We start from the raw sequence: 112646 nt of genomic DNA on the forward strand, positions 1-112646 counted from the left end.
GTGAGCGTCTTCGGGCCCGACGGGGGCGGCGGCACCGACCCGCAGCCGACGATCCCGGCCGCCCCGGCCGGCCTCGCCGCGGGCACGCCCACCTCCACGTCCGTCCCGCTGAGCTGGGGCGCGGTCTCCAACGCGACCGGCTACAAGGTCTACAAGGACGGCGCGCTCGCGACCACGGTCAACAGCTCCTCGGCCACCGTCACCGGCCTGACCGCCAACACGACGTACCAGTTCCAGGTCTCCGCGACCAACGCCGCCGGCGAGTCCCCCAAGTCGGCCGCCGTCTCCGTGAAGACCGCCCAGGTCACCGACCCCGGCCCCGGCCCGGCCGTGCCCAAGCACGCGCTGACCGGCTACTGGCAGAACTTCGACAACGGCGCCGCCAAGCAGAAGCTGCGGGACGTCCAGGCGCAGTACGACATCATCGCCGTCTCCTTCGCGGACGCCACCACCACCGCCGGCCAGCTCACCTTCAACCTCGACCCGGCGGTCGGCTACACCTCCACCGCCGACTTCAAGGCCGACGTCGCCGCGAAGAAGGCGGCCGGCAAGTCCGTCATCCTCTCGGTCGGCGGCGAGAAGGGGAACGTCACCATCAACAGTGACGCCTCCGCGACCGCCTTCGCCGACAGCGCGTACGCCCTGATGCAGGAGTACGGCTTCAACGGCGTCGACATCGACCTGGAGCACGGCATCAACGCGACGTACCTGACCAAGGCGCTGCGCCAGCTCTCCGCCAAGGCCGGTTCGTCGCTCGTGCTCACGATGGCCCCGCAGACCATCGACATGCAGTCGACCGGGACCGAGTACTTCAAGACCGCGCTCGCCGTGAAGGACATCCTCACGGTGGTCAACATGCAGTACTACAACAGCGGTTCGATGCTCGGCTGCGACGGCAAGGTCTACAGCCAGGGCTCGGTGGACTTCCTCACCGCGCTCGCCTGCATCCAGCTCCAGGGCGGCCTCGACGCCTCCCAGATCGGCTTCGGCGTCCCCGCGTCGACCCGGGGCGCGGGCAGCGGCTACGTCGACCCGCAGATCGTGAAGAACGCGCTGGACTGCCTCGCCAAGGGCACCGGCTGCGGCAGCTTCAAGCCGTCGCAGACCTACCCGAACATCCGCGGCGCGATGACCTGGTCCACCAACTGGGACGCGACGGCGGGCAACGCCTGGTCGAACGCGGTCGGCCCGCACGTCCACGGCCTCCCGTAACCACCCCGTATCCCCTGTCCCCACCCTCCCCCCTTCGGGGGAATCCCCCGCAGCGCCGCCGCTCCCCCGGCGGCGCTGCGCCGTTTCCCGGGTCCGGGGCCGGAAGAATGTGGCCGAACCCCACTCCTTGACCGGTCCATGTCACAGCCGCACGATGTCAGCACCGCACGTCCGTCTGTCGCACACCCCCACACTCCCCACCCAGGAGACAGCATGCGACTTCGTATCCGCGGAAGAAGGTCCGCCGCACTCGCGGGCCTCCTGGCGCTCGCCCTCGCGGCGCCGATCTCCGCCCTCGCGACACCTGCCGGGGCCGACCCGGCACCGACCGCCGCCACCCGCGACGGGGACGAGGTGATCCGGCAGTACGAGATCGCCGGACCCGCCACCCCCGCCGAACGCACCGCCCTCGCCGCCACCGGCGTCTCCATCGACGAGGTCGACGCCCGCTCGGTCGTCGTCAGCGCCAACGCCCAGCAGGTGGCCCACCTCAAGAGCCTCGGCTACCGCGCCGTCGCCCTGCCCGCCCCGCCCGACCGGAGCGGGGGCCAGAGCCCGAGCCAGGGCCTCGGCCCGCTCGACTTCCCCTCCGCCGACGCGAAGTACCACAACTACGCGGAGATGAACGCCGAGATCGACCAGCGCCTCGCCGCCTACCCGGGCATCATGAACAAGCGCGTGATCGGCAAGACGTACCAGGGCCGCGACATCATCGCCATCAAGGTCAGCGACAACGTCGGCACCGACGAGGCCGAGCCCGAGGTCCTCTTCACCCACCACCAGCACGCCCGCGAGCACCTCACCGTCGAGATGGCGCTCTACCTGCTGCGCGAACTGGGCGCCGGCTACGGCACCGACTCCCGGATCACCGACATGGTGAACAACCGCGAGATCTGGATCGTGCCCGACCTCAACCCGGACGGCGGCGAGTACGACATCGCCAGCGGCTCCTACCGCAGCTGGCGCAAGAACCGGCAGCCCAACTCCGGTTCCTCGTACGTCGGTACGGACCTCAACCGCAACTGGGACTACAAGTGGGGCTGCTGCGGCGGCTCCTCCGGCTCCAAGAGCTCCGAGACCTACCGCGGCACGGCGGCCGAGTCCGCGCCCGAGGTGAAGGTCGTCGCCGACTTCGTCCGCTCCCGGATCGTCGGCGGCAAGCAGCAGATCAAGACCGGCATCGACTTCCACACCTACAGCGAACTGGTCCTGTGGCCCTTCGGCTGGACCAACGCGGACACCGCCACGGGCATGACCCAGGACGACCGCGACGCCTTCGCCACGGTCGGCCAGAAGATGGCGACGAGCAACGGCTACACCCCCGAGCAGTCGAGCGACCTGTACATCACGGACGGGTCGATCGACGACTACCTCTGGGGCGCGCACAAGATCTTCAGCTACACCTTCGAGATGTACCCGACCGACTCCTGGAGCGGCGGCTTCTACCCGCCCGACGAGGTGATCGAGCGGGAGACCAGCCGCAACCGGGACGCCGTACTGCAACTCCTGGAGAACAGCGACTGCATGTACCGCTCGATCGGCAAGGCGGCGCAGTACTGCTAGGCGCGCACGCCCGGCGTTCTCGCTAGGCGTTCTCGTTCTCGTCGAAGTAGGCGTCCAGCACGGCGTCGAGCTGTGACTCCCACTCCGTGATGCGCCCCCTGGCCGGTGCCTCGATCTCGATCGGGTACCAGCGCCGGTCAGGGGTGTGCACGGTGACGGTGAACCGCTTGCCGAAGCGCCCCGACGCGGTCTCGACCGCGCCGATCTCGTCCCAGCGGAAGTCGCAGCTCTCCTCGTCGAGGCTCAGCCGCACGCCCTCGCCGTCGGCGACGATCCGGGCCCGCCGGTCGGCGGCCTCGAAGACGGGCCCGTCGGGAGCCGCGCCGGGAGCCGCGCCGGCGTCAGCCTCCGCATCGGCCTCCACGTCGGCGCCGCTCTCGGGCACCGCGTCCTCGACGACGGCCTCGTCACTCACGGCCGTTCCCGCCGTTCCTGCCGACGGCTCGGGCCGTGGCCCCGTGATCCCGGGGACGAACGCCGGATCGGCCGCGGCGCCTTGGAGGGGCGGAATGCTGCTGGGTCCTGTGCTCTTCTCCACGCGGGAAGTATGGACGACTTTGCTGTGAGCGGCGCGGGCGCCCCCGGCTACACGGCCAGACTGAGCGCCGCGGCCACCGCGAAACCGGCCAGGGACAGCACCGATTCCAGCACCGTCCAGGACTTCAGGGTGTCCCGTTCCGAGATGCCGAAGTACTTGGAGACGATCCAGAAGCCCCCGTCGTTGACGTGCGAGGCGAAGATCGAGCCGGCCGAGATCGCCATGATGACCAGGGCGAGGAAGGCCTGGGAGTGCCCGCCGCCCTCGACCAGCGGGAGCACGATGCCGGCCGTGGTGACGATGGCGACGGTGGCCGAGCCCTGGGCGACACGCAGCACCAGGGAGATCAGGTAGGCCAGGACGATCACGGGCAGGCCGACGTCGTGGAAGGTGTCGGAGAGGGCCTGCGCGACCCCGCTGGCCTTGAGGACGGCGCCGAAGACGCCGCCCGCGCCGACCACGAGCAGGATGTTGCCGACCGGCTTGAGGGAGGACGTGGACACCTGCTCCAGGGACTTACGGCTCCAGCCGCGCCGGATGCCGAGCAGGTAGTACGCGAGGAGCAGCGCGATCGTCAGGGCGACGAACGGGTTGCCGAAGAACTCGATCACCGACCGCGGGGTGGAGGGTTCGAGCGCGATGGAGGAGAAGGTCGCGGCGAGGATGAGGACCAGCGGCGTACCGATGATGAACAGGACGGTGCCCAGCGGTACGGGTGCCTCGGAGCCGTCCGCGCGTTCGGCGTCCACCTGTCGCCTGGCCTCCTCTGCGGCGTCGAGCAGGTCCTGCGGGACCTCGACGAAGATGCGCCGGCCGATCCAGGCGGCGTACGCCCAGGCGGCGAGGACGGCGGGGACGCCGACGACGACGCCCATGAGGATGACCCAGCCGAGCGAGACGTGCAGGAGGCCCGCGGCGGCGACCGGGCCGGGGTGCGGCGGGAGGAAGGCGTGGGTCATCGAGAGGCCGGCCAGCAGCGGCATGCAGTACAGCAGAATCGATTTTCCGGACCGTTTGGCGGCGGCGTAGACGATCGGGGCGAGGACGAAGATGCCGACGTCGAAGAAGACGGGGATGCCGAAGATGAGGCCGGTGAGGCCCATCGCGAGCGGGGCGCGCCTCTCGCCGAAGAGACCGAGCAGGCGCCCGCTCAACACCTCGGCGCCGCCGGACACTTCGAGGATCGCGCCGAGCATGGTGCCGAGGCCGATGATGATGGCGACATGGCCGAGGATGCCGCCCATGCCGTTCTCGACGACGGAGGTGGCGGCGGACTTCTGGACGGTGCCGAAGAGTTCGGTGACCGACAGGCCGGCCGCGAGGCCGACGGCGAGGGAGACGGCGAGCAGCGCGACGAAGGGCTGGAGCCGCACCTTGATGATGAGGACGAGCAGCAGGGCGATGCCGAGCGCGGCGACGGTGAGCAGTCCCGCCGTGCCGGGTATCAGGAGCAGCAGGCCGCCGGTGTGGGGAGGGGCGGGCGGTGCGTCGGCGGCGAGGAGGGTGAGGCGCATGCGGGGGACCTCGGTTCTCGGTTCCGTGTCTCGATTCCGGGCAGGGTGGAGCGCGGCACGGCGTTCCGGTGGTGAACGCCGTGCCGTGGAGCGGCCGGTGGTGCGGCGGGATCAGCTGAGGACCGCCAGGGCGTCGATCTCGATGAGCAGGCCCTTGGGCAGGCCGACGTAGACCGTGGTGCGGGCCGAGGCGGGGGCCTTGAGGCCCTGCTCCTCGAAGTAGGCGTTGTAGATCTCGTTCATCTCGGCGAAGTGGTCGACGTCCGTGAGGTAGACGCGCATCATCATCACGTCGTCCCAGGTGGCGCCGCCCTCCTCCAGGATCGCCTTGACGTTGGCGAAGGTCTGGAGGGTCTGCTCGCGCAGGGTCGGGCCGGCGGGCGTCGGGGGCTGCCCCGCGACGGCGGGCAGGAAGCCGACCTGGCCGGCGACCTGGAGGATGTTGCCCTTCTTCACGCCGTGGGAGAACTTGGCGGGCGGGGTGGTGTGGGTGGCGGGGACGAGGGCGGTCTTCTCGGTCATGCGGTCCTGTTCCTAACTGTCTTTCCTGGGGGCGGTGCCGGAGTAGTCGCGGCTGATGTCGTCGGCGGTGCGGCGCACCAGCGGGAGGAGGGTGAGGAGTTCCTCGGCGGTGACCACCACGTTCGGCGCGGAGACCGACATGGCGGCGACGACCCGTCCGTCGGCGCCGCGGATGGGCGCGCCGACGCAGTTGATCGACTCCTCGTGGCCACCGAGGTCGGTGGCCCAGCCCTGTTCGCGTACGGTCGCCAGCTCCTTCAGGAAGGCGGCGGCGTTCGGCGTCGAACGGGGCGTGTACAGGGGGTAGTCCAGCTTGGCGGCGAGGACGCGCCGCTCGGGCTCGGGCAGGTCGGCGAGGAGCAGCTTGGCGACGGCGGCGACGGTGATGGCGACCGGCTTGCCGATCCGCGAGTACATGCGGACCGGGTAGCGGCTCTCGACCTTGTCGATGTAGAGCACCTCGCCCTCCTCGCGGACGGCGAGGTGGACGGTGTGCCCGATCTGCTCGTTGAGGGCGGCGAGGTGGGGGTGGGCGATCTCGCGGATGTCGAGGTTCTCGACGGCCTCCTGCGCGAGGGCGAAGAGCCGGGCGCCGAGTCGGTAGCGCTGGTCCTGCTGCCGGTGGACCAGGCCGTGCTCGTGGAGGGTGCGCAGCAGACGCAGCGCGGTGGACTTGTGCACGCCGAGCCGCTCGGCGACCTGCCCGAGGTCGGCGGGCCCCTGCGCGAGCAACGGCAGGATGCTGAGCGCGCGGTCGACGGTCTGGCTCATGACGTACGTACCTCCTGGTCGTCCCCCGTCCACCCGGGGCCGAGGTGCAGTCTCCCCCAGGCCGCGTCGTCGAGTCCGACGAGCAGGTCGGCACGGGCGCGCCGGGGCGGCACGGCGAGATCACCGGGCACGGTCAACGCGGCGGCGGCCATCACATGCCCGTGCCGCAACCGCCCGACCGCCCCGAGCCCACGCAAGGTCCCGGAGAGAAACCCGGCGGCGAAGGCGTCCCCGGCACCGACGGGGGCGACGACGTCGACGCGGGGGGCGGGGACGGCGGTGACGACGTCGGTTCCGGCCGCACCGGCGCCTGACGCACGGGGGCCGGCGTTCGAGACGCGGGGGCCGATCCCAGCCCCGCCGGCGTTCGAGACGCGGGGGCCAAATCCAGCCCCGCCGGCGTTCGAGGCGCGGGGGGCCGGGGGCGGAGCCCCCGGTTCGGGAAGGGGCGGGGTGGGGAAGGGGCCCGCGCAGCGCTCGAAGACGACCGCCCCCTCCCCGCCCCGCTTCACGACGAGCACCGCGGGCTCGGGCAGCAGCCCGCGAATCCCCTCGGGCTCACCCACCCCCCACGCCGCCTCCGCCTCGTCCGCCCCCACGAACACGAGATCCGCCCCCCGCGCCAGCTCCAGCAGCACCCGCCCGCCCTCCGCCACGTCGTCCCCCCACAGCCCCGGCCGGAAGTTGACGTCGAAGGAGACGAGCGGCCGCCCGGCCCGCGGCGCGGTCAGCTCGCGCACGAGCGCCAGGCACGGCGCGGACAGCGCGGCGGTGATGCCGGAGAGGTGGAGGATCCGCCCGTCCGCGACGTCGCCGTACGGGACGGTCTCGGGTGACATCACGGACGCGGCGGACCCGGCCCGGTAGTAGACGACCTCGTGCGCGTCGCTCGCCCGGTCGGTGGCGGTGCGGAAGTAGGCGCCGGTGGGGCGCCGGGGGTCGCGCCGGACGGCGGAGACGTCGACCCCGTACGCGCCGATCGCTTCGACGAGGTGGTCGCCGAAGCCGTCCCGCCCGACCCGCCCGACCCATTTCGCGCGGTGTCCGGCGGCGGCGAGGGCGCAGGCGACGTTGGATTCGGCGCCGCCGACGGCGCGGGTGAAGGAGGGGACGTCGGCGAGGCGTCCGGCCCGGGCGGGGAGGAAGGTGACCATGGACTCGCCGAGGCAGACGACGTCCGGCGCGTCGTCCGCGGGGGGCGGGGTTCCGGTCACCTTCGGGCTCCTTCAGGCTGGTGCGGCGGGGGCGGGTGGGCGACGGGTCCATTGACCCGGTGTTGGCCCGGATGTTAGACAGCCATAAGCGATACACGCAACGGGCGTTGCACATACTGCAACGCGTCAAGGAGGAGGACCCATGCCGGACCTGGCGAACGAGGTCGTCGACCACCGCTTCAAGGCCCTGCCGCCGGACGCCGAGGGCCTGACCGTCCGGGAGCTGGCCGCCGAGCGCCGCAACCTCTTCACCGGCGGCTTCACCACTCCCGTCCTCGCCCTCTCCGCCGAGTCCGTCGCGCACAACCTGCGCCTCCTGGAGGAGTACGCGGAGCGCCACGGCCTCGCCTTCGCGCCGCACGGCAAGACCTCCATGGCCCCGCAGCTCTTCGACCGCCAGCTCGCGCACGGCGCCTGGGGCATCACCGCCGCCGTCCCCCACCAGGCCCGCGTCTACCGCGCCCACGGCGTGTCCACGATCTTCCTCGCCAACGAACTCGTCGACGCCGTCGCCCTGCGCTGGCTGGCCGCCGAACTCGACGCCGACCCGGAGTTCCGCTTCGTCTGCTACGTCGACTCCGTCCGCGGCGTCGAGCTGATGGACGAGGCCCTGCGCGCGGCGGGCGCCCGCCGCGCCGTGGACGTCGTGGTCGAGCTGGGCGCGGCCGAGGCGGGGCGCACGGGCGTACGGACGGAGGCCGAGTGCGAGGCCGTCGCCGACGCGGTCGCCGCCGCGGACCACCTGCGCCTCGTGGGCGTGGCGGGGTACGAGGCCACGATGCCGCAGGCCGACGCCGACCTGGTCCGCGCGTGGCTGAACCGGCTCGTGGGGCTCGCGGCCGCCTTCGACAAGGCGGGCAGGTTCGCGCCCGATCTCGCGGAGATCGTCGTCAGCGCGGGCGGCAGCGAGTGGTTCGACACGGTCGCCGACGTCTTCGCCGGCGTCCCGGACCTCTCCCGCCCCGTCCTGAAGCTGCTGCGCTCCGGCGCGTACGTCTCCCACGACGACGGCCAGTACCGCGAGCGGACCCCCTTCAACCGGGTCCCCGAGGAGGGCGCGCTCCAGCCCGCGTTCCGGCTCTGGTCCCAGGTCGTCTCCCGCCCCACCCCCACGCAGGCCTTCACCAACGCGGGCAAGCGCGACGCCGCGTACGACCTGCACCTGCCCGAGGCGCAGACCGTGCGCGACGGGCGCACCGGCGAGATCCGTCCGGCCGACGGCATCACCGTCACCGCCCTGTCCGACCAGCACGCCTGGCTGGACACCGCGCCGGGGGCGGACGTGGAGGTCGGCGACTGGGTCGGGATGGGCCTGTCCCACCCGTGCACCGTCTTCGACAAGTGGCAGCTGATCCCGCTCGTCGAGGCGGACGGGACGGTCGTCGACTACATCCGCACCTTCTTCTAGCCCAGGGGAGCCCGCCATGGATCTCGTCCTCCGTGACGCCGAGGTCGTCGACGGCAGCGGCGCGCCCTCCTACCGCGCCGACGTCGCCCTCGCCGACGGCCGGATCGCCGCGATCGTCAAGGAGGGCGCGGCGGCCGGCTGCCAGCGCCCCACCGCCCGGCGCGTCATGGACGTGGAGGGCCTCGTCCTGTCGCCCGGTTTCATCGACATGCACGCCCACAGCGACCTGGCCCTGCTGCGGGACCCGGACCACAGCGCGAAGGCCGCGCAGGGCGTGACCCTCGAAGTCCTGGGCCAGGACGGCCTGTCGTACGCCCCGGTCGACGACCGGACCCTCGCCGAGGTACGCCGGGCCATCACCGGCTGGAACGGCGACGGCTCGGACATCGACTTCGACTGGCGCACGGTGGGCGAGTACCTGGACCGCCTCGACCGGGGCATCGCCGTCAACGCGGCCTACCTGATCCCGCAGGGCACCGTCCGGATGTACGCCGTCGGCTGGGACGACCGCCCCGCCACGGAGGCCGAGCTGAACCGCATGCGGCAGCTCGTCGCCGAGGGCATGGAGCAGGGCGCCGTCGGCATGTCCTCCGGCCTCACGTACACGCCGGGCATGTACGCGCCCGACGCCGAGCTGACGGAACTCTGCCGGGTCGTCGCCGCCTACGACGGCTACTACTGCCCCCACCACCGCTCCTACGGGGCCGGCGCCCTGGAGGCGTACGAGGAGATGGTGCGGCTCACCCGGGACGCGGGCTGCGCCCTCCACCTGGCCCACGCCACGATGAACTTCGGCGTCAACGAGGGGCGGGCCCCGGAACTCCTCGCCCTCCTCGACGAGGCGCTGGCCGCCGGCTCGGACATCTCCCTCGACACCTACCCGTACACGCCCGGCTGCACCACCCTCGCCGCCGTGCTCCCCAGCTGGGCCCACGAGGGCGGCCCCGAGGCCCTCCTCGCCCGGCTGCGCGACGACGCGACCGCCGAACGCATCCGGCACCACCTGGAGGAGACCGGCTCGGACGGCTGCCACGGGGTGCCGGTGGACTGGCCCACGATCGAGATCTCGGGCGTCACCGACCCGTCCCTCTCCCCCTTCATCGGCCGCCACCTGGACTCCTGGCCCACAGCCCGCCGCCTCCTCCTCGACGACCGGCTGGGCACGACGATCCTCCAGCACGTGGGGCACGAGGAGAACGTCCGCGCGATCATGCGCCACCGCGTCCACACCGGCGGCTCCGACGGCATCCTCCAGGGCTCCAAGCCGCACCCGCGCGCGTACGGCACCTTCCCCGAGTACCTGGGCCGCTACGTCCGCGAGGAGTCGGTCCTCACCCTGGAGGAGTGCGTCGCCCACCTCACGTCCCGCCCCGCCGCCCGCCTCCGCCTCCCCGACCGCGGCCTGATCCGCGAGGGCTACCGAGCGGACCTCACCCTCTTCGACCCCACCACGATCGCCGCGGGCGCCACCTACGCAGCCCCCCGGACCCTCCCGACGGGCATCCCCCACGTCCTGATCGACGGCCACTTCGTCATGGAAGACGGCAAACGAACCACCGCCCTACCAGGCCGCGCGATCCGCCGAACCTGACCCACCCCGACCGGCACCACCACCCCGCCCCGGGCCGCACGGCCCGGTGCCCACCCCGTTGTGGGCATTCGTTCCGCTGGGCTGGGGGTCCCCCCGGACGGAGTCCGGGGGGACCCCCAGGACGGAGTCCGGGGGAGGGTGGGCACAACGGACGGCGCCCCTTGCCGGGCCTAGGCTCCCCTGCCTGTACGTCGCGCCCCACTGCGGCTCCGTCGTGGTGCGGGAACGGGGGGCGCAGGCGCGCGCAAGGGCGCCGTCCCGTGTGCCCACCCTCCCCCAGACTCCGTCCGGGGGGACCCCCAACGCCCTGCGGGACGATTGCCCACACGGAGGAGCGCGGCGCCCACGACCAGCGCCACCCCCATCAGCGCAAACCCATACCCCGGCGTATGCCCCGACGGCGCCGTCTCGTAGGCGAGCGCCCCGCACAGCACCGCAAGCCACCGCCCCAGCACCCCCGCACCCCCCGCCGCAACCCCACAAACCCCCCACAGCAAGTACCACGGCTGCACCATCGGTGACAGTGCCACCAGTGCCACCAGGGACATCCCCAGCCCCACCGTCGGATCGACCCGCCCGGTCCACGCGCGCCACCCCAGCACCCCGATGCCCCCCACGGCCACGGCCAGCCCCACCTGCTGGACGAGCGCCTTCACCGGCTCCGGGTCGTCGGCGACGAGGAGGCCGAGGCCCAGGCCGAGGTCGCTGGTGACGGAGAGCGCCGTGTGGATGGTGGCGGCCACGCTCTGGGTGCGGAGCCAGCCGAAGCCCGTGCCGGCGGCCAGGGTCGCGAGCGCCGCGACCCCCGCGGCGACGACCCCGGGCAGCAGCCCCTTCAGGGCGCCCCGTACACCCCCGCCGATCTGCCGCGCGACGATGATCCCGACGAAGAGCAGCGCCACCGCCGCCGGCGACTTGACCATGACCGCGAGGCCGACGAGCACGGTGCCGGTCACCCACCGTCCGCGCACGGCGAGCAGCAGGCCGCCGAGCATGAGGCCGATCATGAGCCCGTCGTTGTGGATGCCGCCGACGACGTGGATGAGGAGCAGTGGGTTGAGCGCGGCGAGCCAGAGCGCCGAGGGGCGCGCGTCGGAGAGGCCGCGGACGGCCCAGAAGATCAGGGCGAGCGCGCCGACGGCGATGAGCCGCATGCCGAGGACGGCGGGTACGACGGCCCCGCCGGTGAGTTTCACGACCGCTTGGGCGAGGACGAGGAAGACGGGTCCGTAGGGGGCGGGGGTGTCGGTCCAGTGCCCGCCGACGCTGGCGGCGGCGTCCCAGCCGAGTTCGCCGGGGGCGAGGACGGAGGGCCCGGCCCCGTACACGTCGTGTCCTTCGAGGACCATCGCGCCCTGGGCGATGTAGCTGTACACGTCGGCGCTGTAGAGCGGCGGCGCGAGCAGCAGCGGCGCCGCCCACCAGCAGAGGGTGCGGCCGACGCGTTCGGGGGCGCCGGCCCGCAGCAGCCGCCCGTACTGCCACCAGGCCGCGATGAGCAGGGTGAGGCCGAGGTACGCGAGGATCGCGCCGGCCGTGGTGAGCGCGGAGCCGCGTGGTTCCCACAGGCCCCAGCCGCCGCGTACCGGCAGGGTGCCGGCCGCCCATCCGCCGACGGTGACGGCGAGCGATCCGGCCGCGCCGAGCCACCGGCATCCGGCGGTGCTGAGAACCCACATGACGGACCAACCTATCCTGCGGGCCCGTCCGCCCTACCGCTGCTTCTTCTTGATCCCGGGCGCGGAGCCCGACTTTCCGGGCTGCTCCCCGACGGGAGTGGCGGTTGTCACGGGGGGTGCGGGCCGGCCGGTGCCGGCGGGCCGCGCGCTCACGGACGCCGAGGCCGACGCGGAAGCGGAAGCCGACGCGGAAGCCGAAGCCGACGCGGACGCGGGCCCCGCGTCCGTACGGGAGGGGGTCGCCCCGCTCTCCCCCTCATCCGGGCCTCCCGGGTCCGGCTGGATCAGCGCCGGCATGCCGGCCCGTCCCCCGCCCCCGGCCGGGGAGCCGTCGTCGGGCCCCGGCCCGGAGCCGCCGGCCAGGGCGGCCGCGAGTGCGCCGAGGGCGACGAGGGCGCCGCCCCCGGCCATCAGGAGCGGGCGGGGCCCGCGGCGGGTGGAGGCGTGTCGGCGGCGTCTCGGGCCGTCGTCGGCCCCCGTGTCGTACTGGCTCACGAACCGGGATTGTAGGGAGCACGTCACCACGGAAGCGACGTGGGTCACAGCGGGCCCAAGTCACCCGAACGCGCGCCCGCCCCGTCGCCCGAACGCCCGACGTGGCACAGAACACGGAGCGCGCCGACCGGCCCCGCCGTAAGCTCTCGTCATGCAGGTGATCCAGTCCACGAAGCTGTCCAACGTCTGTTACGAGATCCGGGGCCCGGTTCTCGAAGAGGCGATGCGGCTGGAGGCTGCGGGTCACCGCATCCTCAAGCTCAACACCGGCAACCCGGCCGCCTTCGGCTTCGAGTGCCCGCCGGCCATCCTCGAGGACGTGCTGCGCAACCTCGCCGACGCCCACGGCTACGGCGACGCGAAGGGCCTGCTGTCCGCCCGCCGCGCGGTGATGAGCCACTACGAGACCAAGGGCATCCCGCTCTCCGTCGAGGACATCTACCTCGGCAACGGCGTCTCCGAGCTGATCCAGATGTCGATGCAGGCGCTGCTCGACGACGGCGACGAGGTCCTCGTGCCGGCGCCGGACTATCCACTGTGGACGGCCTCGGTCTCCCTCGCGGGCGGTACGGCCGTGCACTACCGCTGCGACGAGCAGGCGGACTGGATGCCGGACCTGGCCGACATCGAGCGCAAGATCACCGACCGCACCAAGGCGATCGTGATCATCAACCCGAACAACCCGACGGGTGCCGTCTACGACGACGAGATGCTCCGCTCGCTGACGGAGATCGCCCGCCGCCACAACCTCGTGGTCTGCTCCGACGAGATCTACGACAAGATCCTCTACGACGGCGCCACGCACACCCCGACCGCCGCGATCGCCCCCGACCTGCTGGTCCTCACCTTCAACGGGATGAGCAAGAACTACCGGGTCGCGGGCTTCCGCTCCGGCTGGCTGGCGGTCTGCGGCCCGAAGGCGCACGCCACCTCGTACATCGAGGGCCTGACGATCCTCGCCAACATGCGCCTGTGCGCCAACATGCCGGCCCAGCACGCGGTGGCCGCCGCGCTCCAGGGGCGCCAGTCGATCGAGGACCTGGTGCTGCCGGGCGGGCGGCTGCTCGAACAGCGGGACACGGCGTACGAGCTGCTGACGCAGATCCCGGGCGTGACGTGTGTGAAGCCGAAGGGCGCGCTGTACCTGTTCCCGCGCCTCGACCCGAACGTCTACAAGATCAAGGACGACCGGCAGATGGTCCTGGACCTGCTGCGGGCCGAGAAGATCATGGTCGTGCACGGGACGGGCTTCAACTGGCACGAGCCGGACCACTTCCGGATCGTCACCCTGCCCACCGCCGCGGACCTGGCGGACGCGGTGACCCGGATCGGCACCTTCCTGGACGGCTACAGCCAGCACTAGCGCCGCCCTGTCCGGATCGACGCGCCACGGCACCTCAATCCGGACACCACTCAACTTTAGATTGAATCTAAGCTAGGATGCCTCCAGAGCAACCAGGAGGCCGTCCCATGTACGAACCGATCCGCACCAAGTCGGTCCACCGGATGGCCGACGACGACCGGAACGCGTACCCGCACCGCTCCCGCGAGGAAGAGCTGGACATCCAGCTCGCCGGACACCTCGCCGCCCTGCTCGCCGTCACCGACGAGCTCGGCGACGGCAAGGCCGGCGAGCTGATCGCCCGGCAGGTCGCCCGCCTCCGCGGCGCGCCCCCCGCGCGCCACGCGGGCCTCAGCGGCTCCCCCGCCGAGGCACTGCACCGCAGGGCGCACGCCCTCGCGGGCCGCGCCCTGGTCGTCGCCGCCTCCCGTGCCGACACGTCCGCCGCGATCCTCGCCGCCGAGCGCATGGACGCGCACACCGCGGCGCTCGCCGGGGAATCCCTGGTCGGCACCCCCTGACGGCCCCGGTCCGCGCGGCCACGACACCGCGCGGACCGGGCGCCACCCAACCCGGACGTCACCCGTCCGGTTCCCTACCGGGATCGCGGCTTCACCCCCCGTACACCGGACTCCCCCTGGAATGTGGGTTTCCGCGAGCACGCTGCCCGCGTGAGACGCATTCTGGGAATCGTCCTCGCCGTCCTGCTCCTGGGCGGCGTGGCCGTGGTCCTCGTGACCAACGGCGACCAGGACGACAAGGGCACGGCAACGAAGACCGTGCGAGGAGTGATCGGGTCGGAGAAGGCGGAGTTCTTCGCCGACCCCGAGGTCGTGAAGGCCCTTGCCGCCAAGGGCCTCACCGTGCGGACGGAGACCTCCGGGTCCTGGGACATGGAGCAACTGCCCCTCAAGGGCTATGACTTCGCGTTCCCGTCCGCCAAGGCGCCCGCCGACGAGATCAAGGCCAGGACGAAGGCGACCGGCACCCCGCTGCGCCCCTTCTACTCGCCGCTGGTCGTCGTCGCGCACGGCGCCGCCGCCAAGGTGCTCGCCGGCAACGGGCTCGCCACGCTCGCCCCCGGCGGCCACACCGGCACCCTGCGCATGGAGCCCTACCTCGCCGCCGCCCGCGCCGACCGGACGTGGCAGCAGCTGAAGGGCTCCGCCGGGCACGCCGAACTGAGCGGCACCCTGTTCGTCACCTCCACCGACCCGCTGTCCTCCAACTCCGGCGCGCTGTACCTGGCCGCCGCGAGCTATGTCGCCGACGGCGGCCGGGTCGCCGGGGACAAGGCCGCCGTGGACCGCACCGCCCCGCTGCTGCGCAAGCTGATCCAGGTGCAGGGCGCCCAGCAGTCGAGCTCCGACGCGCCCTTCCGGGACTTCGTCAGCGGCGTCGGCAACCCGCTGGTCCTCGTCTACGAGTCCCAGGTCGCCGCCCAGCTGATCGCCCAGCCGCCCGCCGGCTGGGCCTCCGACCTCGTCGTCCTGTACCCGGACACCACCGTCAGCAGCGACCACACGCTCGTCCCGCTCACCGACTCCGGCCGGACCCTCGGCGAACTCCTCTCCACCGACCCGGAGCTGCGCGGGCTGGCGGTCCGCCACGGCTTCCGCCCGCAGGGCGCCCCGGCTGAGTTCACCGCCGCCACCGCCGGCCTCACCGGCTACCTCGACCAGAAGCTCACCGGGGTCCGCCAGGCGCCCGTGCCCACCTCCGAGGTGCTGCACCGGATGGCGCTGCGGGCCCGCGACCAGGGGGACCCCGCATGACCACACCCACGAGCCCGGACAGCCCGCTCGTCCTCACCCCGCCCGAGCCGGTGCCGCCGGTCCGCGCCGAGCAGGCGAAGACGCTCGTCCCGGTCGACGACGCGGTCCGCACCGAGATGGCCCGGCGCGCCGACGAGTACGTCGGCTCGCTCGCCGGACTCGACGCCCGCTCCCCGGAGTTCACCGGCCGGATCGGCGAGATCACCGCGCTCGGCGGCGGCGAACTGCGCACCGCCGCCCAGCAGTCCAACCGGATGCTGGACCGCACCGTCCGCTCGCTCGGCACCACCGGCGGCGACCCCCAGGCCCGGGTCGGCGACTCGCTCGTCGCGCTGCGCCGCACCGTCGAGGACCTGGACCCGCGCGACACCCCCGCCAAGGGCGTCCGGGGCCTGCTGTCCAAGCTGCCCGGCGGCAACAAGGTGCGCGACCACATCGCGAAGTACGCCTCCTCCAAGGCCACCCTCGACCGGATCCTGGAGGCCCTGCACGGCGGCCAGGACGAGCTGCGCCGCGACAACGCGGCCCTGCAGACCGAGCGGGCCCGGCTGTGGGAGACCATGGGCCGCCTCCAGGAGTACGCGGTGCTCACCGAGGCCCTGGACGCGGCCGTCGAGGAGCGGGCCGCGCTGACCACCGACCCCGCGCAGGCGGACGCCCTCCGCGCCGACGTGCTCTTCCCGGTCCGGCAGAAGCACCAGGACCTGCTGACCCAGCTCGCCGTCTGCGCCCAGGGCTACCTCGCGATGGACATGGTGCGCCGCAACAACGAGGAGCTGATCAAGGGCGTGGAGCGGGCGTCGACGACGACCGTCCTCGCGCTGCGGGTCGCGGTGATGCTGGCCTCCGCGCTGGAGAACCAGAAGAAGGTCACCGAGCAGGTGACCGCGCTGCGCGGCACGACCGAGAGCATCATCCAGGGCAACGCGGCCGCCCTCGCCGGCCAGTCCGGCGACATCCAGCGGCTGGCCGCGGAGCCCGCGGTCGGCCTGGACACCGTGCGCACCGCCTTCCAGCAGATCTACACGACGCTCGACGCGATCGACACGTACAAGGTCCGCGCGACCGAGTCGATGGCGCAGACCGTCGACGCGCTCACCGCCGAACTGCGCACGGCGAGCGCCCACTTGGAGCGCACCCGCGCCTCCGACGGCGGCACCGGCATCCTCGGAGGGGGCCGCGGATGAGAACCGCCCGCACCACCGCGCCGAACGCCGCCCGCACCACCCTGCGCGCCACCGTCGCCGCCCTCACCCTCGCCCTCGCCCTCCTCGCCACCGGCTGCGGCGTCCCCGACACCCCCGACGGCCCGGACGGCCCCGACGGGGACAAGCAGGCGTACCGCGCCGGCACCCTGCGGGTGCTCGCCTCCTCCGAACTCGCCGACATGGCACCCGTACTGGACGAGGTCCGCAAGGCGACCGGCGTCACCGTGCGCCCGACGTACGCCGGGACCCTCGACGCCGTCGAGCGGATCGCGTCCGGCACGGCCGACAAGGAGTTCGACGCGGTCTGGCTGTCGTCCAACGACTACCTGCGGCTGCGCCCCGACACCGCCCGGCGGATCACCGGCGAGACCCCGGTCATGACCTCCCCGGTCGCGCTCGGCGTACGGCCCGGCGTCGTCGCCCGGCTCGGCTGGGACCCGAAGAAGGTCACCTGGGCGCAGATCCACCGGGCCGTCGCCGAGAAGAAGCTCAGCTACGGCATGACGGACCCGCTGCGCTCCAACTCCGGCTTCTCCGCGCTGGTCTCGGTGGCCTCCGGCCTGTCCGGCGCGCAGTCCGCGCTCACCGACCGGGACGTGAAGGCCGCCACCCCGAAGCTGAAGGAGTTCTTCGCCGGGCAGAAGCTGACCTCCGGCTCCTCCGGCTGGCTCGCCACCGCCTACGCCCGCCGCGACGACGTCGACGCGCTGGTCAACTACGAGTCGGTGCTGCTTTCGATGCCCGGCGACCTCACCGTGATCCGCCCCGCCGACGGGGTGGTCACCGCGGACTATCCGCTGACCTCGCTGACCGCCGCCCGCCCGGAGGCCAAGGACGCGGCCCGCCGGCTCGCCGCACAGCTGCGCACCCCGGCCGTCCAGCGCCTGATCACCGAGCGGACCCTGCGCCGCCCGGTCGTCCCCGGGGTGGCCCCGGCGCCCCGGCTCGCGACCGACCCGCGCCGCGAACTGCCCTTCCCCGGCAGCCGTTCCGTCGCCGACGGGCTGCTCGACGCGTACGACAACACGCTGCGCCGCCCCTCCCGCACGGTCTACGTCCTGGACACCTCCGGCTCGATGGAGGGCGAGCGGCTCGACCGGCTGAAGTCGGCGCTCGCGGAGCTGACCGGCGACTTCCGGGACCGCGAGGAGGTCACGCTGATGCCGTTCGGGTCGTCGGTGAAGCGCTCCGAGGTCACCACCCGCACGGTCGACCCGGCCGCCCCGAAGGGCGCGCTCGACGCGATCCGCGCCGACGCGGGCCGCCTGTCGGCCTCCGGCGGCACGGCGATCTACTCCAGCCTGAAGGAGGCGTACGGGCAGCTCGGCGCCGACGCCTCGGACGGCGCGTTCACCTCGATCGTGCTGATGACGGACGGCGAGAACACCGACGGCGACCCGGCCGGGGCCTTCGACAGCTTCTACGCGGACACGCTCACCCCCGCCCAGAAGCGCACCCCGGTCTTCCCGATCCTCTTCGGCGACTCCGACCGGTCCGCGCTCGACCACATCGCCGGGCTCACCGGCGGCCGGCTCTTCGACGCGACCCACGGCTCGCTCGACGGAGCCTTCGAGGAGATCCGTGGCTATCAGTGACCTGCTGCGGTACGCCGAGTCCCGCAAGAACCTCACCGGCTGCGTGTGCGGCCTGGCCGGCGTGGGCGTCACCCTGACCGGCGCGGCCGGCTCGCTGTGGCCGCTGGTCGTCGCGGGCCTGTACGGTGCGGGCGCCCTGATCGCCCCGCCGGAACGCCCGGAGGCCCCCGCCTTCCCGGACCCGGCCGAGCAGCTGGACGCGCTGCGGGTGGACCTGGCGACGCTGCGGGAGTACCTGGCCGAGGTGGAGCTCCCGCCGGCCGCGCACGGGCGCCTGACCGAGCTGGACACCCTGCTCGGCGCCCTGCTCGAACCGGGCTGGGTGAGCGACCCCGAGCATGTGCGGGTGCTGGGCCGGGCGGTGCGCCAGGACGTGCCGGAGGCCGTCGACGCGTTCGTACGGAGCCGGTGGTGGACCCGGGCGGTGCCGGGCAAGGAGCCGCCGGAGCGGCACCTGGAGCGCCAGTTGGCGGCGCTGCACACCGAGGCGGAGGCGATCGCCGGCGCCCTGCACGAGGCGGAGGCCCGGCGCCAGGAGACCCACACCCGCTATCTGGAGGACCGGGGCCGGTAGCCGCCGCCCCGGCCGCGGACGTGCGCCGGCCCCCGTAGCCGTGAGGGGGCTCCGGGGGCCGGTTGCGTCGTGGTGGGCCGTCGTGACCCCACTGGTCAGGGCGGAATGTCGGGGCAACCCACCACGAGTCTCGGGTGTACCGCTACGGGATCAGCCCAGGCGCTCGACGAGCGCGCGGTACTCGTCCCACAGCTCCTTCGGGGTGTGGTCCCCGAAGGTCTCCAGGTGCGCGGGGACCAGGGCGGCCTCCTCGCGCCAGACGTCCTTGTCGACGGTGAGCAGGAAGTCCAGGTCGGCCTCGGGCAGTTCCAGACCGTCGGTGTCCAGGGACTCCCGGGTCGGCAGGACGCCGATCGGGGTCTCGACGCCCTCGGCCTTGCCCTCCAGGCGCTCGACGATCCACTTCAGGACGCGGCTGTTCTCGCCGAAGCCGGGCCACACGAACTTGCCCGCGTCGTTCTTGCGGAACCAGTTCACGTAGTAGATCTTCGGCAGCTTGGCCTGGTCCTTGTCGGCACCGACCTTGACCCAGTGCGCCATGTAGTCGCCCATGTTGTAGCCGCAGAACGGCAGCATGGCGAAGGGGTCGCGGCGCAGCTCGCCGACCTTGCCCTCGGCGGCGGCGGTCTTCTCGGAGGCGACGTTGGCGCCGAGGAAGACGCCGTGCTGCCAGGAGAAGGCCTCGGTGACCAGCGGGACGGCGGTGGCGCGGCGGCCGCCGAAGAGGATGGCCGAGATCGGCACGCCCTTCGGGTCCTCCCACTCCGGCGCGATGATCGGGCACTGCCCGGCCGGGACGGTGAAGCGGGCGTTCGGATGGGCGGCCGGGGTCTCGGACTCCGGCGTCCAGTCGTTGCCCTTCCAGTCGGTCAGGTGGGCGGGCGCCTCTTCGGTCATGCCCTCCCACCAGACGTCGCCGTCGTCGGTGAGCGCGACGTTGGTGAAGACGGAGTTGCCCCACATCGTCTTCATGGCGTTGGCGTTGGTGTGCTCGCCGGTGCCGGGCGCGACGCCGAAGAAGCCGGCCTCGGGGTTGATCGCGTAGAGGCGGCCGTCCTCGCCGAAGCGCATCCAGGCGATGTCGTCGCCGATGGTCTCGACGGTCCAGCCGGAGATCGTGGGCTCCAGCATGGCGAGGTTGGTCTTGCCGCAGGCCGACGGGAAGGCGGCGGCGACGTACTTCGCCTCACCCTGCGGGGGCGTGAGCTTGAGGATGAGCATGTGCTCGGCGAGCCAGCCCTCGTCCCGCGCCATGACGGAGGCGATGCGCAGCGCGTAGCACTTCTTGCCGAGCAGGGCGTTGCCGCCGTAGCCCGAGCCGAAGGACCAGATCTCGCGGGTCTCGGGGAAGTGCGAGATGTACTTGGTGGAGTTGCACGGCCACGGAACGTCGGCCTCGCCCTCGGCGAGCGGCGCGCCGAGGGTGTGGACGGCCTTCACGAAGAAGCCGTCGGTGCCGAGCTCGTCGAGGACGGCCTGTCCCATGCGGGTCATCGTGCGCATGGAGACCGCGACGTACGCGGAGTCGGTGATCTCGACGCCGATGGCGGAGAGCGGGGAGCCGACGGGGCCCATGCAGAACGGGACGACGTACATCGTCCGGCCCTTCATCGAGCCGCGGAAGATGCCCTTCTCACCGGCGAAGATGTCCTTCATCTCGGCCGGGGCCTTCCAGTGGTTGGTCGGGCCCGCGTCCTCCTCCTTCTCGGAGCAGATGAAGGTCCGGTCCTCGACGCGCGCGACGTCGGTCGGGTCGGAGGCCGCGTAGTACGAGTTCGGGCGCTTGACCGGGTCCAGCTTCTTGAAGGTCCCCTTGGAGACGAGCTCCTCGCACAGGCGCTCGTACTCGGCCTCGGATCCGTCGCACCAGACGATGCGATCGGGCTGAGTGATCTCAGCGATCTCGTTGACCCACGAGATCAGTTCCTTGTGCTGGGTGGGGACGGTGGAGGGAGCCGCGTTGTCGCGCGCCACGATTGCTCCTTGTTGAGGGGTTTTTAAGATGTATGCCCCTTGGGGGCTGCGACCCGGATGCGTCGTAGGCGCTCATCCGGTGCCGACCGCACTCATTTGATCATCCGATGCTACCGCCCATATGTCCAGAGGGCCTCACACGTGAGCATCGCCACTCGTTCGCCGGTCCGCACATCCGGCACCTACGGGGCCGTAGGTAGCATTCGGTGCCATGACTGCAGCCACGCCGGACCTCACGTCCACGGAGCAGCGCCCGGCGCTGCCGCTCCCGCTCAAGCCGCGACTCAGGGGCTGGCTGCACGCCGGGATGTTCCCCGCGGTGATCGTCGCGGGCCTGGTCCTGGTCGCCCTCTCGGACTCGCCGAGGGCCCGGGTCGCCTGCGGGATCTACGTCCTCACCGCCTGCCTGCTCTTCGGCGTCAGCGCCCTGTACCACCGGGGCAACTGGGGCCCGCGCGGCGAGGCGGTGCTGCGGCGCCTCGACCACGCCAACATCTTCCTCATCATCGCGGGCACCTACACCCCGCTGACCCTGCTGCTCCTGCCGGACTCCACCGGCCGCCCGCTCATGTGGGCGGTCTGGGCGGCGGCCGCCGCCGGCATCGCCTTCCGGGTCTTCTGGGTCGGCGCCCCTCGCTGGCTGTACACGCCCTGCTACATCGCGATGGGCTGGGCCGCCGTCTTCTTCCTGCCCGACTTCATGCGCACCGGCGGCATCGCCGTCCTCGTCCTGGTGATCGTCGGCGGCCTGCTCTACAGCGCGGGCGGAGTCATCTACGGCATCAAGCGCCCCAACCCCTCACCCCGCTGGTTCGGCTTCCACGAGGTGTTCCACTCGCTCACCCTCGCCGCGTTCATCGTCCACTACGTGGGCATCTCGCTCGTCGCGTACCAGCACGCCTGAGCCGCCTGACCAGGCACAATGACGGCCATGCCCGTCACCCCCGACCGCCCTGGCCTGCGCGAGCGCAAGAAGCTCAGGACCCGCGCCGCGATCCGCCGCGCCACCTTCCGGCTCGTCACCGAGCAGGGGTACGAGGCCACCACCATCGAGCAGATCGCGGCGGCGGCCGAGGTCTCCCCCTCGACCGTCGTGCGCTACTTCCCGGTGAAGGAGGACATCCTCCTCACCGAGACGCAGGACACGCTCCTCGAAGCCCGGCTCCTCGCCCGCCCGCCCGGCGAGGAACCGCTGGATTCGCTGCGGGCCGTCGTCGTCGACGCCGTCACCGCCGCCCTCACCCACGAACCGGCCGAGACACGGCTGCGCGCCCGCCTCATGACGGAGATCCCCGCCCTCCGTGCCCGGCTCACCGAGACCACCGCCGAGAGCGCCCGCCGGCTCTCCCGGGCCGTCGCCGAACGCACCGGCCGCGACCCCGACGACCTGGAGGTACGGGTCTTCACCGCGGCCGTCCTCGGCGCCCTGCGCGAGGCCACCCTGCACTGGGCCGAACACGGCCAGGGCGACGACCTGGTCACGCTCCTCGACCGGACCGTCGACCTCCTCAAGGCCGGTCTCACCCTCCGCCCGCCCGGCCCAGCGCGCCCCTGAGCACCACGCCCGACGCCGGGTTCTCCGCACAGCCCCACACCCCGTGCGGGCAGTAGTCGGTGAAGGTCTGGTACACCGGCCGCCGCCGCGCGAACCAGTCGAGCATCCCCCGCACGTACGCCGGGTTGTCCCCGTTGCGGAACAGACCCCATTCCGGGAACGAGACCGGCTTGCCGTGCGCCGCCGCGAACCGCGCGTGGTGCGCGAGCCCGTACTCCTCGGTGACCTGCTCCTCGAAGGAGAGCCCGGCCGGCTGGTCATACGCGTCCATGCCGAGGATGTCGACGAAGGCGTCCCCCGGGTAGCAGCGCGGCCAGGCGATGGCGTCGAGCCCCCGGCTCGGCGTGAAGTCGAAGCGGAACCGCTGACCCGGCACCTCCCGCAGCACCCCCACCACCCGCCGCCAGTACGCCTTCCACGCCTCTGGATCGGGCCCGCAGCGATGGCTGTACGTGGTCCCGTTCATCTCCCAGCCCAGCACCAGCACCGCGTCCCCGAGCCGGTACCGCACCAGCCGCTCCCCCAGCGTCCTGAAGTGCCCGTCGTACGCCCCGGCCGCCCCGCGCCGCAGCCCCTCCCGCACCTGTCCGTCGTCGAGGCCCGCCTCGCTGCGGTCGAGGAGCGGCACGTTCAGCACGAACAGACGCCCCGGCCGCTCCTCCTTCCAGTGCGCCCACGGCTCGAACAGCGCCGGATGCCCCTCGATGTTGGACCAGCGGTCGCCCGGCAGATAGGTGTGCCCGACGCCCAGCGGCTCCCCGCCGAGCCACCGCTCCACCCCGGCGATCCGCCGCACCCCGGCCTCGTCGGAGCCGGTGAAGAACCCGGACGGCACCCCGGGCAGCGGCCGCGGCGGCTCGGACGGCGCCGCCCGCTCCCCGGCCGGCCGGTCACCCGGCGCGAGCAGCGCGTACGGCACCAGGAACACGAACGCGGCCGCGAGCAGCAGCGTCAGCGCCACTCGCGGCCAGGAGGAGGGAGGACGCACGTCAGCTGGTCCAGAACTCCCACCAGCGGGTCAGGATCAACATCCCGATGATCCCGATGTGCAGCACCGGCGGCGCGAAGGCGAACTCCCCGAGGAAGCCCTTCACGGCGGCCGGCGCGGGCAGCGTCCCGTTCCGCACGTTGAGCGCGGTGACGTACCAGAACATGGTGATCGTGGCGCACCAGGCCAGACAGCACCACAGACAGAGCGAGTTGATCTCGTAGAGCGACTGGTACATCAGCCAGGCGCAGAAGCCGACCCCGAACAGCATCCCCGCGTTGAGCGCGAGCCAGAACCAGCCCCGGTAACGGGCGCCGGCCAGGATCCCGGCGCCCACGGCGACGACCACGGCGTACGTGGCGAGCCCCAGCATCGGGTTCGGGAACCCGAACACCGCGGCCTGCTCGCTCTTCATGATGTTGCCGCACGAGACGACCGGGTTGAGGCTGCACCCCGGCTGGAAGCCCGGGTCCTCCAGGAGCTTGAACTTGTCGATCGTGATGACCCAGCCGGCCAGCACGCCCGCCGCGCCCGTCACCATGAGCATCCAGGCGAAGGCCCGGCTCGCGCCGTACCCCGCTCCGCCGGTCCGCTCGTCCTCCTGCTGCCGCTGCCCCGGTACCGCGCCCCGTACGTTCACCGTCGCCATGACGCCGCCCCCTCGCCGCTCAGCCCTGGATCCGGCTCACCGGCACCGCGATGTGGCCCGTGTTCCGCACGACCTCGTCGGCGGAGACGAACGCCCTGAGACCCGCCTCGTCCACCGGCGCGCCCGGCTCCGCGTCCGTCCACGGCACGACCGGCACCTTCACGATGACGTGGCCGGTCTCGTACGCCGCCGCCTGCCAGTCCGCCGACACCGGGCACTGCGCGTTCATGAACGGCAGGGTGAGCACGGCCCGCTCCGCCTCGACGAGCAGATGCGCCCCGATCCCCCGCTCCTGGCCGGCGTCGACGACGATGTCGCCGATCGGCACGCCCATGCCCTCCAGCGTCGCCCGCAGCTCCGCCTCGCCGGCCTCCCGGCCGTGCAGGCCGTCACCGAGCGAATAGACCATCAGGAAAGGGGTGGCGGGCATGTCGTCGGTGGGCCCGAGGGTCCACGAGATGACGGTGAGCGTGCCCATCGTATGGGCGCTGTGCTCCGTCGGCAGGACGTTGGAAGTGGTCATGGATCCGGATGCTAGGGGACGAACACCCGCCACCCTCCGCCGAATTCACTCATTCGGCCGACATTCCCTCCGCTGGCATTTCCGGCGCAACGAACCGCGGTTTACATCGTTGTGCCCAGAGGGCATCAGCCGACCTCAGGAGATCGCTCATGATCGTCCCGCGCCGCACCGCTCTGCGGTCCCTCTTCGCGCTGGCCGTCACCGCTTTCACGGGCGGCGCGCTGGCCCGGATCGGCACGCCGGGTGAGAACCGGCCCCCCGGTCCCGGCCCGCTCGCCGCGGGCCCCGGCCCCGACCCGGCCGTCACGGCCGGTGTCGCCTTCGACGAGATGTACGCCGGGCGGCGCATCCAGGGCTACCCGGGGCCGGGCGGCGAGCCGCTGGCCCTCGTCGACGGCCGGCCGCTCCATCTGATGCGCTGCGCCGACGGCGGTTTCGTCACCCCGATCGACCACTACGAGTCCTGCCCGACGCCGCTGGCGGCCGTCCGCGCGGCCGTGGACGAGCTGGGCTCCGCCCCGCTCTCCCGCCTCGCCGCCGCCCACGGCGCCCATCCGGAAGGGAGCCCGCGTGGCGTACACGCGTAAGAACCAGCGCGATCTGACGAGCGCCGAGCGGAAGCGGTTCGTCTCCGCCGTCCTCGAACTCAAGCGGACCGGGACGTACGACGACTTCGTCCGCACCCACATCGACCACTACGTCGCCGACGGCGAGGGCAAGCGGCGCGAGGCGCACATGTGCCCCAGCTTCCTGCCCTGGCACCGCAAGTTCCTGCTGGAGTTCGAGCGGGCGCTGCGCCGGATCGACCCGGCGGTGACCGTGCCGTACTGGGACTGGACGCGCGACGCCACCCCGGCCGCCTCCCTGTGGAGCGACGACTTCATGGGCGGCAACGGGCGCCGGGGCGACTTCCAGGTGATGACCGGCCCCTTCGCGTACGCGGGCGGCCGCTGGACGGTCAAGCAGAACATGACCGAGGGCAACTTCCTCACCCGTGACTTCGGGCGCCCGCGCGACCCGATCACGCTGCCGACGGCCGCGCAGGTCGAGGAGGTCATGGGCGAGCGGGCGTACGACGTGGCGCCGTGGAACTCGACCAGCGCGTCCGGCTTCCGCAACCGGATGGAGGGCTGGTCCGGCGGCCAGGGCAACGAGCGCTTCCGGGCGCACAACCGGGTGCACCGCTGGGTGGGCGGGATGATGCTGGGCGGCGCCTCGGTCAACGACCCGGTGTTCTGGCTGCACCACGCCTTCGTCGACCTGCTCTGGTCGCGCTGGCAGCAGCGCAATCCGGGGGCGGGCTATCTGCCGAAGGACCCGCCGCCGCTGGGCGATCCGCAGTACCGGCGGGTCGCGTCGCTGAACGAGCGGCTCGGCCCGTGGAACGTGACCCCGGCGGAGCTGCTCGACCACAGCGGCATCTACCGCTACGCATGACAGCGTCCCCCCGGCCCGTCGGGCCGGGGGGACGCTGTCGGGGCCGGGATTCAGCCGCCGTAGCCGCCGTCGCTCTGGTGGCCGTCGACGTTCGCGCACTGGTTGCCGAAGGTCGGGTTCAGCAGGCCGATGACGCTGACGCTGTTGCCGCAGAGGTTGATCGGCACGTGGACCGGGACCTGCACGACGTTGCCGGAGGCGACGCCGGGGGAGTGAGCGGCGACGGCCTCGGCGCCGGAGTCGGCGACGGCCATGCCGGCTCCGCTGAGGGCAACGGCACCCGTGCCGGCGAGGACAGCGGCAGCCTTCGCGATGCGAGACATCAAGAACTCCTTGAACGTGGAATGCGACCGCGAGAATCACGGTCACGCGTTTCTTCAACGCCGAAATGGCGTGCGGGTCACGGCCATTGCGCCGAATGGAAACCAAATCGGAAGAGATGGCCCGCGGATCACCCGTTCGCCCGCCGTCGGATACGGCGGAGCGGACCGGGATCCGCGGGCCGCGGCCATGCGACAAGCCTTCACCTGCAACGAGCGGAGATCCCTCGGGTGGCGGGAAGAATCGTGTCTTCACCCGCCGGATCAAAGGTCGTACAAATGAACGCCGTCCGGCCGGCTACGGCGCCAGGCCCAGCTGCGGGTCCAGCGCGCCGTTCAGCGCGGGGGTGAGGACGCCCACCTCGGGCGCGGTGAGCCCCGGGAGCAGCCCGCCGGCCTGCGGGGTGCGGACCGCGTTGCCCACGGTGGCACCGGGGGTGGCGGCCTTCATCTCGGCGCGGGGGCTGGTGAGCTCGGCGGTGCCCGGCTCGCTGCCCCTGAGGACCTCGGGCAACGGGGCGGCGACGTCGGTCCTCGACAGGGTGCTGTCGAGCGGGATACGGGGCAGGGTGAGGTCCGGCAGGCTGCCGACGCCCTGGTGGAAGCCGGTGGGCGCACCCGGCACCGGCGTGGGGACGCCGGTCTCGAGGGTGGGGGCGTCCATCGGGATCACCGGCTCGAGGCCCTGGAGCGGGACCACCACGGGGGCGTCGGCGACGGCGGGGGTCGCCAGGGCCGCGGACGCGAGAGCGGTGGCCAGGAGACCCAGGCCGGCGTGAGATCGCAGATTCATGTCCTGCAAACGAGTCCCGGGCACGGAACGTGACGCGATTCCCCTGAGTGCAGCAACGCCGCGGGTCCTCACCGGTGAGCGGTGAGGACCCGGGTTGACGTGACGTCAGTACGGCGTGCCCATCGACCGGTTCAGTGGCGGCCGCGGACCAGCCGGCCGCCGCGCAGGTACATCACGCTGCCGCCGACGAGGAGGGCGGCGCTGATCGCGGCGGCGCCCAGGAGGGCGGCGGAGTCGCTGCCGGTGTCGGGGAGGTGCGGGGGCTCGCTGGGGTGACCGGGCGGAGGACCACAGTCAGGCCCCTCCTCACCGTACTCGCAGCCGGGTCCGCCGGGGTGGGTGGGCGGCTGAGTGGTGGGACCACAGTCAGGCCCCTCCTCACCGTACTCGCAGCCGGGTCCGCCGGGGTGGGTGGGCGGCTGCGTGGTGGGACCGCAGTCGGGACCCTCCTCACCGTACTCACAGCCGGGTCCGCCGGGGTGGGTGGGCGGCTGAGTGGTGGGGGGATGCGTGGTGGGCGGCTGCGTCGTGGGCGGGTGCGTGGTCGGCGGCTGCGTCGTCGGAGGGTGGGTCGTGGGCGGCTGCGTGGTCGGCGGGTGCGTCGTCGGGGGCTGCGTGGTCGGCGGGTGCGTCGTGGGGCCGCAGTCCGGCCCCTCCTCGCCGTACTCGCAGCCGGGTTCGCCCGGGTGGGTGGGCGGCTGAGTGGTGTGCGGGGGTGTGGTCCCACCACCGGGCGGCGTCGTGTGGCCGCCCGGCGGGGTGGGGTGGTCACCGGGCGGGTGCCCCTCCTCCCCGTAGCCGCCGGGCTCGTCGTCCCCGTGGCCGCCGGGGTCGTCGGCGGCGGAGTGGACCGCCTTGGCGCACATGTCGCTGACGGCGGCGCCCATGGCCCCGAGGTGCGCGTGGTCGCCGCAGACGTCGGCCGCGGCGGGCATCCGGCCGTGGTTCCCCGTGCCGGGTCCGGGCGCGTCCCCCGCGGCGATGGCAGCGTTCGCCGCGAGGGCGAAGCCGCCGGTGAGCGAGAGCATGCCGGTCGCCGCCGCCATGGTGAGCATTTTCCTGGTGATGATGGGTCGCATACCGCTCTTCCTCTGGGAAAGGGAGAGACCGGCGAGGATCCCCCCTCGCTCCGACCGGCCCGCGTTCCCCGCCGTCCGTCTGCGCGGGGATGGCGAGAGCGTATGGAGCGAGCGCCGCGCATGATCGACCCCACGCGACACATGATCCGAAAATCATTCAATCGGACCCAAAGGGAGGGCAGACGAAAGCCCTGGCGGGGAAGGTCCGCCAGGGCCCGCTACAGCAGGGTGGTGTGACTGCGCGTCAGTCCGTCAGCCGCCGAGCGGGAGGCCGCCGAGCAGACCGGTCGCACCCTTGCCCGCCTGGTTCAGCTGACCCGCGGCCTCGGTCACCTTCTGGACGGGCGAGCCGTCCGTGGTGCTGCTGAGCGCTTCCGACTTCAGGCCGGAGCTGGTCAGCGATCCGAGGCCACCGTCCAGGCTGGAGGGCACCATCGACTCCGCGGCCATCGCGGGCGCGGCGACACCCAGGGCCATCACAGAACCGGCGATGACCGCGGCAACCTTGGTGGGCTTCATGAATGAGGATCCTTCCTTCTGGCGTACACGTGTCGGCGCAAGCAACTCACTTGCCGCACAGGCTTCTTGAATGATCCCCGTGCGTCGTTCTGCCTTCTGTAACGAGACGCACGCTCCCCGGAAACTCCGGGGGGAGGGATTTCTCGACGCTGCACCCGAATGATTCGGGCCGGTGTTATCGGCCGATGGAATGACGTACGAGCGGCCGCACCCGCCCGGGAGGACCGGGCGGCCGGGCGGCGCGACCGCAGGAGACGCACACGCGTTCCCTTTCCTCGCGGGTCGGCCGACCCCGCCCTCACCGTGCCTGCGGGTATAGCCGTCCGCGACCGGAGAACTACTGAGCGCCACGTCTCCGTTCGAGTGAATCCCGTTCCCGACCTGTCCCCCTCAGGGGCGTACGCCGTTGCACCGGACGGCGCACAGGGGTGCGTCCAAACGAGTCACCACCCAGTCAGCAGACGGCGAAAGGCCGGCGCGCCACCCCTGGCGGGGGCGGCGCGCCGGCCTCGGAAGGACCACGATCCGGCGTGCGAGATCAGGCGTTGACGCAGGTGTTGCCGAAGGTCGGGTTCAGCAGGCCGATCACGTTGACGGTGTTGCCGCAGACGTTGACCGGGACGTGGACCGGGACCTGGACGACGTTGCCGGACAGCACACCCGGGGAGCCCACGGCCGCGGCCTCGGCACCGGCGTCGGCAGCGGCGACACCGGCCGTGCCGGCGACGGCGGCGGCGGCACCGAGGGACAGGACGACGGCCTTCGCGATACGGGACATGAAGAGGATCTCCTCGATCGATGGGAAGCGACGGGAACTACTGCGACTGCGAGGTCGGCGCGGACGGTTCAGCCCGGCTCCTTCAACAACGCCCAGGCAATTCATCGGTTGCTCTCCCGAACGGGTGACGTTCAACCGATCTTTGGGCCATAGGAGGGTCATTCGAGTGACCGGACCTGAAAAGGGGCAACACGCCCAACGAGGAACCGGCCGTAAGGGTACGGAAGTTAGCGTTTGTGAGCATCTAATGCTTACTATCGCCCGCCGTGGGGGTTATAACGTTCCCGAACGTTGCTTCCGGTCCCGTCACGCGTTCTTGCATTTTGCGCGGACGACACCTTCCTCTCTCCCGGTCTACACGGGTCTTCCCTTCCTTCTCTCATCAAAGCGGAGAACCTGTATGCGGAATTCAGCGGTTCATGCCGTACGCCGGAGCCTGCTCTGCGCCGTGTCGTGCGCGGCTTTCTCCGCCGCGCTCCCGGCCGCGTCCGCCGTCGCGCCGCCGGCGGCGGAAGCCACCCGGCTCGCCTTCGCCCCGCGGTACCAGGCCGTCCAGCACGGCGGCATCGTCCGGGCCGCCAACGCCTCGGCCAAGGGCAGGCTGGGCACCGAGCGGGCCAACGACGGCGCCACGATCGGGTACGTGGACGTCGACGACGACGCCAACACCTACAACTCCAGCCGCGCCGAGCTGCGCGTCCCCGAGGGGGCCCGGGTCAGCTGGGCCCGCCTGTACTGGGGCGGCAACCTGCGCGTCGGCGAGCAGAAACCGCCCAAGGACAACCGCCGGGTGCTGATCGCCGAGCCCGGCGGCCGGTACAAGGCGCTGCTCGCCGACACCACCACCGGTCACCGCACCGGCGACGGCGCCGACGCCTTCCAGGCCTCCGCCGACGTCACCGAGCTGGTCCGCTCGTCCCGTCCGGGGCTGTGGACCGTCGCCCAGGTCAACGTGGCGATGGGCCGTTCGGCCGTCGGTGGATGGGGTGGCTGGACGCTGGTCGCCGCGTACGAGAAGGCCGCCGAGCCGTTGCGCCGACTGGCGGTATGGGACGGCTTCGAAACGCTCGGCCCGAAGAACCGCGAGCTGGGAATCCCGCTCGCGCTCGGCAAGGACCGCATTCCCCAGGGGGCGGGCGGGCTGCTCGGGCTGGTCGCCTATGACGGCGACCGCGGGACTTCCGGGGATTACCTCGCGGTGGAATCCGAACGGTCCAAGGCCGTCACGCGGAGCGTGCTCTCCGATTCCGCGAATTCCGCGGACGACGTGATGAACTCCAGCATCACGGAATCGGGGAAGAGTCGGATGAAACGACTGCCCGCTCATCAGAACACCCTGGGGTACGACTCCGACGTCTTCGATCTGCGGGGGGCGCTGCGCCATGGGGCCGATCGTTTCCACATCCGCGTCGGCACCAGGACGGACACCGTCTGGCTCGGCGCGCTCTTCCTCCAGGCGGACGTCCGGCGGGCCGACGCCCGGCGCTGACGTGCTGCACGCGGTCCAGCCGGGTGACGGCGGCGTCGCCCGGGTCGTCACCGACCTGGTCCGCGCGCAGCTGGCGGACGGGCTGCGGGTCGCCGTGGCCTGCCCGCCCGACACCGATCTCGCCGCTGCCGTACGGGCCGAGGGCGCCGACACGTACGCGTGGCGGGCGGGCCGGGACCCCGGCCCCGGGACCGTACGGGAGACCCGGCAGCTCGGCCGGATCGTCCGTGCCGTGCGCCCCGCGCTCGTCCACGCGCACAGCGCCAAGGCCGGCCTGTGCGCGCGACTCGCCCTGCGTGGACGGGTTCCGACGGTGTATCAGCCGCACGCCTGGTCCTTCGAGGCGGTCGAGGGGACGACCGCGACGCTCGCCCGGCGCTGGGAGCGCTGGGCCGCCCGCTGGACGGCCCGGATCGTCTGCGTCAGCGAGGCCGAGCGGCGCACCGGCGAGGCGGCCGGGGTGCGGGGGCCCTGGTCGGTGATCCACAACGGGGTGGACGCGGGGCGCTTCGCGCCCGGCGACGAGGAGCCCGCCGACGGCGACGCGGCCGGGCCGCTCGTCGTGTGCGTGGGCCGGCTCTGCCGGCAGAAGGGCCAGGACGTGCTGCTCGCCGCCTGGCCCGAGGTGCTCGCCGCCGCGCCGGACGCCCGGCTCGTCCTGGTCGGCGAAGGACCCGACGGGGAACGGCTGCGGGCCGCCGCCGGGCCCTCGGTGCGCTTCACCGGCGCCGTGACCGACACCGCGCCCTGGTACCGGGCCGCCGACCTCGTCGTGCTGCCCTCCCGCTGGGAGGGCATGGCGCTCGCGCCGCTGGAGGCGATGGCGAGCGGACGCCCGGTCGTGGTCGGCGACGTGGACGGCGCGCGCGAGAGCCTGCCGCCCGGACATGAGGAGCTGTGCCTGGTCCCGCCCGGGGACCCGGCCGCCCTCGCCGCCGCGCTCGGCCGCCTGCTGGGCGAGCCCGGGCTGCGGCGCTCACTGGGCCAGGAGGCCCGCGAGCACGTACTCAGCAGTTTCGATGTGCGGCGCACCGGCGCGGCCGTCGCGGAGCTCTACCGCGAACTGGCCGGAGTGCGGTGCACGCAGCACAGAGAGCCGATTGCGCAGTGACTACCGAAAGCACCAGCGTCCCTTCCACGCCGGGCCCGTGGCCCTCGGCGGGTCCCTTCGCGGGACTCGCCTCCCTGGCGCCGCCGCGCAGCGGCTCCGACCGGCTCGCGCTGCCGCCGCGGCGCCCGGTCCGGGTCCGGTCGCTCACCGTGCCGCTGCTGGCTGCCGACACCGGCGCCGTCCTGCTCGCGGTCTGCGTGCTGTCCGCGGCGCACCGGCGCTGGGAGCTGTCGCTGCTGGTCGCCGGCCTCGTCGTGCTGCTCGACGGCCGGGCCGGTCTGTACCGGCCGGGCGCCGTGCTCGCCGGGGCCCTGGACGAGCTGCCCGCGCTGGCCTCCCGCGCCGGGGTCGCCTGGTGCGTGACGGCCGCCGCGGTCGCCGCGTACGCCCCCGGGCTCGCGATCGGCCCGCTGCGGCTGTGCGGCGCGTACGGGACGCACCTCGTGGCGGTGGTCTCGGTGCGCGGTCTCGTGCACGCGCGGCGCCGGCGGACGGCCCGGGCGCATCCGCGGTCGGCGCTCGTGGTCGGGTCGCCGGGCGCGGCGCGCCGGTTCGCCTCGGCGCTCGGGCAGCACCCCGAGTACGGCATCCGGCCGGTGGGTCTGGTCGCCGGGCGGGCGGACGGCGAGCGGGGGCTCCCGGTGCTCACCTCGACCGAGGAGATCCACCGGGCGGTCATCCAGAACACCGTCCGCGACGCCGTCTTCCTCACCGAGGACGACGGGCTCGTGACGCTCTTCCAGCACTACGGCTGCACCACCTGGCGGGTCGGCGGCGAACCGCGGCAGGGGGCGATGGGCGACCACCTGTGGGGGTACGGCAGCCACCGTCTGGTGCCGATCTCCGAGCGGCGCGGGCTGACCGCCAAGCGGGCCCTGGACGTGGCGCTCGCCGCCCCGGCGCTCGCGGTCGCGCTGCCGGTGCTGCTGGTGTGCGCGCTCGCGGTGCGGCTCGCGGACGGACCCGGGGTGCTGTTCCGGCAGGAGCGGGTGGGCCAGAACGGGCGCCTGTTCACGCTGCTCAAGTTCCGTACGCTGCGCCCGTCGGACGAGACGGAGTCGGCGACCCGGTGGAGCGTCGCCGACGACCACCGGATGAGCGCCGCCGGGCACTTCCTGCGCAAGACCTCGCTGGACGAGCTGCCGCAGCTGTGGAACGTGCTGCGCGGCGACATGAGCCTGGTCGGGCCGCGGCCCGAACGGCCGTACTTCGTGGCCCAGTTCAGCCGGGTCCACGCGGGCTACGCGGCCCGGCACCGGATGCCGGTGGGGCTCACCGGCCTCGCCCAGGTGCACGGACTGCGCGGCGACACCTCGATCGAGGACCGCTGCCGCTTCGACAACCACTACATCGACCACTGGTCGCTCTGGCAGGACGTGTGCATCCTGCTGCGCACGGCGGCCGGGCTCGTGCGACCGACGGGGAGCTGACGATGGCGACGGCCGTTTCGCTGCCGGGGACCGGACGGGTCTCCCCCGCCGGCTCCGGGGTTCGGGAAGGGGTGCGCAGGGCCGGGACGCTGTCCCCGGTGCTCGCCGTGATCGCCCTGCTGCTGGTGCCGGGCGGCGGGGGCGGCGCGCAGGGCGGGACGGGCGGAACGGGCACGGTCGCCGACGCGGCGTCGGGGCTCCTCGTCCTCATCTGCCTGGTGCGGGTGGTGCGTTCCGGGGCCCGGCCGCTGAGCCGGGCGGCGGCCGTCGTCCTCGGGCTGCCCGTGCTCGGCATCTGCCTGGCCGCGATCACCTCCAACGACCCGGGCGCCAGCCTGCCGGGCGTCGCCCGCTACCTGCAGATCTTCGTGCTCGTCCCGGCGGCCGTGCTCCTGATGATCCGTGACCGCCGGGACTTCGCCGTGGTGGCGTGGGCGCTGGTCGGCCTGGGACTGCTCCAGGGCGGGGTGGGGGTCGTGCAGTTCCTGACCGGCACCGGCGCCTCGTACCAGGGCGAGGACATCCGCGCGGTCGGCACCTTCGGGGCGACCGACGTGATGGGCATGGCGACGGTCGTCGCGTACGCGCTGGTCATCGCGACCGGCCTCGCGCTGGGCGGCCCGGCCGGCCGGGCCCGTACGGCGGCGCTGGTCTGCGCCGGACTGCTCTTCCTGCCGCTCGTCCTCTCCTTCAGCCGGGGCGCGTGGATCGCGACCGTGCTGACCTGCGCGCTGCAACTGGTCCTGTCGGGGCTGCGGCGGGCCGGGCGGGTCGCGCTCGCGGCGGGCGCGCTGGGTGTCGTCCTGGTGGGCGGGCTCGGCATCGGCTCGGAGATGGTGAAGGAGCGGGTCACCAGCATCAGCCAGGTCGCGGCGGCGCCCGACCAGTCGGTGACCGACCGGTACACCCTGTGGGCGGCGGCGGGCCGGATGTGGCGCAGCGAGCCGCTGACCGGCGTGGGCCTGAAGGGCTTCCCCGCCTACCGCGACTCGAACGCCTCGCTCGCGCTCTCCTCCGGCAGCGACACGGCCGGCGCGGGCGCCGTCTTCCAGCGGCAGCCGCTGCTGTCCCCGCACAACATGTACCTGCTGGTCCTGAGCGAGCAGGGCCTGATCGGTCTGCTGGCCCTCGCGGGCAGCTGGGCGGCCCTCCTGGTCGCGGCCCTGCGGCGGCGCCGGCTGGGCGCGGACTGCGCGCTGGTCGCGGTCGGCGTGCTGTCCTGGCAGCTCATCGACTTCTTCTACGCGGACATCGGCGGCCCCTCCACGGTCCTGATGTCGGTCGTCCTCGGCCTGGCCGCGTGGTGGTCGCTGGCGGAGGTGCGCCGTGCGTGACCCGTGGTCCGACCCCCCGGACCCGACGGACACCGCCCCGGTCCCGCCCGCCCCCCTCACCGGCGCGCGGGACCCCGGCACGCCCACGGGCGGCGCCGCGACGGCCGGGCCCACGGGGGGTCGGGCCGCGACCGGACCCGCGGACCCCTGGACGGCCGGCCCGGCGGGCGACGCGCTGTGCGAGCTGCCCCCGGGCGGTGTGACCGGACCCGCGGGGGGTCCGGTCACACCGGCCGGCGGGACGGCCGGATACGCGGCCGGCCCGGCGGCGCCCGGCGGATTCGGCGGCGACCCCGCGGCCGGTCCCGTGGCGCCCGCCGGCTCCGGTGCGGGGTTCACGGACAGTCCGACACTGGCGCTCGGTGGCCTCGGTGGACTCGCCGGTCTCGGCGGCCTCGGGGGATTCGGCGGACTCGCCGGTCTCGGCGGCGGCCTCCCCGGAGCTCCGACCACGCACGATGGCTCCGGCGGCGCCGGTGGCGGGCTCTCGGACCCCTGGGCGGCCGGTGGTTCGGCCGAGGACACGCTGGACCTGCTCTGCGGGCTGCCGCAGGACGGTCCCGCCGGGGCCGAGGCGCGGCGGCGCGCGGGCGTGGCGCGCGGGCACGGGGCGCGGGCCCTGGCCGGGACTCCGGTGGCGCGGGCCGCCACGGTGGCCGGGCGGGCGGGCCGTGCGGGCGGGCCCGCGCACCGGGCGCCGTCCGGTGCGCGGGGCGGGCGCAGGCCCGGTACGGCTCCGGTGCCGGAGCACGACGGGCGGACCGCGCTCCTGGGCGGCCGGCCGCTGGCCGGCGGCGCCCGGCCCCTCGCACCCGCCGCCCGGCCGGTCCCGTCGGCGGACGGCGAGCGGGGCTGGACGCCCCGGGCGGCGCCCGCCGCCCGCCCGGCGACGGGCACCGCCCGCCACGCGCGCCGCAGGACCGCGACGCCCTCGGCTCCTTCCTCCCCTTCCTCGTCCTCTGGCCGTTTCCTGTTCCGGGCCGCCGTCGTGACGGCGGCGCTCACGGCCGTCGGGGCGGTGCTCGGGCTCGTACGGGACCAGATCCTGGCGCGGTACTTCGGGGCGGGAGCCGAGACCGACGCGTTCCTCGTGGCGTGGACGGTGCCGGAGTTCGCGTCGACGCTGCTCATCGAGGACGCGATGGCGCTGATCCTGGTGCCCGCGTTCTCGCATGCCCTGGCCCGCCGCTCGGGCTCCCTGTTCGGGGACCCGGTGCGGGCCCTCGTACGGGCCACGCTGCCCCGGCTCGTCCTCGCCGTCGCGGCCGTGTCCGCGCTGCTCGTCGTGACCGCCCCGCTGCTGGTGTCCGCGCTGGCGCCGGGGCTGCCGGACCCGCGGCTCGCCGTCGACTGCACCCGGCTGACGGCGACCTGCGTGCTGTCGTTCGCGCTCGCCGGGTACTGCTCGGCCGCCCTGCGCGCGCACGACTCGTTCCTGCCGCCGGCCGCGATCTACGTCGCGTACAACATCGGCATCATCGGCACGATCCTGGTCCTGCGCGAGCCGTTCGGCGTACGGGCCGCCGCCGCGGGGGTGGCCGTCGGCGGCGTTCTGATGGTGCTGGTGCAGGCGCCTTCGCTGGTGCGGGAGCTGCGCACCCGGCCGGTGCCGAAGGAGGAGCCGGTGCCGGTGCCGGCCGGCGACGGGCGGCTGCTCGTGCTCGGGATGATCGCGCCGGTCATCCTCTTCGCGCTCACCCGCCAGTCGCAGATCCTCATCGAGCGGTTCCTCGCCTCGCCGCTCCCGGCCGGGTCCATCTCGCATCTGAACTACGCGCAGAAGGTCGCGCAGATGCCGATGATCCTCTCCCTGATGCTGTGCACGGTCAGCTTCCCCGTCGTCGCCCGCGCCCTCGCGGCCGGTGAGGCGGAGGCGGCCCGCCGCCGGGTCGAGCGGGATCTGCTGCTGGCCGCGGTCGTCGTCCTGATCGGCGCGTCGACGGTCATCGCCGCCGCGCCGCAGATCGTCCAGCTCCTCTTCCAGCGCGGCGCGTTCGACGCCTCCGACACCTCGGCGACGGCCACCGTCATGCGGGTGTACGCGCTCGGCCTGCTCGGCCAGACCATGGTCGGCGCCCTGGTCCGCTGCTACTTCTCCGCCGCCCGCCCGCTCTGGTACCCGGCCGCCGCCATGGCCACCGGGCTCGCCGTGACCGGGCTCGCCGGAACGGCCGGCGCCCATCTGTGGGGCGCCGCCGGCATCGCCGGCGCCAACGCGCTCGGCATCACCGTGACCGCCGTGATGCTGCTGCTCGGCGCGCACCGCCAGTCCGTGCCGATCGACGTGCGCCACCTCGGCGAGGGCCTGCTGCGGCTCACCACCGCGGGCGCCTGGGCCACCGGCGCCGGCTGGCTGTGCTCCGTCGCGATCGGCCCGCCCGTGCTCGCCGTCACCGTCGCCGCGCTCGTGGTCGTCGGCGTGTTCGTGCTGTTCATCGGGTGCGCCGCCAAGGCGCCCGAGATTCCGCCCCTCCCCCGATCCGCCTGCCGAAGGACCCCCCATGCCCGCCGCCGTGCTGCGTCGAATGCTGCCGATGCCACCCCTGTGGGTGGCGATGTACCACTCGATCGCGGACAGCCCCGATGATCCGTACCGGCTGACCGTCTCGCCCGTGCGTTTCGCCCGGCAGCTGCGCTGGCTGGGCGAGCGGGGGCTGCGCGGGGTGTCCGTACGGGAGCTGCTGGCGGCGGCGGCCGAGGGCCGGGCCCGCGGGCTCGTCGGGCTGACCTTCGACGACGGCTACGCCGACTTCGTCGAATCGGCGGTGCCGCTGCTGCGCCGGCACGGCTTCACCGCGACCGTGTACGTGCTGCCGGGCCGCCTCGGCGGCGACAACGCGTGGGACCGGCTGGGCCCGCGCAGGCCGCTGCTCGACGAGGACGGCATCCGGCGGGCGGCCGCCGCCGGCATGGAGATCGGCTCGCACGGGCTGCGCCACGTCGACCTGGTGGAACTGGCGGACGGCGACGGCGAGGCCCTCGTCGCCGAGACCCGGCACAGCCGGGAGCTCATCGAGGACATCACCGGCGACCCGGTGGACGGCTTCTGCTACCCGTACGGGAAGGTCGACGCCCGGGTCGTGCGCGCCGTCCGCAAGGCCGGCTACCGCCACGCCTGCGCGATCGACCCCGGCCCGCTGAGCGGCGCGTTCGCCCTGCCGCGGGTGCACGTCGGCGAGGCCGACACCGCCTGGCGGCTGACCGCCAAGCGGGTCCTGCACCCGCTGCGCCGCCGCCGGCCCGCCGATGTGACCCCCGCGCGGCGCGGGCCGGCCAGGGCCGTCCTGTCGTGAGCGCGGAGCCTCGCGGCGACCTCAAGGTGCTGCATGTGATCACCGGGCTCGGCATCGGCGGCGCCGAACAGCAGCTGCGGCTGCTGCTGCGCCACCTGCCGGTGCGGGGGCGGGTGGTGACGCTGACCAACCCGGGAGCGGTCGCCGAGGGCATCGAGGCCGACGGCACGCCGGTCACCCACCTCGGCATGACCGGCAACCGGGACCTGGGCGCGCTGCCCCGGCTGACCCGGCTGATCCGGCAGGGCGGTTACGACCTCGTCCACACCCATCTGTACCGGGCCTGCGTGTACGGCCGGGCCGCCGCCCGGCTCGCCGGGGTCCGCTCCGTCATCGCGACCGAGCACTCCCTGGGCGAGGCCCAGATCGAGGGGCGCCCGCTGTCGGCCGGGACGCGGGCGCTGTACCTGGCGTCCGAGCGGCTCGGCACCTCCACGGTCGCCGTCTCGCCGAGCGTCGCCCACCGCCTGGCCCGGTGGGGCGTGGCCCCGTCCCGTATCCGGGTGGTGCCCAACGGCATCGAGACCGGCCGCTTCGCCCACGACCCGCGGGCGCGGGCCATGACGAGGGCGGCGCTCGGCCTGCCGGCCGACGCGTTCGTGGTGGGCGGGGTGGGGAGGCTGGCGCCCGGGAAGCGCTTCGACCGGCTGGTGCGGGCGGTGGCCTCGGTGCCGGAGGCGCGGCTGCTGCTCGTCGGCGAGGGCGAGCGGCGGGCGGAGCTGCTGCGGGTGGCCCGGGAGTGCGGGGCCGCCGACCGGGTGCTGCTCGCGGGGGCGTTCGCGGACCCGCCGGCCGGTCCGGCGGGCGGGCGGCCCGATCTGCCGTCGCTGCTCGCCGCGATGGACGTCTTCGTGTCGACCTCCCCCGACGAGACCTTCGGGCTCGCGGTCGTCGAGGCGCTGGCGGCGGGGCTGCCCGTGCGGTACGTGGCCTGTCCCGCGATCGACGACCTGCCGCCGGGCGCGGCGCCCGGCGCCCGTCGGATCGGCGAGTCCGTGCCCGAGCTGATCGCCGCCCTGCGCGAACTGCGGGCCGCCCCGCCCGGGCGGCTGCCGCAGCCGGAGGCCGCCCGCCACTACGACATCACGCACAGCGCCCGGCAGTTGCTGTCCCTCTACGACCAGGCCGTCCGCGGCACCCCTCTTCCCGTGAAGTGAGAGCTGAGCACCATGACCACGACCCCGCCACGTTCCTCCCTCCTCACCCCCGCCCGCTGGATGGTGCTGCCCGCCGCCGCGCTCGCCGGCGCGGTCCTCGGCGGCGGCTACGGCGCGCTGAAGGCCCCGCAGTACGCGGCGACCAGCTATGTCATCGTCGTCCCGTCGGAGAAGTCCGACCCGGCCTCGGCGCTCGGCTTCGCCCAGGCGTACGGGCGGGTCGCCACCGACATCGCGGTGACCGGCGACGCCCAGGTGTGGGCGGGCGTCTCCGCGGACACGCTGCGTTCCAGCGTGCAGGCGGCGACCTCGCCGGACGCGCCGATGATCTCGATCACGGCCCGCTCGGCGAAGCCCGCGCAGGCCATGTCGATGGCCGACGGGGTGGCCCGCGCGCTGGTCCTCGACAGCTCGCACGTCGCCTCCAACACCGGCGTGAAGGTCGTCCAGTTCTCCCGGGCGACGAAGCCGGTCACGCCGGTGTCCCCGTCGGCACCGCTGTCGGCGCTGGTCGGCGCCTGTGCGGGCGGGCTGCTCGGCGGCCTGGTCCTGCTGGTCCGGCCGAAGCGGGCCGCGCGGACCGAGGCCCGCCACTCGCGGCAGGGCGCCGCCGTACCGGGCCCGGCCATGGCGACCCAGCCGGAACCGGAGGCGGTGTGAGCGGCAGATCGCTTCACGCCGAGATCTGCCGGGACGGCGCGGAGTTCGGCCGGCTCGGCCCCGAGTGGGCGGCGCTGTACGCCCGGTGCGCGACGGCGACACCGTTCCAGTCGCACGCCTGGCTGCACTCCTGGTGGCTGTCGTACGGCCGGCCGGGCGCCCTGCGGGTGGTCCTGGTCCGGCGGACGGACGGCACGCTGGTCGCGGCGGCGCCGCTGATGCGGGCCGCGGGGCCGCTGCCGGTCCTCACCCAGCTCGGCGGCACGATCACCGACTTCACCGACGTCCTCCTCGACGACGGCTGCCCGGACGCGGTGCCCGCGCTCGCCGAGGCGCTGGCGGGCGCGGCGCGCGGCGCGCTGGTCGACCTGCGCGAGGTACGGCCCGGGGCGGCGGCCGAGCGGGTCTTCGACGCGTGGCACGGCCCGCGGCGACGGCTCGCGGACTCCCTCTGCCTGGAACTGCCCGCCGTACCGATGGAGGCCCTGCTCGAACGCATCCCGTCGGGCAAGGCCCAGCGGGTACGGGCGAAGCTACGCAAGTTGGACGCGCTCGGCATCGACGAGCACATCGTGCCCGCGCCCGAGGTCCCGGCCGCCCTGGGCCGGCTGCTGAAGCTGCATCAACTCCAGTGGCAGGGCCGGGGCGTGACCGCCGAGCACACCAGCGAGCGGTTCGCCCAGCACCTGGCGCGGGCCGTGCGGCCGATGGTCGAGTGCGGCGACGCGATGGTCACCGAGTTCCGGCTCGCCGGAGACGTGGTGGCGGCCGACCTCACCCTCATGTCACGGCGGCTCGCGGGCGGATACCTGTACGGCGCCGACCCCGCGCTGCGCGCCCGTAAGGTGGACGTGGCGACGATGCTGCTGCGGCACGGGGCCCGCGAGACCAGCGCGAGCGGCCGGGCGACGCTGAGCATGTTGCGCGGCACCGAACCGTACAAACACCACTGGCGCCCCGAGACCGTACCCAACCAGCGTCTCCTGCTGGGCGTCCGGAGCTCGGCCCCGCTGCTGTGGCTGCGCGCGGGCGCGGCGGCGGGGCGGCGCTGGGCGGCCCGGCAGGCGCGGGAGCGGGAGTGGCTGGGGCGCGCGCTGGGCCGGCTGCCCGGCCGGACGCCGAACGGCGGCGGAGGATGACCTCCTCCACCGCCGCGCGCTCCCCTCACCGCCCGGTCAGAAGGGCCAGACCCCCTTCAGGGCGCCCTTCCAGCCGACCCCGAGGCCGTTCGTCCAGCTGGTCGAGTCCTTCACGGAGTCCTTTACGGAGTCCTTCACCGTGTCCTTCCAGGAGTCCTTCCAGGAGTCCTTGGGGACGCAGACCGGCCCGCCGATCCAGCTCTCGACCCATGAACCGAGGTTCACGGTCCAGCAGTTGGGCTTGGGCTCAGGCTTGGGTTCCGGCTTGGGCTCGGGCTTCGGCTCGGGCTTCGGCTCCGGGTTCGGGTTCGTCGGATCCGGCTTCGGCTCGGGCTTGGGCTCAGGCTTCGGCTCGGGCGTCGGCACGGGGATCGTCGGATCCGGCTTGGGCTCCGGCTTCGGCTCGGGCTTCGGCACGGGGATCGTCGGATCCGGCTTGGGCTCGGGCTTCGGCACAGGGATCGTCGGATCCGGCTTCGGCTCCGGCTTGGGCTCGGGCTTCGGCTCGGGCTTCGGCACAGGGATCGTCGGATCCGGCTTGGGCTCCGGCTTCGGCACAGGGATCGTCGGATCCGTGGGCTCCACCGGGTCCGTCGGGTCCGTCGGCTCCGTCGGCTCCGTCGGCTCCGTCGGCTCGGTCGGGTCCGTCGGGTCCGTCGGGTCGACCGGGTCCGTGGGATGCGTCGGCTCGATTCCGTACAGCATCTGACGGAACACCCGCGACGCCATCGGATTGTCGTCGCACTGCCAGACGCCGTGCGGGCAGTAATCGGTGATCGTGTGATACAGCGGCTTGTGCCGGCTCATCCATTCGAGCATGCGCCGCATGTATTCGGGGTTGTCTCCGTTCCGGAACAGGCCCCATTCCGGATAGGAGATCTGCTTTCCGTGCTCGGCCGCGAAATCGACCTGCGCCTGGAGCCCGTAGGGCTCGCTCACGTGCTGGTCGAAACTCGAACCGGGCGGCTGGTCGTACGAGTCCATGCCGATGACGTCGACCGTGTCGTCACCGGGGTAGCACTCCGTCCACGGAATCGCGTCCTTGCCCCGGCTCGGGTTGAAGTCGAAGCGGAAGGTCTGTCCGGGCACGGTGCGCATCGCGGCGACGATGCGGTTCCAGTACTTCTTCCAGGAGGTCGGGTCCGGCGCGCACCGGCTGGTGTACGTCGTGCCGTTCATCTCCCAGCCGAGGACGACGACGGTGTCCGGGGCCCCCAGGTCGACCAGGCGTTCGGCCAGCTTGCGGAAGTGGTGGTCGTAGTAGCCGGCGGCACCCAACTGCAGTTGGCGGCGGACCTCGTAGTCGGAGACGCCGGCCTCGTTGCGCTCCAGCATCGGCACGTTCAGGACGAACAGGCGGTCGGTGCGCTGGTTGCGCCAGTCCGCCCAGGCGTCGAGGAAGCCGGGCGGGCCCTCGATGTTCGACCAGACGTCGCCGGGCAGGTAGGTGTGGCCGACCCGGAGCTCGTGGCCGCCGAGCCACCGCTCCAGCTGGGCGATCCGGGCCACCCCGAGCGGGCCGGATTCCAGGAAGGCCCCCATCGCCCCGGACAGAGTCGGTTGGGGGTCCCGGGTCGTTACGGATTCGGCGGCGCGAGCCGGAGACGACAGCACGACAGATCCTGATGCGAGGAGACCGGCGGTGAACACCCCCAGCCATGCTCTCGAAGTCCGCCGCTTTCGGTCTGCCATGGCAGCTCCTTCTTCTTCACCCGCGCCACTTGACGATCCGTCAATCTGATACTCCGAAAGTATTCCTAATGAGCCGACCGAGAACTCGGCTTGGATCTGATCAATAGTCCATTAGAGGATTCTTCATCCCCCAGTTGGGGCATTCGAGACTAAGGACATGCCGTGCCGAGTTTTGACAGCCGCGTCCCCGCGGTCCTTGTGCGGCTCGACCCGAACCCCTTTCATCACGGCACGCTCGGCGCCGCGCGGTCTCTCGGACGGGCGGGCATCCCGGTCCACGCGGTGGTCGAGTCGCTCTCCAGTCCGGTCGTCCGCTCCCGCTATCTCCACGGCGCCCACGCCCGCCCCGCCGAGCCGTCCCCGGCCGAGCTCACCCGGCTGCTGCTGCGCGTCGCGGACCGGCTGCCCGGCTCCTCGGCGCGTCCCGCGGTCCTGGTGCCCCTCGACGACATCACCGCCCTGTCCCTCGCCGAGTGCCGCCCCGAGCTCGCCGAGCGCTACCTGCTGCCCGACCAGTCCCCGGAGCAGCTCGCCAGGGTCGCCGACAAGGCCCAGCTCGCCGAGACCTGCCGGACCCTGTCGCTCCCCCACCCCCGTACCGAACTGCCCGCCAGCGCCGAGGAGGCCGCCGCCATGGCCTGGTCGCTGGGGCTGCCGGTGATCGCCAAGTGGAGCCGCCCCTGGCTGCTGCCGCCCGGCGGCGGGCTGCGCAGCACGTCGATCGTCGGCTCGCTGACCGAGGTCCGTGCGCTGTACGCGCGCACTCCGCTGGCCGGCAGCCGGCTGCTGCTCCAGGAGCTGCTGCCGCCCGGCCGGGACCTCGACTGGTTCTTCCACGGGTACGTGGACTCCCGCGGCGGCTGCTCGACCGGGGCCACCGGCCGCAAGGAGCGCTCCTGGCCCGACGGCGCCGGGCTCACCGCCGTGGGCCGCTGGAGCGCGAACCCGGCCGTCGACACGATGGCCCGCGAGCTGCTCGCCGCGCTCGGCTACCGAGGCGTGTGCGACCTGGACTTCCGGCTCGACCGGGCGACCGGCGCCTACCACCTGCTGGACTTCAACCCGCGGCCCGGCGCCCAGTTCCGGCTCTTCGCCGACCGGGACGGGCTCGACGTGGTCCGCGCGCTGCACCTCGACCTCACCGGCCGTACGGTCCCGGCGCACGCCCCCGCGTACGGGCGCCGTTTCGTCGTGGAGAACTACGCGGCCCTGTCCTGCCTGGCCTCGCCGCGCCGCCGGTACGCCGCGGAGCCCGGCTCCGCGCGGCCGTTCGGCGAGCGGTTCGAGGCGGCCTGGTTCGCCGCCGACGACCTCGCCCCGGCCTTCGCGATGGTGCGCGCCTGGTGCGCCCACGCCCTGCGCAAGGGCCTCCTGACGCTCCGTCGGGCACTGCGGGGCGGGCACCCCCAGCGGCCGGCCGACGTGACGGCGCCACCGTCGGCCCGCAGCCGCTCCGGCCAGATGACCAAGCGCTGATCTCCGGGCCGCACCGGACCGGACCGCACCGCACCGCTCCGGACCGACCGACCGGCCGCGACCCACCCGGCCCCTTGCCCCCCTTGCCCCCCCCTTGCCCCCCTTGCCTCCCTTGCCCCCTCCGGCACACCCGACACACCCCCGGCGTCCTCACGACCGGAACGACGAAGGCGGAACACACGATGTACGACCTGGTGATTGTGGGCGCGGGACCCTACGGTCTCTCCGTGGCCGCCCACGCGGCGGCGCACGGGCTGAAGCTGCGCGTCTTCGGCCGCCCCATGGAGTCCTGGCACGCCATGCCCTCCGCGATGTTCCTCAAGTCCGAGCCGTGGGCCTCCCACCTCTCCGACCCGCGGGGCTCGTACGGGCTCGACGCCTACGCGGCCACCCAGGGCATCCGCGCCGAGCACGGGGTGCCGCTGCCCGTCGGGTTCTTCGCCGCGTACGGCGACTGGTTCGCCCGGCAGGCGGTGCCCGCGCTCGACGAGCGCCTGATCTCCCGTGTCGCGCCCGGCTCCGGCGGCGAGGGCTTCGAGGTGACGGCGGAGGACGGCGAGACCTTCCGCGCCCGTACGGTCGTGCTCGCCGTCGGCGTGCTCCCCTTCATGGAGGTCCCGGGTCCGCTGCGGGGACTGCCCCGCCGGTACGTCACCCACTCCAGCCACCACGGCGAGCTGGACGGCTTCGCGGGCCGGGACGTCACGGTGATCGGGGCCGGGCAGGCCGCCCTGGAGACCGCCGCGATCCTCACCGAGCAGGGCGCCGCCGTGCGGATCCTGGCCCGCTCGGACCGGCTGAAGTGGAACACGCTGCCGCCGGCGCTCGACCGCGGCACCTGGCAGTCACTGCGCGCCCCGCACACGGGGCTCGGCTGCGGCTGGCACAACCGGCTGTACGCGGACACCCCCGGGATCTTCCGGCGGCTGCCCGCCGCCACCCGCGAGCGGATCTTCGACTCGGCGCTCGGCCCGGCCGGTGCCTGGTGGCTGCGGGAGCGGTTCGGCGCGGTCGGGGACGTACGGCTGGGGCAGCGGGTCACGGCGGCGGCGGTGACCGGTGACGAGCGGCTGCGGCTCGACGTGGCGGGGCGGGGCGGGGCGTCCGTGGTGGAGACGGACCATGTGATCGCGGCGACCGGGTTCGTGCCCAGCCTGGACCGGGCGGAGGTGCTCGCTCCCGGGCTGCGGGCCGGGCTGCGCCGGGTCGGGCCCGGTGGGGCGCCCGAGGTGGGGGCGCTGTTCGAGTCGTCCTGGCCGGGCCTCTTCCTCGCCGGACTGCTCACGGCACCCTCGTACGGTCCGTCGATGCGGTTCGTGTTCGGCGCGGGCTACACGGCCGGCCGGCTCGTGAAGGGGGTGCGGCAGCGGCTGCGGGCCGGCGGGGGCCGGGTGGGCCGGCCGCGTTCGGGCACGGAGGCGGTGGCCGCCGCCCGCTGACATGACGGAGGCCGGCCCCGGGGGTGGTGGACACTCCCCGGGGCCGGCCCGTGGCCGTGACGCTGACGTCAGGCGTTGATGCAGGTGTTGAACGCGGCCGGGTTCAGGATGCCGATGATGTTCACGCTGTTGCCGCAGACGTTGATCGGGATGTGGATCGGGGCCTGGACCACGTTGCCCGAGAGGACGCCCGGCGAGCCGATGGCGACGCCCTCGGCTTCGGCGTCGGCCATCGCGGGGGTGGCGGCACCCAGGGCCATGAGCAGACCGGCGACGACGGCGGCAGCCTTCTTACAGTTCATTTCGTCTGGATCCTTTCCTACGGCGAAGACACTTCTCCGCTGCACACTCCCCAACGAACCTGCCACGAAAAGGAAACCGGCTTATCGTGGGACTTCCGTCATTCACTCATTCGCTTCCCCCGAATGCGCCGCATCGGCGCTCAACGGGGCCAGATCGGCGTGCGGATGAGCCGTTCCCATTCCCGGTCCGGCACTCCCGGCACTGCCCGTCCGGCCTGCATCCACTGCCTGGCCAGCGAGGAGTAGAGCGGGAAGGGCTCCCGGGCGGCCGGCGGCGGGTCGGCCACATATCGGCTCTTCGGAATGAAGGCCATCCGCTCCCATTTCCCGGGTTCGGGCGTCATATTCGCTCCTTCCGGTGTGGTCCCGGCATCATGACACAGCCCCCGCAGGAGAGTGATTCGCCCTCCCCATGTCGCGTCGCGTACCTGTGTGCGAATGCGTCCGATTTAACGTTTCGCCATGAAATTCCCCCGCCCAGGACGCCTCCTGTTCCTGTCCACGGCTCTGGTCGCGCTCGGTTCCGGCTCACTCGCGCTGGCACCCTCCGACCTGCCGTCGCCCAAGGGAGGCCTCAACATCCTCGTCGTCGGGATCGACTCGCGTGCGCGCGTCACCCCCGACGAGCGGATCAAGTACCACATCGGCAACCACGACTGCCGGTGCACCGACGTGATGATGCTCGTCCACGTCTCCGCGAAGAACGACCGGGTCAGCGTGGTGAGCCTGCCGCGCGACTCGCTCACCGAGTTCCCCGAGCACCGCGACCGGGAGACCGGCGAGATGCACCCGCCGCACCAGGCGAAGCTCAACAGCGCCTGGAGGGAGGGCGGGCCGTCCTTCGCCATCGAGATGGTCGAGGCCATGACCAAGACCCCGGTACACCGCTACCTGGAGATCGACTTCCGCCGGTTCATGGACTCGGTGAACGTCATCGAGGGCGTGCCGATCTGCACCAAGAAGCTCCTCAAGGACCCGGCCACCGGGATCGTCCTCAAACCGGGCACCCGCAAGGTCCACGGCGGTGAGGCCCTCCAGTACGTCCGCTCGCGCAAGGCCGACGGCCAGGCGGACTTCGGACGGATCAAGAAGCAGCACAAGTTCGTGGTCAACACGCTGCGGGAGGTCCGCGCGCACCTGTACCGGGACCCGGACTGGATGCGCTGGTTCGCCGAGACCCTGCGCGGCAGGGCGGCGGCGGAACGGGCGATCAGCGCGCCCGAGCTGCTGGCGCTGGCCGGCCGGCTGCGGAACGTCACGCCGGAGCGGACGGAGTTCGCCACCGTGCCCATCAAGAAGATCAACCCGCTCATCCCGGATGTCGGCGCGACGATCTCGTGGGACGTGCCGTACGCCGACGACATCTTCGCGAAGCTGCGCGCCGACAAGCCGCTGCCGAAGCCCCGGCCCGGCCCGCAGAGCGAGACCCCGCTGGGCGAGTACAAGCCCTCAGGGGGCAAGTCCCTGCTCTGCGACTGACCGCCCGACCCGCTGGGCGGCGACGCTCAGCGGGTCAGCGCGCGGGCCAGCTCGGCCGGGTCCGTCGTCGGCGCCTCGCAGGCGAAGTGCCGGCAGACGTACGCGGCGGCGCCCCCGGACACCAGCGGACGGCCCTTCAGCAGCGGGAACTCCGTGCTGTCGGGCGGCCCGAAGGCGAGGACCGCGCCGGGGGTGGTGGCGTCGAGGGCGGTCCGGCACAGGGCGCGGAAGGCGTCGTCGTCGCGGGTGCCGACCACGGCGATCTCGCGCGGCCCGTCGAGCAGGGCCTCGGCGACGGCCAGGCCCCAGCCGATGAAGCGGGGCGCGCGCGGCCCGAGCGCCTTGACCACGCCGAGGGCTCCCTCGGCGGCGGCCCGGTGGGGCTCGGAGCCGGTGTGCGCCGCGTACGAGAGGAGCGCTCCGGCGGCGGCGGACCAGCCGGACGGGGTCGCGTTGTCGGTGGGGTCCTGGGGGCGCCGGATCAGCGGCTCGGCGTCGTGCGCCGTGTCGTACAGCGCGCCGCCCTCGGCGGTGAACTGGTCGAGGACGATGTCCAGCAGGAAGCCGGCGAACTCCAGCCAGACGCCCTCGCCGGTGACGGAGGCGAGCGCGAGGAAGCCCTCGGCGACGTCGGCGTAGTCCTCCAGGACCCCGGCGTTGGCCCCCGCGTGCCCGTCCTTGGAGGTACGGGTCAGGCGGGCGGCGGCGTCGAGGTGGAGGCGGACCAGCAGGTCGGCGGCCTCGGTGGCCCGCTCGACCAGGTCGGGGCGGTCGAGCAGGGCGCCGGTCTCGGCGAGGGCGGCGATGGCGAGGCCGTTCCAGGCGGCGACGATCTTGTCGTCGCGGCCGGGGCGGGCCCGCTCGTCGCGGGCGGCGAGCAGCCGCTCCCGGATCGAGGCGATCCTCTCCCCGTCGGCGACCCCGGCGTCCTGCGGGAGCTGGAGGACGGAGGAGCCGTGCTCGAAGGTGCCCTCCTCGGTGACGCCGTAGTACCGGACGGCGTACGCGGCGTCGTCCTCGCCGAGGGCGGCGGCGAGCTGCGCCGGGGTCCAGGCGTAGTAGGCGCCCTCGACGTGCCGGCCGGTGCCGTCGTCCGAGTCGGCGTCGAGCGCGGAGGCGAAACCGCCCTCGGGGGTGCGCAGTTCGCGGACCATGAAGTCGGCGGTCTCCAGGGCGACCCGGCGCGCGAGCTCGCTGCCGGTGGCCCGCCACAGGTGGGCGTACACGCGGCAGAGCAGCGCGTTGTCGTACAGCATCTTCTCGAAGTGCGGCACGACCCAGTCCCGGTCGACGGCGTACCGGGCGAAGCCGCCGCCGAGCTGGTCGTAGATCCCGCCGCGGGCCATCGCCTCGCAGGTGTCGACGGCCATCTGGAGGGCGCCCTCGGCCCCCGTACGGGCGTGGTGGCGCAGCAGGAACTCCAGCACCATCGACGGCGGGAACTTGGGCGCGCCGCCGAAGCCGCCGGACTTCGCGTCGTAGTCGCGGGTGAGGCCGAGCAGGGCCTGGGCGAGCTCGGGCTCGCCGGGGACGCCGTCGCCGCCGTGGGCGAGGGAGCGGCCCGCGAGGTCCTTCACGATCCGGGCGGCGACCTCGGCGACCTCGCCGCGGCGGTCGGTCCAGGCCTGCGCGACACCGTCGAGGACCTCGGGGAAGGACGGCATGCCGTGCCGGGGCTCGGGCGGGAAGTAGGTGCCGAAGTAGAAGGGCTCGGCGTCGGGGGTGAGGAAGACCGTCATCGGCCAGCCGCCCTGCCCGGTGGCCGCCTGGACGGCCTCCATGTAGACGGCGTCGACGTCGGGCCGCTCCTCACGGTCCACCTTCACGGCGACGAACCGCTCGTTGACCAGCGCGGCCGTCTCCACGTCCTCGAAGGACTCGTGGGCCATCACATGGCACCAGTGGCAGGAGCTGTAGCCGACGCTGAGCAGCACCGGGACGTCGCGGCGCCGGGCCTCCTCGAAGGCCTCCGCCGACCAGGGCCACCAGTCGACGGGGTTGTCGGCGTGCTGGAGGAGGTAGGGGGAGGTCTCATGGGCCAGTCTGTTCGGCATGTCCCCATCCTTGCGCATCGGGGGCCCATCCGAAGGAGGCCGTCCGCGCGCCGCGAGTGGGCGGAACGCGAACGGGGCACCGATACGGAAAAGCGGCCCCGTTCCTCGCAGGTCGAATGCGAGGAACGGGGCCGCTTCACACGGGAGGCAGGCGTCAGCCGCCGACGTTCCCGTTCTGGGAGAGGACCTCGCCCAGGATGTGCGACAGAGCGTCGTCGCCCTTCTGCTGCACGGAGTTCTGGGTGCAGGTCTGGTTCGCGATCGGGTTGCCCAGGACGTCCTGGACCGCGATCGGAACACCGATGAGGGCGCCGATCGGAACCTGCGCCTCGACCTTCTGCACGTCGAAGCAGTGCAGGACGCCGCCGTTGATGAGGCCGAAGTTCGGGCTCATGTAACCACCGGTGGAGTTGCTGCCGATGGACTGCTTCGACTGGTTGCCGATGATGTTGGCGCTGCCGCCGTCGTTGCCGGCAGCCATGGCCGTCGACGCACCCATGCCCACGACGGAGGCGGCAACCGCAGCGGTGGCAAGAACCTTCTTGATCACGAGATCTTCCTTCTTGAGCTCGATGGCCCGGAACTGCTCCGTTGACCGAAGCGACCTGATCAACTGCACCGGGTGGGATTGGTTCCGGGGCGTCACCCGGACGCGCTATTCAGCACATGAACGCCATCGGACGGGAGGTCGACGGGCAGCCGTTCGGATGATCCGCGCTCGGCGCCGATTCCCTTGCCGTCACTGGGCTTTCGCACCGCTCCCTCGCATCGGCGGGCGTCCCGCAGGACACTGTTGCTCGGACTGTTCGGGCCGGATGCTTCCGGCGGGCGGAGGGGGACGCGGATGCGGGACAGCCACCGGAGCGAGGCCGAGCGGGTGTGGGAACGGGCCGTGGCGGAGGAGGTGCGGCGTTCCGCGGGCCGTGTCGACCAGGACGCGCTGCTCGCCCGAGGCCGGGCCGCCCTGGACACGATGGCGGCGTCGGCGGCGGAGGAGTACGCGGAGTACCTGCGGGCCCTGGAGGAAGGGGAGGGCGGTCCGGCGGCCTCCTCCCCCGCCGGGCTGGGAACGCCCGCGCTGGTGACGGCCGTCGCGGCGGCCGCCGCGGTCGGCGGCGACCTGGCGCTCGGCACCGCCGCGGGCACCGCGTTCGGCGCGGGCGCCGTGGTGGCGGTGGCGGGAGCGGCGGCGACGGCCCTGAAGGCGGGCGCCGGACGCCGGGCGGCGGCGCACCGCAGGGCCGGGGACCTGGGCCGGCCGGGCGGGGTGGAGCAGCTGCGGCTGCGGTGGCTGACGGCCTTGGAGGTACGGGGCGTACGGCCCTTCCTGGAGCAGCAGCGGGTGCTCCTCGGCACCGCCGGGCAGCCGCCGCAGAAGGTGGTCGAGCGGCTGCGGGGCGCGGACCGCAGTGCGGCTGCCCGGCGGCGTACCGTCCTGGAGCAGTCCTTCGGCCATCTGCCGGAGCCGGCGGGGCCGTTCGCGGGGCGGCGGGCCGAGCTGGCGGAGATCACCCGGTGGGTGCAGGCGGGGCGGGCGTCGACGGCGACCCGGCCGACGGTGGTGATGCTGCACGGGGCGCCCGGCTCGGGCCGTACGACGCTGGCGGTGCGGGCGGCGCACGCGCTGCGGGACCAGTTCCGCGGGGCGTGCGTGGTGGACCTGCGGGGCGGCGCGACGCGCGGGGAGAAGCCGCTCGCCACCCGGGAGGCGCTGCTGCACCTGCTGAACCGGCTGGGCGCGCCGCGCGAGCAGCTGCTGTTCCGGGAGCGGGCGTCGGCGGAGCAGCAGGTGCGGCGGCTCGCGGAGCTGTACCACCAGCATCTGACGGGGCTTGCGGTGACGGTGGTCCTGGACGACGCGGTCGACGCGGCGCAGGTGCGGACGCTGCTGCCGGAGCGTTCCGACAGCCTGGTGCTGGTGACCTGCCGTACCCCGCTGGACCTCGGCGCCGACGTGCCGGCCACGGTGCACGCGCTGCCGGTGACGGCGCTGGACGAGGCGGGCGCGGAGGAGCTGCTGGGCGCGGCGGAGGGCGCCGGGGAGCCGTACGACGCGGAGGGCCTCGCGCGGGCGCGGGAGCTGTGCGGCGGGCTGCCGCTGGCGCTGCGGGCGGCGGGGGCGCTGCTCGACGGGCGGGCCCCGGACACGGTCGTCGAGCTGCTCGGCGCGGCCGGCGCGGACGCCGGTCCGGTGGAGCGGGCGCTGGCCGCCGGGTACGCGGCGGGCCTCGACGAGGACGGGCGGCGGCTGCTGCGCCGGCTGCCGCTGGCGGGGCGGGCCTCGCTGGGGGCGGCGGCCGCGGGGGCGCTGCTGGGCGCTCCGGGCGCGGAAGGGGCGCGGCTGCTGCGGGAGCTCGCCGCGGCGGGGCTGCTCGACCATGTGCGCGGGGAGCGGTACCGGCTGCACGACGCGGTGCGCGGGTTCGCGGCGGCGCGGCTGGTCGAGGAGGAGGACCAGGCGGAGATCGCGGCCGCGCAGGAACGCCTGATCCGCAACTACGCGGAGCTGGCGGACGCGGTGATCCGCATGGTCGACGGGAAGATGTCGACCCGCGCCGACCGCTTCGGCGGGCACGGCTTCGGTTCGCTGGACGCGGCGCTGCGCTGGCTCGACGAGGAGTCCAGCTTCATCACGGCGACGCTGCGGCACGCGGAGGGCGTGGACCAGCAGACGGTGCTCGACCTGCTCGGCGCGCTGTGCGACTACTGCCTGCTGCGCGGCGACCTGTACCGGCTGGGCGAGATCAACGAGCTGACGGACGCGGTCGGGCAGGGCCTGCTGTCCCGCTCCGTCCAGTGGCGGACCGGCATCGCGGCCCGGCAGCTGGGCGAGCTGGACAAGGCCCGCACGACCCTCACCTCGGTCGTCTCCCTCTATCAGGAGGCCCACCAGGACGCCGGGGCGGCACTCGCCCTGTGCTCGCTCGGCATCACCCTCCACCACCAGGGCAACCTGTCGGAGGCGGCGGCGCGCCTGCGTGAGGCGCTGGCCCTCCAGGAACCGGAGTCGCTGGCCGCGGACCGGGGCTGGACCCTGCACGCCCTGGCGGCGGTGGAACGGGACCGCGCCCACCTGGCGGAGGCCCTGACGCTGCTCGACCGGGCGCTGGTCCTGCACCGCGAGAACGAGTCGCTGCACGGCGAGGCCTGGGCGCACTTCCAGCGGGGCCAGGTGTTCCTGCGGACGGGCGAGGCGGCGCGGGCCGAGGACGAGCTGCGGCTGGCGCTCGACCGGTACGGGCGCACCCACGACGGGCGCGGCCAGGCGTGGGCGCTGACCCAGCTGGCCCGGGCCCGGCTGGTCGACGGGGACGTGGCGCCCGCGGTCGACGGGCTGCGGCAGGCGCTGTCCCGGCACCGGGAGCAGGAGGACGCGCGCGGCGAGGCGTGGACCCTCTACTACCTGGGGCACGCCCTGGAGGAGCGGGGCGACCGGGACCAGGCGGTACGGGAGCTGGAGCGGGCGCGGACGATGTTCTCGCGGATGCGGGACGTGTACGGCCTGGCGTGCGCCCGGCACCACTCGGGCCGGGTCACCCGCGACCAGCGGGCCGCCCAGACCGGCAACCTCCGCAACTCCGGCTTCGCCCGCCAGCTCCTGATGGACGCCCGCGCGGACTTCCACCGCATCGGCGTCGCGCACGGCGAGGCGTGGACCTGTCTGGAGCTGGCGATCGTGGACGCCGGCAACAACCGCACGGCCCAGGCCCTGGACCTGTGTGAGGAGGCCGCCCGGCTCTTCGCCACGTACGGCGACCACCGGGGCACCGACTGGGCCCGCTTCCTGCGCTGCACGCTCCTCCCCGACCCCGACCGGGCCCGCGAGGAACTCACCGCCCTCACCGCCACCCGCCACCCGGCCCGCGACCCCCGCCTGGACGACTGCGCCGAGGCGTACGCCCTGGTCCTGAAGCGCGGCACCCCGCGCGAGACGGGCTGGCAGGCCTGGGAGCTGGGCATGGTGCCGGGGCGGCAGGCGCGGGAGGTGATGGGGGTGACGGTGGAGGCGAGCCCGGCTTGATCCGAAAGACAGGCCCTCGCCTGCCTGCGGCTATGGCTCCCCACCTGACATTGCGGACACGCCCTGGTCCCGGGCAGCACCCGTACGGGCCCCGGCATGCCGGGGCCCGTACGGGTGGGTGGGGTTACTTGTCCGCCGGGCCCGTGGGCGGGGCGGCGGGGCCCGCGGTGGCCGGGTCGGGGGTCTCGATGAAGTCGATCTTGTGCATGTGGCGGTTCATCGACTTCATCAGGCCCCAGACGGCCAGCGCCAGCACGGCGAAGACGACGAACCCGAGGACGCCGGGGGTCACCTTGTTCTTGTCCAGTTCTTCGGCGGCGAAGGGGACAAGCTGGGTCATTGCCAGGTGTGCGCTCATGCTAGGCATTCTCGCGGATGCCCGCGAAGAGATCTTGCTCGGGGATGGAGGTGGCGACGAGGGACTTGCTGAGCTCGTACTCCTCGGTCGGCCAGACCTCCTTCTGGATGTCCATCGGGACCCGGAACCAGCCGCCGTCGGGGTCGATCTGGGTGCGGTGGGCGATGAGCGCCTTGTCGCGGATCTCGAAGAATTCCGCGCAGGGGACGTGGGTGGTGAGGTTGCGCGGCTTGCCGCCGAACTCGTCCCAGCGCTTGAGCCAGTCCCCGTACGGCGACTCCAGGCCGCGCGCCAGGAGGGCGTTGTGCAGGGCCTCGGTGCGCGGGCGGTTGAAGCCCTGGTTGTAGTAGAGCTTCTGCGGCTGGAAGGCCGCGCCGAACTCCGCCTCGGGGTACTTCTCGGTGTCGGCCGCGCCGTCGAAGGCCACCATCGTGATCTTGTGGGTCATGATGTGGTCGGGGTGCGGGTAGCCGCCGTTCTCGTCGTAGGTCGTGATGACCTGCGGACGGAAGGTGCGGATCCGGCGGACCAGCTCGCCGGCGGCCTGGTCCACGTCCGCGAGGGCGAAGCAGCCCTCCGGCAGCGGCGGCAGCGGGTCGCCCTCGGGCAGGCCCGAGTCGACGAAGCCCAGCCAGTCCTGGCCGACGCCGAGGATCTCGCGGGCCTCGTCCATCTCCTTGCGGCGGACCTCGTGGATGTTGGCCTCGATATAGGGGTCGCCCTGGAGCTTGGGGTTCAGGATCGAGCCACGCTCGCCGCCCGTGCAGGTCACCACGAGGACCTCCACCCCCTCGGACACATACTTGGCCATCGTCGCCGCGCCCTTGCTCGACTCATCGTCGGGGTGGGCGTGAACGGCCATCAGTCGCAGCTGCTCAGTCAAGACTCGATCCTCAGTGATTCGTCGCCTAGGGAGGTCTCTATAGTGACGGAATCGGGGGAGGGAAAATTCCGGGCCCCCGGCCGGGGGTTCGAACGGCGAAGGGAACGATCATGAGCGCGGTGCGAGAGCAGCTCCCCGAGGGGCGCTACGGCCGCTCCGCGGACGAGCGCGCCGACCGGAAGCTCAAGATCGTCGGCGCCGTGCTCGGCACCCTGTTCCTGGCCATGATCGGCTGGTTCGGCTGGCACTACGTCGGCGGCACGAAGATCAGCGCCGAGATGATCAAGTTCGACGTGGTGAGCGACACCGAGGTCCAGGTCCACCTGGAGATCCGCAAGGACGCCGACGCCACGGGCGTCTGCACGCTGCGCTCCCGCTCCGAGGACGGCGCCGAGGTCGGCCGCAAGGACGTCCCCGTCGACGAGACCGGCGGCCGCGTCGACAAGGTCTACTCGATCCGTACGACCGCGAAGGCGACCAACGCCGAGCTGCTGGGGTGTACGGCGCGGTAGCGGTGGGTAGGGAGCCCGGGACGAGTTCCGGCGGGTCACCACGGTGACCTGGGGTGACGCCATCTTGATGGTTTATGTCCTCCCGCTTTTCGCCACTCATTGTTAGGCTCGTGGTTTCGCCCACCCGGGAAGGCGCATCCTTTCCGTGTAGGGCGATGCTTTGTATTCCCAGTACCTACGAGGAGCACCCGTGACCCAGACCAGCGAGAACGTCACCTGGCTCACCCAGGAGGCGTACAACAAGCTCAAGGACGAGCTTGAGTACCTGTCTGGTCCCGCGCGTACCGAGATCGCCGCCAAGATCGCCGCGGCGCGCGAGGAGGGCGACCTCCGCGAGAACGGCGGGTACCACGCGGCCAAGGAGGAGCAGGGCAAGCAGGAGCTCCGGGTCCGCCAGCTCACGCAGCTCCTCCAGAACGCCAAGGTCGGCGAGGCCCCGGCGGACGACGGCGTCGTCGAGCCGGGCATGGTCGTGACGATCGCCTTCGACGGCGACGAGGACGACACGATGACCTTCCTGCTCGCCTCCCGCGAGTACGCGAGCGACGACATCGAGACGTACTCGCCGCAGTCCCCGCTGGGCGTCGGCGTCAACGGCAAGAAGGCCGGCGACGACGCCGAGTACGAGCTGCCGAACGGCAAGATGGCCATGGTGAAGATCCTCAGCGCCAAGCCGTACAGCGGCTGAGCCGCCTCCTGAGCGAGAGAAGGGCCGGTCCCCGGAGAAGGGGCCGGCCCTTCGTCATGCTCATGCAATGATCGTCGGCATCGGGCCTACTCAAGGGGGATGCGGCAGGTGCTGGGAGCATTGCGCGAGGGCGCGCCACGGCGGATCGGACCGTACGAGGTGCTGGCCCGGCTCGGCGCCGGCGGCATGGGCGAGGTCTTCCTGGCGCGGCTCGACACCTCCGGCGAGTTCTTCGCCGTCAAGACGGTACGGCGCGACTTCGCGGGCGACCCCGCCTTCCGCGACCGCTTCCGCCGCGAGATCCGGGTCGCCTCGCTCGTCCGCAGCGCGCACGCCGCCGCGCCCGTCGGCGGGGACGCCGACGCCGAGGTGCCCTGGCTGGCCACCGCGTACGTCGCGGGCCCCAGCCTCTCCCAGGCGGTACGCCGCTCAGGACCGCTGCCGGTCCCGGCCGTCCGGGCACTCGGCGCGCGCCTCGCCCGGGCCCTCGCCGACCTGCACGCGGGCGGGGTGCTGCACCGCGACCTCAAGCCGGGCAACGTCATGCTCGCCGTCGACGGCCCGCGCCTGATCGACTTCGGCATCGCCCGCGCGGACGGCGCCACCACCATGACCGCGACCGGCCTCATGGTCGGCACGCCCGCCTTCATGTCGCCCGAGCACGTCGCCGGCGCGCGGAAGGTGACCGGCGCCTCGGACGTCTTCTGCCTCGGTTCGCTGCTCTGTTACGCGGCGACCGGCGAGGACCCCTTCGGCGACGGGCCCGTCGCGGCCGTCCTCTACCGCGTCTCGCAGGCCGAGGCCGACCTGGAGCGGCTGCCCGAGGAGCTGCGGGAGGTCGTCACCGCCTGCCTGTCGGCGGACCCGGCGGACCGGCCCACGCCGGAGGCCCTCGTCGCGCTCCTCGGCGGCGAGCGGCAGGCGCCGCCGTGGCCGGTGCCCGTCCGCGAGCACATCGGCGAGTACGGCACGGAGCTCGCCCAGCTCGTCGCCGCGGGCGGCCCGCTCCTGGAGGTCCCGGCGACGGCCCCCGTCGTCACCTCGGGGCCGCCCGGACTCCACTTCGCCCCCACCGTCGCACCCACCGGCCCGACCACCGCCCCGGCGCCCCCGAAGCGGCGCCGGCGCGCGCTGATCGCGGCCGTGGTGGCCCTCGCCGTCCTGGGCGGCGGGCTCGGCGCGTACGCCCTGTGGCCGGAGAAGAAGCCCGCGCGGCCGGTCACGGCCGGCCCGAAGGCGCCCGCCTCCGGGCCCCGTGTCCCCGGGGTCGACGACCAGGGTCTGGTGGACGCCTCCGGGGTCGTCCCGCAGAACGCCGCCCAGCGGCCGGCCGGGTGGAAGCCGTGGCGGGCGAAGCTGACGGCGCCGGCGTTCGGCTGCTCGGGGAACGAGCGGGTGCTGGTGTGCCGGACGACGGAAGGGCACTTCGAGGCGCTGGACCCGGCGGACGGGAGGAAGCTGTGGGAGGCGGTACCGACCGACAAGGACACCTTGGAGCGGAGCTTCGTGGGACCCACGGGCGGCATCTTCGTCGCCCACGAAGCGGCCCGGCCCGTCGTCCATGACGGGTTCGTCGTGCTGGCGTCCGGCGATCAGGTACAGGTCCGGGACGCGCGCACTGGCACGGTGAAGTGGGAGAAGGCCGCCTGGGCGACGCAGGGCGAGGGCAGCCGCCCGATCGTCGCCGACGGCATGCTCTTCGTCGCCGCGCCGACCGAGGAGGACCAGACGAACAACATCGAGCACGTCAGTCTGTTCGCCTACGCGCTCGCCGACGGCCGCAGGATGTGGACCAAGACGCTCACCAACGCCGACCTCGCCCGCTCCGAGTACCGGGACTTCGAGCCCCTCGCCTACGCCAAGGGCCTCGTGTACGCGCTCAGCGACGGCGGGATCATCGCGTACGACGCGAAGACCGGTGCGGTGCGCGGGCAGGTCGACGGCGACGCACGCACCTGTGAGGAGATCAAGGTGTTCGGCGCGTACGCCTACTGCGCCGACGTCTCCCACAGCGCCGGTACCCCCCTCCACGCCCACCTGCTCGACTCCGCCACGCTCGCCTCCCTGAAGACGCTCCCCGCGTCGTTCACGGACCAGCGGCCCGTGATCGTGACCGAGCGGACGGCGGTCGGACTCGACGGCGAGAAGGGCGGGTTGCGGATCTTCGACCCGCGCGACGGCAAGGAGCTGGCCACGTACGCGGCGAAGGCCGCGCCCGCCGGGCTCTCCCAGGCCTGGTCGGCGCCGCTGCTCGCGGGCGACCAGGTCGTGTACGCCGACTACTCCACGCTGTACACCGTGCGGCTCGGCAAGGACGGCAAGCCCACCGGACTGAAGGTCACGCCGGTGGCGGCGGCGCCGGGTGCGCGGGCCGACAAGGGCTCGTCCGACCCCTCGAACGGCATCTCCTACGACGAGATCCTCCGGGCGCCCGATGTACTGCCCGTGGGCGGCATCGCCTACCTCGTGTACGACGAGGGCGTCGTCACCTCCCTCGAACTCCCCCGCTGAGACCCACCGGAAAGGCGCGTTCCCGTGCTGGAAGCACTCCCCGCCGGGCCCCCGCGGCTCATCGGCCCCTACCGCCTGCTCGCCCGGCTCGGCGCGGGCGGCATGGGCGAGGTCCATCTGGCCTGCCGGGCGGACGAGCCGACGGCCGATCCGTACCGGATGGTCGCCGTGAAGACGGTCCGGGAGGACCTGGAGGTCGACGGGGACTTCCGGACCCGGTTCCGGCGCGAGATCACGGCGGCGCGGGCGGTGGACAGCCCGTACGCGGCACGGCTCGTCGACGCGGACGCCGACGCGCCGGCGCCGTGGCTGGCGACCGAGTACGTGCCGGGCCCCTCGCTCGCGGAGGCGGTCGTACGGTCCGGGGCGCTGCCCGTGGCGGCGGTGCGGGCGCTCGGGGCCACGCTGGCGCGGGCGTTGGACGCGGTGCACGGCGCGAAGGTGCTGCACCGGGACCTGAAGCCGGCGAACGTGCTGCTCGGCGCGGCCGGGCCGAAGCTGATCGACTTCGGCATCGCGCAGGCCTTCGAGGCGACCGCGCTGACCTCGACCGGTCTGGTGGTCGGCTCGCCCGGCTTCATGTCGCCGGAGCATCTGACCGGCAGCCGGGCGGTGGTGCCCGCGTCGGACGTGTTCTGCCTGGGCGCGGTGCTCGCGTTCGCGGCGAGCGGGCGGGGGCCCTTCCACGACGACGAGATGGCGGCGGTGATCTACCGCATCAGCCGGGCCGACGCAGAACTGGCCTCCGTCCCGGCGGAGTTGCGGCCCGTCGTGGAGCGGTGCCTGCGGCTCGATCCGGCGGAGCGCCCGTCGGCCGCCGAGCTGGTGGGGCTGCTGGGCGGCGCGGAGGTGCCGGAGGCGTTCCCGTGGCCGGGCGGGGTGCTGGCGCTGCTCGCCGAGTACGGGGAGGCCGCGCGGCGAGCCGGGGAGGAGGCCGCGTCGGGCGCGGGCGTGGCGGACCTGCCGACGCTCGGGCCGGTCGTGCCGTACTCCCCCACGGCGGTGGGGTACCGGCCGGTGGAACCGGCCGTGGCCGCGCCGTCGCGACGGCCCTGGGGGCGGATCGCGGCGGCCGTGGTGGCGGTGGCCGTGGTGGCCGGAGCGGGGGTCTTCCTCCTCAACCGGGGTGGTGAGAACGGCGGTTCGGTCGGCCAGGGGCCTTCCGGGAGCACCTCGCCGTCGGCGGGCACGTCCGGTCCGCCCGCCCCGCGCACGCTGAGCCAGGTCGTCCTGCCGTACGGCGGCGAGGGCCACGGCGGCGACTACGGGACGGTCGGCACCCAGCGGTCCTCGCGCCCCGCGGGCTGGTCCCCGTGGACGCGGCGGCTCGGCGGGGAGGTGGGGGCCTGCGCGCTCTCCCCCGAGGTGCTGGTCTGTTCGGGTCCGGGCGGCGCGGTGTCGGCGCTCTCCGCCGCCGACGGCACGGTGCTGTGGTCGAAGCCGGGGCGGGGTGCGGCGCCGCGCACGGCCCCGCAGTACCCGGCGGTCGTCGGCGATCTGGTGGCCGTCACCGGCGGCGACGGGGTCACCGCGTACGGCCTGAAGGACGGCGCCGAGCGCTGGAAGCGCGGGCTGCCGGACGGCGGCTGGGCGGTGAAGGGCACCGACCTGCACGGCGGGGTGCTCTACACCTCGTACATCGGGACGGCCGACGAGAGCTCGGGCCTCGTCACGGCGGTGAAGCCGGGCAGCGACGGCGGCCAGGAGCTGTGGCAGCGGCGGCTCGACGTGCTGCCGGAGTCCCCCGTCGCGTCGGGCGGTGCGGTCTTCGTGCCCGGCAACGGCCGGGTGCTCGCGCTGGACGCCCGCGACGGCAAGGAGACGGCGCGCGGCTCGGACGCGTACGGCTGCTACGCCGTCACCGTCCATGCCGACAGCGTGCTGTGCGAGGGCTCAGGCGACGGTGTGACCGTGCTCGACGCGGGGACGCTGCGGCGGGTGCGCACGATCGGCGAGGGGGTGCGGCCGGCCCAGGCGACGGCGGTCAGCGCGGAGGGGGTCGTGGCGCTGAACGACGGCACCTCCCTCCACGCCTACGACCTGAAGACGGGTGCCGAGCACTGGCAGGAGAGCGTGCGCGGCGAGCAGGTGTTCTTCGCGGGCGACCGGCTCCTCGCCGTCACCGGCACCCACGTCTCCTCGCTGCCCGCGGAGAAGACGCCCCCGGCGTCCGACGTCAGGAGCGCCGCCTACGTCGAGCCGAAGGCGACGGGCCCGGCCGACTCCGGCTCGGCGAGCGTCCTGGCCGCCGGAGGGGCGGTCTTCGTCGCCCTCTCCGACGGCCTGGTGGCCTCCGGTTACGCCCCCTGATCCGGCCCGCCCGGGTCACTGCTCGGGCTCACGCCGTCGCCGACCGGTACTTCCGCACCGACAGCGTCCGGAAGATGACGACGATGAGGATCGAGTAGATCAGCGACGCCCACACCGGGTTCTCCATGGGCCACGCGTCGGACGGGGAGAGGCCGGGATCGCCGAACAGCTTGCGGCAGGCCTGCACGGTGGCGCTGAACGGGTTCCACTCCGCGACGGGTTGGAGCCAGCCGGGCAGCTTGCTGGTGTCGACGAACGCGTTGGAGATGAAGGTCACCGGGAAGAGCCAGATCAGTCCGCCGGACGTCGCCGCCTCCGGGGTGCGTACGGACAGGCCGATCAGGGCCCCGATCCAGGTGAAGGCGTAGCCGAGGAGGAGCAGCAGACCGAAACCGGCCATGACCTTCAGGAAGTTGGTCGGTGCCGCGTACCCGGGACGCCAGCCGATGATCAGGGCGACGATCGCGAGGACGAGCAGGGTCAGCGCGGTCTGCACCAGGTCGGCGAGGGTGCGGCCGGTGAGCACCGCGCCCCGGGCCATGGGCAGGGAGCGGAAGCGGTCGATGAGCCCCTTGTGCATGTCGTCGGCGATGCCCGCGCCCGCGCCGGCCGTGGCGAAGGTGACCGTCTGGGCGAAGATGCCCGCCATCAGGAAGTTCTTGTAGACGTTCGGGTCGGTGGTGCTGCCGATCTGCATGGAGCCGCCGAAGACGTACGTGAAGAGGATCACGAACATCACGGGCTGGATCAGACCGAAGATGATCATCTCGGGGATGCGCATCATCCGGATCAGATTGCGCTTGGTGACGACCAGCGAGTCGTGGATCGACTGGGTGACGCCGCCGCGCGGCTTGGCCGGGGCCGAGATCTCGGTCAGGGTGGTCACTTGGCCGCCTCCGTCACCTTGTCGCGGTCATCGCGGTCGTCCCGGCCGTCCCCGCCGTCGCGACCGCCCCGCGTGCTCCTGCCGCCCCCGCCCGGGCCGCCGTTCGCGCCGTTCTCGCCGTTCGCCCCGTTCTCGTCTTCGGCCCGCTCGGCCGTGTGGCCGGTGAGGGAGAGGAAGACGTCGTCGAGGGTGGGGCGGCGCAGGCCGATGTCGTCGATCTCGACGCCGACCGCGTCCAGGTCGCGGATGACCTCGGCGAGCAGCTTGGCGCCGCCGGCGACCGGGACGGTCAGCTTGCGGGTGTGCTCCTCCACGGATATCTCGCCGTGGCCGACGCCGGCCAGGCCGTAGCGCGCGAGGACCTCGCGGGCCGGCGGGATCATCTCGCGCGCGTGGACGACGACTTCGACGCGTTCGCCGCCGGTCTGGGCCTTGAGCTGGTCGGAGGTGCCGCGGGCGATGACCTTGCCGTGGTCGATGACGCAGATGTCGTGCGCCAGGTGGTCGGCCTCCTCCAGGTACTGCGTGGTGAGGAGGAGGGTCGTGCCGCCGGCGACGAGTTCCTGGATGACCTCCCACAGGGCCTGCCGGTTGCGCGGGTCGAGGCCGGTGGTGGGCTCGTCCATGAACATGACGGGCGGGGAGACGACCAGCGCGGCGGCCAGGTCGAGGCGCCTGCGCATGCCGCCGGAGTAGGTCTTGGCCGTGCGGTCGGCGGCGTCGGCGAGGTGGAAGCGCTCCAGGAGCTCGCCGGCCCGGGCCTTGGCGGCCTTGCCGCTCAACTGGTAGAGCCGGCCGACCATCTGGAGGTTCTCCCGGCCCGTCAGATACTCGTCGACGGCGGCGAACTGGCCGGAGAGGCCGATGTTGCGCCGGACCTCGTTCGGGTGCTTGAGCACGTCGATCCCGGCGACGAAGGCCTTGCCGCTGTCGGGCTGGAGGAGCGTGGTGAGCACGCGCACGGCGGTGGTCTTCCCCGCGCCGTTCGGTCCGAGGAGGCCGAGGACGGTGCCCTCGGGCACGTCCAGGTCCACCCCGTCGAGAGCTCGTACGTCGCCGAAGGTCTTCACCAGACCTTCGGCGTGGATCGCGCCTGGCATGTGGGTTCTCCCAGCGAGTTGGGCGGGATTCGGTTGTCGGTCATGGCCGGATTCGAGCGCTTCCGTCCAAGTCTAGGGACGCCGGACGGGCAGCGCCCAGCGAATATGTGACCCGGACCACACACTAACGCGATACATCGCGATACACAACCTCTGTGGACACGCTGCCCGATCAGTCGCCCGGTTCTGCCCGCCCGCACCTCGAAACGGCGGTCCCCCGCCGGGTACTCAGGAAGTCCACGCCGACGCCGAAGAGGAAGGGGGCCCCGTGCGGACCCCGAACGACGACAGGGCGGGTGGCGCCCGCCGGCCGGACCGGACGGAGGCCGGCGGGACGCACACCGGCAGGACCGTGCGGGCGCCGGAGACCTCGACTCCCGCACTGCCCGGGCTGCTCGGCACGGCGGGCAACGCGGCCGTCGTGCAGTTGCTCCGCCAGGCCGGCCACCCCTGGGCCCAGGAGCAGCACCAGCACGGCAGCGGCTGCGGACACCAGCAGCCCACGGTGCAGCGGTCCGCCGTGCACGAGGTGCTCCGCGCGCCGGGGCGCCCGCTGGACGAGGCCACCCGGACCGACATGGAAGCCCGGCTCGGCGCGGACTTCTCCGACGTACGGCTCCACACCGACTCCGCCGCCAAGGCCTCCGCCGCCGAGGTCGGCGCCCGCGCCTACACCTCCGGCAACCACGTCGTCATCGGCGACGGCGGCACCGACCGGCACACCCTCGCCCACGAACTCACCCACGTCATCCAGCAGCGCCAGGGCCCGGTGGCCGGCACCGACAACGGGGCGGGCCTGAAGGTCTCCGACCCCTCCGACCGCTTCGAGCGGGAAGCCGAGGCCAACGCGCGCCAGGCCCTCGGCCGCCCGGCCCCCGCCCCGGGCGCCTCCCCGGAGGCCGTGGCGCCGGCCCAGCCCACCGGCACGACGGTCGGCGTCCAGCGCGCCATCGGCCTGGAGATCGAGACGGACCGGCCCGTGTCCCGGGCGGACGGCAGCAACGTCAAGGGGTACAACGCCCAGGGCGAGGAGGTGGACATGTCGGGGCCCATCCTCGTCACGCACAGCAGCGGCGTGAAGATGGTGGGCGACAAGCGGAACGTCAGAGGCGGGGGCCAGTACACGAACGCGGAATTCGTCACCCCGCCGATGAACGTCCTTCCTGGAGAGACCCGGCACGGCGACTCCGGCGCGATGTTCGACACCCTCAAGGACATGCACCGCAGGCTCTACCTCCCCGAGGCCGGCTCGACGAACGAGGAGAAGACCCTCACGAACCTCTACTCCGGCCCGGAGTTCACGCACGACGAGACCGGACTGCTCGGAAACACGCTCCGGGCGGCTCCCGAACGCGTGCACAACGAGACGCGGGGCCGTCCGGGCTACGGGGACGGACTGTTCGCCCATCAGACCGTGGGCGTTCCCCTGCACGGCATGGCCGGCTTCTTCCACCACATGCTGACCGAGCCGGAACCGGGCAACCCGGGCGGCACGAAGACCCGGATCTCGGACAACTCGAAGGCGGCGGTACACCTTTCCAAAAGCCTCGACTTCGGCCGACGGGTGGCCGACCTCTTCCTCGATGGCGGGGGCGGGGACGGCATGGATGTGGACGGGGCCGTCCGGCCGACGACGGCCGCCGAGCAACTACGGGGCTTCGCCGCCCTCTTCTACACCCAGCTGGCCGCCGTCGGCGACCTGGCCGAACAGGAGCGCGCCGATCAGAGGCTGACGCTGGGCAAGAACAAGACCGCGGTCCTCTCCCGGGTCAACCTCAAGACCGTCGGCGGGTTCCTGCCGGAGCCGGCCAGGGCGTTCCTGGACACGAACTACGAAGGCGTCATGGGCGTCTTCGGGGAGTGCTACGGGGTCCCCCTCGCCGAGTGGGGCACGGGAGCGGTGGCCGAGAAGGGACGCAAGTACGCCGAGACCTCCCTGCGCAAGCGCGTCGCCACCGCCCGCCAGGTCCACCAGACCGACGCGTTCGGTGCCATGACCGTGCTGAACGACCGGAAGGCGAGGGAAGAGACGGTGGATGGCATCCCCATCGTCCCCCTGGAACTGCGGAGGTTCGGGCGCCAGAAGGTCAGCTTCGACGAGCTGCAGCACGACGCCGATCTCCTCAAGGACTGGTCCACGGAGGCGCTCCGCGGCGCACAGCAGGCCACGGACCACGCCGGACCGCTGCCCGACATCTCGGCCCCGGCGCCCGTCGCACCGCCCGTCGAGGCGGCACCCGTCGACTACGGCAGGCGGATAGCCGACGCGTGCCAAGCCGGCCGTACGGCCCTCCGGCGGATGAACGAGAGCGGCCGCTCGACCCCGTATCCGGCCGGAGGAAGCAGGGCAAAGGTACCCGGCGCCCTGAACGGCGTCTTCCTGGAGTTGGAGAGGATCCAGGGCGCCACGGCGAACGCGGAGCTCCTCGAGCGCGCGCAGGCACTGAGCGCCGCGGCGACGGCCATCGCCGGAGGCGAGACGCGGAGCGTCGGACCGCTCCTGGACGCTCTCGCCACCACCGTGACCGGCCTCGGGAACGAAGCCGCCGCGAACAGGATCCGCACCTTCCGCCGCATGGTGTAACGACGGCCCCGGGGGTGCCCCCGCACCCCCGGGCCCCGTCTCACCCCAGCACCGTGTACCCCGCCTCCCGCAGCGCCGCCTCCACCTCCGCGCAGTGCTCCGGCCCCTTCGTCTCCAGGTGCAGTTCGACCTCGACCTCCGTGAGCCCCAGGCGCGGATCGGTCCGCACATGGCCGACGTCCAGGACGTTGGCGTCCACCACCGTCAGCACCGCGAGCAGCGTCGCGAGCGCCCCCGGCCGGTCGGTCACCTTCACCCGCAGGCTCAGATAGCGCCCGCCGGCCGCCATGCCGTGCCGCAGCACCCGCTGCATCAGGAGCGGGTCCACGTTCCCGCCGGACAGCACCGCCACCACCGGCCCCCGCCCGAACGCGCGCGGATCGGACAGCAGCGCCGCCACCGGACTCGCGCCGGCCGGCTCCACGACCAGCTTCGCCCGCTCCAGGCAGAGCAGCAGCGCCGAGGCGAGCTCGTCCTCCGAGACGGTCCGGACCTCGTCCACGTACTCCTTGACGATCTCGAACGGCACGTCGCCGGGGCGCCCCACCCGGATCCCGTCCGCTATCGTCACCGGCGACTCGACCGCCACCGGGTGCCCCGCCGCCAGCGAGGGCGGATAGGCCGCCGCCCCCTCCGCCTGCACGCCGATGACCCGCACGTCGGGCCGCAGCGACTTCACCGCGAGGCCGATCCCCGCCACCAGGCCGCCGCCGCCGACGCCCACGAGGATCGTCCGGACCTCGGGGCACTGCTCCAGGATCTCCAGGCCGACGGTGCCCTGGCCGGCGATGATGTCGAGGTGGTCGAAGGGGTGGATGAAGACCGCGCCGGTCTCCCGCGCGTACTCCTCGGCCGCCGCCAGCGTCTCGTCCACGACGTGCCCGTGCAGCCGCACGTCCGCCCCGTACTCGCGGGTCGCCGCCACCTTCGGCAGCGGGGCGCCGACCGGCATGAAGACCGTCGCGTGCACCCCGAGCAGCGAGGAGGCCAGCGCCACGCCCTGCGCGTGGTTGCCCGCCGAGGCGGCCACCACCCCCGCCGCCCGCTGCTCCGGCCGCAGCCCCGCGATCCGCACGTACGCGCCGCGCAGCTTGAACGAGCCGGTCCGCTGGAGGTTCTCGCACTTCAGGTGCACCGGTGCGCCGACCAGTGCGGACAGGTGCCGGCTGCCCTCCAGCGCGGTCATCCGGGCCACCCCGGCGAGCATCTTCTGCGCGCCGCGCACGTCGTCGAGGATCAGGCGTGGAAAGGGGTCTGGCGTACGGAAGGTCATGACATCAAGTCTCGCAGTTCAGCCGGTCCGTGGCCGCCCGGAGAACACGTGTCCCGCCCGGCCGGGAGCCCGTTCGCATCCGGATCGCGCAGCGCCGGTACGGACCCCGGCAGGTCCGCGTACTCTGTCCCCCACCAACCGACCACCGCACGAGAGAGCCCCCACAGCCATGCCCACATCTCAGGACATGACGACTGAGCTTGACCCCGGTCTCCTCGACGCCCTCCAGCACCAGGTGGCCGTCTTCGCGCGGCGGGCCGAACAGACCCGGCTCGGCGGTACCGGGCAGCTCCGCAACTCCATGGACCGCGCCGCGTACCTGCTGCTCAACCGGCTCGACCAGGAGGGGCCCATGGGCGTGAAGGCGCTCGCCGCCGGCATGGGCATCGACTCCTCCACGGTCACCCGCCAGGTCGCCCCGCTCGTCGACACCGGCCTGGTCAAGCGCACCTCCCACCCCGAGGACGGGCGCGCCGTCGTCCTCCAGCTCTCCCCGCGCGGGCAGGCCCGCCTGGAGGAGGTCCGGGGCTCCCGCCGGCAGCTGATGGCCGAGGTCACCGACGGGTGGACGCCCGACGAGCGGGAGTCCTTCTGCACCCTGCTCACCCGCTTCAACTCGGCGCTCTCCGCACGCCAGTCGGGCCTTCCGGTCGTCCAGGAGGCCGCCGCCCCTGCGGAGTCCGCACCGGAGTCTTGACCCCGGGCGCGCGCTGCCCTCATATGAGGAGGTGCGCGAGCGGAGATCCGGCCACCACGGCCACGACGGCCCCAGCGGCGAAAACGCCTACCGCACCCGGGAGTTCGACGCGTTCGTCGCCGGGGCGGCGGGCCGGCTGCTGCACACCGCGACCCTGCTCACCACCGAACCCGCACACCGCAACCCGCGCGCCCAGGCCCTGCTGACCGCCGCCCTCGCCCACACCTACGCCCAGTGGGACCGGCTGCGCGGCGAGGACCCGTACGACGTCACCCGCGCCGATCTCGCCCTGCGCTTCGCCCGCACCGCCTGGCGGCACCACCGCGGCCTGGGCGGGGTGCTCTCCGCGCTCACCCCGCAGGAACGCCTGATCGTCGTGCTCCGGCTGTACGAGGGAGTGGCCGAGGAGCAGACCGCGGCCCTGCTCGGACTGCCCGAGGAGCGGGTACGGGCCGTCTGCGCCCGCTCCGTGACGGCCCTGCGGGCGGCCTCGTGAACCGGCACGAGCACAAGGAGGACGAGGTCCGCCGCATGCTGGAGACCTCGCACCCGCACGTACCGGGCGACCTCGCCGCCCGGGCCACGGCCCGCGGCGTACGGCTGCTGCACCGGGGCCGCGCGATGCGGCGGCTCTGGTGGACGCTGCTCGCCCTGGCCGCCTGCGCCTTCGTCGTCTGGGCCTCGGTGGTCCGCCCCTGGGAGGTCCCGCCGGCCGGGACGACCCCGCCGCTCGAAGGCTGGTGACGGGGGCGGGGCCGTAGGCGCAAGGGCCGTACGAGCAGGGGCCGTACGCGAAAGGGCCGGGCCCGTGAGGGACCCGGCCCCGCTTCCGTAAGGACGGACGGACCGACGGTGGCGACGTACCGACTAGCCCAGCGCCTCGCGCAGGTCGGCCAGCAGGTCGTCGACGTTCTCGATGCCGACGGAGAGGCGGATCAGGTCCGCCGGGACCTCCAGGGCCGAGCCCGCGACGCTCGCGTGGGTCATCCGGCCCGGGTGCTCGATCAGCGACTCGACGCCACCGAGGGACTCGCCCAGGGTGAACAGCTTGGCGCGGTTGCAGACCTCGACCGCCGCCTCCTCGCCGCCCTCGACGCGGAAGGAGATCATGCCGCCGAAGGAACGCATCTGCTTCGCCGCGATCTCGTGGCCCGGGTGCTCCGGCAGGCCCGGGTAGAGGACCTGGGTGACCTTCGGGTGCTGGGTCAGCATCTCGACGACCTTCGCGGCGTTCTCGCTGTGCCGGTCCATGCGGACGGCGAGCGTCTTGATGCCGCGCAGCACGATCCACGAGTCGAACGGGCCGGCCACCGCGCCCATCGCGTTCTGGTGGTACGCCAGCTCCTCGCCGAGCTCCTCGTCTGCCGTCACCAGGGCGCCGCCGACGACGTCGGAGTGACCGCCCATGTACTTGGTGAGCGAGTGCACGACGACGTCCGCGCCGAGCGCCAGCGGCTGCTGGAGGTACGGCGAGGCGAAGGTGTTGTCGACGACCAGCTTCACGCCGGCCTGGCGGGCCACGCCCGCGACGGCCTCGATGTCGGTGATGCCGAGCAGCGGGTTCGAGGGGGTCTCGACCCAGATCAGCTTCGTACGCTCGTTGATCGCGGCGCGCACCGACTCGACGTCGGAGGTGTTCGCGACGGAGAAGTCCACGCCCCAGCGCTGGACGACCTTCGCGAAGAGGCGGAAGGTGCCGCCGTACGCGTCGTTGGGGATGACCACGTGGTCGCCCGGCACGAGGAGGGTGCGCAGCAGGCAGTCCTCGGCGGCGAGCCCGGAGGCGAAGGCGAGGCCGCGCCGGCCGCCCTCCAGCGCCGCCAGGTTCTCCTCCAGGGCGGTACGGGTCGGGTTGGCGCTGCGGCTGTACTCGTAGCCGCCGCGGAGCCCGCCCACACCGTCCTGCTTGTAGGTGGACACCTGGTAGATGGGCGGGACGACCGCGCCGGTCAGCGGGTCGGCGGTGTTGCCCGCGTGGATGGCGCGGGTCTCGAAGCTCTGGTGAGAGTGCTGGTCGCTCATGATTCAGGAGCGTAGTACCGAGCAGCCCCCGCCGCCGCCGTATGTCTCACCGGGTGTCCTGGACAATGGACACATGGAGATTCTGTGGTTCCTGATCGCGCTCGGGCTGCTCTTCGGAGTCCTGGGCCCCTATGTGCTGCGCCGGCGCGGCGGCGGCATCCGGCAGGTGGCGCCCGGCGCCCCCGACGCGGCGGACCCGGAGGCGTACGGCTTCCTCCGGCAGGAACAGCAGGACGTACGGCTGCCCGGAGCCGACCGTGACCTCCTCGACGTGCTCGACGTCGTACAGGCGACGCAGGACTGGCGGGCCGCCTCGCAGCTCCTGAAGGGCACCGCGAAGGAGGGCGAGACGCGCTGGCAGCGGGTGCAGGCCTTCGCGGGCGCCGCCTCCCTCGAACTGGCCGAACGGCCCGGTGTCGGCGGGGCGTGGCTGCGGTCCTGGCGGGCCGAGTCGCCCAAGGACCCCGGCTGCGCGCAGGTGTACGCGGAGTTCCTGGTGCAGCAGGCGTGGCGCTCCTCGGCGGCCGGCACCGACGACTTCCGGATCATCCTGGAGGAGGCGCGCGCCGCGTGCGGCCAGGCGGCGCTGCTCGCGCCGGGCGACCCCGTGCCGTACATCTCCGAGCTGGCCGTCGCGCGGGGTCTCGGCGACAGTCACGAGCAGTTCGACCAGGTGTGGGCGAAGGTCATCGACCGGGCGCCGCAGCACATGGGGGCGCATCTGGCGGCGCTGCACTACTGGTGCGAGAAGTGGCACGGCTCGCGCGAGGAGGCGGACCACTTCGCGACCACGGCGGCGGCCCGCGCCCCGCACGGTTCGCTGCTGGCCGCGCTGCCGCTGTTCGCCGTCTTCGAGCACCAGCCGGACCTGGTGATCGTGCAGGACTACTACCGCACGGCCGTCGTGTCCAAGGCGATGGAGGGCGCCCTGTACGCGGTGCACTCGGCCCGCCCCGACGACCCGATGCTGGCACACGTACGCCATCTGCTCGTGCACTTCCTGGTGCGCGCGGAGCGCTGGGAGGAGGCGATGCGCCTGCTGGTCCGCGTGGACGGCTACGTGGGCGCGCTGCCGTGGACGCTGAGCGGCGACCCGGCCCTGGAGTACACGGTGTACCGGAACCTGGCGGTGGCCGGCTACGAGGCGAACGGCGGCAGCCCGGCGACGCTGGCGCACTAGCGGGGGCGTGGGCGGGGCGGTCCGGCGGGCGGCCTAGCGGGCGCGTGGGCGGGGCGGTCCGGCGGGTGCACCGGCCGACGCATGAGCGGCCGTGCTTCCGGGGCCTCCGGCGGCCGCGCTTCCGTGGGCTCCTGTCGGCCGCGCTTCCGGGCCCCCCGTCGGGAATCCGCCGGGGCCCCCCGGCGTTGTGCTCAGAGCCCCCGTCGAGGAGAGATGCCGCATGTTCCTGTCCCGCACCCCCGTCCTCCCCACCGCCGACCAGGCCCTGCGCGGCCGCCCGGAGCCCGAGTTCGCGGTCCCGGAGCGCCACACCGTCCTCGGCACCCCGCTCCTCGGCCCCTACCCGGAGGGCCTGGAGGTCGCGGACTTCGGCCTGGGCTGCTTCTGGGGGGCCGAGCGCAAGTTCTGGCAGACCGAGGGCGTCTGGACGACCCTCGTCGGCTACCAGGGCGGTCCGACGCCGAACCCGGTGTACGAGGAGGTCTGCTCGGGCCTCACCGGCCACACCGAGGTCGTCCGGGTGGTCTTCGACTCGTCGAAGGTCACGTACGAGCAGCTCCTGAAGCTGTTCTGGGAGTCGCACAACCCGACCCAGGGCTTCCGCCAGGGCAACGACGTCGGCACCCAGTACCGCTCGGCCGTCTACACCCACTCCGCCGAGCAGGCCGCGACGGCCGAGGCGTCCCGCGAGGCCTACCAGAAGGTCCTGACCGGCTCCGGCTACGACACGATCACCACGGAACTCCTCCCGGCCGAGGGCCGCCCGTTCTACCCGGCCGAGGGCTACCACCAGCAGTACCTGGACAAGAACCCGGCCGGATACTGCGGGATCGGCGGCACGGGAGTGTCGTGCCCGATCGGGGTGGCCAAGGCGGAGTAGGTCCGCCGAAGGTCCAGTGGGGGACAAGGGCCGGGGCGGGCGCCCCGGCCCTTGTCCGTGAGCGGAACGCCCGGCGTTCAGGCCTCGGTCAGTGAGTGGTCTCGCCAGCGGCCGCTGCGCTCGCCGCGACGGGGTCCTGGACGACCTCCAGGATGACCTGGGAGTCGAAGGTGAAGCGCACAGCGAACAGCCGGCTCTTGTCCGGGGCCCAGGCGAGCGACTGGGGCACCACCTCGGGGTAGCCCCCGTTGCCCAGGTCGATGATCCTGGCCGGAGCGGTCTCGCCCGGCCGGTACACCCACACGTCCTCGTCCTCTCCGAGCTCGATGCCCACGGCGACGGTCCCGTCAGGGGCGACGGCCACGTTGTTGGGGAGCAGGCCGCTGTCGTACTGCCCGATCTGGGTGAGGTCGGAGAGCCGGAACTGCTGGTGGTAATCGGGCTGCGTGGCGGCGGTGATGACCTTCTGGCCGTCCGGGGTGACGGCCATGTCCTTCACCATTCCGCCCGGGGTCTCGTTGTGCGCGATCACCTGCGCGTGCCCCGAGCCGACCTCGTAGACCCTCAGCTCGGCGGGCGAGACCGCGGTCTCGCCGGCCACGAGCCGGTCGCTCTCGGCCGAGGCGGCCCTGAGCAGCGGCTGCCCGTACCAGGTGCCCTGGGGTACGTCGCCCAGGTCAACCACCGGCTCCGGCGCCCCGATGTCGATCGAGCCGATGGCTCCCTCGCCGGTGTCGCCGTGGGAGAACCACAGCTTGCCTCCGGCGACGGCCAGGTTCTGCGGCCCGTAGGGGTCCCCGATCGCGAACCGGCGGGTCTCGCTCAGGGTGGTGGTGTCGACGGCCGCGATGGCGTCCACCTCGGGCAGTGCGACGTAGAGCGTCTTCTCGTCCCCCGAGAGGGCCAAGCCCCAGGCGCCGTCGAGGTGCTCGATGGTCTTGACGAGCCTGCCGTCGAAATCGCTGACGACGACGGCGTCGTTGCCCGGCGCGCTGGAATACACCTGGTGGTGGGTGCCGTCGGCGATCGTCTGCCGGTGCGACGACACGGGCAGGACATGGGTGCTGTTCGCCGCCTGTGCGGTGCCCGGGCCGCTCATGACGACGGACAGCGACGCCGCGATCGCGACGACCGCCGGTCCTCCCGCCAGTCTCCTCATGCTCACGTGCGCTCGTTCCCCTCCCTCGAACCGCCGCGCCGTGCGACGGCACAGCGCGGAGCCTATGCCGAGCTGCCGAAACTCGGCCACGCAGTTTGCGGGCCATGTCCGGGGCGGCACCTCAGGCCTGGTCGGCGCCCGCTCGCAGCAGCGCCGCCGTGTCGGCCGTCGCGTAGCCCTCGGGCACGCCGTCGATCAGCAGCACGTCGCCGGTCATGTGCCGGGCGCGCAGCGGGATCAGGGCCTGGTAGGCCGCGGAGTCGTACCAGCCGCGGGCGTCCTCGTACGTCGGGAAGGCGATGATCACGAGGGCGCCGGGCCACGTGCCCTCGCGGACCTCGCGCGCGCGGTCGCCGTGGACGAGGAAGTGCCCGCCGAAGGGGTCCAGGGTGTCCTGGATGCGCTCCATGTAGACGAGGACCTCCTCGTCGAGGCGGGGCTTCGGGTGCAGGTTTCCGATGGCGTACGCGGTCATGGGGACAGCGTGCCGGGGCAGGCCGTCCGGGGTCGATTACCCCGGACGTCATGCCCCGGCCCGTGCGGTCCGGCTCAGATCGTCGACGCGTCGATCACGAAGCGGTAGCGCACGTCGGAGGCGATGACTCGCTCGTACGCCTCGTTGATCCGGTCGGCGGGGATCACCTCGATCTCCGAGCCCAGGCCGTGCGCGGCGCAGAAGTCGAGCATCTCCTGGGTCTCGGCTATGCCGCCGATCATCGAGCCGGCCAGCGTCTTGCGGCCGCCGATGAGGGAGAACAGGCTGACCTTGACCGGCTCCTCGGGGGCGCCGACGTTGACCAGGGCGCCGTCGGTCTTGACGAGGCGCAGGTAGGCGTCGAAGTTCAGCGGCGCGGAGACCGTGGAGATGACCAGGTCGAAGGTGCCGGCCAGCTTGTCGAAGGTCTCCGGGTCGCTGGTGGCGTAGAAGTGGTCGGCGCCCAGCTCGCGCCCGTCCTCCTGCTTCTTCAGGGACTGGCTGAGCACGGTCACCTCGGCGCCGAGCGCGTGGGCGATCTTGACGCCCATGTGGCCGAGACCGCCGAGGCCGACGATGGCGACCTTCTTGCCGGGGCCGGCCTGCCAGTGGGCGAGCGGCGAGTAGAGGGTGATGCCGGCGCACAGCAGCGGGGCGGCGACGTCGAGGGAGATGCCCTCGGGGATGCGCAGGGTGTAGTTCTCGTCGACGACGATGTGGCTGGAGTAGCCGCCGTAGGTGGGCTCGCCGTTCGTGTCGAGGGCGTTGTACGTGCCGGTGCCGCCGGTCACGCAGTACTGCTCCAGGCCGCGCTCGCAGTACTCGCAGGTCCGGCAGGAGTCGACGAAGCAGCCGACGCCGACGCGGTCGCCGACCTGGTGCTTGGTGACGCCGGGGCCGACCTCGGTGACGATTCCGGCGATCTCGTGGCCCGGCACCATCGGGAAGATGCCCTCGCCCCAGCCGTTGCGGGCCTGGTGGATGTCGGAGTGGCAGATACCGGCGTACTTGATCTCGATGAGGACGTCGTGCTCGCCGACGGCCCGGCGCGGCACGGTGGTGCGCTCCAGCGGGGCGTTGGCGGCGGGCGCTGCGTAAGCGGAAACGTTCGTGGTCATGGCGGCAAGCCTGCCGGAGTCCGGCGGCCGCGCCCAGACCACTGTTCTGCCTACGTCCCGCGTGCCTACCACTGGCAGGGTCAGGCACACCGGCGCTTCTCCCGGCCCGAGCGGGAATACTGGGGACGTATGGACCTCAGTTCCGAACTCAGCGAATTCCTCCGCTCCCGCCGGGCCCGGCTGAAGCCGCAGGACGTGGGGCTGCCCGAGTTCGGGCGGCACCGGCGGGTGCCGGGGCTGCGGCGGGAGGAGCTGGCGCAGCTGGCCGGGGTGTCGGTGGCGTACTACACCCGCCTTGAGCAGGGCAACGGCCGCAACGTGTCCATGGAGGTGCTCGACTCGATCGCGCGGGCCCTGCGGCTCAGCGACACCGAGCGGGCGCATCTGACGCATCTGGCGAAGCCGACGGTGAAGAAGCGGCAGAAGGCCGCCCGCCCGCAGAAGGTCCGGCCGGGTCTGACGCAGCTCCTCGACTCGATGGACACCGTCCCGGCCTTCGTCCTGGGGCGGCGGGGCGACATCCTGGCCTGGAACCGGATGGCGCGGGCCCTGATGGGCGACTTCGCCGCCTGGGAGCCGCGCGAGCGGAACATGGCCCGGCTGGTCTTCCTCGACCCGAACGCGCGCGATCTGTACGTCGACTGGGAGTGCAAGGCCGTCGAGGTGGTGAGCGTGCTCCGGCTGTACGCGGGGCTGCACCCGGACGACCAGGAACTGCTCGCGCTGGTCGGCGAACTGTCGGTCAGGAGCGAGGAGTTCCGCTCGCTGTGGGCGGCGCACACGGTGACCGACAAGGGCCACGGGACGAAGCGGGTGCGGCATCCGCTGGTCGGCGAGATGACCCTGTCGTACGAGTCGCTGAAGGTCCCGGGCGACGACCCGGACCTGATGCTCGTGACGTACCACGCGGAGCCGGGGACGCCGTCGGCGGACGCGCTGCGGCTGCTGGCGCAGTGGGGCGTGGACGAGCACACCGACGTACGGACGTAGCGGCCCGACGTACGGACGTAGCCCACCGGCTTACGGAAGCAGCGCCCCCGCCCTACGCCGAAGCGGCCCCCTCGGAGACGAGGGGGCCGCTTCGGCGTATGCGTGTGTACGGGTCAGACGGCGGAGCCGGCCTTCCACGCCGACCAGCTCATGTTCCAGCCGTTGAGGCCGTTGTCGGGAGCGATCGTCTTGTCCTTGGAGTTCTTGACGATGACGACGTCGCCGACGATCGACCTGTCGTAGAACCAGGCGGCCTGCTGGTTGGGGTCGCCGGCGCCCTTGGTGTCGGCGAGGCCCACGCAGCCGTGGCTGGTGTTCACGGAGCCGAAGATCGAGCGGGAGCCCCAGTAGTTGCCGTGGATGAAGGTGCCCGACGTGGACAGGCGCATGGCGTGCGGCACGTCCTTGATGTCGTACTCACCCTTGCCGTCGGAGTCGGTGAAGCCGACGGTGGCGCCGTTCATCCGGGTCTCCTTGAACTTCTCGGAGATCACCATCTCACCGTTGTAGGTGGTGTTCTCCGGGGAGCCGGCGGAGATCGGGATCGTCTTGATCGTCTGGCCGTCCTGCTTGACGGTCATCGTCTTGGTGGCCACGTCGACCGTGGAGACCTGGTTGCGCCCGATCTTGAACGTGACCGTCTTCTGCTGGACACCGAAGACGCCGTCCGCGCCCTCGACACCGTCGAGGTTCAGCTTCATGGTGACGGTGGAGTTCTCGGTCCAGTACTTCTCGGGGCGGAAGTCGAGCCGCTGCGAGTTGAACCAGTGGCCGACGACCTCCTGGCCGCTGCTGGAGGTGACGCTGATGCCACCCTGGACGGCCTTCTTGTCGGTGATCCCCTTGTTGAAGTTGATCGAGACCGGCATGCCGACGCCGACGACGGAGCCGTCCTCCGGCGTGAAGTTGCCGATGAAGCTGTTGGCCTGCGAGACCGTGGTGAACGAGGAGTTCTCGTGGGCTTCAAGGCCGGCGGTGTCCTGGGCGGTCGCCGCGATCTTGTAGACGGTGGCACGCTTGAGCGCCCCGGTCGGCTTCCAGCTGAGGCCGTCGGCGGATATCTGGCCCTCGACCTTGGCGCCCTCGGCGGACGTCATGCTGACGTCGGTCAGCTTGCCGTCGGCGACGGTGACCTTGGCGTCGTTGTTGATCGACGCGTTCTGGGCGCCGTTCTTCGGCGAGATGGTGATCTGCGCCTTGGAGGTCTTCTGCGCGGCTGCCTCGTCGACCTGGGCCTGCGCGTTCTGTGAGGCGTCGGCGGCACTGCCGCCCTTGTCGCCGTCGTTGCACGCCGTGAGCACCAGCACGCCGCCGAGCACCGCGGCCGCGGCCACCAGGCTCTTACGGCGCTTGCCGTCCGTCATCACACGCTTCTCCATCGTCGCCGATTCCCTGACTTCCTACTGAAACACCCCTGCGGGCCCCTCCGGTTCCACACCGGAGGATGTGTGGGGAACGCCACTGCCCGACCCGGCACCGCCCGCCCCTGTCCGACACGCGTCGGCGGGGCCGTCCGGTTCCCGGACGCGTACCCGTTACCCGTACTCGTACTCGATGCGCGTACTCGTACGCGTATCGATACGGCACAGGGCCCCGGGACGCCGCCGTCCCGAGGCCCTGTGGTGCGCGGGGTGCGCGGGTTCAGCGGCGGTCGTCCTCGTCGGCGGGGCCGTCGTCGCCTTCGGCGTCCTCCAGCTCCCCATCTTCCTCGTCGAGGTCCCACTCCATGGCATCGGGGTCGTATTCGATCTCCTCGCTGCTCCAGGAGGCCTGGACCAGCTCGACGCCGGGGACGGTGCCGAGCAGGTCGAGGGGCTCGACGAGGTAGGCGAGGGCCTCGGCGCTGTCCTCCGCGACGGCGGCGCGGGCGTGCGTCCGTTCCTCCTCGGGCAGGAACGCGTCGGCGTCGATCCGGCCGACGGCGGCCTCGGCGAGCGCGGCGGGTGCGTCGATCTCCAGGACCAGGTCGACCCGAAGGCGTACAAAGCGTGATGTCTCGGAAGTGCTCATGGCCGGAGCGTAGAGCGCCGGGAGCCCTCGGCTTTCCCGCGACCCGGTGTGTTCATTAGCATCGGCCCACCTGCCAATTCGCGGTTTCCGCAAGGGGGATCACCACACCGTGTCCGTCGCCCGACGCCCGCTGCTCACCGCCACCGCCGCGGGGACACTTCTCTGCGCCCTGTGGTTCGTCCCGTCGGCGAACGCCACGGACGAGCAGCTTCCGGGGAGCCTCGCGCGCTCCTCCGTCTCCGACGTCTCCGACGGCTTCGAAGGCTTCGAGGGCTTCGACGGCACTGGCGGGGACGGGGAGCCGAGACTCGCGGAGACCGGCGGCTTCGACACCACGCCGTACCTCCTCGGCGGGACGGCCTTCCTGGGCGTCGGGGCGGGCTTCGTGACCTTGGCGATGCGCCGGGGCGGCCGGGCGTCCTGACGGCCCCGCGTACGCACGGAAGGGCCGCCCCGGAGACCGGGGCGGCCCTTCTGCTTGCCGCGTGCTCCTTACTGGAGCGGGCCGGTGACGGGCTCGACGGCGGCGACGAGGGCGCCGGCCCGTACGAAGGCGTCGGCGGCGGCCAGGTCGGGGGCGAGGAAGCGGTCCGGGCCGGGACCGGCGACACCGGCGGCGCGGAGCGCCTCGATGGCGGCGACGGAGGCGGGGGCCGGGGTCAGGCCGTGGCGGAGCTCGATGCCGCGGGTGGCGGCGTACATCTCGACGGCGATGATCCGGTTGAGGTTGTCGATCGCGGTGCGCAGCTTGCGGGCGGCGGACCAGCCCATGGAGACGTGGTCCTCCTGCATGGCCGAGGACGGGATGGAGTCGGCGGAGGCCGGGACGGCGAGCCGCTTCATCTCGCTGACCAGGGCGGCCTGCGTGTACTGGGCGATCATCAGGCCGGAGTCGACGCCGGCGTCGTCGGCGAGGAAGGCCGGCAGGCCGTGCGAGCGGTTCTTGTCGAGGAGCCGGTCGGTGCGGCGCTCGGCGATGGAGCCGAGGTCGGCGGCGGCGATCGCGAGGAAGTCGAGGACGTACGCGACGGGGGCGCCGTGGAAGTTGCCGTTGGAGCGGACCTCGCCGTTGCCCAGGACGACCGGGTTGTCGACGGCGGCGGCCAGCTCGCGCTCGGCGACGAGACGGGCGTGCGCCATGGTGTCGCGGCCGGCGCCGGCGACCTGCGGGGCGCAGCGCACCGAGTAGGCGTCCTGGACGCGGGGGGCCTCGCCGCTCTGGAAGTGGCCGGTGAGCTCGGAGCCCTGGAGCACGGCGAGCATGTTGGCGGCGGAGGCGGCCTGGCCCGGGTGCGGGCGGATGGCGTGGAGCTCGGGCTCCAGCACCTTCTCGGTGCCGAGGAGGGCCTCCAGGGAGAGGGCCGCGGTGATGTCGGCCGACTTGTAGAGGGTGTCGAGGTCGGCGAGGGCCATGATCAGCATGCCGAGCATGCCGTCGGTGCCGTTGAGGAGGGCGAGGCCCTCCTTCTCCTTGAGCTCGACGGGCGCGATGCCGGCGGCGGCGAGCAGCTCGCCGGCGGGCTTGACCTCGCCGTCGGGGCCTTCGGCGTCGCCCTCGCCCATGAGCGCGAGCGCGCAGTGCGAGAGCGGCGCGAGGTCGCCGGAGCAGCCGAGGGAGCCGTACTCGTGCACGACGGGGGTGATGCCCGCGTTGAGCACGTCGGCCATGGTCTGCGCGACCTCGGGGCGGACACCGGTGTGGCCGGAGGCGACGGTCTTCAGCCGCAGGAACATCAGCGCGCGCACGACCTCGCGCTCGACCCGCGGCCCCATGCCGGCGGCGTGCGAGCGCACGATGTTGCGCTGCAGCTGGGCCCGCAGCTCGTGCCCGATGTGCCGGGTGGCGAGGGCGCCGAACCCGGTGGAGACGCCGTAGACCGGCTCGGGCTTCGCGGCGAGCGCGTCCACGGTGGCCCGCGCGGCGGCGAGCGCCTGGACGGCCTCGGATGACAGCTCGACGCGCGCGCCGTGGCGGGCGACGTCGATGACGTCCTGCGGGGTGGTGCCGGACGTCCCAAGGACGACAGTCTGCATATCCATATTCAGCACCCTACGGACTGAAGAGCGACCTGTCACTAGGGGAAGGGTCACCGGCTCTGGGGCCACGAGACCCTTACGCATATGACGATCGCCCGCAGAAGCTCCGGCGGCGTTCCCGCTGGACTTCCAGTCTGCCGCGCGGGGGCGGCGGGGGCTCGGGGGGGCAGCGCCATAGAGAAGGGCGCCGAACATCGATCCGGACTCGGCCAAGGCCGGCCGTCACGTGAAGGAGCCGACAGAGCCGGCGTACCGCATCAGGCAGTACGTCGCCTTGCCGAGCAGCCGCAGCGTCGTCGCAGGATCGCCGCCCTGATCACGTAGCAGTGCGCGGGCGTGCTGGGCCGTCTGCTCGGCGATGAATCGGGCCCGGGGGTCCGCGAGTGTGCTCGCGTACACCTCGGCCGGGGTGACGAGCCGTTCGAGGTGCGAGCGAGATGAGCACCCGTCAGGAGCCGGACGCGCTTCCCGACCGCTTACCCGGGGAGCCGCTTCCCCGCTGCGACGGCGTTCCTAGGCTGATGACCCTGTACGCGAAGGCATTCCCCGGTTCCGACGGTTCGAAGGCCGTGCCCTGGCACCAGATGGCCGCCAAAGCGGCGGATCACTCATGCTGGTCCGGTCCGGTGACCGCGAGGGCGGAGTGGCCTACGCGCAGGCCGCCCTGGCCGCGCTTCCGTCAGAAAAGCACAGCCTCACGCTGCGCATGCTCACGGAAGAGATCAAGAAGCCCTGAGGTTCTGGCATATTCACTCAGAGCGCCCGAGCGGCGACACTCCGTGCGTTACTGTTGTCATAAATCGGCCCCCGTGACGGTTGCACCCGTCGACGAGGGCCTAGACCACTAGTGGATTGCGACCTCCACCGTGATGTACCGGAACTTTATCGCGCCCTCGCGCGGCTTCACCCAGTTCTCGCACGAGCTCATCCGCCATCCGCGGCTCAGCTCCGATGCCGTACGGCTGCTGACCTGGCAGCTCTCGCTGCCCGAGGGTGCGCGTGAGTCGTTGTCCCGGAGTGCCGAACGTGCCCGGATCGGGGCATGCGCGTTCACGCGGGCGAAGCGGCAGTTGAAGGAGGAGGGGTTCATCCACGAGCGGCGGGTGCAGGGGGCCGGCGGGCGGTGGGTGACGCAACAGCTCGTTTCCAACGTGCCGTTGAGTGAGGGGCAGGCCGCCAAGCTGCTGGGAAAATCGGCGGCGTCCGTGCAGGTGGCGCCGAGTCCTCGGATTCCGGCGGTCGGTGCTCCGGGCGCCCGGGCCGCCGACGGTCATCCAGGAAAAGACCACGGGGAGAACACCTCCAACCGTCCGCCCGCCTCGGAGGCGGCGACGACCCCTGCGCCGGATGTGCCCGAAGAGGCGCGTGCACTCGTCGGGGTGCTGCCGCTGCTCTCCCCCGCCCTGCGGCACATCCCGCCGGGCATGCGGGAGGAGTTGGTGCGGCTCGCCGCCGGATGGCTGGACGCCGGGCACACGTCCGCCGCCGTCCACGAGCACATCCTGCGCGGCCTGCCCGCCGCCGGAACCCCCGTACAGCGGCCCGGCGGCCTCGTCCGCTACCTGCTGCGCGAGGTGCCGCCCGTACCGGAGTCCAGGCCGCCGGTACGGTCCCGGCTGACCGGGACGCGGGAGTGCGAGGGCGACCATGTGCAGGCGACGCTCTTCCGGCCCGTCGGGGACGAGACCTTGTGCTGGAGCTGCCGGGCGGACGGCGTGCACCTGTAGGGGCGTCACCCGGTGGGCACTCCCTCCAGGTTGCGGGTCATGCGCTCCAGGACGTCCACGGCGATGCGGTACTCCGCCGGGGAGATGCCGGTCGCGGCGCGGGCGAGGGCGCGGTCGGTGCGGTTCAGCCAGTAGCCGAGGGGCTTCACGCGCGCACCTCCGTGGCCAGCAGCGCGCTCCACTCCTGCGTCGCCGCCCACTCCGCGAACGTGTGCCAGCCGACCTCCGGATACGCGCGGCGCAGCGCGGCGACGTCCACGGCGAGGCCGTGGGTCGTGAAGTACGCGAACATCGCGGCCAGGTCGGTGGAGTGGCCGCGCACCACGTCCAGCGGCACCTCGTGGTGGGCGATCGGGCGGCCGGTGGCGGCGGCGAGGGCGTGGGCGATCTCGGCGGGGGTGAGCTCGTCGGAGGCGATGTCGACGCGGCGGCCGACGAACTCCTCGCGGCGCTGGAGGACCAGCGCCGCGAAGGCGCCGATGTCGGCGGCGGGGATGAGGGTGAGCGGCAGCCCGGACGGCATGGGCCAGCCGAAGGTGTCGTCGCGCAGGCCCTCCAGGGTCCAGCCGCCCGCGTAGTTGTCCATGAAGGCGGCCGGGGCGATCACCGTCCAGGGGACGCCCGAGGCCTGGAGGTACCGCTCGATCGCGTGCTTGCTGTCGTAGTGCGGGACGCCGGTGGCGCGGTCGGCGTGCGCGGCGGAGGTCAGGACCAGGTGGCCGACCCCGGCGGTCGCGGCGGCGTCGACGAGCGTCTTGCCCTGGCGTATCTCGGTCGCGGTGCCGGTGCCGAACGGGGTGGTGACCGCGAAGAGCGCGTCCGCCCCGGCGAGGGCCGCGTCGAGCGAGGCGGGATCGTCGAAGTCGGCGCGGCGGAGTTCGGCGCCCAGGGCGCGCAGGGCCTCGGCGGCGGGCGAGGCGGGGTCGCGGGTGAGGGCGCGGACATGGTGGCCGGCGGCGAGCAGGGCGCGGGCGGTGGCGCCGCCCTGGGCGCCGGTGGCGCCGGTGACGGCGACGGTCAGGGGGGTGGCGGGGGGCATCGGATCTCCATTCACTGCGTGACGCAATCTTTGTGATGCGCAGACACTAACCCAGTCACCTGCGTCACGCAGATGTTTGTCGGGGGATCGTGCCGCCGCGTAGCCTTCACGGCTCATTCATTGCAACACAGAAGGGAATGATGTTGCATTGAATCCATTCCAGTTGCAACGATTCCTTGGCTCTGAGCTGCGGAGATATAGATTCTGCGCAACGAATACGTTGCCAGATCAGAGAACGCAACGTAGCTTTTCCATCGTCAGAAACACAGACGAACGCAGGAGCCCACGATGCAGAAGTTCGACACCACCGCCCCCATCACCGCCGTCCTCGACATCCCCGCCGGCCGCGTCCGGGTCATCGCCGCCGACCGGACCGACACCACCGTCGAGGTCCTGCCCGCCCAGGCCGCGAACGGCCGGGACGTCAAGGCGGCCGAGCGGATCACCGTCGCGTACGGCGACGGGGTCCTGCGGATCGAGGCCGCGCCCGCGCCGCACCGGGTCCTCGGTAGCTCGGGTGCCGTCGAGGTGACCGTCCAGCTGCCGGCCGGCTCCCACCTCCGGGCGACGGCGGCGAGCGCCGAACTCCGGGGCGTCGGGCGGCTGGGCGACGTCTCCTTCGAGGCCGCCGAGGGCCTGGTCACGCTGGACGAGACCGCGAGCGCCCGGCTCGCCCTCCAGTCCGGCGAGGTCTTCGTCGGCCGGCTGGGCGGCTCCGCCGAGATCACCACCCAGAAGGGCGACATCACGGTCGCCGAGGCCGTGCGCGGCACGGTCGAACTGCGCACCGAGGCCGGGGAGATCACGGTCGGCGCCGCCCCCGGGGTCTCCGCCTCCCTGGACGCCGGCACCCGTTACGGCCGGGTCCACAACACGCTGCGGAACGCCTCGGGTTCCGCCGCCCGCCTGAACATCCAGGCGACCACCGCGTACGGCGACATCACCGCACGCAGCATCTGACCGCACGCCCCCCCACTCTCCAGCGAACAGACCCAAGGAGCCGCCATGAAAAGCACCACCGCCACCACCACCGTCGCCGCTCCCTGGACCGGTCTCGTCCCGATCGAGGACACCGCCCTCGCCGTCACCGACACCGGCGGCACCGGCCGCCCCGTCGTCTACCTCAACGGCTGCTACGCCGACCAGAAGCACTGGCGCCGCGTCATCGCCGAACTCGGCGACGGATACCGGCACATCACCTTCGACGAGCGCGCCCGCGGCGCGTCCCGGCAGGCCGCCGACTACTCCTTCGAAGCCACCCTCCGCGACCTCGACGCGGTCCTCACCGCCCGGGGTGTGGAGCGCCCGATCCTCGTCGGCTGGTCGTACGGCGCCCTCATCGCCCTCAACTGGGCCGCGAGGAACCCCGACCGCGCCCACGCGGCCGTGGCGGTCGACGGCGCCCTCCCGCACGAGTGGCTGAACGACGCCCACCGCGAGCAGATCCGCACCCTCTTCCGCCGCCTCAGCCCCCTCTTCCCCGTCGCCCGCCGCCTGGGCATGGCCGCCCGTATGAGCGGCGCCCAGCACGCCGAGATCAACATCGAGGCCAACGAACTCTGCGCACCCGCCCGCCTCGACCCGGTCTTCGACGCGCTGACCGTGCCCGTCCGGTACGTCCTCGCCACCGGCGGCAACCTCGGCGGCGAGGCGAAGCTCATGGAGCGGATCCGCGCCAACCTCGGCCCCGTCCTCGCGCGGAAGCCGAACATCCGGGTCAGCGCCAAGGTGCCCAGCAACCACTCGAAGATCCTGCGCAAGGACTTCCGCGCCGTCGCCGCCGCGGTCCGCGAGATCGCCGCCCCGACCCACCCGGCGGCCTGACCGTGGCCCGCCCCGCCCCCGCCGCGAGCGGCCGCGCCTACACCGGCGGCGCGTCCCGGAAGCGGCGGCGGTCGCGCGCCCCGGGGGGCGCGTCGGCGAGGCGGATGACGGTGCCGTCGCGGCCCGCCACCACGGGCTTCACCGAGCGGGCGGCCTTCGCCTGGTACTGCGCCGCGTCGGCGAGGCGGAAGAGCCGGCGGGCCGACTTCAGGGGGCCGATCGGGTCGCCGGTCGACGCGACCCCGCAGGCGACGCCCTCGCCCAGCTCCAGCTCGGCGGCGCGCACGCACAGCTCCTCGGCGACGCCCACGACCTCGTCGGCGCTGGGGCCGACCGACACCAGACAGAACTCGTCGCCGCCCAGCCGCGCGGCGAGCGCCCCCGACAGCCTCGCCCCGCACCGTGACAGTACGGAGCCGAATCGTTCCAGCAGGCGGTCGCCGACCGCGTGACCGTGCGTGTCGTTGACTCGTTTCAGACCATTGAGGTCGCAGACCACCAGGCTCACCACCGAGCCGTCGTCCCGGTAGCGCTCGATCGCCTCGTCGAGGCGGGTGTCCACCGCCCGCCGGTTGGCGAGCCCCGTCAGCGGGTCCGTGAACGCCAGCTTCCGGACCTCCTCCAGGCGCTCCGCCTGCGCGATCCCCGCCGCGACCACCGCCGCCAGCACCGTCGCGAAGTCCGCGTCGTCCCGGTCGAAGCGGACCTCCCCGGCCCGGCGCGCCACGTACAGCTCGCCCCAGGCCCGCCCGTGCAGCACGATCGGCGCGACGACGCAGCAGCCGCGCCCGCGCCGCCGCAGCCCGGCGACCCGGCCGGTCGGCACCCGGTCGTCGGCGGTCTCCACCCAGGCGTCGGGCTCCCCGCCGCCCGCCCACTGCTCGTGCAGGAACTCGGTGATCTCCGGGAACTCGTGCACGGGATACGTCTCCGAGTCCGGGAACTCCTCCTCCCCGAAGGCCCGCTCCCCGGCGTTCACCAGGACTTTCAGCCGCCCGTGGTCCCGCTCCCAGACCGAGAGCGCGGCGAAGCTGCCGCCGAGGGCCTCACAGGCGCCCAGCGCCGCAGCCCGCCAGAACTCCCGCGGAGTGTGCGCCGCCGCCATCGCCTGAGCCAACGCCACCACGGCCCGCAACCGCACGTCCTCACCCATTCCTCCAGCTTAGGGAGGAATGATCCGTTTTCCCTTTCGAGACGTCACGGAAAGTTACATATGGTGATAATTAGGACGATTTCGGGACGAGAAGGATACAGAGTCGGCTCCTTCGCTACTCCCCCGGCCAGTTCGGCTTCCGCTTCTCGTTGAAGGCCGCCACGCCCTCCGCCCGGTCGCCCGAGAAGGCCACCGAGCGCCAGGCCGCGTCCTCGACCTCAAGGCCCGCCCGCAGGTCCAGGCCCTGGCCGAGCCGCATGGCCTTCTTGGCGGCGCGCAGGCCGACCGGCGAGTTGGCCGCGATCCGGCCCGCGAGCTCCAGGGCCGCCGTCCGGGCGTCCTCCTCCAGGAGGTCCACCAGGCCCAGCTCGCGCGCCTCGGCGGCCTCGACCCGGCGGGCCGTGAAGACCAGCTCGGCAGCGCGGGCCGCACCCACCCGGCGCGGCAGCAGCTGCGTACCGCCGCCGCCGGGGATGACGCCCACGGAGACCTCGGGCAGTCCGACCACGGCGGTCGCGTCCGCGACGATCACGTCGCAGGCGAGCGCCAGCTCGAAGCCGCCGCCGAGGGCGAAGCCGTGCACGGCGGCGACGGTCGGCATGGGCAGCTCCAGGACGCCGGTGTAGGCGGCGCGGGCGGTGGGCCGCTGCCGGACCAGCTCGGCGTCGCTGAAGGAGTTGCGCTCCTTGAGGTCGGCGCCGACGCAGAAGGCCCGGTCGTTGGAGGAGGTCAGCACGGTGACCCGTACCGACGGATCGGCGGCGAGCGCGTCGCAGGCGGCGCCGAGGGAACGGGCCATCTCGGAGGAGACCGCGTTCATCGCCTTGGGCCGGTCGAGGACCAGCTCGGCGACGTATCCCTCCTTGCGGACCGCGACGAACTCACCAAAACGCTGCTCCGACATCCCGCACACCCTCCCGGTTAACGACTGTTCACCGGGATCCTAGGTCGGGCGGCGCCCCAGCAGCCAGGGCTCCACGACGCCGAGTCCACGGACCGGGCGCTGCCACATCGGCTGGAGCGCGAAGCGGTACGTGGGGGCGCGCTCGCCCTCCTTCTCCGCGCGGGCGGCCTCCTCCGCCGCCCCCGTCTCGGAGACGGGCGCCTCTCCGGTCCTGGTCAGCTCCTCGGCGAGGGCGCTGTCGACCAGGACGGCGTCCTTGGGAGCTATCGACGTGAGCCGGCTGGCCAGGTTGACCGTGGTGCCGAAGACGTCGCCCATCCGGGTCGTGACGGTGCCGAAGGCGATGCCGACGCGCAGCGCGGGCATGGTCTCGTCGTGGCTGAGCGTCTCGATGAGGCGCAGCGCGATCTCGGCGGCCGTGCCGGCGTCGTCGGCGGCGTAGAGGACCTCGTCGCCGAGGGTCTTGATGAGCCGGCCGCCGTGCGCGGCGACCAGGTCGGCGCAGGTGGTCTCGAAGGCCTCGACGAGCTCGCCGAGCTCCTCCTCCTCCAGGCGGCGGGTGAGCCGGGTGAAGCCGACGAGGTCCGCGAAGCCGACCGCGAGCCGCCGGTCGACCATCTCCTCGTCGTCGGCGGCCTGCACGACCCGGCCGGTGGCGGCGGCGAGCTGGCGGCGCCACACGTAGATCAGGAACTCCTCCAGTTCGGGCAGGAGCAGTTCGACGAGGGGGTACGTGACCTCGGTGCGGGTCATGCCGGGCTCGGGCGGCTCGGTCAGGCCCTCCAGGAAGGAGTCGATCTGCCATTCGGCCAGCCGGGCGGTGGTCTGCCCGGTGGACCGGGCGACCTGGACGGCCATCGGCTCGCTGAGCAGCCCGGCCTCGACGAGGCCGGCGAGGCGGCGCAGCGCGAGGACGTCGGCCTCGGTGAGCGCCTTGGCCTGGCCGATGTCGGCGAAGCCCATGGCGCGCCAGAAGCGGGAGGCGAGCTCCATGGAGACGCCGGCGGTGCGGGCTGCCTGGAAGGGGGTGTAGCGGCGGTCGGCGCCCAGGATGAGCTGTTCCAGGCGGATCGCGAGGGGGTCGTCGGTCGGTTCGACCGTGTGGTCGACGACGTGGTGGGGGGTGGGGTACGCCGAGGACGACTCGGGCGCCCCGGAGGAGCCGGAGGAGCCGGAGGACCCGTCTGCGGCGGAGGGTGTGGCGGACGAGGCGCCGGCGGCGCCGGAGGTCCCGGACGCGCCCCCCGACGAGGTCCCGGAGGATCCCCCGGCCGAGGCCCGGTTAGGTGCCCCTGACGAGCCCCCGGAGGGGGTCCCGGACCCCGTCCCGGAGGGATCCGCCGTCGCGGAGGGTTCGGCTGGTCCGGCCACGTCGCCGCTGCTCGCGTCGTCGACGGTCACCGGCCGCCTCCTGCCCGTTCCCTGCCCACTGGCCTGCCGTTCTGTCGCGTGGACGGCGCTTCACGATCGCGCCCCACGAATCGGGCTCCACGATACGACAGGTGTGTGCTGGCTCACGCCCGAACCGGCCGCCACCGGGGGTGACCGACCGGTTCGGACGCGCCGCGCGCTCCCGCCCGGGTCAGTCGGCCGCGCGGAGGTGGACGATGTCGCCCGCCGCGACCGCCTCGGTGCCGCCGCCCTCGGTGGCGACGACGAGGCGCCCGTCGCCGTCGACGCCGACGGCGTCGCCCTCCAGCATCCGCTCGCCCGGCAGGTCGGCGCGGACCCGGCGGCCGAGGGTGGCGCACTGGGCCTCGTACGCCGCCAGGAGGCCGGAGGCGGTCGGGTCTCCGGCGGCCCGCACCCAGTCCCCGTACCACTGCTCCAGCGAGCGCAGGACGGCCCGCAGCAGGGTGTCGCGGTCGGTGGAGACGGCGTTGCCGAGGAGGAGCGAGCCGGCGGTGGGGACGGGCAGCTCGTCGGGGCGCAGGGTGACGTTGACGCCGAGGCCGACGACGACGCCGTCCGCGCCGGCCCGCTCGGCGAGGATGCCGCCGGTCTTGCGCTCCTCGCCCTCGACGCGTACCAGCAGGTCGTTGGGCCACTTGAGGGTCAGGTCGGCGCCGGCGGCCTTGGCGAGGCCGCTCGCGGCGGCGACGCCGGTGAGCAGCGGCAGCCAGCCCCAGCGGTGCACGGGCACGTCCGGCTTGAGCAGCACGGAGAAGAAGAGGCCGGAGCGGGCGGGGGCGGTCCAGCTGCGGTCGAGCCGGCCGCGGCCGGAGGTCTGCTCCTCGGCGACGAGCACGGCGCCTTCGGGGAGTTCGTCGGCTCGGGCGGCGAGGTCGGAGTTGGTGGAGCCGGTGGACTCGACCACGTCGAGGGAGGTCCACAGAGCGTCGGGGAGGACGAGCGCGTGGCGCAGGGCGGGCGCGTTGAGCGGCGGCCGGTCGAGGTCGGACCAGCGTCCCGCGGAGCCTTGGGAGGACGTCATGCAAGCCAGCGTAGGTGTGGCAAACGCCGCACTGCCGAACCGTATCCGCGCCGATACGCTACGGGTCAGTAGCCCAGCAGTAGCCCATTCGTAGTCAACGAACCCCCCGTGACCAGGCAGGGAGCCGCATCCCGATGTCCGAGCCGGCAGAGCACGACCAGATCGACATTCACACGACCGCGGGCAAGATCGCGGACCTGCAGCGCCGGGTCGGCGAGGCGACGCACGCCGGTTCCGAACGGGCGGTCGAGAAGCAGCACGCGAAGGGAAAGCTGACCGCGCGCGAGCGGATCGCACTGCTGCTCGACGAAGGTTCGTTCGTGGAGCTGGACGAGCTGGCCCGGCACCGCTCGACCAACTTCGGCCTGGAGAAGAACCGCCCGTACGGTGACGGCGTCGTGACCGGCTACGGCACGGTCGACGGGCGCCCGGTGGCCGTGTTCTCGCAGGACTTCACCGTCTTCGGCGGCGCCCTCGGCGAGGTCTACGGCCAGAAGATCATCAAGGTGATGGACTTCGCGCTGAAGACCGGCTGCCCGGTCATCGGCATCAACGACTCCGGCGGCGCCCGCATCCAGGAGGGCGTGAGCGCGCTCGGCATGTACGGCGAGATCTTCCGCCGCAACACGCACGCCTCCGGTGTGATCCCGCAGATCTCGCTGGTCGTCGGCCCGTGCGCGGGCGGCGCGGTCTACTCGCCCGCGATCACCGACTTCACGGTGATGGTGGACCAGACCTCGCACATGTTCATCACGGGACCGGACGTCATCAAGACGGTGACCGGCGAGGACGTCGGCTTCGAGGAGCTGGGCGGCGCCCGCACCCACAACACCACCTCGGGTGTCGCGCACCACATGGCGGGCGACGAGAAGGACGCGATCGAGTACGTCAAGTCCCTTCTGTCCTACCTTCCTTCGAACAACCTCTCCGAGCCGCCGGCCTTCCCGGAGACCGCGGAGACCGAGGCGACGGACGAGGACCGCGAGCTCGACACGCTCATCCCGGACTCGGCGAACCAGCCGTACGACATGCACACCGTCATCGAGCACGTCCTCGACGACGGCGAGTTCCTGGAGACCCAGTCGCTGTTCGCGCCGAACATCCTGACCGGCTTCGGCCGTGTCGAGGGCTTCCCGGTCGGCGTGGTCGCCAACCAGCCGATGCAGTTCGCCGGCTGCCTCGACATCAACGCGAGCGAGAAGGCCGCGCGCTTCGTGCGCACCTGCGACGCCTTCAACATCCCGGTGCTCACCTTCGTCGACGTGCCGGGCTTCCTGCCGGGCGTGGACCAGGAGTACGGCGGCATCATCCGGCGCGGCGCGAAGCTGATCTACGCGTACGCCGAGGCGACCGTGCCGCTGATCACCGTCATCACCCGCAAGGCCTTCGGCGGCGCGTACGACGTCATGGGCTCCAAGCACCTGGGCGCCGACCTCAACCTGGCCTGGCCGACCGCGCAGATCGCCGTCATGGGCGCACAGGGCGCGGTCAACATCCTGCACCGCCGCACGATCGCCGAGGCCGAGGAGGCCGGCACGGCGGACGCTGAGCGGGCGCGGCTGATCCAGGAGTACGAGGACGCGCTGCTCAACCCGTACATCGCGGCCGAGCGCGGTTACGTCGACGGGGTGATCCTGCCGTCCGACACGCGCCCGCAGATCGTGAAGGGGCTGCGTCAGCTGCGGACGAAGCGGGAATCCCTGCCCCCGAAGAAGCACGGCAACATCCCGCTCTAGGCGCTGGGAGGGACAACACCATGATCAAGGTCGTACGAGGCAATCCGACCCCCGAGGAGCTGGCCGCCGCACTGGCGGTGGTCCAGGCCCGGGCCGCGGCCACGGCGGCGGCAGCCGCCGCGGGCAGCGGCCCGGGGACCCCGGAGGGCTGGTCGGACCCGGCGCGCATCGCCCTCGGCGTGCGCCACCGGCCGGGCCCGCGCTCGTGGGCGCGGTCCTACTGGCCGTCCTGAGACGGGGCCCGGGGATCCGGGGAGATACGTACCCCTGCATCCGGGGAGATACGTACCCCTACATGTGCACAGCGCGAAGGCCGGACTCCCCGTGGCGGGGGCCCGGCCTTCGCCGTACGCGGGGCACGGGCCCTACGGTCGGCGCCGCAGGAACAGGGCCGAGGCGAGCACCCCGGCGAGGACCACGGCCGCGTTGACGAGGACGGCCCGCCCGATGCCGTCGGGGAGGGCGGCCGAGGTGACGACGACGGCGCTCATCACGGGGGTGCCGAGGGTGATGCCGACCTGCTGGGTCATGGTCGCGATGCCGGTGGCCATGCCCTGCTCGGCGTCGGGCAGTCCGGAGGTGGCGGTCACCATGAAGCCGACGATGGCGAGCATGTTGCCGACGCCGCCCGCGAAGGTGCCGGCGAGCAGCAGCCCGTACATGCTCCGGTCGTCGCCGAGGCCGAGGAGGGAGAGGGTCGCGGCGGTCTGGAGCGCTCCGCCGGCGATCAGTGCGGTACGGGCGGACCACCGGCCGATGAAGCGCGCGGCGAACAGTCCGCCGAGCACCGTGCCCGCGCCCAGGACGCCGAAGGAGAGGCCGGCGGCGAGCGGGGAGAAGCCCAGGACGTCCTGGAGGTGCAGGGTCATCAGGAAGACCAGCGAGGTCTCGGTGGCGAAGGCGACGAGTCCGGCGAGGTTGCCCCAGACGACGGTGCGGCGCCGGAGCACGCGCACGGGCACGAGGGGCGCGGCGGCCCGCCGCTCCACCAGCGGGAACGCGGCCAGCAGGACGAGGGCGGCGGCGAGGGCGGCGAGGACGCCCGGGTCGCTCCAGCCGTGTTCGCCGGCGGCCGTGAGCCCGTAGACGAGGGCGAGGAGTCCGCCGGTGACCGTGATCGCGCCGGGCACGTCGAGCCGGGGCCGGGCGGCCGGGCGGCTCTCCTTGAGGACGGCGGGCGCGACGAGCAGGACGGCGAGGGCGACGGGCACGTTGACGAAGAAGGCCCAGCGCCAGGAGAGCAGGTCGGTGAGGACCCCGCCGAGGACGGCGCCGGTGGTGAACCCGGCCGACATGAGGGCCCCGTTGAGGCCCAGCGCCTTGGCGCGCAGCGGGCCCTCGGGGAACGAGGAGGTCAGCAGCGAGAGCCCGGCCGGGGTGACGGCGGCGGTGGCCAGGCCCTGGGCGACGCGGGCGGCCATCAGGACCTCGGGGCCGGTGGCGAGCCCGCCGGCCAGGGAGGCGAGGCCGAGGACGCCCATACCGCCGAGGAAGACCCGGCGGCGCCCGACGAGGTCGGCTACGCGCCCGAAGAGCAGGGTGAATCCGGCGGCGGCGAGGGCGAAGGCGGTGGCGATCCACTGGAGGCCGCCGAGGCTGAAGCCGAGCCCCTGGCCGATGACGGGCAGGGCCACGTTCAGGATCGAGAAGTCGACGGCCAGCATGAACTGGGAGACGAGGAGGACGAGCAGGACGAGCCGCATCCGCCCGTCCATGCGGTGCTCGACGGAGTCGGTGGCGGAGTCGGTGGCGGCGGCGGAGGCGGGGGCGGCGGCGGGGACGCGGGCAGGGCTGTCGAGGGAAACCATGGCAGGGACCCCTTCATGGGCTGACTAATGGGACGACAGTTCCGTTAGGATGGGGGCGACACTAGCAGAGCCCGAAGCGTTAATGGAACAGGAGACCCGTTTGAGCGAGAGCCCGTCGGCCGTGCCCGGCACCGTGCGCCCCGGAGGCCGTACCGCGAAGGTGCGCCGCGCGGTCCTCGACGCCACCGAGGACGCCCTCGCGGCGGCCGCCTTCCACACCCTGAACATGGATCAGATCGCGGCGAGCGCCGGCGTCGGCAAGACCACCGTCTACCGCCGCTGGGGCTCCCCCGTCGGCCTCGTCGCCGACCTCCTGCACGACATGGCCGAGCAGTCCGTGCCCGCCGCCGACACCGGCAGCCTCGCGGGCGACCTGCGGGCCAACGCGGAGCTCGTGCACCGGACCCTCGCCGACCCGCGGATGGGCGCCGTCTTCCACGCCGTGATCGCCGCGGCCGCCTGCGACGAGGAGTGCGCACGGGCCCTGAACGGCTTCTACCGCACCCGGCTCGCCGCCTGGGCACCGGTCGTGACCCGGGCGGCGGCGCGCGGCGAACTCCCCCCGGACACCGACGCCCTGGAACTCCTCCGGGCCGTCTCCGCCCCGCTCTACTACCGCTTCGCCGTCACCCGCGAGGAGCTGACCGCGGCCGACGCGGAACGGGCGGTCGCGGCGGCCCTCGCCGCGGCGGCGGCCGGCGTCTTCGCCACCCGGACCACCGCCGGACCCGTCCCGGACTAGTCCTTTGACGCGGGGCGCTTGAGTACCCGTACTCAGGCGCCCCGGCCCTCCGGGCCGCAGGATCGGGACCATGCTCTGGTCCGACCCGAAGAACGAGCCGCCGAAGGACATGCGCGACATGCAGGCGATGCTGCGCCGCGCGGGCGTGCTGCTCGGGCTCGCGATGGTGCTGCTGATGTTCGTGCTCGGCGCGCGCTGAGAGCGCTCGATACGCTGCCCCCATGACTGCTGAACGCCGCCGTGTCGTCCTCGCCTCCGCCTCCCCCGCCCGCCTGGGGCTGCTCCGCCAGGCCGGGCTCGCCCCCGAGGTGATCGTGAGCGGCGTCGACGAGGACAAGACGCACGCCCCGACCCCGGCCGAGCTGGCCCTCGCCCTCGCCGAGGCCAAGGCCGCCCATGTCGCCGCCCGCCCCGAGGTCTTCGGCGCCCTCGTGATCGGCTGCGACTCGGTCCTGGAGCTGGACGAGCAGGCCCTCGGCAAGCCGGCCGACGCCGAGGAGGCCATCGCCCGCTGGAAGGCGATGCGCGGCAGGGTCGGCATCCTCCAGACGGGCCACTGCGTGTACGACACGACGGCCAAGCGGTACGAGTCGGCCACCGCCTCCACCATCGTCCGCTTCGGCAACCCGACCGACGCCGAGATCGCCGCGTACGTCGCCAGCGGCGAACCCCTGCACGTGGCGGGCGCGTTCACCCTCGACGGCCGCTCGGCCCCCTTCATCGACGGCATCGACGGCGACCCCGGCAACGTGATCGGCCTGTCCCTGCCCCTCCTGCGCACCCTCCTCGGCAAGCTGAACGTCTCGATCACCGACCTCTGGGCCTGAGCCCGGACATCAGGGGGGAGCTGACATGGCGCGGGTCGTCGTGGTCCACGGGATAGGCCAGGAGTTCCTGGGTCCCGAGCAGATGCGCCGGGACGTCGTGCCCGCGCTGCGGGACGGCGTCCTGCTCGCCGGCTCCCCGCCGCCGGCCCCCGAGGACATCGCCTGCGCCTTCTACGGCGACCTGTTCACCGAGCCGGGCACCCGCTCCGACGACCTGCCGCCCTGGGACGAGTGGGACGTCGAGGAGGGGCTGGAGGCCAAACTCCTCGACGCGTGGCGGCAGGCCGCCGAGGAGGCGGAAGACGGGGCGGGCGCGGAAGACGGGGCGGAGGCGGACGCCGCCGGGACGCGCGGGGTGATCGGCCACGTCGCCTCCCGGGCCCTGCGCGTCGAGCGGGTCCGCGCCGCCCTCGACGCCCTCGCCGGCACCCGCTTCTTCGGCCGTGTCTCCGACCGGCTGCTCGTCCTCGCGCTCCGCCAGGTCCGCCGCTACCTCACCGAACCCGCGCTACGCACGGCCGCCCAGGACCGGGTCGCGGCCGCCATCGGCCCCGACACGCGGGTCCTCGTCGCCCACTCGCTCGGCTCGGTCATCGCGTACGAGACGCTGTGCGCCCGCCCGGAACTGCCCGTCACCGACCTCGTCACCCTCGGCTCCCCGCTCGGCCTGCGCGGCATCGTCTTCGACCGGCTGACCCCGGCACCGGTGGACGGCACGGCCCGCCGGCCCGGCGGCATCCACCGCTGGACCAACATCGCCGACCGCGGCGACGTCGTCGCCCTCCCCGACCGCCTCGCACCCCGCTTCGGCGCGGCCGTGTCCGACCAGCGGATCGACAACGGCACCCGGATGCACGACCTGGCCCGCTACCTGACGGCGCCGAGGACGGGAACGGCGATCGCGCGAGGGCTCGGGTGAGCATGCCCTCCGAGGGCCGGCGCTTCCTCCTCACCATCGGCGTCTCCGCGTACGCCGACCCCGCGATCCCCGACCTGCCGGGCGTCCCCGAGGACGTACGGCGGTTACGGGAACTGCTGCTGCCCATGGGGTACGAGACGGCGCTCGACCGGCTCGCCGCCGACCCGACCGCCGCCACCATCCAGGAGGCCGTCGAGGACTGGGCGCACGACGCCGCACCCGGCCCCGAGGACATCGTGGTCGTCTACTTCGCCGGACACGGCACCAAGGCCGCCGACCGCCACTACCTGCTCGGCGCCACCGCCCGGCCCGGCCGCTACTCGGCCGCCCTCGCCGCCGAGGACCTCGCCCGCCCGCTGCTGCGCGGCGAGGCCGGACACGTCCTCGTCGTCCTCGACACCTGCTTCGCCGGAGCCGGCGCCGGCGAGATCGCCGCCCTCGCCACCGAACTCGCCCACACCCAGCGCGGACCGGCCGGCCGCTGGATGCTCGCCGCCGCCCGCGGCAAGGAACGCGCCCGCGAGAACGTCTTCGTCGACGCCCTCGCCACCGTCCTGAACCACCCTCAGGCCGGCGCCCACCAGGAGTTCCTGGGCGTCCGCGAGATCACCGAACGGATCAACCGGCACCTCGCCGAACGCCGGGTGCCCCAGCGCGTCAGCCACTCCACCGTCGACAGCGACGGCCGCGACCCCTTCTTCCGCAACCGGGCCCACATCGCGGGCCTCCCCGCCGACGCGCTCGACGTCGAGACCCTGGACCGGCTCCGCCGCGCCACCCGCGGGCACTTCGAGGCCCGCGGCCGGGGCGTCGAACACACCGGCGAACGCGGCGACCACTTCACCGGCCGCACGCAGGCCCTGACCGCCCTCAGCTCCTGGCTGACCGCCGACCGGCACGACCGCCGGGCCCGCGTCGTCACCGGCGACCCCGGCTCCGGCAAGTCCGCCCTCCTCGGCCGGCTGCTGCGCGCCGAGGAACACCGCGCGACCGTCCCACTGCACGCCCGCCGCGCCGCACTCGAAGACCTGGCCGCCGCACTCGCCGCCGCGCTCCGCCTGCCCGGCACCGACCGCGACGACGTCCTGGAGGCCCTCGGCCGGCGCACCGCGCCCGTCACCGTCCTGGTCGACGCGCTCGACGAGGCCGGCCCGGCGGGCCACGCCGACGAGGGCCTGCGGATCGCCCGGGAACTCCTGCGCCCCCTGTCCTCGCTGCCCGCGGTCCGGCTCGTCGTCGGCACCCGCCGCCCGCTGCTCCCCGCGCTCGGCCCCGCCGTGGAGGTCATCGACCTCGACGCCCCCGCCTTCACCACCCCCGACGACGTCGCCACCTACGCGGCCACACTGCTGCTCGCCGAAGGCGACCCGGACACCCGCTCCCCCTACCGCGGCCGCCCCGACGAGGCCGCCGCCGTGGCCCGGGGCATCGCCGCGCGCGCCGGCCACTCGTTCCTGGTGGCCCGGATGACCGCCCGCGCCCTCGTCGACGGCCAGACCGAGGCCGACACCTCCCGCCCCGGCTGGGAACAGGCCCTGCCCGACGACGCGGGCCAGGCCTTCGCCGCCTACCTGGCCCGCTTCGGCCCCGACCGGCCGCGCGTCGAACGCCTGCTGCGCCCCCTCGCGTACGCACAGGGCGCGGGCCTGCCCTGGTCCACGCTGTGGGGCCCGCTGGCCGAGGCCCTGTCGGGGCTGCCCTGCGCCCAGGACGAGCTGCGCTGGCTGCACCAACACGCGGGCGCCTACCTCGTGGAGACGGCCACCCCCGCGGGCTCCGCCTACCGCCTCTTCCACGAGACGATGGCCGAATGGCTCCGCGCCGAAGCGGGCCCCGACACCGACGCCCACCGCGCCCTCGCCGCCGCCCTCCTCGCGGGCGTCCCCGAGGACCCGCGCACCGGCCTGCGCGACTGGCCGGCGGCCCACCCGTACGTCCGCGAACACCTCGCGACCCACGCGGCGGCGGGCGGCTCCCTGGACGCGCTCCTCGCCGACCCCGAGTACCTGGTCCACGCCCACCCACCGGAACTGCTCCGCGCGCTGGCCTCCGTACGGACGGCACGGGGCCGCCTGTGGCGCTCGGTGTACCGGACCTCGTCCGACGTCCACCGCGGCCTGGACGAGGCGGGCCGCAGAGACGTCCTCGCGGTGGACGCGGCCCGCTTCGGGGAGCGGGAGGCGGCGGGCGAGCTGGCGCGGACGCGGACGTGGCGGCCTCGGTGGGCGACGGGGTCGGAGGTGCATACGGCGTTGGTGGGGTCGTTCCACACGAAGACCTCGCTCAGCGCGGCGAGCTGCGTGGAGCTGCACGGGCAGTGGTACGCGGTGGGCCTCACCGGCATGGGCCGACTCCATCTGTGGAACCTCGGTACGGGTGCGCATCAGATGCTGCACGTCGACCGGCAGACGTCCCTGTCCGCGTTCTGCACGGTCGAGGGCCGGGCCTGCGTGGTGTCCGCCGGCTACGACGGTGATCTCGTCCTGTGGGACCTCGCCACGCTCACCCCGCGCCCGCTCACGAAGGTGCCCGGCCTGACGGGCCGGAACCTGCTGTGCGTCCCGTGGGAGAACCGGGAGCACGCGGTCGCCCTGGGGCACCGGGACGAGCTGGTCGTCATCGATCTGGCCTCGGACTCGCACCGCGTCGTCGCGTTCCCCCGGCGGCGCGGGGACGACGAGCTCGAACTGCGCGCGTGGACGGTGCTGGACGGACACCCCCACGCCGTACTGGTCCCCATCAGAACCGGCGTGATCATTCTGGTCGACCTGATCACCGGCCGTCGGCGGGCTCCCCTGATCGCCGGCGCTCCGGTGTTCGCCGTCGCCTGCCCGACCCTCGACGGACGCCCCCATCTCGTCAGCCGGGGCGCCGGACACAGCCTCACCGTCTGGGACCTCACCGACGGTTCGGAACGTTCCCTGGGAGTCCCCGAGTACGGCCAGATCTTCGGGCTGACCACGGTGACCCTGGGCGGGCGTCCCCACGCGGTCGCCGCGTGCGGGGACCAGACGGTACGTGTGTGGGATCTGGGGGACGGCACGGAACGGCACCGGCTGACGGGCCACTCGGGCCTGGTGGGACACGTCACGTGCCAGGAAGTCGCCGACCGGACGTACGCGGTCTCCCTGGAGGACACCAACGTGCGCGTCTGGGACCTGGAGGAGCGGCCCCTGCACGGAACCGGGCCCTCCGGGCACATGTACACGGTGTACGGGGCGGCCGTCACCGAACTGGACGGCGCCCCCTGCCTCGTGACGGCCGGCTACGAAGGGAGTCTGCGCCTGTGGGACCTGCGTCAGGGCACCCCGCGCGGGGCCCTGACGGGCCGCCACACCGCGTACACCGCCCTCGTCCCGGCACCCGGCTCGCCGGGGCACGTGATCACGGCCTCGGCAGACGGCGGGGTGACCGTCTGGGACCTGGCGCGGCGCACGGAGACGCTCGTGGTCGGAGACAGCGACGACCAGGGCACGCTGAGCGGCCTCGTGGCATTCCGCTCGGGCGACCGGTCCTTCGTGGTGTCCTGCGGCGACGTGCTGACACGGTGGGAGATCGACCGGGGCACCCGGCGCACGTTCCCCTCCCGCAGTCACCACCGGGCGCTCGCCGTCACCTCACTGGGCGGCGAGCCGGTGCTGCTCACCGGTGAAGGGGACGGTCCGGTCCTACTGCGCCACGCGTTGACCGGCCGCGAGGTGGGCAGGCTGGCAGGCTGCGCCGAGCGGGTGACGGCGATCGACTGCACCATCCTGCACGGGCGCCCGGTCGCCGTCGTCGGGGACCACGGAGGCGGGGTCCGCGTCTGGGACCTGACGACGCGCGAGATGGGCGTCCGACTGCCCGGGCGCGACTCCCAGATCACCTACCTGCACTGCGCCGTCCTCGACGGGCGGCCGCACGCGGTGGTCAGCTGCATGGACCGGACACTGTGGATCTACGACCTGGCCGCGGCGCGTCTCACCGGGACGCTCGCCCTCCCGCTCTCCCCCGACGTCCTCGCCGTCCACCACGACGACCTCCTCGTCGGCATGGGCAGCGAGGTCCTCGTCCTCACGCGGGAGCCGGGGCCCGCTCCTCGGCCGCCTTGGGCTCCCCGTACGCCACCAGCGTGAGCACGATGAGGGCGACGACCAGCATCATGAAGGCGAAGGCGAGCCAGCCCATGAGGCCGACCGTCACCGCGCCGAGGATGCCGTGGACGACCGCGCAGCCGATGAGCAGGGCGCGGCCCGCGCGGCCGGGGCGGCGGTCGCGGATCGCGGCGATGAGGGGGACGAGGCCGCAGAGGACGAGGAGGGCGCCGGAGCCGAGGCCGAGGGCCCAGGTGCCGGTGTACATCGCGTCCGGACGCAGTCCGTCGAGGGACATCGACTGGGCCTTCACGAAGCGGGCCATCACGGCGTTGAACGCGATGATTCCGGGTGCTTCGAGGAAGAGCACCGCGGCCGTCACGAGTGCTATCGGTCTGCGGGCCACCTCGGCCACCCCCCTGAGAACGCTGTTACCTCCGGTACGTACGACAGGGCGAAGGCTACTGGCCGGTAAAACCCTGGACAAGGGTTCGTGCCGTGGAGCGGAACGGCGGCGCTCGGGCAAAGAATGATTGCGCCATTCGTAGGGACTCCACAAAGAAACCCATTTGGCGACTGGTCGCGCGAACAGAGACCTGCGCCACACCTCGGAGCTACTGTGCCGTAAAGAAACCCTGCGTACCGTGGTGCGACAAGGGATTTCACGACCCGAGCAGGCCTCGTATCACGCTCCGTGTGGGCAAGCTCACCACTGGGGACGGGTCGAAAGGCCGTGTCGGCAGTCCCTAAACTCAGCTTGTTTCAAGGAGGGAGCCATCGTGCGCAAGGTGCTCATCGCCAACCGTGGCGAAATCGCTGTCCGCGTCGCCCGGGCCTGCCGGGACGCCGGGATCGCCAGCGTAGCCGTCTACGCCGATCCGGACCGGGACGCTCTGCACGTCCGCGCGGCCGACGAGGCGTTCGCCCTGGGCGGTGACACCCCGGCCACCAGTTACCTGGACATGGCCAAGGTGCTCCAGGCGGCCGCGGATTCCGGCGCCGACGCGATCCACCCGGGCTACGGCTTCCTTTCCGAGAACGCCGAGTTCGCCCAGGCCGTCCTCGACGCCGGCCTCACCTGGATCGGCCCGCCGCCGCAGGCCATCCGCGACCTCGGTGACAAGGTCGCCGCGCGCCACATCGCGCAGCGCGCCGGCGCCCCGCTGGTCGCCGGCACCCCGGACCCGGTCTCGGGCGCCGACGAGGTCGTCGCCTTCGCCGAGGAGCACGGCCTGCCGATCGCGATCAAGGCCGCCTTCGGTGGCGGTGGCCGCGGTCTGAAGGTCGCCCGCACCCTCGAAGAGGTGCCGGAGCTCTACGACTCCGCCGTCCGCGAGGCCGTCGCCGCCTTCGGCCGCGGCGAGTGCTTCGTCGAGCGCTACCTGGACAAGCCGCGGCACGTCGAGACCCAGTGCCTCGCCGACTCGCACGGCAACGTGGTCGTCGTCTCGACCCGTGACTGCTCCCTCCAGCGCCGGCACCAGAAGCTGGTCGAGGAGGCCCCGGCCCCGTTCCTGTCGGAGGCTCAGAACGCCGAGCTGTACGCGGCGTCCAAGGCCATCCTGAAGGAGGCCGGCTACGTCGGCGCCGGAACCGTCGAGTTCCTGGTCGGCGTCGACGGCACGATCTCCTTCCTGGAGGTCAACACCCGCCTCCAGGTCGAGCACCCGGTCACCGAAGAGGTCACCGGCATCGACCTGGTCCGTGAGATGTTCCGGATCGCCGACGGCGAGGAACTCGGTTACGGCGACCCGGAGATCCGCGGTCACTCCTTCGAGTTCCGCATCAACGGCGAGGACCCGGGCCGCAACTTCCTCCCGGCCCCCGGCACCGTCACCACCTTCGCCGCGCCCACCGGCCCGGGTGTCCGCCTGGACGCCGGCGTCGAGTCCGGCTCGGTCATCGGCCCGGCCTGGGACTCGCTCCTCGCGAAGCTGATCGTCACGGGCGCCACCCGCGAGCAGGCGCTGCAGCGTGCCTCCCGCGCGCTCGCCGAGTTCAAGGTCGAGGGCATGGCGACCGCCATCCCGTTCCACCAGGCCGTCGTGGTCGACCCGGCGTTCACCGCCGACCCGTTCCGCATCCACACCCGTTGGATCGAGACCGAGTTCGTCAACGAGATCAAGCCGTTCGCCCCGGCGGGCGGTGAGGCCGAGGAGGACGAGAGCGGCCGCGAGACGATCGTCGTCGAGGTCGGCGGCAAGCGTCTTGAGGTCTCCCTGCCGTCCTCGCTCGGCATGACGCTGGCCCGCACCGGTCTCGCCGCCGGCGCCAAGCCGAAGCGCCGCGCCGCGAAGAAGTCCGGCCCGACCGCCTCCGGCGACACCCTCGCGTCCCCGATGCAGGGCACCATCGTCAAGGTGGCCGTCGAGGAGGGCCAGGAGGTCAAGGAGGGCGACCTGATCGTCGTCCTGGAGGCCATGAAGATGGAGCAGCCGCTGAACGCGCACCGTTCCGGCACCGTCAAGGGCCTGTCCGCCGAGGTCGGCGCCTCGATCACCTCCGGCGCCGCGATCTGCGAGATCAAGGACTGAACCGGGGCCCCGGACACCGGGGTACGGTACGAAGGGCCCGCAGGCGTCGACCGCCTGCGGGCCCTTCGTCGAACCGGCCCCAGGCATGGAGGAGTACGGATGCGTGCCGACGCGCGCCGGAACCACGAGCGGCTGCTCGCCGAGGCCCGCGCCGCTTTCGCCGCCCACGGGACGGACGCGTCCCTGGAGGACATCGCGCGCCGCGCCGGGGTCGGCATCGGCACCCTGTACCGGCACTTCCCCAGCCGTGAGGCCCTGCTCGGCGCCGTCTTCCAGGACGCCCTGGCCGCGCTCCTGCGCCACTCGGCGGAGCTCGCCGACGCCCCCGAGCCCTGCACGGCCCTCGTCGCCTGGCTGCGCACCCTGATCACCCACGCGGGCGAGTACCGCGGCCTCGCGGTCGCGCTCATGTCCGCGTCGCACGACCGGAGTTCGGCACTCGCCGAGTGCAGCGAGCCGCTCCGGGCGGCGGGCCTGCGCCTGCTCACCCGCGCGCAGGAGGCGGGCGCGGTGCGCGAGGACGTGTCGATCGGCGACCTGATACAGCTCACCAACGCCATCGCCCTGGCCGCCGAACGCTCCCCGGAGGACCCGGAGTTGGCGGACCGACTACTCACGCTGACGTTGCGGGGCATCAAGAGCTGAGCGCGGCATCAAGAGCTGAGCGGCACGGCGGCGGCCGGGGCCCGCACGGACCCCTCGCCGCTCAGCGCCGCCGCATGTCCGCGACCCGCACCGGCCGTTCGGGCGCGAGCACCTCGCCCGCGAGACCACCGGGGCCACCCGGTCCGCCGGGCCCGCCGGGGCCGCCCCGGAACTGCCCGGCCTGCACCCGGCCGCGCTGCCCCGGCAGTGGGACGTCACGGCGCGGGCGGCCGCCCGGGGGGTGCTGGTCGCCTCCGTGCGCCGTGCCCGTGCCGGCCACCGCGATCTGCACGCCCTGGTCGGCCAGGGCCTGGAGCTCGGTGGCGGCCCGCTCGTCGTGGGCGGGGGGCTCGTCGGTGACCAGGCGGGTGATCACGTCGGTCGGCACCGTCTGGAACATGGTGTCGGTACCCAGCTTGGTGTGGTCGGCGAGGACCACCACCTCCGCCGCCGCTTCCACCAGCGCCCGGTCCACGCTCGCGGAGAGCATGTTGGAGGTGGACAGGCCGCGCTCGGCGGTCAGCCCGCTGCCGGACAGGAAGGCCCGGGAGACCCGCAGCCCCTGGAGCGACTGCTCGGCCCCGCTGCCCACGAGCGCGTAGTTGGAGCCGCGCAGGGTGCCGCCGGTCATGACGACCTCCACCCGGTTGGCGTGGGCGAGGGCCTGGGCGACGAGCAGGGAGTTGGTGACGACGGTGAGCCCGGGCACCCGGGCGAGCCGGCGGGCCAGCTCCTGCGTGGTGGTTCCCGCGCCGACGACGATGGCCTCGCCCTCTTCGACGAGGCTCGCGGCCATGTCGGCGATGGCGGTCTTCTCGGCGGTCGCGAGATGGGATTTCTGCGGGAAGCCGGACTCGCGCGTGAATCCGCCCGGCAGCACCGCACCGCCGTGGCGGCGGTCGAGGAGTCCTTCTGCCTCAAGCGCCCGCACGTCTCGCCGTACGGTCACTTCTGAGGTCTGGACGACGCGGGCGAGCTCACGGAGCGACACTGCTCCATTGGCCCGCACCATTTCGAGGATCAACTGGCGACGTTCTGCAGCGAACACGAAACTGACAGTAACGTGAGCGGCCGATACTTTTCAGCACTATGCGCCGAATTGCAGAAGATGCGCACAGGCGGGGTCCCCAAGTGGTATGGGAGACCCCGCCTTTGATGTGTCCACCGCCAGGACTATGCCCCGCCTTGCCGGGGGTTGTCCGACTCGGCGAACCGTTCCCGCAGGCGGGAGCGGTGCCGGGCCGTCCCGGAGCGGGACGCCGGGAGGGTGTTACGCCTCGGCCGTCGTCTTTCGGGTGTGCAACTGCCGTGCCACTTCCGCGATCGAGCCCGACAGGGAGGGGTACACGGTGAAAGCATTTGCGATCTGTTCGACGGTCAGATTGTTGTCGACCGCGATCGAGATCGGGTGGATCAGCTCGCTCGCACGGGGCGCGACGACACAGCCGCCGACCACGATGCCGGTGCCCGGGCGGCAGAAGATCTTGACGAAGCCGTCCCGGATGCCCTGCATCTTCGCGCGGGGGTTGCGCAGCAGCGGCAGCTTGACGGCCCGGGCGTCGATCTTGCCCGCGTCCACGTCGGCCTGGGTGTAGCCGACGGTGGCGATCTCCGGGTCGGTGAAGACGTTCGAGGAGACCGTCTTCAGGTTGAGCGGGGCCACCGCGTCGCCCAGGAAGTGGTACATGGCGATGCGGCCCTGCATGGCGGCGACCGAGGCGAGCGCGAAGACGCCGGTGACGTCGCCCGCCGCGTACACGCCGGGGGCGGAGGTGCGGGAGACCTTGTCGGTCCAGATGTGACCGGAGTCCTTCAGCCGGACACCGGCCTCCTCCAGGCCCATGCCGGCCGAGTTCGGGATGGCGCCGACGGCCATGAGGCAGTGGGTGCCGGAGATGACCCGGCCGTCCGAGAGGGTGACCTCGACGCGGTCGCCGACCCGTTTGGCGGACTCCGCGCGGGAGCGGGCCATGACGTTCATGCCGCGGCGGCGGAACACGTCTTCCAGGACGGCGGCGGCGTCGGGGTCCTCGCCCGGCAGCACGCGGTCGCGGGAGGAGACCAGGGTGACCCGGGAGCCGAGCGCCTGGTAGGCGCCGGCGAACTCGGCGCCGGTGACGCCGGAGCCGACCACGATGAGCTCCTCGGGGAGCTCCTTGAGGTCGTAGACCTGGGTCCAGTTCAGGATCCGCTCGCCGTCCGGCTTGGCGTCGGGCAGCTCGCGCGGGTGGCCGCCGGTGGCGATCAGGACCGCGTCGGCGGTGATCGTCTCCTCGCTGCCGTCGGCGGCGGTCACGATCACCTGGCGGGAGCCGTCCATGGCCTGCCGACCGGAGAGCCGGCCGCGGCCGCGCAGCACCCGGGCGCCGGCCCGGGTGACGGAGGCGGTGATGTCGTGCGACTGGGCGAGCGCGAGGCGCTTCACCCGTCGGTTGACCTTCCCGAGGTCGACGCCGACGACCCGGGCCGCCTGCTCCAGGTGGGGGGTGTCGTCCGCGACGATGATGCCCAGCTCCTCGTACGAGGAGTCGAAGGTCGTCATCACCTCCGCGGTGGCGATGAGGGTCTTGGAGGGGACGCAGTCGGTCAGGACGGACGCCCCGCCCAGACCGTCGCAGTCGACGACGGTCACCTCCGCGCCGAGTTGGGCGCCCACGAGGGCCGCCTCGTAGCCGCCGGGGCCGCCGCCGATGATCACGATCCGGGTCACTGGGATCTACGCCTCGCGCTCTCGTTCTGCCGGGGGGTCCCCCGCTGGGCTGCAGTGCGTACGCCATTGTCCCGCACGCTTCAAGTGCGTACCCCATTGTCCCGTACGCGCCGGGGAGCCACGCGCCGGGGGCGCACCGGCGGCCCATCGCACCCCCGGGCCGCCCCTGTCGGACCTCCCGCGGACCCCCCCGGGGACCTCCCGCAGGCTCCCCGCGGACCTCCGGCCGGCCTCCGGTCGGGCCTCCCCCGGACCTCCGGCCGGCCTCCGGAGCCGTCCCGGGCAAGCCCCCTACCACGGACTTCGTCATCCACCCCGCCCCCTCCCGTACCCTCGGTCCCATGTCGCTCTACGCCGCCTACGCCGGCAACCTCGACGCGCGGCTCATGACGCGCCGCGCACCGCACTCGCCGCTGCGCGGCACCGGCTGGCTGAACGGCTGGCGTCTGACCTTCGGCGGGGAGCAGATGGGCTGGGAGGGTGCGCTGGCCACGGTCGTGGAGGCGCCGCGCTCCCAGGTCTTCGTCGCCCTGTACGACATCGCGCCGATGGACGAGGACTCGCTGGACCGCTGGGAGGGCGTCGGCCTCGACATCTACCGGCGGATGCGGGTGCGGGTGCACACCCTGGACGGCGAGGAGCCGGCCTGGATGTACGTGCTCAACGCGTACGAGGGCGGGCTGCCGTCCGCGCGCTACCTGGGCGAGGTCGCCGACGCGGCGGAGTCGGCCGGCGCGCCGCACGACTACGTGATGGAGCTGCGCAAGCGCCCGTGCTGACGCCGGGCGCCGGGGTGCTCCGGGACTCCGCGGAGCACTCCCCCGGGCCCGCGCGTCCACACGCGCCGGGAACCCGCCTGTCGGAAACGCGCCCTTCCGCGACGCGTGCGCGGGAAACACGCGCGCGGGAAACACGTTCGTGGGACGTTCGTGGGAAACGACAAGACAACGATCGCAGCTCCGTCCGCAACGTCATCTACGCGCGTAGGGATTCTCCGGCTAGGCTGCTGCGCGTATCAAATCCGTCCGGGGCTCCCCTCGGACCCCCCTCCCCGAGGCGAGAGAGCCAGTGAACGCAACTGCCACCCCGTACGAGGCCGCCGAGGCCGCTGCCACGCGCCTTCGCGAGCTGACCGGAGTCGAGAACCACGACGTCGTCCTGGTCATGGGCTCCGGCTGGGCGCCGGCCGTCGACGCGCTGGGCGCCCCCGAGGCCGAGTTCCCCGTCACCGAGCTGCCCGGCTTCCCGCCGCCGGCCGTCGAGGGCCACGGCGGCAAGGTCCGCTCGTACAAGATCGGCGAGAAGCGCGTCCTGGTCTTCCTCGGCCGCACCCACTACTACGAGGGCCGTGGCGTCGCCGCCGTCGCCCACGGCGTCCGCACCGCCGTCGCCGCGGGCTGCAAGACCGTCATCCTGACCAACGGCTGCGGCGGTCTGCGCGAGGGCATGCGCCCCGGCCAGCCGGTCCTGATCAGCGACCACCTCAACCTGACGGCCGCCTCCCCGATCGTCGGCGCCAACTTCGTCGACCTCACCGACCTGTACTCGCCGCGCCTGCGCGCGCTGTGCAAGGAGGTCGACGAGACGCTGGAGGAGGGCGTGTACGTCCAGTTCCCCGGCCCGCACTACGAGACCCCGGCCGAGATCAACATGGTCCGCGTCATGGGCGGCGACCTGGTCGGCATGTCCACCGTCCTGGAGGCCATCGCGGCCCGTGAGGCCGGCGCCGAGGTCCTGGGCATCTCCCTGGTCACCAACCTGGCCGCCGGGCTCTCGGGCGAGCCGCTGAACCACGAGGAAGTGCTCCAGGCGGGGCGCGACTCCGCCGCCCGCATGGGCGAGCTGCTGACGCGGGTCCTCGACCGGATCTGAGTTTCTCCCCCCACCCGCCCCTTCCCGTAACCGGGGGCTCCGCCCCCGGACCCCCGCGCCTCGAACGCCGGCGTGGCTGAATGTGGTGGGCCATCCAGCCCGCCCGGCGATCGAGGGCACGGCCGCAGGCCGTACGGGGGTCTGGGGGCCCGCCCCCAGTTCGGGAAGGGGCGGGGTGGGGAAAGAACACGCCCTGCCCTCTCCGCCGTACCCTCCGAAAGGCACACCACCGTGACGACGCAGGACGACCTCCTCGCCCGGGCCCAGGCGTGGCTCGCCGAGGACCCCGACCCGGAGACCCGCGAGGAGCTCGGCGCGCTCCTGGACCGCGGGGCCGTCGACGAGCTCGCCGACCGTTTCGCCGGCCGGCTCCAGTTCGGCACCGCCGGCCTCCGCGGCGAGCTGGGCGCCGGCCCGATGCGGATGAACCGCGCGGTGGTCATCCGCGCGGCCGCCGGGCTCGCCGCGTACCTCAAGGCGAAGGGCGAGAGCGGCGGCCTGGTCGTCATCGGCTACGACGCCCGCTACAAGTCCGCCGACTTCGCCCGTGACACGGCCGCCGTGATGACCGGCGCCGGGCTGCGCGCGGCCCTCCTGCCGCGCCCGCTGCCGACGCCCGTCCTGGCGTACGCGATAAGGCATCTGGGCGCCGTCGCGGGTGTCGAGGTGACCGCGAGCCACAACCCGCCGCGCGACAACGGCTACAAGGTGTACCTGGGCGACGGCTCGCAGATCACGCCGCCCGCCGACGTGGAGATCGCCGCCGAGATCGACGCGGTGCGCGCGCTGGCCGACGTGGACCGTCCGGAGGCCGGCTGGGAGACCCTCGGCGACGAGGTCCTGGAGGCGTACCTGGCGCGTACGGACGCCGTGCTGACCCCCGGCTCCCCCCGTACCGTGCGGACCGTCTACACGGCCATGCACGGCGTCGGCAAGGACGTCCTGACGGCGGCCTTCGGCAGGCACGGCTTCCCGCCGCCGGCGCTGGTCGCGGAGCAGGCGGAGCCGGACCCGGCGTTCCCGACGGTCGCGTTCCCCAACCCGGAGGAGCCGGGCGCCATGGACCTCGCCTTCGAGGCGGCCAGGGCCGTGGACCCCGACATCGTGATCGCCAACGACCCGGACGCCGACCGCTGCGCGGTGGCCGTGCCGGACGCGTCGGTGGAGGGCGGCTGGCGGATGCTGCGCGGCGACGAGGTCGGCGCGCTGCTGGCGGCGCACCTCGTGCACAAGGGCGCGCGGGGCGTGTTCGCCGAGTCGATCGTGTCGTCCTCGCTGCTCGGCCGGATCGCGGAGGCGGCGGGCGTCGGGTATGAGGAGACGCTGACCGGCTTCAAGTGGATCGCCCGTGTCGAGGGCCTGCGGTACGGCTACGAGGAGGCGCTGGGCTACTGCGTCGACCCGGACGGCGTCCGCGACAAGGACGGCATCACGGCGGCGCTGCTCGTCGCCGAGCTGGCCTCGGTGCTCAAGGAGCAGGGTCGCACCCTGACCGACCTGCTGGACGACCTGGCGGTGGCCCACGGGCTGCACGCCACGGACCAGCTGTCGGTGCGCGTGGAGGACCTGAGCCTGATCGCCGACGCGATGGCGGCGCTGCGCGCGAAGCCGCCGGTGCGCCTGGCGGGCCTGACGGTCGTCTCGGCGGAGGACCTGACGAAGGGCACGGAGTCGCTGCCGCCGACCGACGGTCTGCGCTACCACCTGGAGGGTGCCTACAAGGCCCGGGTGATCGTCCGCCCGTCCGGCACCGAGCCGAAGATCAAGTGCTACCTGGAGGTCGTGGTCCCGGTCGCCGACGCGAGCGAGCTGGCGGCGGCCCGGGCGACCGGCGCCGAGGTGCTGGCCGCGATCAAGAAGGACCTGGCGGAGGCCGCCGGCCTGTAGCGGCCGCCCCGGAGGGGCCCGTACGGATCGTTTCCGTACGGGCCCCTCCGGCGTTCGCTCCGGCATTCCCTCCGGCGTTCCCCCGGGGGAGCTTCCCGCGGCTCCCCCGGCACTCCCCCGCGACTCCCCTTTCGGGTGAACCGGGTACGGCAGGTGACGTAAGGCGCGCCCCGCGTCCGCGCGCGCGGGGCGAGGGTGACCCGGTGTCCCCCGTGCCGTCCCAGCTGACCCCCCGTCCCCGCCCCCGCCGTACCGTCCCCGCCGCGCGCGGCCCCGCTCCCCTGCCGAACCGGCGGCTGCCCGGTCTGCTGCGGCACGCGACCCCGGCGCTGCTCGGCTATCTGGCGGTACGGCTGCTCGGTCTGCTGGTGCTGGCCCGCTGGGCGCACCTCAAGGGGCACGGGGTGTGGCCGACGCTGGCGACCTCCTGGGACTCGCACTGGTACCTGGGGATCGCCGACCACGGCTACGACGCCGAGCTGGGCACCCGTACGAACCACAACAACCTGGCGTTCTTCCCGCTGTTCCCGCTGCTGATCAAGGCCGTCGCGGGGGTGACCCCGGGGTCGCGCGCCTCCGTCGGCCTGGTGCTCGCGTGGGGGTGCTCGCTGGTCGCCGCCTGGGGGGTCTTCGCGGTCGGCGACCGGCTGCACGGGCGCCGTACGGGCACGGTCCTGGCGGTGCTGTGGGGGGCGCTGCCGGTCGCGGTGGTGCAGTGGATGGGCTACACCGAGTCGCTGTTCACGGCGCTCGCCGCCTGGGCGCTGTACGCCGTCCTGGCGGGCCGCTGGGCGTGGGCGGCGGGGCTCGCGGTGGCGGCGGGGCTGACCCGGCCGACCGGGGTCGCGGTCGCGGCGGCGATGTCGGTGGCCGCGCTGCTCGCGGTCCGGCGCGGCGAGCGACGGGCACTGCCGGCCGCTCTGGCGGCTCCGCTGGGCTGGTTCGGCTATGTGACGTGGGTCGGGGTGCGGCTGGGTCGCTGGGACGGCTACTTCGCGGTGCAGCGGCTGTGGACCAACGAGTGGGACGGGGGCGCGGACACCTTGCGGGAGCTGCGCGGGCTGCTCGTCTACGCGCGCCATCCGCAGCTGTTCCTGGTGGTGGTCTCGCTGGTCCTGGTGGTGTCGGCGGGTCTGTTCCTGCTCTGCGTGGCGTACCGGCAGCCGCTGCCGCTGCTGGTCTTCTCGGGGGTGCTGCTGCTGGTCGTCCTGGGGAGCGGCGGTGTCTATTTCCCGCGCGCCCGCTTCCTCCTGCCGGGTTTCCCGCTGCTCCTCCCGGTGGCCTTGGCGCTGGCCCGCGCGCGGCGCCCGGCGGCGGTCCTGGTGCTGACGGGGGCGGCCCTGTCCTCGGCGTGGCTGGGGGGCTACATGCTGCTGGTGTGGCCGGGGCCGCCGTGAGGGGCGGGCCCCGCAGCGGGCCCGAGTGGTGTCGCAAGCCGCCACGGATCCCTGTCACAGAACTGTGACGAACAGGGACGAGGTTGTGACGATCGACCTGGGGTTCGAACGGAGACGGAGGTTTTAACCTCGGGAGGTTGACACGTGAACGACTAGTGACTCTGAGGGGGGACACTGTGCGTGACACACGATCAGGCAGGTCCGGAACGGCCCGCGGCAGACGTCTGACGGCGACCACGGTCGCCGTGACGGCGGCCGTCGCCTCGCTCGCACCGCTCGCCGGGGGGACGGCGGTCGCGGCGGAGGCGACCACGGCACAGGCACAGGCCCAGGCACCGCTGACGATCGCGCCCGAGCACTTCCCGAGTCCGGGCAAGCTGCGTTTCGCCGGGGCGACCGGCTTCCTGCACGAGGACTCCCGCGGCTTCTCCTGGGTGCCGTACGCGGGCGGGAAGACCACCCGGTTCGCCCCCGACCGCTCGTACGCGCTGCACGGCGGCGGCGGTGACGTCATCGCGCGCCAGTACAACGACAGGGTCGTCCTCCAGGACGGGCCCACCGGCCCCGAGCGGACGGTGACGATCCCGCAGCGGCAGTACTTCGCGAGCGTCCAGGGCGGCAAGGTCATCACCAACGGCGAGGACAAGGCCGTCCACGTCCTGTCGGTCGAGAACGGCGTCCAGAAGGACGTGAAGGTGCTCTCCCCGGCCGGATCGGCCTGGATCTCCACGGTTTCACTGCGCTCCGGCCGGCAGGGCGACGGGCAGGGCTTCTTCGTCGCCTACTCACTGAACGGCAAGACGCTCCTCGGCTGGGTCGCCTTCGCCGATCCGGTCGTCAAACCCACCGCGATCCCGTTCGACACCACCGGCTACGCCCCCGACGTCTCCGGGACCCGCGCCTCCAGCTGGGACGGGAGGACCAAGCAGCTCAAGGTCTGGGACCTGACCGGCGACCTCACCCGGCCCACGGCGGAGATCCCGGTGCCCGAGGGGAACCCGGTGGCGCTGGTGGGCCAGGACGTCCTGGTGGTGACGAAGGTCGAGCTGGGCGACGTCCCGTACGTGCTGTACCCGCTGGCGGGCGGGGCGCCCCGCCCGGCCTTCGACGCGGCCGACGTCGTCCCCACCGCCGACGGCGGCGTCCTCGCCACGGTCACGGGCGCGGACGAGCGGCCCGCCGTCCACAAGGTCACCGTCCCCGGGCCCGGCTCGGCGCCGGTCCTCACCAAGCTCTACGACACCCCGGACACGGTCGCCCAGACCCGGCGGCTCGCCGTCGCCCAGGGCGAGCTGCACGCGGCGGAGCACCGGGGCCTGGACGACATGTACGGCCGGGTGACCAGCCGGAAGCTCACCGTCGCCGGCGAGCTCTCCGTGGGCCCGAAGACCGACCGGGGGTACGAGCACGAGACCGCCATCCCCGGCAGCTGCCTCCCGGGGTGCGTGCCCGTGAAGCCCACCGGCGACGGGCGGCTGGTCTTCCAGGCGTACCCGGGCAGCCTGTACGTGGTCGACCCGGGCGGCGGCCTGGACGACCGCGACTGGACCGGTGCCGAGCCCGAGAAGTACGGCGAGGAGTTCCTGCTCTCGGGCCGCTACGTGTCGTACATCGCGCGCGTCAACTCGGGCCCGGCCGTCACCCGCGAGGTCCTCGACCTCGACAGCCGCAAGGTCGTGTTCCGCCGCGACCTCGGCACCCGGCAGACCTCGCTCGACGGCGACACCCTGTGGGCCGAGTCCACCGCCACCGGCACCGTCGACGCGGTCGACGTCCGCACCGGCACGACGAGGCGCACGGTGAAGCTGGCCGGCTGCGACCTCACCGGGCTCCAGGTCGTGGGCTCCTTCGCGTACTGGAAGTGCGCGTCGAGCACGGGCGTGAAGAACCTCGACACCCTCGCGAACGTCTCCCTGCCGGCGCACACCAACGCCCTGCTCGGCGACGGCTACCTCGCCCACGAGAAGGGCGGCACGGTCTCCGTCACCCCGCTGCGCGGCGGCGGCGCGACCCGTGCGGTGGGGACCGTGGCCGACTCCCGGCCGAACTACGGCTGGACGGTCGACCGCTTCGGCGGCCACGTGAGCCTCGTGGACGCGGACCAGAACATCCACGTCGTGCCGACCGGCGTCCCCGCCTCGCCGCTTCGTCTCCTCGACGCCGAGGAGACGAAGATCCTCGACCGCGGGGCGGCGAAGCCGACGTGGGCCGCGAAGTGGTGGCTGAACAAGCCCGCCGCCTCCTGGCGGATGGACGTCCGCGACAGCGCGGGCACCGTCGTGCGCACCCTTGAGGGCGGCGAGGCCCGCGGCCTGGTGAAGCCCGACTGGGACGGGAAGGACGCGGCCGGGAACGCGCTGCCGGACGGGCTGTACGACTGGACCCTGACGGCCGCCCCGGCGGACGGCGTGGGCCCGGCGCTCACCCGGACCGGCGACGTGGCGCTGGTGCGCGGGCAGTCCACGCTGGCCACCGGGCGGTACGAGCCGGTGACGCCGACGCGCGTGATGGACACCCGCTCCGGCGTCGGTGTCGCCAAGGCGAAGATCGGCGCCGGCAAGACGGTCACCCTGACGGTCGCGGGCAGGGGCGGGGTGCCCGCGAAGGGCGTCTCGGCCGTGGTCCTGAACGTGACGGCGACCAACGCGACGGCGTCGACGTTCGTCTCGGCGTACCCGTACGGGACGACCCGCACCAGCGCGTCGAACCTCAACGTGGTCGCCGGCCGGACCGTCCCGAACCTGGTCGTGGTCCCGGTCAAGGACGGCAAGGTCACCTTCTACAACCGCAACGGCTCGCTCGACCTGCTCGCCGACGTCGCCGGGTACTACACGCTGTCGGGCAAGGGCTCGCTGTACGAGCCGGTGACGCCGAACCGCCTGATGGACACGCGCTCCGGCATCGGCGTGCCGAAGGCGAAGCTGGGCGCGGACAAGACGGTCTCCCTGACGGTCGCGGGCCAGGGCGGCGTCCCCGCCACGGGCGTCACGGCCGTCGTCCTCAACGTCACGGCCACGAACCCGACGGCGTCGACGTTCGTGTCGGCCTAC

At 73.1% G+C, this 112646-nt stretch carries 101 protein-coding genes (2 of these 101 running past the window's edge); 57 read left to right on the forward strand and 44 right to left on the reverse strand.

Annotation, left to right across the window (positions count from 1 at the left end; all coding sequences use genetic code 11):
• On the forward strand, nucleotides 1–1212 hold the 3' portion of the coding sequence (locus ACZ3ZE_RS15195; protein WP_442305344.1) for a chitinase. 471 nt of this gene lie to the left of the window's left edge; 1212 of the gene's 1683 nt are visible here — the last part of the coding sequence; the start codon falls outside the window, past its left edge; its stop codon occupies nucleotides 1210–1212.
• 213 nt (nucleotides 1213–1425) lie between these two features.
• On the forward strand, nucleotides 1426–2775 hold the full coding sequence (locus tag ACZ3ZE_RS15200) for a M14 family metallopeptidase (protein WP_361627473.1): 1350 nt from the start codon (nucleotides 1426–1428) through the stop codon (nucleotides 2773–2775).
• A 22-nt stretch (nucleotides 2776–2797) separates the two neighbouring features.
• On the opposite strand, the gene ACZ3ZE_RS15205 is transcribed toward ACZ3ZE_RS15200, so the two are convergent.
• From ACZ3ZE_RS15205 to ACZ3ZE_RS15225, 5 genes are all read right to left on the reverse strand, one after another.
• Nucleotides 2798–3190, reverse strand: coding sequence for a hypothetical protein (locus tag ACZ3ZE_RS15205; protein ID WP_361176096.1), 393 nt, complete (start codon nucleotides 3188–3190; stop codon nucleotides 2798–2800).
• Nucleotides 3191–3360: 170 nt separating this feature from the next.
• Entirely contained in the window at nucleotides 3361–4827 is a 1467-nt protein-coding gene (locus ACZ3ZE_RS15210; protein ID WP_361176094.1) for a GntP family permease, read from the reverse strand.
• A gap of 111 nt (nucleotides 4828–4938) precedes the next feature.
• Nucleotides 4939–5349: a RidA family protein gene (locus tag ACZ3ZE_RS15215; RefSeq protein WP_361176092.1), complete on the reverse strand. Its 411-nt coding sequence runs from the start codon at nucleotides 5347–5349 to the stop codon at nucleotides 4939–4941.
• 12 nt (nucleotides 5350–5361) lie between these two features.
• On the reverse strand, nucleotides 5362–6120 hold the full coding sequence (locus ACZ3ZE_RS15220) for an IclR family transcriptional regulator (RefSeq protein ID WP_361176090.1): 759 nt from the start codon (nucleotides 6118–6120) through the stop codon (nucleotides 5362–5364).
• A complete protein-coding gene (locus ACZ3ZE_RS15225) occupies nucleotides 6117–7334 on the reverse strand; it encodes a sugar kinase (RefSeq protein WP_467259333.1) in 1218 nt (405 codons plus the stop codon). Before ACZ3ZE_RS15225 ends, ACZ3ZE_RS15220 begins: the two co-directional genes overlap by 4 nt.
• A 142-nt stretch (nucleotides 7335–7476) precedes the next feature.
• Between ACZ3ZE_RS15225 and ACZ3ZE_RS15230 the strand changes: the two genes are divergently transcribed.
• Together ACZ3ZE_RS15230 and ACZ3ZE_RS15235 are read left to right on the forward strand one after the other, a co-directional pair.
• Nucleotides 7477–8742: an alanine racemase gene (locus tag ACZ3ZE_RS15230; protein ID WP_361176086.1), complete on the forward strand. Its 1266-nt coding sequence runs from the start codon at nucleotides 7477–7479 to the stop codon at nucleotides 8740–8742.
• Between the two features lie 16 nt (nucleotides 8743–8758).
• A complete protein-coding gene (locus ACZ3ZE_RS15235) occupies nucleotides 8759–10333 on the forward strand; it encodes an N-acyl-D-amino-acid deacylase family protein (protein ID WP_361176084.1) in 1575 nt (524 codons plus the stop codon).
• A 170-nt stretch (nucleotides 10334–10503) separates the two neighbouring features.
• On the opposite strand, the gene mptB is transcribed toward ACZ3ZE_RS15235, so the two are convergent.
• Both mptB and ACZ3ZE_RS15245 read right to left on the reverse strand, forming a co-directional pair.
• Entirely contained in the window at nucleotides 10504–12012 is a 1509-nt protein-coding gene (mptB, locus tag ACZ3ZE_RS15240) for a polyprenol phosphomannose-dependent alpha 1,6 mannosyltransferase MptB (protein ID WP_467259336.1), read from the reverse strand.
• Nucleotides 12013–12045: 33 nt separating this feature from the next.
• Nucleotides 12046–12507, reverse strand: coding sequence for a hypothetical protein (locus ACZ3ZE_RS15245; RefSeq protein WP_467259339.1), 462 nt, complete (start codon nucleotides 12505–12507; stop codon nucleotides 12046–12048).
• Nucleotides 12508–12658: 151 nt separating this feature from the next.
• Here ACZ3ZE_RS15245 and ACZ3ZE_RS15250 point away from each other — a divergent pair, with 151 nt between their 5' ends.
• From ACZ3ZE_RS15250 to ACZ3ZE_RS15275, 6 genes are all read left to right on the forward strand, one after another.
• On the forward strand, nucleotides 12659–13870 hold the full coding sequence (locus ACZ3ZE_RS15250) for a pyridoxal phosphate-dependent aminotransferase (RefSeq protein WP_361176075.1): 1212 nt from the start codon (nucleotides 12659–12661) through the stop codon (nucleotides 13868–13870).
• A 107-nt stretch (nucleotides 13871–13977) separates the two neighbouring features.
• Nucleotides 13978–14370: an SCO4983 family protein gene (locus ACZ3ZE_RS15255; protein ID WP_361176072.1), complete on the forward strand. Its 393-nt coding sequence runs from the start codon at nucleotides 13978–13980 to the stop codon at nucleotides 14368–14370.
• 123 nt (nucleotides 14371–14493) lie between these two features.
• Complete coding sequence (locus ACZ3ZE_RS15260) at nucleotides 14494–15624, forward strand: hypothetical protein (RefSeq protein WP_361176069.1); 1131 nt, start codon at nucleotides 14494–14496, stop codon at nucleotides 15622–15624.
• Nucleotides 15621–16811: a toxic anion resistance protein gene (locus tag ACZ3ZE_RS15265; protein WP_467259342.1), complete on the forward strand. Its 1191-nt coding sequence runs from the start codon at nucleotides 15621–15623 to the stop codon at nucleotides 16809–16811. Before ACZ3ZE_RS15260 ends, ACZ3ZE_RS15265 begins: the two co-directional genes overlap by 4 nt.
• Nucleotides 16808–18427 carry a substrate-binding and vWA domain-containing protein gene (locus ACZ3ZE_RS15270; protein ID WP_363291004.1) on the forward strand — a complete coding sequence of 540 codons (1620 nt, stop codon included), beginning with the start codon at nucleotides 16808–16810 and terminating at the stop codon, nucleotides 18425–18427. Before ACZ3ZE_RS15265 ends, ACZ3ZE_RS15270 begins: the two co-directional genes overlap by 4 nt.
• Nucleotides 18414–19001, forward strand: coding sequence for a hypothetical protein (locus tag ACZ3ZE_RS15275; protein WP_361176060.1), 588 nt, complete (start codon nucleotides 18414–18416; stop codon nucleotides 18999–19001). Before ACZ3ZE_RS15270 ends, ACZ3ZE_RS15275 begins: the two co-directional genes overlap by 14 nt.
• Nucleotides 19002–19151: 150 nt before the next feature.
• On the opposite strand, the gene ACZ3ZE_RS15280 is transcribed toward ACZ3ZE_RS15275, so the two are convergent.
• On the reverse strand, nucleotides 19152–20975 hold the full coding sequence (locus tag ACZ3ZE_RS15280; protein WP_363291002.1) for a phosphoenolpyruvate carboxykinase (GTP): 1824 nt from the start codon (nucleotides 20973–20975) through the stop codon (nucleotides 19152–19154).
• A 211-nt stretch (nucleotides 20976–21186) separates the two neighbouring features.
• Between ACZ3ZE_RS15280 and trhA the strand changes: the two genes are divergently transcribed.
• Both trhA and ACZ3ZE_RS15290 read left to right on the forward strand, forming a co-directional pair.
• Nucleotides 21187–21879, forward strand: coding sequence for a PAQR family membrane homeostasis protein TrhA (gene trhA, locus ACZ3ZE_RS15285; RefSeq protein WP_361176054.1), 693 nt, complete (start codon nucleotides 21187–21189; stop codon nucleotides 21877–21879).
• Nucleotides 21880–21897: 18 nt separating this feature from the next.
• Nucleotides 21898–22530, forward strand: a complete 633-nt coding sequence (locus tag ACZ3ZE_RS15290) for a TetR/AcrR family transcriptional regulator (protein ID WP_361176051.1) — start codon at nucleotides 21898–21900, stop codon at nucleotides 22528–22530.
• Here ACZ3ZE_RS15290 and ACZ3ZE_RS15295 read toward each other — a convergent pair.
• The 3 genes from ACZ3ZE_RS15295 to ACZ3ZE_RS15305 are packed head-to-tail and all read right to left on the reverse strand — an operon-like array spanning nucleotide 22496 to nucleotide 24690.
• A complete protein-coding gene (locus ACZ3ZE_RS15295) occupies nucleotides 22496–23485 on the reverse strand; it encodes a glycoside hydrolase family 26 protein (RefSeq protein WP_467259786.1) in 990 nt (329 codons plus the stop codon). The two genes, ACZ3ZE_RS15290 and ACZ3ZE_RS15295, sit on opposite strands and share 35 nt — an antisense overlap.
• Before the next feature lie 34 nt (nucleotides 23486–23519).
• The gene (locus tag ACZ3ZE_RS15300) at nucleotides 23520–24167 is read right to left on the reverse strand and encodes a vitamin K epoxide reductase family protein (RefSeq protein ID WP_467259345.1); all 648 of its coding nucleotides are present in this window, start codon (nucleotides 24165–24167) and stop codon (nucleotides 23520–23522) included.
• Nucleotides 24168–24186: 19 nt separating this feature from the next.
• Nucleotides 24187–24690, reverse strand: coding sequence for a DUF5949 family protein (locus ACZ3ZE_RS15305; RefSeq protein ID WP_361176043.1), 504 nt, complete (start codon nucleotides 24688–24690; stop codon nucleotides 24187–24189).
• Nucleotides 24691–24839: 149 nt separating this feature from the next.
• Between ACZ3ZE_RS15305 and ACZ3ZE_RS15310 the strand changes: the two genes are divergently transcribed.
• Both ACZ3ZE_RS15310 and ACZ3ZE_RS15315 read left to right on the forward strand, forming a co-directional pair.
• On the forward strand, nucleotides 24840–25277 hold the full coding sequence (locus tag ACZ3ZE_RS15310; RefSeq protein ID WP_361176040.1) for a tyrosinase family oxidase copper chaperone: 438 nt from the start codon (nucleotides 24840–24842) through the stop codon (nucleotides 25275–25277).
• Nucleotides 25261–26127, forward strand: a complete 867-nt coding sequence (locus ACZ3ZE_RS15315) for a tyrosinase family protein (protein WP_361176037.1) — start codon at nucleotides 25261–25263, stop codon at nucleotides 26125–26127. Before ACZ3ZE_RS15310 ends, ACZ3ZE_RS15315 begins: the two co-directional genes overlap by 17 nt.
• Nucleotides 26128–26177: 50 nt before the next feature.
• On the opposite strand, the gene ACZ3ZE_RS15320 is transcribed toward ACZ3ZE_RS15315, so the two are convergent.
• From ACZ3ZE_RS15320 to ACZ3ZE_RS15340, 5 genes are all read right to left on the reverse strand, one after another.
• Nucleotides 26178–26450 (reverse strand): chaplin, encoded by a 273-nt coding sequence (locus ACZ3ZE_RS15320; RefSeq protein ID WP_361176034.1) that lies wholly within the window; start codon nucleotides 26448–26450, stop codon nucleotides 26178–26180.
• 295 nt (nucleotides 26451–26745) lie between these two features.
• Entirely contained in the window at nucleotides 26746–27240 is a 495-nt protein-coding gene (locus tag ACZ3ZE_RS15325) for a hypothetical protein (protein WP_361176032.1), read from the reverse strand.
• Between the two features lie 131 nt (nucleotides 27241–27371).
• On the reverse strand, nucleotides 27372–28319 hold the full coding sequence (locus tag ACZ3ZE_RS15330; protein ID WP_467259348.1) for an LPXTG cell wall anchor domain-containing protein: 948 nt from the start codon (nucleotides 28317–28319) through the stop codon (nucleotides 27372–27374).
• 252 nt (nucleotides 28320–28571) lie between these two features.
• Nucleotides 28572–28838 (reverse strand): hypothetical protein, encoded by a 267-nt coding sequence (locus ACZ3ZE_RS15335; protein WP_361176026.1) that lies wholly within the window; start codon nucleotides 28836–28838, stop codon nucleotides 28572–28574.
• Between the two features lie 538 nt (nucleotides 28839–29376).
• Complete coding sequence (locus tag ACZ3ZE_RS15340; RefSeq protein WP_361176023.1) at nucleotides 29377–29616, reverse strand: chaplin; 240 nt, start codon at nucleotides 29614–29616, stop codon at nucleotides 29377–29379.
• 400 nt (nucleotides 29617–30016) lie between these two features.
• Between ACZ3ZE_RS15340 and ACZ3ZE_RS15345 the strand changes: the two genes are divergently transcribed.
• From ACZ3ZE_RS15345 to ACZ3ZE_RS15385, 9 genes are read left to right on the forward strand one after another with little or no spacing between them, the layout of a single operon-like run.
• On the forward strand, nucleotides 30017–31105 hold the full coding sequence (locus ACZ3ZE_RS15345; RefSeq protein WP_361176020.1) for a DUF3344 domain-containing protein: 1089 nt from the start codon (nucleotides 30017–30019) through the stop codon (nucleotides 31103–31105).
• Complete coding sequence (locus ACZ3ZE_RS15350; RefSeq protein ID WP_467259351.1) at nucleotides 30999–32216, forward strand: glycosyltransferase; 1218 nt, start codon at nucleotides 30999–31001, stop codon at nucleotides 32214–32216. Before ACZ3ZE_RS15345 ends, ACZ3ZE_RS15350 begins: the two co-directional genes overlap by 107 nt.
• Complete coding sequence (locus ACZ3ZE_RS15355; RefSeq protein WP_361176010.1) at nucleotides 32213–33646, forward strand: sugar transferase; 1434 nt, start codon at nucleotides 32213–32215, stop codon at nucleotides 33644–33646. Before ACZ3ZE_RS15350 ends, ACZ3ZE_RS15355 begins: the two co-directional genes overlap by 4 nt.
• Nucleotides 33647–33648: 2 nt before the next feature.
• Nucleotides 33649–34980, forward strand: coding sequence for an O-antigen ligase family protein (locus tag ACZ3ZE_RS15360; RefSeq protein ID WP_442305332.1), 1332 nt, complete (start codon nucleotides 33649–33651; stop codon nucleotides 34978–34980).
• The gene (gene murJ, locus ACZ3ZE_RS15365; RefSeq protein WP_467259354.1) at nucleotides 34973–37567 is read left to right on the forward strand and encodes a murein biosynthesis integral membrane protein MurJ; all 2595 of its coding nucleotides are present in this window, start codon (nucleotides 34973–34975) and stop codon (nucleotides 37565–37567) included. Before ACZ3ZE_RS15360 ends, murJ begins: the two co-directional genes overlap by 8 nt.
• Nucleotides 37482–38273 (forward strand): polysaccharide deacetylase family protein, encoded by a 792-nt coding sequence (locus tag ACZ3ZE_RS15370; RefSeq protein ID WP_361176004.1) that lies wholly within the window; start codon nucleotides 37482–37484, stop codon nucleotides 38271–38273. Before murJ ends, ACZ3ZE_RS15370 begins: the two co-directional genes overlap by 86 nt.
• On the forward strand, nucleotides 38270–39430 hold the full coding sequence (locus ACZ3ZE_RS15375) for a glycosyltransferase (RefSeq protein ID WP_361176001.1): 1161 nt from the start codon (nucleotides 38270–38272) through the stop codon (nucleotides 39428–39430). The genes ACZ3ZE_RS15370 and ACZ3ZE_RS15375 overlap by 4 nt, the downstream gene beginning before the upstream one ends.
• A gap of 12 nt (nucleotides 39431–39442) precedes the next feature.
• Nucleotides 39443–40090, forward strand: a complete 648-nt coding sequence (locus ACZ3ZE_RS15380; protein ID WP_361175998.1) for a YveK family protein — start codon at nucleotides 39443–39445, stop codon at nucleotides 40088–40090.
• Nucleotides 40087–41229 (forward strand): GNAT family N-acetyltransferase, encoded by a 1143-nt coding sequence (locus tag ACZ3ZE_RS15385; protein WP_363290993.1) that lies wholly within the window; start codon nucleotides 40087–40089, stop codon nucleotides 41227–41229. The genes ACZ3ZE_RS15380 and ACZ3ZE_RS15385 overlap by 4 nt, the downstream gene beginning before the upstream one ends.
• A gap of 36 nt (nucleotides 41230–41265) precedes the next feature.
• On the opposite strand, the gene ACZ3ZE_RS15390 is transcribed toward ACZ3ZE_RS15385, so the two are convergent.
• The gene (locus ACZ3ZE_RS15390) at nucleotides 41266–42771 is read right to left on the reverse strand and encodes a glycosyl hydrolase (RefSeq protein ID WP_467259357.1); all 1506 of its coding nucleotides are present in this window, start codon (nucleotides 42769–42771) and stop codon (nucleotides 41266–41268) included.
• A gap of 312 nt (nucleotides 42772–43083) precedes the next feature.
• On the opposite strand from ACZ3ZE_RS15390, the gene ACZ3ZE_RS15395 reads away from it, so the two are divergent.
• A complete protein-coding gene (locus ACZ3ZE_RS15395) occupies nucleotides 43084–44397 on the forward strand; it encodes a carboxylate--amine ligase (protein ID WP_361625387.1) in 1314 nt (437 codons plus the stop codon).
• A 182-nt stretch (nucleotides 44398–44579) separates the two neighbouring features.
• Nucleotides 44580–45836 (forward strand): FAD-dependent oxidoreductase, encoded by a 1257-nt coding sequence (locus ACZ3ZE_RS15400; RefSeq protein ID WP_442305449.1) that lies wholly within the window; start codon nucleotides 44580–44582, stop codon nucleotides 45834–45836.
• Nucleotides 45837–45904: 68 nt separating this feature from the next.
• Here the strand turns inward: ACZ3ZE_RS15400 and ACZ3ZE_RS15405 are convergent, their stop codons facing one another.
• Nucleotides 45905–46138 carry a chaplin gene (locus tag ACZ3ZE_RS15405; RefSeq protein WP_361175983.1) on the reverse strand — a complete coding sequence of 78 codons (234 nt, stop codon included), beginning with the start codon at nucleotides 46136–46138 and terminating at the stop codon, nucleotides 45905–45907.
• Nucleotides 46139–46278: 140 nt separating this feature from the next.
• Nucleotides 46279–46482, reverse strand: coding sequence for a hypothetical protein (locus tag ACZ3ZE_RS15410; protein WP_361175980.1), 204 nt, complete (start codon nucleotides 46480–46482; stop codon nucleotides 46279–46281).
• Nucleotides 46483–46600: 118 nt separating this feature from the next.
• On the opposite strand from ACZ3ZE_RS15410, the gene ACZ3ZE_RS15415 reads away from it, so the two are divergent.
• Nucleotides 46601–47617 (forward strand): LCP family protein, encoded by a 1017-nt coding sequence (locus tag ACZ3ZE_RS15415; protein WP_361175977.1) that lies wholly within the window; start codon nucleotides 46601–46603, stop codon nucleotides 47615–47617.
• 26 nt (nucleotides 47618–47643) lie between these two features.
• Here ACZ3ZE_RS15415 and ACZ3ZE_RS15420 read toward each other — a convergent pair whose 3' ends face one another.
• Both ACZ3ZE_RS15420 and ACZ3ZE_RS15425 read right to left on the reverse strand, forming a co-directional pair.
• The gene (locus ACZ3ZE_RS15420) at nucleotides 47644–49671 is read right to left on the reverse strand and encodes a thioredoxin domain-containing protein (protein ID WP_467259360.1); all 2028 of its coding nucleotides are present in this window, start codon (nucleotides 49669–49671) and stop codon (nucleotides 47644–47646) included.
• A 154-nt stretch (nucleotides 49672–49825) separates the two neighbouring features.
• Nucleotides 49826–50221: a rodlin gene (locus ACZ3ZE_RS15425; protein ID WP_046912337.1), complete on the reverse strand. Its 396-nt coding sequence runs from the start codon at nucleotides 50219–50221 to the stop codon at nucleotides 49826–49828.
• Nucleotides 50222–50515: 294 nt separating this feature from the next.
• Here ACZ3ZE_RS15425 and ACZ3ZE_RS15430 point away from each other — a divergent pair, with 294 nt between their 5' ends.
• Nucleotides 50516–53692, forward strand: coding sequence for a tetratricopeptide repeat protein (locus ACZ3ZE_RS15430; RefSeq protein WP_467259363.1), 3177 nt, complete (start codon nucleotides 50516–50518; stop codon nucleotides 53690–53692).
• A gap of 124 nt (nucleotides 53693–53816) precedes the next feature.
• On the opposite strand, the gene ACZ3ZE_RS15435 is transcribed toward ACZ3ZE_RS15430, so the two are convergent.
• Together ACZ3ZE_RS15435 and mca are read right to left on the reverse strand one after the other, a co-directional pair.
• Nucleotides 53817–54059: a hypothetical protein gene (locus tag ACZ3ZE_RS15435; RefSeq protein WP_442305451.1), complete on the reverse strand. Its 243-nt coding sequence runs from the start codon at nucleotides 54057–54059 to the stop codon at nucleotides 53817–53819.
• Nucleotides 54052–54933, reverse strand: a complete 882-nt coding sequence (gene mca / locus ACZ3ZE_RS15440; RefSeq protein ID WP_361175965.1) for a mycothiol conjugate amidase Mca — start codon at nucleotides 54931–54933, stop codon at nucleotides 54052–54054. Before mca ends, ACZ3ZE_RS15435 begins: the two co-directional genes overlap by 8 nt.
• 110 nt (nucleotides 54934–55043) lie before the next feature.
• Between mca and ACZ3ZE_RS15445 the strand changes: the two genes are divergently transcribed.
• From ACZ3ZE_RS15445 to ACZ3ZE_RS15460, 4 genes are all read left to right on the forward strand, one after another.
• The gene (locus ACZ3ZE_RS15445; protein WP_361175962.1) at nucleotides 55044–55445 is read left to right on the forward strand and encodes a DUF4307 domain-containing protein; all 402 of its coding nucleotides are present in this window, start codon (nucleotides 55044–55046) and stop codon (nucleotides 55443–55445) included.
• A gap of 190 nt (nucleotides 55446–55635) precedes the next feature.
• Nucleotides 55636–56133, forward strand: coding sequence for a transcription elongation factor GreA (gene greA / locus ACZ3ZE_RS15450; RefSeq protein ID WP_361175959.1), 498 nt, complete (start codon nucleotides 55636–55638; stop codon nucleotides 56131–56133).
• 99 nt (nucleotides 56134–56232) lie between these two features.
• The gene (locus ACZ3ZE_RS15455; RefSeq protein WP_467259366.1) at nucleotides 56233–58644 is read left to right on the forward strand and encodes a protein kinase domain-containing protein; all 2412 of its coding nucleotides are present in this window, start codon (nucleotides 56233–56235) and stop codon (nucleotides 58642–58644) included.
• 24 nt (nucleotides 58645–58668) lie between these two features.
• Complete coding sequence (locus tag ACZ3ZE_RS15460) at nucleotides 58669–60954, forward strand: protein kinase domain-containing protein (protein WP_467259368.1); 2286 nt, start codon at nucleotides 58669–58671, stop codon at nucleotides 60952–60954.
• 28 nt (nucleotides 60955–60982) lie between these two features.
• Here ACZ3ZE_RS15460 and ACZ3ZE_RS15465 read toward each other — a convergent pair whose 3' ends face one another.
• Both ACZ3ZE_RS15465 and ACZ3ZE_RS15470 read right to left on the reverse strand, forming a co-directional pair.
• Complete coding sequence (locus ACZ3ZE_RS15465) at nucleotides 60983–61840, reverse strand: ABC transporter permease (RefSeq protein ID WP_361175950.1); 858 nt, start codon at nucleotides 61838–61840, stop codon at nucleotides 60983–60985.
• Nucleotides 61837–62940: an ATP-binding cassette domain-containing protein gene (locus tag ACZ3ZE_RS15470; protein ID WP_467259371.1), complete on the reverse strand. Its 1104-nt coding sequence runs from the start codon at nucleotides 62938–62940 to the stop codon at nucleotides 61837–61839. The genes ACZ3ZE_RS15465 and ACZ3ZE_RS15470 overlap by 4 nt, the downstream gene beginning before the upstream one ends.
• Nucleotides 62941–63208: 268 nt before the next feature.
• On the opposite strand from ACZ3ZE_RS15470, the gene ACZ3ZE_RS15475 reads away from it, so the two are divergent.
• Complete coding sequence (locus ACZ3ZE_RS15475; RefSeq protein WP_442305453.1) at nucleotides 63209–65524, forward strand: eCIS core domain-containing protein; 2316 nt, start codon at nucleotides 63209–63211, stop codon at nucleotides 65522–65524.
• A 40-nt stretch (nucleotides 65525–65564) separates the two neighbouring features.
• Here ACZ3ZE_RS15475 and ilvA read toward each other — a convergent pair whose 3' ends face one another.
• Nucleotides 65565–66797 (reverse strand): threonine ammonia-lyase, encoded by a 1233-nt coding sequence (gene ilvA / locus ACZ3ZE_RS15480; protein ID WP_361175945.1) that lies wholly within the window; start codon nucleotides 66795–66797, stop codon nucleotides 65565–65567.
• Nucleotides 66798–66966: 169 nt separating this feature from the next.
• On the opposite strand from ilvA, the gene ACZ3ZE_RS15485 reads away from it, so the two are divergent.
• From ACZ3ZE_RS15485 to ACZ3ZE_RS15495, 3 genes are read left to right on the forward strand one after another with little or no spacing between them, the layout of a single operon-like run.
• Nucleotides 66967–67494: a MarR family winged helix-turn-helix transcriptional regulator gene (locus ACZ3ZE_RS15485; protein ID WP_361175942.1), complete on the forward strand. Its 528-nt coding sequence runs from the start codon at nucleotides 66967–66969 to the stop codon at nucleotides 67492–67494.
• A 31-nt stretch (nucleotides 67495–67525) separates the two neighbouring features.
• Nucleotides 67526–67990 carry a sigma factor-like helix-turn-helix DNA-binding protein gene (locus tag ACZ3ZE_RS15490; RefSeq protein ID WP_361175939.1) on the forward strand — a complete coding sequence of 155 codons (465 nt, stop codon included), beginning with the start codon at nucleotides 67526–67528 and terminating at the stop codon, nucleotides 67988–67990.
• Entirely contained in the window at nucleotides 67987–68238 is a 252-nt protein-coding gene (locus ACZ3ZE_RS15495) for a hypothetical protein (protein WP_361175936.1), read from the forward strand. The genes ACZ3ZE_RS15490 and ACZ3ZE_RS15495 overlap by 4 nt, the downstream gene beginning before the upstream one ends.
• Before the next feature lie 123 nt (nucleotides 68239–68361).
• On the opposite strand, the gene ACZ3ZE_RS15500 is transcribed toward ACZ3ZE_RS15495, so the two are convergent.
• Complete coding sequence (locus ACZ3ZE_RS15500; RefSeq protein ID WP_361175933.1) at nucleotides 68362–69516, reverse strand: cystathionine gamma-synthase; 1155 nt, start codon at nucleotides 69514–69516, stop codon at nucleotides 68362–68364.
• Nucleotides 69517–69589: 73 nt separating this feature from the next.
• Here ACZ3ZE_RS15500 and ACZ3ZE_RS15505 point away from each other — a divergent pair, with 73 nt between their 5' ends.
• Both ACZ3ZE_RS15505 and msrA read left to right on the forward strand, forming a co-directional pair.
• Nucleotides 69590–70696: a hypothetical protein gene (locus tag ACZ3ZE_RS15505; protein ID WP_361175930.1), complete on the forward strand. Its 1107-nt coding sequence runs from the start codon at nucleotides 69590–69592 to the stop codon at nucleotides 70694–70696.
• Between the two features lie 220 nt (nucleotides 70697–70916).
• Nucleotides 70917–71576, forward strand: a complete 660-nt coding sequence (gene msrA, locus ACZ3ZE_RS15510) for a peptide-methionine (S)-S-oxide reductase MsrA (RefSeq protein WP_467259374.1) — start codon at nucleotides 70917–70919, stop codon at nucleotides 71574–71576.
• 88 nt (nucleotides 71577–71664) lie between these two features.
• Here the strand turns inward: msrA and ACZ3ZE_RS15515 are convergent, their stop codons facing one another.
• The 3 genes from ACZ3ZE_RS15515 to ACZ3ZE_RS15525 all read right to left on the reverse strand — a co-directional run bounded on the left by ACZ3ZE_RS15515 (nucleotide 71665) and on the right by ACZ3ZE_RS15525 (nucleotide 74328).
• Nucleotides 71665–72741: a YncE family protein gene (locus tag ACZ3ZE_RS15515; protein ID WP_361625414.1), complete on the reverse strand. Its 1077-nt coding sequence runs from the start codon at nucleotides 72739–72741 to the stop codon at nucleotides 71665–71667.
• Between the two features lie 115 nt (nucleotides 72742–72856).
• Nucleotides 72857–73210: a DUF1330 domain-containing protein gene (locus ACZ3ZE_RS15520; RefSeq protein WP_361175925.1), complete on the reverse strand. Its 354-nt coding sequence runs from the start codon at nucleotides 73208–73210 to the stop codon at nucleotides 72857–72859.
• 74 nt (nucleotides 73211–73284) lie between these two features.
• Nucleotides 73285–74328, reverse strand: a complete 1044-nt coding sequence (locus ACZ3ZE_RS15525) for an NAD(P)-dependent alcohol dehydrogenase (protein ID WP_467259377.1) — start codon at nucleotides 74326–74328, stop codon at nucleotides 73285–73287.
• A 129-nt stretch (nucleotides 74329–74457) separates the two neighbouring features.
• Between ACZ3ZE_RS15525 and ACZ3ZE_RS15530 the strand changes: the two genes are divergently transcribed.
• A complete protein-coding gene (locus ACZ3ZE_RS15530; protein ID WP_361175919.1) occupies nucleotides 74458–75318 on the forward strand; it encodes a helix-turn-helix transcriptional regulator in 861 nt (286 codons plus the stop codon).
• Between the two features lie 113 nt (nucleotides 75319–75431).
• Here the strand turns inward: ACZ3ZE_RS15530 and ACZ3ZE_RS15535 are convergent, their stop codons facing one another.
• Both ACZ3ZE_RS15535 and ACZ3ZE_RS15540 read right to left on the reverse strand, forming a co-directional pair.
• Nucleotides 75432–76697: a L,D-transpeptidase gene (locus ACZ3ZE_RS15535; protein ID WP_361175917.1), complete on the reverse strand. Its 1266-nt coding sequence runs from the start codon at nucleotides 76695–76697 to the stop codon at nucleotides 75432–75434.
• Between the two features lie 262 nt (nucleotides 76698–76959).
• Nucleotides 76960–77328 carry a hypothetical protein gene (locus ACZ3ZE_RS15540; protein WP_361175914.1) on the reverse strand — a complete coding sequence of 123 codons (369 nt, stop codon included), beginning with the start codon at nucleotides 77326–77328 and terminating at the stop codon, nucleotides 76960–76962.
• Between the two features lie 109 nt (nucleotides 77329–77437).
• Between ACZ3ZE_RS15540 and ACZ3ZE_RS15545 the strand changes: the two genes are divergently transcribed.
• Nucleotides 77438–77752 (forward strand): hypothetical protein, encoded by a 315-nt coding sequence (locus ACZ3ZE_RS15545; RefSeq protein WP_467259380.1) that lies wholly within the window; start codon nucleotides 77438–77440, stop codon nucleotides 77750–77752.
• A gap of 68 nt (nucleotides 77753–77820) precedes the next feature.
• On the opposite strand, the gene hutH is transcribed toward ACZ3ZE_RS15545, so the two are convergent.
• Both hutH and ACZ3ZE_RS15555 read right to left on the reverse strand, forming a co-directional pair.
• Entirely contained in the window at nucleotides 77821–79362 is a 1542-nt protein-coding gene (gene hutH, locus ACZ3ZE_RS15550) for a histidine ammonia-lyase (protein ID WP_361176224.1), read from the reverse strand.
• A gap of 225 nt (nucleotides 79363–79587) precedes the next feature.
• Nucleotides 79588–79764, reverse strand: a complete 177-nt coding sequence (locus ACZ3ZE_RS15555; protein WP_467259383.1) for a hypothetical protein — start codon at nucleotides 79762–79764, stop codon at nucleotides 79588–79590.
• A gap of 211 nt (nucleotides 79765–79975) precedes the next feature.
• Between ACZ3ZE_RS15555 and ACZ3ZE_RS15560 the strand changes: the two genes are divergently transcribed.
• Together ACZ3ZE_RS15560 and ACZ3ZE_RS15565 are read left to right on the forward strand one after the other, a co-directional pair.
• Complete coding sequence (locus ACZ3ZE_RS15560; RefSeq protein WP_467259386.1) at nucleotides 79976–80101, forward strand: hypothetical protein; 126 nt, start codon at nucleotides 79976–79978, stop codon at nucleotides 80099–80101.
• Between the two features lie 133 nt (nucleotides 80102–80234).
• Nucleotides 80235–81092 (forward strand): hypothetical protein, encoded by an 858-nt coding sequence (locus tag ACZ3ZE_RS15565; RefSeq protein WP_467259389.1) that lies wholly within the window; start codon nucleotides 80235–80237, stop codon nucleotides 81090–81092.
• A gap of 5 nt (nucleotides 81093–81097) precedes the next feature.
• Here the strand turns inward: ACZ3ZE_RS15565 and ACZ3ZE_RS15570 are convergent, their stop codons facing one another.
• The gene (locus ACZ3ZE_RS15570) at nucleotides 81098–81241 is read right to left on the reverse strand and encodes a hypothetical protein (RefSeq protein WP_361175899.1); all 144 of its coding nucleotides are present in this window, start codon (nucleotides 81239–81241) and stop codon (nucleotides 81098–81100) included.
• A complete protein-coding gene (locus tag ACZ3ZE_RS15575; protein ID WP_361625426.1) occupies nucleotides 81238–82131 on the reverse strand; it encodes an NmrA/HSCARG family protein in 894 nt (297 codons plus the stop codon). The genes ACZ3ZE_RS15570 and ACZ3ZE_RS15575 overlap by 4 nt, the downstream gene beginning before the upstream one ends.
• 288 nt (nucleotides 82132–82419) lie before the next feature.
• On the opposite strand from ACZ3ZE_RS15575, the gene ACZ3ZE_RS15580 reads away from it, so the two are divergent.
• Nucleotides 82420–83091: a DUF4097 family beta strand repeat-containing protein gene (locus ACZ3ZE_RS15580; RefSeq protein ID WP_361175893.1), complete on the forward strand. Its 672-nt coding sequence runs from the start codon at nucleotides 82420–82422 to the stop codon at nucleotides 83089–83091.
• 45 nt (nucleotides 83092–83136) lie between these two features.
• Nucleotides 83137–83955 (forward strand): alpha/beta fold hydrolase, encoded by an 819-nt coding sequence (locus ACZ3ZE_RS15585; protein ID WP_361175891.1) that lies wholly within the window; start codon nucleotides 83137–83139, stop codon nucleotides 83953–83955.
• A gap of 37 nt (nucleotides 83956–83992) precedes the next feature.
• On the opposite strand, the gene ACZ3ZE_RS15590 is transcribed toward ACZ3ZE_RS15585, so the two are convergent.
• The 4 genes from ACZ3ZE_RS15590 to ACZ3ZE_RS15605 all read right to left on the reverse strand — a co-directional run bounded on the left by ACZ3ZE_RS15590 (nucleotide 83993) and on the right by ACZ3ZE_RS15605 (nucleotide 88446).
• Complete coding sequence (locus tag ACZ3ZE_RS15590) at nucleotides 83993–85108, reverse strand: GGDEF domain-containing protein (protein ID WP_361175888.1); 1116 nt, start codon at nucleotides 85106–85108, stop codon at nucleotides 83993–83995.
• 115 nt (nucleotides 85109–85223) lie between these two features.
• Complete coding sequence (locus tag ACZ3ZE_RS15595; RefSeq protein WP_442305456.1) at nucleotides 85224–86012, reverse strand: enoyl-CoA hydratase/isomerase family protein; 789 nt, start codon at nucleotides 86010–86012, stop codon at nucleotides 85224–85226.
• Between the two features lie 39 nt (nucleotides 86013–86051).
• Nucleotides 86052–87413, reverse strand: coding sequence for an adenylate/guanylate cyclase domain-containing protein (locus tag ACZ3ZE_RS15600; protein WP_467259392.1), 1362 nt, complete (start codon nucleotides 87411–87413; stop codon nucleotides 86052–86054).
• A gap of 181 nt (nucleotides 87414–87594) precedes the next feature.
• Nucleotides 87595–88446: a biotin--[acetyl-CoA-carboxylase] ligase gene (locus tag ACZ3ZE_RS15605; RefSeq protein ID WP_361175879.1), complete on the reverse strand. Its 852-nt coding sequence runs from the start codon at nucleotides 88444–88446 to the stop codon at nucleotides 87595–87597.
• A 134-nt stretch (nucleotides 88447–88580) separates the two neighbouring features.
• Between ACZ3ZE_RS15605 and ACZ3ZE_RS15610 the strand changes: the two genes are divergently transcribed.
• The gene (locus tag ACZ3ZE_RS15610; RefSeq protein WP_361175876.1) at nucleotides 88581–90182 is read left to right on the forward strand and encodes an acyl-CoA carboxylase subunit beta; all 1602 of its coding nucleotides are present in this window, start codon (nucleotides 88581–88583) and stop codon (nucleotides 90180–90182) included.
• 20 nt (nucleotides 90183–90202) lie between these two features.
• Nucleotides 90203–90415, forward strand: a complete 213-nt coding sequence (locus ACZ3ZE_RS15615) for an acyl-CoA carboxylase subunit epsilon (RefSeq protein WP_361175874.1) — start codon at nucleotides 90203–90205, stop codon at nucleotides 90413–90415.
• A gap of 132 nt (nucleotides 90416–90547) precedes the next feature.
• Here the strand turns inward: ACZ3ZE_RS15615 and ACZ3ZE_RS15620 are convergent, their stop codons facing one another.
• Nucleotides 90548–91990, reverse strand: a complete 1443-nt coding sequence (locus ACZ3ZE_RS15620) for an MFS transporter (RefSeq protein ID WP_467259395.1) — start codon at nucleotides 91988–91990, stop codon at nucleotides 90548–90550.
• Nucleotides 91991–92039: 49 nt separating this feature from the next.
• On the opposite strand from ACZ3ZE_RS15620, the gene ACZ3ZE_RS15625 reads away from it, so the two are divergent.
• The 5 genes from ACZ3ZE_RS15625 (at nucleotide 92040) to ACZ3ZE_RS15645 (ending at nucleotide 98593) form a co-directional block, all read left to right on the forward strand.
• A complete protein-coding gene (locus ACZ3ZE_RS15625) occupies nucleotides 92040–92732 on the forward strand; it encodes a TetR/AcrR family transcriptional regulator (protein WP_467259397.1) in 693 nt (230 codons plus the stop codon).
• Between the two features lie 70 nt (nucleotides 92733–92802).
• The gene (gene mmpB / locus ACZ3ZE_RS15630; protein WP_329423388.1) at nucleotides 92803–92931 is read left to right on the forward strand and encodes a morphogenic membrane protein MmpB; all 129 of its coding nucleotides are present in this window, start codon (nucleotides 92803–92805) and stop codon (nucleotides 92929–92931) included.
• Nucleotides 92932–92953: 22 nt separating this feature from the next.
• Entirely contained in the window at nucleotides 92954–93559 is a 606-nt protein-coding gene (locus tag ACZ3ZE_RS15635; RefSeq protein WP_361175868.1) for a nucleoside triphosphate pyrophosphatase, read from the forward strand.
• Nucleotides 93560–93584: 25 nt separating this feature from the next.
• Nucleotides 93585–94478, forward strand: coding sequence for an antibiotic ABC transporter ATP-binding protein (locus ACZ3ZE_RS15640; RefSeq protein WP_361625438.1), 894 nt, complete (start codon nucleotides 93585–93587; stop codon nucleotides 94476–94478).
• Between the two features lie 2 nt (nucleotides 94479–94480).
• A complete protein-coding gene (locus ACZ3ZE_RS15645; protein ID WP_467259400.1) occupies nucleotides 94481–98593 on the forward strand; it encodes a caspase family protein in 4113 nt (1370 codons plus the stop codon).
• Here the strand turns inward: ACZ3ZE_RS15645 and ACZ3ZE_RS15650 are convergent.
• The gene (locus ACZ3ZE_RS15650) at nucleotides 98532–98957 is read right to left on the reverse strand and encodes a hypothetical protein (protein WP_467259402.1); all 426 of its coding nucleotides are present in this window, start codon (nucleotides 98955–98957) and stop codon (nucleotides 98532–98534) included. The genes ACZ3ZE_RS15645 and ACZ3ZE_RS15650 overlap by 62 nt on opposite strands.
• Nucleotides 98958–99330: 373 nt before the next feature.
• On the opposite strand from ACZ3ZE_RS15650, the gene ACZ3ZE_RS15655 reads away from it, so the two are divergent.
• Both ACZ3ZE_RS15655 and ACZ3ZE_RS15660 read left to right on the forward strand, forming a co-directional pair.
• Nucleotides 99331–101085 (forward strand): acetyl/propionyl/methylcrotonyl-CoA carboxylase subunit alpha, encoded by a 1755-nt coding sequence (locus ACZ3ZE_RS15655; protein ID WP_361175859.1) that lies wholly within the window; start codon nucleotides 99331–99333, stop codon nucleotides 101083–101085.
• A 99-nt stretch (nucleotides 101086–101184) separates the two neighbouring features.
• Complete coding sequence (locus tag ACZ3ZE_RS15660; protein ID WP_361625444.1) at nucleotides 101185–101730, forward strand: TetR/AcrR family transcriptional regulator; 546 nt, start codon at nucleotides 101185–101187, stop codon at nucleotides 101728–101730.
• Nucleotides 101731–101791: 61 nt separating this feature from the next.
• Here the strand turns inward: ACZ3ZE_RS15660 and ACZ3ZE_RS15665 are convergent, their stop codons facing one another.
• On the reverse strand, nucleotides 101792–102742 hold the full coding sequence (locus tag ACZ3ZE_RS15665; RefSeq protein WP_442305467.1) for a DeoR/GlpR family DNA-binding transcription regulator: 951 nt from the start codon (nucleotides 102740–102742) through the stop codon (nucleotides 101792–101794).
• A 258-nt stretch (nucleotides 102743–103000) separates the two neighbouring features.
• Nucleotides 103001–104440: an NAD(P)H-quinone dehydrogenase gene (locus ACZ3ZE_RS15670; protein ID WP_361175849.1), complete on the reverse strand. Its 1440-nt coding sequence runs from the start codon at nucleotides 104438–104440 to the stop codon at nucleotides 103001–103003.
• 341 nt (nucleotides 104441–104781) lie between these two features.
• Between ACZ3ZE_RS15670 and ACZ3ZE_RS15675 the strand changes: the two genes are divergently transcribed.
• From ACZ3ZE_RS15675 to ACZ3ZE_RS15695, 5 genes are all read left to right on the forward strand, one after another.
• The gene (locus ACZ3ZE_RS15675) at nucleotides 104782–105219 is read left to right on the forward strand and encodes a gamma-glutamylcyclotransferase family protein (protein ID WP_361175846.1); all 438 of its coding nucleotides are present in this window, start codon (nucleotides 104782–104784) and stop codon (nucleotides 105217–105219) included.
• Nucleotides 105220–105508: 289 nt separating this feature from the next.
• Entirely contained in the window at nucleotides 105509–106312 is an 804-nt protein-coding gene (locus ACZ3ZE_RS15680) for a purine-nucleoside phosphorylase (RefSeq protein ID WP_361175843.1), read from the forward strand.
• 231 nt (nucleotides 106313–106543) lie between these two features.
• On the forward strand, nucleotides 106544–108199 hold the full coding sequence (locus ACZ3ZE_RS15685; protein WP_361175840.1) for a phospho-sugar mutase: 1656 nt from the start codon (nucleotides 106544–106546) through the stop codon (nucleotides 108197–108199).
• A 212-nt stretch (nucleotides 108200–108411) separates the two neighbouring features.
• On the forward strand, nucleotides 108412–109596 hold the full coding sequence (locus tag ACZ3ZE_RS15690; RefSeq protein WP_467259788.1) for a hypothetical protein: 1185 nt from the start codon (nucleotides 108412–108414) through the stop codon (nucleotides 109594–109596).
• 245 nt (nucleotides 109597–109841) lie between these two features.
• Nucleotides 109842–112646: the 5' portion of a FlgD immunoglobulin-like domain containing protein gene (locus ACZ3ZE_RS15695; RefSeq protein WP_467259403.1), read on the forward strand. 540 nt of this gene lie beyond the right edge of the window; 2805 of the gene's 3345 nt are visible here — the first part of the coding sequence; the start codon lies at nucleotides 109842–109844; its stop codon lies off the right edge, out of view.

Source organism: Streptomyces sp. NPDC023157 (assembly GCF_055560575.1).

Excerpts from the sequence above, each read along its gene's own strand:
- ACZ3ZE_RS15200 (WP_361627473.1), top strand. The coding sequence starts at position 1,426 with ATGCGACTTCGTATCCGCGGAAGAAGGTCCGCCGCACTCGCGGGCCTC.
- ACZ3ZE_RS15210 (WP_361176094.1), bottom strand. The coding sequence starts at position 4,827 with ATGCGCCTCACCCTCCTCGCCGCCGACGCACCGCCCGCCCCTCCCCAC.
- ACZ3ZE_RS15215 (WP_361176092.1), bottom strand. The coding sequence starts at position 5,349 with ATGACCGAGAAGACCGCCCTCGTCCCCGCCACCCACACCACCCCGCCC.
- ACZ3ZE_RS15220 (WP_361176090.1), bottom strand. The coding sequence starts at position 6,120 with ATGAGCCAGACCGTCGACCGCGCGCTCAGCATCCTGCCGTTGCTCGCG.
- ACZ3ZE_RS15230 (WP_361176086.1), top strand. The coding sequence starts at position 7,477 with ATGCCGGACCTGGCGAACGAGGTCGTCGACCACCGCTTCAAGGCCCTG.
- ACZ3ZE_RS15235 (WP_361176084.1), top strand. The coding sequence starts at position 8,759 with ATGGATCTCGTCCTCCGTGACGCCGAGGTCGTCGACGGCAGCGGCGCG.
- mptB (WP_467259336.1), bottom strand. The coding sequence starts at position 12,012 with ATGTGGGTTCTCAGCACCGCCGGATGCCGGTGGCTCGGCGCGGCCGGA.
- ACZ3ZE_RS15250 (WP_361176075.1), top strand. The coding sequence starts at position 12,659 with ATGCAGGTGATCCAGTCCACGAAGCTGTCCAACGTCTGTTACGAGATC.
- ACZ3ZE_RS15255 (WP_361176072.1), top strand. The coding sequence starts at position 13,978 with ATGTACGAACCGATCCGCACCAAGTCGGTCCACCGGATGGCCGACGAC.
- ACZ3ZE_RS15265 (WP_467259342.1), top strand. The coding sequence starts at position 15,621 with ATGACCACACCCACGAGCCCGGACAGCCCGCTCGTCCTCACCCCGCCC.
- ACZ3ZE_RS15270 (WP_363291004.1), top strand. The coding sequence starts at position 16,808 with ATGAGAACCGCCCGCACCACCGCGCCGAACGCCGCCCGCACCACCCTG.
- trhA (WP_361176054.1), top strand. The coding sequence starts at position 21,187 with ATGACTGCAGCCACGCCGGACCTCACGTCCACGGAGCAGCGCCCGGCG.
- ACZ3ZE_RS15290 (WP_361176051.1), top strand. The coding sequence starts at position 21,898 with ATGACGGCCATGCCCGTCACCCCCGACCGCCCTGGCCTGCGCGAGCGC.
- ACZ3ZE_RS15300 (WP_467259345.1), bottom strand. The coding sequence starts at position 24,167 with ATGGCGACGGTGAACGTACGGGGCGCGGTACCGGGGCAGCGGCAGCAG.
- ACZ3ZE_RS15305 (WP_361176043.1), bottom strand. The coding sequence starts at position 24,690 with ATGACCACTTCCAACGTCCTGCCGACGGAGCACAGCGCCCATACGATG.
- ACZ3ZE_RS15310 (WP_361176040.1), top strand. The coding sequence starts at position 24,840 with ATGATCGTCCCGCGCCGCACCGCTCTGCGGTCCCTCTTCGCGCTGGCC.
- ACZ3ZE_RS15320 (WP_361176034.1), bottom strand. The coding sequence starts at position 26,450 with ATGTCTCGCATCGCGAAGGCTGCCGCTGTCCTCGCCGGCACGGGTGCC.
- ACZ3ZE_RS15325 (WP_361176032.1), bottom strand. The coding sequence starts at position 27,240 with ATGAATCTGCGATCTCACGCCGGCCTGGGTCTCCTGGCCACCGCTCTC.
- ACZ3ZE_RS15330 (WP_467259348.1), bottom strand. The coding sequence starts at position 28,319 with ATGCGACCCATCATCACCAGGAAAATGCTCACCATGGCGGCGGCGACC.
- ACZ3ZE_RS15335 (WP_361176026.1), bottom strand. The coding sequence starts at position 28,838 with ATGAAGCCCACCAAGGTTGCCGCGGTCATCGCCGGTTCTGTGATGGCC.
- ACZ3ZE_RS15340 (WP_361176023.1), bottom strand. The coding sequence starts at position 29,616 with ATGTCCCGTATCGCGAAGGCCGTCGTCCTGTCCCTCGGTGCCGCCGCC.
- ACZ3ZE_RS15345 (WP_361176020.1), top strand. The coding sequence starts at position 30,017 with ATGCGGAATTCAGCGGTTCATGCCGTACGCCGGAGCCTGCTCTGCGCC.
- ACZ3ZE_RS15350 (WP_467259351.1), top strand. The coding sequence starts at position 30,999 with ATGGGGCCGATCGTTTCCACATCCGCGTCGGCACCAGGACGGACACCG.
- ACZ3ZE_RS15360 (WP_442305332.1), top strand. The coding sequence starts at position 33,649 with ATGGCGACGGCCGTTTCGCTGCCGGGGACCGGACGGGTCTCCCCCGCC.
- ACZ3ZE_RS15370 (WP_361176004.1), top strand. The coding sequence starts at position 37,482 with ATGCCCGCCGCCGTGCTGCGTCGAATGCTGCCGATGCCACCCCTGTGG.
- ACZ3ZE_RS15380 (WP_361175998.1), top strand. The coding sequence starts at position 39,443 with ATGACCACGACCCCGCCACGTTCCTCCCTCCTCACCCCCGCCCGCTGG.
- ACZ3ZE_RS15390 (WP_467259357.1), bottom strand. The coding sequence starts at position 42,771 with ATGGGGGCCTTCCTGGAATCCGGCCCGCTCGGGGTGGCCCGGATCGCC.
- ACZ3ZE_RS15400 (WP_442305449.1), top strand. The coding sequence starts at position 44,580 with ATGTACGACCTGGTGATTGTGGGCGCGGGACCCTACGGTCTCTCCGTG.
- ACZ3ZE_RS15405 (WP_361175983.1), bottom strand. The coding sequence starts at position 46,138 with ATGAACTGTAAGAAGGCTGCCGCCGTCGTCGCCGGTCTGCTCATGGCC.
- ACZ3ZE_RS15410 (WP_361175980.1), bottom strand. The coding sequence starts at position 46,482 with ATGACGCCCGAACCCGGGAAATGGGAGCGGATGGCCTTCATTCCGAAG.
- ACZ3ZE_RS15415 (WP_361175977.1), top strand. The coding sequence starts at position 46,601 with ATGAAATTCCCCCGCCCAGGACGCCTCCTGTTCCTGTCCACGGCTCTG.
- ACZ3ZE_RS15420 (WP_467259360.1), bottom strand. The coding sequence starts at position 49,671 with ATGCCGAACAGACTGGCCCATGAGACCTCCCCCTACCTCCTCCAGCAC.
- ACZ3ZE_RS15430 (WP_467259363.1), top strand. The coding sequence starts at position 50,516 with ATGCGGGACAGCCACCGGAGCGAGGCCGAGCGGGTGTGGGAACGGGCC.
- ACZ3ZE_RS15435 (WP_442305451.1), bottom strand. The coding sequence starts at position 54,059 with ATGCCTAGCATGAGCGCACACCTGGCAATGACCCAGCTTGTCCCCTTC.
- ACZ3ZE_RS15445 (WP_361175962.1), top strand. The coding sequence starts at position 55,044 with ATGAGCGCGGTGCGAGAGCAGCTCCCCGAGGGGCGCTACGGCCGCTCC.
- ACZ3ZE_RS15455 (WP_467259366.1), top strand. The coding sequence starts at position 56,233 with ATGCGGCAGGTGCTGGGAGCATTGCGCGAGGGCGCGCCACGGCGGATC.
- ACZ3ZE_RS15470 (WP_467259371.1), bottom strand. The coding sequence starts at position 62,940 with ATGCCAGGCGCGATCCACGCCGAAGGTCTGGTGAAGACCTTCGGCGAC.
- ilvA (WP_361175945.1), bottom strand. The coding sequence starts at position 66,797 with ATGACCTTCCGTACGCCAGACCCCTTTCCACGCCTGATCCTCGACGAC.
- ACZ3ZE_RS15485 (WP_361175942.1), top strand. The coding sequence starts at position 66,967 with ATGCCCACATCTCAGGACATGACGACTGAGCTTGACCCCGGTCTCCTC.
- ACZ3ZE_RS15500 (WP_361175933.1), bottom strand. The coding sequence starts at position 69,516 with ATGAGCGACCAGCACTCTCACCAGAGCTTCGAGACCCGCGCCATCCAC.
- ACZ3ZE_RS15505 (WP_361175930.1), top strand. The coding sequence starts at position 69,590 with ATGGAGATTCTGTGGTTCCTGATCGCGCTCGGGCTGCTCTTCGGAGTC.
- msrA (WP_467259374.1), top strand. The coding sequence starts at position 70,917 with ATGTTCCTGTCCCGCACCCCCGTCCTCCCCACCGCCGACCAGGCCCTG.
- ACZ3ZE_RS15520 (WP_361175925.1), bottom strand. The coding sequence starts at position 73,210 with ATGACCGCGTACGCCATCGGAAACCTGCACCCGAAGCCCCGCCTCGAC.
- ACZ3ZE_RS15525 (WP_467259377.1), bottom strand. The coding sequence starts at position 74,328 with ATGACCACGAACGTTTCCGCTTACGCAGCGCCCGCCGCCAACGCCCCG.
- ACZ3ZE_RS15530 (WP_361175919.1), top strand. The coding sequence starts at position 74,458 with ATGGACCTCAGTTCCGAACTCAGCGAATTCCTCCGCTCCCGCCGGGCC.
- ACZ3ZE_RS15535 (WP_361175917.1), bottom strand. The coding sequence starts at position 76,697 with ATGGAGAAGCGTGTGATGACGGACGGCAAGCGCCGTAAGAGCCTGGTG.
- ACZ3ZE_RS15540 (WP_361175914.1), bottom strand. The coding sequence starts at position 77,328 with ATGAGCACTTCCGAGACATCACGCTTTGTACGCCTTCGGGTCGACCTG.
- hutH (WP_361176224.1), bottom strand. The coding sequence starts at position 79,362 with ATGCAGACTGTCGTCCTTGGGACGTCCGGCACCACCCCGCAGGACGTC.
- ACZ3ZE_RS15560 (WP_467259386.1), top strand. The coding sequence starts at position 79,976 with ATGCTGGTCCGGTCCGGTGACCGCGAGGGCGGAGTGGCCTACGCGCAG.
- ACZ3ZE_RS15565 (WP_467259389.1), top strand. The coding sequence starts at position 80,235 with ATGTACCGGAACTTTATCGCGCCCTCGCGCGGCTTCACCCAGTTCTCG.
- ACZ3ZE_RS15575 (WP_361625426.1), bottom strand. The coding sequence starts at position 82,131 with ATGCCCCCCGCCACCCCCCTGACCGTCGCCGTCACCGGCGCCACCGGC.
- ACZ3ZE_RS15580 (WP_361175893.1), top strand. The coding sequence starts at position 82,420 with ATGCAGAAGTTCGACACCACCGCCCCCATCACCGCCGTCCTCGACATC.
- ACZ3ZE_RS15585 (WP_361175891.1), top strand. The coding sequence starts at position 83,137 with ATGAAAAGCACCACCGCCACCACCACCGTCGCCGCTCCCTGGACCGGT.
- ACZ3ZE_RS15590 (WP_361175888.1), bottom strand. The coding sequence starts at position 85,108 with ATGGGTGAGGACGTGCGGTTGCGGGCCGTGGTGGCGTTGGCTCAGGCG.
- ACZ3ZE_RS15595 (WP_442305456.1), bottom strand. The coding sequence starts at position 86,012 with ATGTCGGAGCAGCGTTTTGGTGAGTTCGTCGCGGTCCGCAAGGAGGGA.
- ACZ3ZE_RS15605 (WP_361175879.1), bottom strand. The coding sequence starts at position 88,446 with ATGACGTCCTCCCAAGGCTCCGCGGGACGCTGGTCCGACCTCGACCGG.
- ACZ3ZE_RS15610 (WP_361175876.1), top strand. The coding sequence starts at position 88,581 with ATGTCCGAGCCGGCAGAGCACGACCAGATCGACATTCACACGACCGCG.
- ACZ3ZE_RS15615 (WP_361175874.1), top strand. The coding sequence starts at position 90,203 with ATGATCAAGGTCGTACGAGGCAATCCGACCCCCGAGGAGCTGGCCGCC.
- ACZ3ZE_RS15620 (WP_467259395.1), bottom strand. The coding sequence starts at position 91,990 with ATGGTTTCCCTCGACAGCCCTGCCCGCGTCCCCGCCGCCGCCCCCGCC.
- ACZ3ZE_RS15625 (WP_467259397.1), top strand. The coding sequence starts at position 92,040 with ATGGGGGCGACACTAGCAGAGCCCGAAGCGTTAATGGAACAGGAGACC.
- mmpB (WP_329423388.1), top strand. The coding sequence starts at position 92,803 with ATGCTCTGGTCCGACCCGAAGAACGAGCCGCCGAAGGACATGCGCGAC.
- ACZ3ZE_RS15635 (WP_361175868.1), top strand. The coding sequence starts at position 92,954 with ATGACTGCTGAACGCCGCCGTGTCGTCCTCGCCTCCGCCTCCCCCGCC.
- ACZ3ZE_RS15640 (WP_361625438.1), top strand. The coding sequence starts at position 93,585 with ATGGCGCGGGTCGTCGTGGTCCACGGGATAGGCCAGGAGTTCCTGGGT.
- ACZ3ZE_RS15645 (WP_467259400.1), top strand. The coding sequence starts at position 94,481 with ATGCCCTCCGAGGGCCGGCGCTTCCTCCTCACCATCGGCGTCTCCGCG.
- ACZ3ZE_RS15660 (WP_361625444.1), top strand. The coding sequence starts at position 101,185 with ATGCGTGCCGACGCGCGCCGGAACCACGAGCGGCTGCTCGCCGAGGCC.
- ACZ3ZE_RS15665 (WP_442305467.1), bottom strand. The coding sequence starts at position 102,742 with ATGGTGCGGGCCAATGGAGCAGTGTCGCTCCGTGAGCTCGCCCGCGTC.
- ACZ3ZE_RS15675 (WP_361175846.1), top strand. The coding sequence starts at position 104,782 with ATGTCGCTCTACGCCGCCTACGCCGGCAACCTCGACGCGCGGCTCATG.